Below are 113,185 nucleotides of genomic sequence, written 5' to 3'. Positions count from 1 at the left end.
AGTGCCCGTCGACCGACTCGGTGCCCAGCACGGTCAGCCGGAAGTCCCGGCCTCCCATGGCCTTGAGCACCAGGGCCTCCCAGTTCCGTTTCACGCACCCCTCCAGGTAAGGTCTGCCTTCGTTAGGGCAGGGTAACCTAAGTTGGCGCTCGACAGAACACGCGTGTCCCCGACACCGGCCGCCGGCGAGGGCGTCGAGGCTGGTCGATGGCGATGCGCGGGGCGGCGACGACGTCGACGCGGCGACGACAGCGGCGTACCGACCGGCACCCGGCCCGGCCCCTCCGCACCGGCGTAGCTAAGGACAGCGCAGCATGATCCACCAGGAGAAGATCTCCGGCCTCGGCGAGTTGTCGCTCGTGACCGTGGCACCCGACCGGCACGCCGAACTGCTGCACGGCTGGGTCACCCAGCCCCGCAACTCGTTCTGGGGGATGGGTGGGCACACCGTCGAGCAGGTGCACGAGATCTACGCGTTCATCGACAGCCTGCCGACCCACCACGCCTACCTGATCACCGTCGACGACGAGCCGGTCGGGCTCTTCCAGACCTACCAGCCCGAGGCCGACCCGGTCGGCGAGCGCTACCCGGTCCAGCCCGGCGACATCGGGATGCATCTGCTGCTCAACCCCGGCCGGCGGTACGCCCGCGGCCTGACCACCGCGATCGGTCCCGCGCTCGCCCGGTTCCTGTTCCGGGACCCCGCCGCGCAGCGGATCGTGGTGGAGCCGGACGTGCGCAACCAACTGGCCCTGCGTCGCCTGGAGTCCGAGGGCTTCACCTTCGGCTCCGAGATCGACATGCCGGACAAGCGGGCCCAGCTCGCCTTCCTGACCCGGGCCCGGTTCGAGGCGGACCACCCGACCCTGGGGTGAGCCCGCCGGTCCGTCAGCTGGCCGCCAGGCGGATCCCGAGCGCGACGAAGGCGACGGCGCAGATCCGGTTGATCCGACGTGACCAGCGGCCGTCGGCCAACCGGCCGGCGAGCCGCCCAGCGCCGGCGCCCAGGGCGATGTCGACGGCGAGCTGCACCGCCACGAACAGCGCGCCGAGCAGGACGAGCTGAGCGGTGACGTCACCGGCTGCCGGGTCGACGAACTGGGGCAGGAAGGCCACGCTGAACAGGATCATCTTAGGGTTGAGCAGGTTGGTCACCAGCCCGCGCAGGAACGCCCGCCTGGCTCGGCCACCCTGCTCCGTCACCGCGTCGACGGGACCGCCGGCGCGGCGTAGCGCCCGTACGCCGAGGACGATCAGGTACGCCGCGCCGGCCCAGCGGATCGCGGTGAACAGCACCGGAGACGCCGAGACCAGCGCAGCGAGACCGCAGACGACCGCCGCGACGTGCACCGCCTCCCCGGCGGCGACGCCGAGCGCGGCGACCACCCCGGCGCGGGTGCCGTAGCGGGCGGCGTTGGCCAGGACGAACATCATGTCCGGACCGGGAGTGACCATGAGCACGACGGTGGCGGCGAGGTAACCGGCGAGGGTCGCCGCGGACACACCGAGCACCCCTCAGCCCTCCCCGGCCCCGTCGAGCAGGGCCTGCCGCAGGGCCAGCCGGTGCTCGCGGCGGATCTCCGCCTCGCGGTAGCGACGCCGGTCGCCGTCGGTCTGCGGCAGCAGCGGCGGGACGGTGCGGGGCTGGCCAGCGTCGTCGACGGCGACCATGACCAGGTGCGCGGTGGCCACGTCGGTGGGTGGCACCGCGCGGTCCCAGCGGTCCGCGGTCACCTTGACGGCCACCTCCATCGAGCTGCGGCCGGCCCAGGTGATCCGGGCGTCCACGTGGACCACGTCGCCGACCCGCACGGCGCGAAGGAACGCGGTCTCGTCGATCGCGGCGGTGACCGCCGGCCCGTCCGAGTGCCGCGCGGCGACCACCCCGGCCACGGAGTCGATGAGGTTCAGGATCCGGCCGCCGTGGACCGTGCCCATCAGGTTGGTGTGGTGCTGGTCCATGATCTGCGACAGGGTCAGGTGCGACGCCGACGGGGGTCGGCCGGCGATGGTGGTGGTGTCGTGCACAGCGGTAGTCCGTCCTCGGGAAGCACACCGCCGATCCCGCCGGCGCGCACGTCGAGGAACACGCTCGTGGCGTGTCACCCGCCCGACCCGCCCGCGAGGTCGACGGCAGCGCACACACCTCGTGTGCGCAGCGCGGGCAGGTCTTCGGACTCGCGGGCGTGACCGGGCGTGCCGGTCTCCTACTGGCCGTCGCTTCCCAGACCTCGCGGTCCAGTGCATGGTGACGGCGGTCGTTCCCACTCACCGCTGCGGGGCAGTCCCGGACTTGCACCGGGTTCCCTCTTACGACGCCCGGCCGAATCCGGCCGGGCGAACCAGCGCCGGTGACAGCCTATTCGATCGACGACGCTCGGCCTCCACCGCCGGCGCTGGCAACCGTGATTCGGGCCGGCACCCGGCCGCGCCGAACCGGAGCACCGGCCGGAGCCGGGAAGGGCCGAGGGGACCTTCCCGGCTCCGGCGCGGGCGCCGACCGGGTCAGCCGGCCGACAGGTCGGGCTTCCGGTTCGGACCGAGGTGCCGGGCGTACGCGCCGGTGGTGAAGAACGCCGGCAGGTCCTCGCCGAGCGCGGTGTCCTCGACGACCCGCGCGGCCTGCTCGGCGCGGTCCCGCTCGGTGCCCTCGCGTCCCGCGGTCAGGGCGGCGAGTTCCTCCGCGAGGATCGATCGGACCAGGTCCTCCGTCACGCAGCCGCCGTCGGCCAGCGGGGTGCCATGGTGCAGCCACTGCCAGACCTGGCAGCGGGCGATCTCGGCGGTCGCCGCGTCCTCCATCAGGTTCCACAGCGCCACCGCGCCGGTGCCGCCGAGCCAGGCGTCGACGTAGCGCAGCGCGACCGCGATGTTGGACCGCAGTCCCGCGGCGGTGACCTGGCCCGGGGTCTTGTCGACGGCGAGCAGGTCGGCGGCGGTGACACCGACGTCGTCCCGGAGCCGGTCGAGCTGATTCGGCCGCTCGGCCAGCACCGCGTCGAACTCCTCCCGGCAGGTGTCGACCAGGCCCGGGTGGGCGACCCAGGACCCGTCGAACCCGTCGCCGGCCTCCCGCCGCTTGTCCGCCCGCACCCGGCCGAGGGCCACCTCGTTGACCTCCGGGTTCCGGCTGGGGATGAACGCGGCCATCCCGCCGATGGCGTGCGCGCCGCGCCGGTGACACGTCGACACGAGCAGTTCGGTGTAGGCGCGCATGAACGGCACGGTCATGGTGACCTCGGACCGGTCCGGCAGCACGAAGTCCGGCCACTGCCCGAAGTTCTTGATGACACTGAAGATGTAGTCCCACCGTCCGGCGTTGAGCCCCGCCGAGTGCTCGCGCAGCTCGTACAGGATCTCCTCCATCTCGAAGGCGGCGGTGATGGTCTCGATCAGGGTGGTGGCCCGGATGGTGCCCTGCGGCAAACCCAGGTACCGCTGGGCGAAGACGAAGATGTCGTTCCACAGCCGCGCCTCGCGGTGCCCCTCCAGCTTCGGCAGGTAGAAGTAGGGCCCGGCGCCGGCGTCGAGCTGCCGCCGGGCGCAGTGGAAGAGGTAGAGCCCGAAGTCGACCAGGCTGGCCGAGATCGGCCGCCCGTCCACCGCGATCCCCTTCTCCACGAGGTGCCAGCCGCGCGGCCGGACCACGATCGTGGCCAGCTCCTCGCCGAGGGCGTACCGCTTGCCGCGCGGGTCGGTGAAGTCGATCCGCCGGTCCAGGGCGTCGATCAGGTTGAGCTGCCCGCTGATGACGTTGTGCCAGGTCGGGGCGGTGGCGTCCTCGAAGTCGGCGAGCCACACCTTGGCGCCGGAGTTGAGCGCGTTGACGGTCATCTTGCGGTCGGTGGGTCCGGTGATCTCGACCCGCCGGTCGACGAGACCGGGTGCGGGCGGGGCCACCCGCCAGGTGCGGTCGGCGCGGATCCCGGCGGTCTCCGGGAGGAAGTCGGGCAGTTGGCCGGTGGCGTACCGGTCGCGGCGGGCCCGGCGGGTGTCCAGCAGGGCCACCCGCCGGGCGGCGAACTCGCTGTCCAGCGCGACCAGGAAGTCCAGCGCCTCGGCGGTGAGCACCTCGTCGAACCGGTCGGCCATCGGGCCGATCACCTCGTACCTCATGCGAACTGCTCCTCCTCGGTGGAGCCGCGCAGCGCGGTGGTTTCGGCGGCCGGGTTGAGCACGGTGCTGATCAGGTCGAAGTAGCCGGTGCCCACCTCGCGCTGGTGCTTGACGGCGGTGTAGCCGGCCGACTCGGCGGCGAACTCCCGCTCCTGCAGCGCCACGTACGCGGACATGCCGTCGGCGGCGTAGCCACGGGCCAGGTCGAACATCGAGTAGTTGAGGGCGTGGAAGCCGGCCAGCGTGATGAACTGGAACTTGTAGCCCATGTGGCCGAGTTCCCGCTGGAACTTGGCGATGGTCGCGTCGTCGAGATGCTTGCGCCAGTTGAACGACGGCGAGCAGTTGTAGGCGAGCAGCTGGTCCGGGTACTCGGCCTTGATCGCCTCGGCGAAGCGGCGGGCGACCTCCAGGTCCGGAGTGCTGGTCTCCATCCAGAGCAGGTCGGCGTGCGGGGCGTACGCCAGGCCGCGGGCGATGCACGGCTCGACCCCGTTACGCACCCGGTAGAAGCCCTCGGCGGTCCGCTCGCCGGTGACGAACGGCCGGTCCCGCTCGTCCACGTCGGTGGTGAGCAGCGTGGCGGCCTGGGCGTCGGTGCGGGCGATGACCACCGACGGCACCCCGGCGACGTCGGCGGCGAGCCGCGCCGCCTCGAGGGTACGGATGTGCTGGCCGGTGGGGACGAGCACCTTCCCGCCGAGGTGGCCGCACTTCTTCTCGGCCGCGAGCTGGTCCTCCCAGTGCACCCCGGCCGCGCCGGCCGCGATCATCGCGGTCATCAGCTCGTACGCGTTGAGCGGTCCGCCGAAGCCGGCCTCGGCGTCGGCGACGATCGGCGCGAGCCAGTCGGTACCGGTGGTGTCGCCCTCGGCGGTGGTGATCTGGGCGGCGCGCAGCAGGGCGTTGTTGATCCGGCGCACCACCGCGGGCACCGAGTTGGCCGGGTAGAGGCTCTGGTCGGGGTAGGTGTGCCCGGCGAGGTTGGCGTCCGCGGCCACCTGCCAGCCGGAGAGGTAGATCGCCTTCAGGCCGGCCCGGACCATCTGCACGGCCTGGTTGCCGGTGAGCGCGCCCAGCGCGTGGATGTAGTCCTCGCTGTGCAGCAGCCGCCACAGCCGCTCCGCCCCGTGCCGGGCCAGGGTGTGCTCCTCCTGGATCGCCCCGCGCAACCGCACCACGTCCTCGGCGCGGTAGCTGCGCCGCACCCCCTGCCAACGCGGATCGGTCTCCCACTCGGTACGCAACTGCTCAACGGCGTTCTGCATGATGTCGTCCTCTCGAATGTGCGGTGACGCCGGGTGGACCCGGACGTGCGGCGTGGCGGCGGGAATTCGACGCCGACCCGGCGTGTCGCCAACGGTCACACGACGTCGACGGGGGGTCGAGGGACGGAAGAAGCCAAGTTCTGGGAATTTTCCACGCCATTTTGCGAAGTTGTGAACGGGTATATTTGCACCTTGCAAATGGTCGCTGGACGGGGGACGAGCAGCGGGAGGTGAGGGCGGTCGCCAAGACCTTCGCGGGCGCCCGGCTGCGCCGGATGCGCGAGGACCGTGCGCTGAGCCAGTCGCACCTCGCCCGCCTGCTGAACATCTCGCCCAGCTATCTCAACCAGATCGAACACGATTCGCGGCCGCTGACCGTCCCGGTGCTCATGCGCATCACCGAGGTGTTCGGCGTCGACCCGACCGTCTTCGCCCCGCGGGACACGCCACGGCTGGTCGCCGGATTGCGCGAGGCGCTCCCCGGCCGGGCGGGCGTCGCCGACCTCACCGAACTCGCCACCCGGCTGCCCGAGGTCGCAGAGGCCGTCATCGAGCTGCACCGGCGGTACCGGCAGGCGGACGAGCAGCTCGCCGAGCTGCTCGGCGACCGTGAGACGATCGGCCGCAGCCCGCACGACCAGGTGACCGAGTTCTTCTACCGGCGGCAGAACTACGTGCCGGATCTGGACGAGGCGGCGGAACGGCTCGCCGCGAGCATCGGACTCCGCCGTGGCGAGGTCCGCGCCGTCCTGCAGGACCGGCTCGCCCAGCGGCACGGCGTCCACGTCCGCCGCGACGACGCCGCCTCGCTCGGCGACGAACTGCACCGCTACCGCCCGCAGACCCGCACCCTGCACCTGTCGACGTCGTTGCGACCCGGGCAGGAGGCCATGCGGATGGCGGCGCAGATCGCGCTGCTGGAGTTCGCCGACGTGATCGACGAGACCGTGGAGGAGGAGCGGTTCGACGAGACGCAGACCCAGATCCTCACCCGGGTCGGGCTGGCCAACTACTTCGCCGCCGCGCTGATCCTGCCGTACGAGCAGTTCCTGACGGCGGCGGAGCAGCGCCGGTACGACATCGACCTGCTCACCCAGCACTTCGCGATGGGCTGGGAGCCGGTGTGCCACCGGCTCAGCACGCTGCAACGCCCCCGGGCGCGGGGCGTGCCCTTCTCGTTCGTCCGGGTCGACCGGGCCGGCAACATGTCCAAACGCCAGTCCGCCACCGGCTTCCCGTTCTCCCACACCGGCGGCACCTGCCCCCTGTGGAACGTCTACGAGGCGTTCAGCTCGCCCGGGCGGGTGGTGGTGCAGGTCGCCGCGATGCCCGACGGGCAGCGCTACCTGTGGATCGCCCGCACCATCACCCGCCACCACGGCGGCTACAACCAGCCGGGAAAGGTCTACGCGATCGGCCTGGGCTGTGAGACGAGGCACGCCGACCGGCTGGTCTACTCCGCCGGGATGGACCTGCACGCCGCCGAGGCCGCCACACCGATCGGTCCCGGCTGCAAGACCTGCGAACGGATGACCTGCCCGCAACGGGCCGCGCCGCCGATCAGCCGCCGGCTCGACCTGGACGAGAACCGCAGCACCTTCATCCCCTACCCGTTGAAGGACTGAACCGGTCCGGCCGCCGGCGGGCCGGGCGGGACGACGCGCGGCCGTCCACGCCCGGCCGTCCACGCCCGGCCGTCGCTCAGAAGTCGTCGTCGAAGGTGACGCTCCCGGTGACCCCCACCTGGTAGGCGGACACCCGCCGCTCGAAGAAGTTCGACAACTCCTGCACGTCCTGCAGCTCCATGAACGCGAACGGATTCGCCGAGCCGTAGAGCGGTGCGATGCCGAGCTGGGCGAGCCGACGGTCGGCCACGTGCTGGAGGTACTCCCGCATGTCCCGTAGCGACAACCCGGAGACGCCCTGTTCGAGCAGGTCCTCGGCGAACTGGGCCTCGCACTCGACCGCCTCGGCCAGCATCTCCCGCACCTGGCGGACCAGCTCCTCGTCGAACAGCTCCGGCTCCTCGCGGCGGACGGTGTCCACCACGTCGAAGGCGAACGCCATGTGCATCGACTCGTCGCGGAACACCCAGTTGGTGCCGGAGGCGAGGCCGTTGAGCAGTCCCCGCGAGCGCAGGAAGTAGACGTAGGCGAAGGCGCCGTAGAAGAACAGCCCCTCGATGCACGCGGCGAAGCAGATCAGGTTGAGCAGGAACGCCCGGCGGTCCGCGCGGGTCCTGAGCGTACGCAGCTCGAAGACGGAGTCGATCCAGCGGAAGCAGAACTCCGCCTTGCGCCGGATCGACGGGATGTTCTCGATGGCGGCGAACGCCGCGAAGCGTTCCTTCTCGTCGGGCACGTAGGTGTCGAGCAGGTTCAGGTAGAACTGAACGTGCACGGCCTCTTCGAACAGCTGCCGGGACAGGTAGAGCCGGCCCTCCGGCGAGTTGACGTGCTGGTAGAGGTTGAGCACCAGGTTGTTGGCGACGATGGTGTCCCCGGTGGCGAAGAACGCGACCAGCCGCGACACCAGGTGCTGTTCGGCGGGGGAGAGGCGAGCCAGGTCGGCGAGGTCGGAGTGCAGGTCGACCTCCTCGACGGTCCAGGTGTTCTTGATCGCGTCCTTGAACCGGTCGAAGAAGTGCGGGTAGCGCATCGGCCGCAGGGTCAGGTCCATACCCGGGTCGAGCAGCATGTGCCGGCCGTCGGTACGGGGTGCGTCAGTCGTGGTCACTGGCAGGCCTCACAGCTCTCGGGGTTCTCCAGGGAGCAGGCCAGTGCCTCGGCGTCCGGGGTGACGACCGGCGTGACCGCCGTGGCGGCGACGGCGACGGTGGCCTGCTGGATCCGCGTCGCGGGCCGCGAGCGCAGGTAGTAGGTGGTCTTCAGCCCGGACTTCCAGGCGTACAGGTACATCGACGACAGCTTGCCGATGGTCGGCGCACCCATGAACAGGTTCAGCGACTGGGACTGGTCGACGTACGGCGCGCGGGCGGCAGCGAGATCGATCAGCGCCCGCTGCGGCAGCTCCCACGCGGTGCGGAACAGCGTCCGCACGTCGGGCGGCAGGTCGGTGATGCCCTGCACCGATCCCTCGGCGCGCTTGATCTGGTCCCGGATCGCCGGCGTCCACCGCCCGCGCGCCTTCAGTTCACCGACCAGGTACGTGTTGATCTGGAGGAACTCGCCGGACATCGTCTCGCGTTTGAACAGGTTGGACACCTGCGGCTCGATGCACTCGTAGCAGCCGGCGATCGAGGCGATGGTGGCGGTTGGGGCGATCGCGACCAGCAGCGAGTTGCGCAGGCCGTGCGCGGCGACCCGCGCCCGCAGCGCGGCCCACCGCTCGTGCTGCGCGGGCTCCGCGCCCCACAGGTCCGGGTGCAGCTCACCCCTGGCGGCGCGGGTCTCGGCGTACGCGGGGTGCGCGCCGAACCGCTCCGCCAGGCCGGCCGAGGTCTCCAGGGCGGTCAGGAGGATCTCCTCCTGCACCCGGGTGGACAGCTCCTTCGCCTCGGCCGAGTCGAACGGCAGGCGCAGCGTGAAGAACGCGTCCTGCAGTCCCATCAGGCCGAGCCCGACCGGCCGCCAGCGCGGGTTCGACGCCGCCGCCTGCTCGGCCGGGTAGTAGTTGATGTCGATCACCCGATCGAGGAACACCACCGCGGTGCGGACGGTCGACCGCAGCTTCGCCCAGTCGACCCCGTCGGCGGTGACGTGCGCGCCGAGGTTGACCGAGCCGAGGTTGCAGACGGCGGTCTCGGTGTCGCTGTTCACCTCGAGGATCTCGGTGCACAGGTTGGACAGGTGGATCATGTTGCCCGGCGCGCCGGTCTGGTTGGACAGCCGGTTCGACGGGTCCTTGAACGTCATCCACCCGTTGCCGGTCTGCGCCAGCGTGCGCATCATCCGCCCGTACAGGTCCCGGGCCCGGACCGTGCGCACCGCCTTCTTCTCCGCGACCCGGTAGGCGGCGTCGAACTCCTCGCCGTACAGGTCGGGCAGCTCCGGCGCGTCGGACGGGTCGATCAGCGACCAGTCGCCGTCCGCCTCGACCCGGCGCATGAACTCGTCCGGGATCCAGTTGGCCAGGTTGAGGTTGTGCGTCCGCCGGGACTCCTCGCCGGTGTTGTCCCGCAGTTCCAGGAACTCCTCGATGTCCGGGTGCCACGGCTCCAGGTAGACGCAGGCCGCCCCCTTGCGCCGGCCGCCCTGGTTGACCGCCGCGACACCGGCGTCGAGGGTCTTCAGAAACGGCACGATGCCGTTGGAGCGGCCGTTGGTGCCGCGGATCAGCGCGCCCCGGCCGCGCACCCGCGACCAGGAGATGCCGATGCCGCCGGAGAACTTCGACAGCTTCGCCACCTGGTGATACCGCTCGTAGATCGAGTCCAACTCGTCCCGTGGCGAGTCGACCAGGAAGCACGACGACATCTGCGTGTGCCGGGTGCCCGAGTTGAACAACGTCGGTGAACTGGGCAGGTACGCCAGCGACGACATCAGGCGGTAGAAGCCGATCGCCTCGGCCAGCGTCCGCGACAACCCGCAGGCCACCCGCAGCAGCCAGTACTGCGGCGTCTCCACCACCAGCCGCGACTCGGGGTGGCGCAGCAGGTACCGGTCGGCGACGGTGCGCAGCCCGAAGTACTCGAACCGCAGGTCACCGTCCGGGTCCACGGCCTCGTCCAGTTCGCCGGCGTGGCGGGACACGAACGCGGCGGTGTCGTCGCCGATCAGGCCCAGGCCGTGGGCGTACCGGATGGCCTGGCTGAAGCTCGCCACACCCTGCCCGCGGACCTCCTTGTCCACGTACGCGGCCAGCAGCCGTGCCGCGAGCCTGGAGTACTGCGGCTCCTCGCCGATCAGCTCCGCCGCCGTCTGGATCGACAACTTGTCCAGCTCGGCGGTGGTCGCTCCATCGTAGAGACCACTGATCGTCTTCGTGGCAACCCGCAACGGGTCCACCTCGGCCAGGTCAGCGGCCCACCGCTGCACCGCCTCGACGATCCGGTTGACGTCCACCGGCTCGCTGCCGCCGTTGCGTTTGCGGACCCGCATCACCTGCCGGCGCCGCTCCGGTGCGCCCGCGCCGGGCGCGGAGTGCTCCCGTACCACCGTCATGACCTCTCCTCGCGCTGTCTCCGATGGCCATCGGACGCGGGAGAACGCCAACGAGCCCGACGGGACGGCAGGCCCGGTTGCTGGCGTCGGTCGTCCCGCGCGACCTCCGACCGCCGCGCGCGACGGCGCACGGCGCGCTGGCAGGTCTTCGGACTCGCGGGCCTGACCGGGGTCGCCGGTCGCCTACTGGCCGTCGCTTCCCAGGCCGGTGCGGCCCAGTGCTGTTGACGGCGGTCGTTCCCACTCACCGCTGCGGGGCAGTCCCGGACTCACACCGGGTTCCCTCTTGCCTCGGCCGCCGTCACGCGGCCGAACCAGCTGCGTGGGACACCATATATGCCGCTGCCGCCGAGCGGGCAACACCAGATGTCGGGTCGTCGTGTCGGCTTCGTCTCACCGGTCGCCGGCGTCGCGCGGCCGCCCGCCCGCCGTCCGGGCGCCGCGATCACCCGTTCGCCGGCGAATCCCAGCCGGGTCCGACGCTTGGTGGACCCGCTCTGATCAGGGCCGCGAGGTGGCCGCCGCCGGGCGGCGCGCGGCCGGGCGCCGCTCGCGTTCGTCGGTGGTGCAGCGCTGCACGAAGTCGATGCTCGGCGGGGTCACTCGGATCCGTCGGCGTACTCGATCCGGAAGGCGGGGTATCGCGGCGCGATCGCCGCGAACTCGGCCAGGGGTGCGTGCCGGTCGACGGGAAGATGCGGCCGCGCTCCGGGCACCTTCCGCAGGTACCGCTTGAGGATCGGCGCGCGCTCGTCGACCGGTACCTCGACCAGGCGGCAGGCGCGGGCGCGTCCGTGCCGGAGGGTGGCCCGGCCGCCGGCCGCCCGTACGTTCCGGACCCAGTTGCAGTCGTCGCCCAGCATCGACACCAGGTACCACTCGCCCTGCCAGTCGGCCATGCCCAGCGGGAACCGGGTGCGTCGTCCGGTGCGTCGCCCGGCGACCTCCAGGGTCACCCAGCGCCGGGGGAACAGGCCGGTGCCGAGCACGGCCGCCCACACCCGGGCGAAGCGCCGTGCGGTGGCGTCCCCGCGCCCGCCCGCGTACATCCGGCGAAGCTCGTCGTCCGAGTAGGGCCAGCTTCTCATCGCGTCCTCCATCGGTCCGGATCCGCCTGCCGGCGGCGGCTTCCTCGACCGGCCGGCACCAGGATCACCGGCCGGCCGCGCCGGCCGCGGTCCGGCCGGCGCGGCGGTGACCCGGGTCAGGTGTTCCGACTCCGGTGGTGGCGGACGATGGCCAGTGGGCTGCGCGCGTGGTGCAGCACCGCGTGGCTGACCGAGCCGAGCAGCAGTCCGGTGAAGCTGCCCCGGCCGTGCGCGCCGACCACGGTCAGCTGCGCGTCGGCGGACGCCTCGACCAGCGCCCGGGCCGGGGTGCCGGCCATCAGCAGCCGCTGGACCGGGACGTCCGGGTAGCGTTCGGACCAGCCGGCGACCGACTCGGCGAGTACCCGCTCCTCCTCCGCGCGCAGCTCCGCCGGGTCGTACGACAGCGGCAGGACGTCGCCGGGGCCGGACACCTCCCGGCCGGTCGGCAGCGCCGGGTAGAGCCAGGCGTGCACGACGACCAGCGCGGTGCCGCGCTGCGCCGCCTCGGCGAACGCGAAGCCGATCGCCTCCTCGGAGAGCGCGGAACCGTCCACCCCGACCACGACCGGGCCGTCGGCGCGCGGCTCGCCCCGCACCACCAGCACCGGGCAGTGCGCCCGGGCCGACAGCTGTACCGACACCGAGCCGACCAGCAGCTCGGCGAAGCCGCCCAGCCCGCGATGCCCGAGCACCAGCAGCGCCGCGTCCCCGCTCTCGCGCAGCAGCACCGGGGTAGCGGCACCGTCGACCACGACGCCGGTCACGGCGAGGTCCGCGTTGACCTTGCGGGCCTCGTCGACGGCCTCGGCGACGACCCGGTCGGCCTCCCGCCGCAGCTCCTCGTACGGCAGGGCGGCCGCCATCGGACCGAACGGCGTGCCGAGCAGCGGCCATCCGAACGCGTGCACCACCCGCAGCGGCCGGTGCCGGGCCGCCGCCTCCCGGGCGGCCACCCGCGCCGCGTGCAGTGCCGAGGGGGAACCGTCCACGCCCACCACGACGGGGGCACCGGATCTGTCGGTCATCACGTCCTCCTTCGTCCACCCTCAGCGTGGCTCCGGCCCGGCCGGTGGGGCAGAGGCCTTCGCCCGAGGCGGCAGGGACCATCGGCCCGGTCGGTCCGGGGCCCGGCGGGCCGGACGGCGTCGGCCCGACCGACCGCCCGGGTCGGCCGGCGTCACCGGTCGGTAGGGCCGTCGCTGTCCGCGTGGTTGGCGGCGGCGAGGAAGGCGTTGTAGCGGGCGAGGTCGTCAGCTTCCCCGGTCGCCTCGGCGCGGTCGGCCGCCCGGTCCAGGCGGGCCTGTTCCCGCTGGTCGGCCCGAACCCACCGGCGCACGAGGACGACCATGACGGCGGCGGCGGGGATCTCCCCGAACGCCCAGGCGATGCCGGCGCCGAGCTGCTGGTCCGCCAGCAGCGCGGACGCCCAGGCGGGGTGCACGGCGAGGTACCAGTCGGGGGCGATGGGGGGTGGGATCGCGAAGACAGCGGAGCCGATCGGGGTGGTCCACTCGTTGAGCAGGTCCCGCTGGGCGAGGCGCCGTTGGCTGGGCAGGAACTGGCGGGTGACGTCGGCCTGGTAGGAGGCGAAGATCAGCCCACTGTCGGCGGTGCCGTCCGAGGGCGTTCAGGCCGCCGTACGGTCCTGGCGGTACGCGGACCCGGGGTGGGGCGGCGGCAGCAGCCGCAGGTTCGACGGCGCGGGCGCCTCGTCCTCGGCCGGCAGTCGCCAGCGGCTCTGCTCCGGACGGCCGCGGTTGGCGGGGCCGTCGGGCCGCCGGCGTGGCCGGGACATGGCGACCACGATCGCGTACCCGGTGAGCAGGAAGCCGTGGCTGACCAGCCGCGCGGTGTCCACCCGGCCGATCACCAGGTCGTTGACCGAGAGCAGCACCAGCGTGCCGACGAACGCGCTGAGCGTCGGCACCAGCCCGGTCGGCGGGGTGCGGCGGGCGGCCACGAACAGGAATCCCGCCCCGACGGCGACGTTCCACGCCGCCGACTCGTGCCACAGGTGCCCCGACGCGAGCGCCCCGGCCGCCGAGTGGGCGTGCTCGCCGGCCGCGCCGCGGCCGATCTGGGCCAGACCGAGCAGGACCTGAAGTGCGCCGATCAGCCCCAGCGCAGCCCGCAGAGTGAGCACGAGCCGCTGCCGCCGGCGGTACGGAGCCGGCGCGGGCAGGGCGGCGAGGATGGCATCGGTGCGGTCCTCGTGGGCGACGGTGACCGACAGCCGGGCCCGCCGGGTGACCGCCGCCGCCTGGTCGAACCAGGTCCGGCAGTCGCCGCAGCCGGCCAGGTGGGTCTCGGCGGCCGCCCGCTCGGCGGGAGTCTCCTCACCGTCCAGCTGTGCCGACAACACCTCGCGCCACTGCTCACACCTCATGCACCGGTAGTCGGCTCGACAGCGGCGTTGGTTCCCAGCAACTTCCGGGAAAAGATCGCATCGACGCAGCTCACAGCGGCTGTGCCGGCTCAGCCGGCCGCGTCGCCGCCGCGCCGCGGGCCCCGCGCGGCCCGGCTGTCCATCGCGGCGACAAGATCTTCCCGGGCCCGGGCCACCCGGGAGCGGATGGTGCCGACGGGGCAGTCGCAGACCTCCGCCGCCCCGGCGTAGGACAGGCCGAGGACCTGGGTGGCGACGAACGCCTCCCGCCGGTCCGCCGGCAGCGCCGCGATCAGCTGCTCCAGCACGATCTGGCCGTCGAAGCCGCTGCGGGACAGGTCGACGCCGTCGTATCCGTCCGACATCGGCACCGTTCGGGGACGCGCGGTGACGGCGCGTACGTGATCGACAGCGACGCGGCGGGCGATGGCGAGCAGCCACGTCCGTGCCGATGAGCGTCCGGCGAACGACGACAGCGACCGGACCGCCCGCAGGAAGGTCTCCTGCGCCAGGTCGTCCGCCTCGCCCGGGGAGACCAGGGCGGCGAGGAAGCGCCGGACCTGATGCTGGGTCGCCCGGACGAACCGGGCGGCGGCGTCCTGGTCACCCCGCCCGGCGGCCAGCGCCCACGCGGTGATCTCCGCCTCGTCGTCAGCCACCCGGCACCTCCACGTAGACCCGCGGGGCGCGCTCGCCGGCGGCATCCACGACGCATTGTAGTAGTGGCCGGAGCGCCGCGGGCCGCCCGGCCGCGAACGCGCGGACCGACCCCGCGACGCGGGCTGCTGACGGGGCCGACCTCGGGCCCCGCCAGAGCCCGCTGGCCGGCCCGCAGGGGCCACCGGAGCGGCGCCGCGCCGCCGAGCAGCCTCCTACGGAACGGCCCGTCCGCTCAGGCGTGCTGCCCGATGTCGGTGGTGGCGGCGAGCTGGCGGGCGGCCTCGATGTCGGTGGTCAGGTGCTCAACAGCGGTGGTGGCCAGGGTGTAGGAGTCGGAGCCGAGGATCTGGTGCAGCGGCGCGGTGCCGTCCCGGGCGATGGTGATGATCGCGGCGGCCGCCTTGGCGGGGTCGCCGAGCTGGGTTCCGGGCATGGCCAGGTGGGCGTCGGTCATCTCGCGGATGGCGTCGTAGCCGTCGGCGACCCGGGACGGAAGGCGCAGGTTGTGCATGCGCAGGAAGTCCGTACGCAGGTATCCGGGCTCGACCAGGTTGACGCGGACACCGAAGTCGGCGACCTCGGCGGCCAACGATCCGGTGAGACCTTCCAGGGCGTACTTGGCGGCGCAGTACGCGCCCCAGCCGGGGAAGGTGGTCAGGCCGAGGATCGACGAGATGTTGATGACGTGGCCGCTGCGGCGCGCCCGCATGCCGGGCAGGACGGCGCGCAGCACGTTCCACGCCCCGAAGATCTGCACGTCGAACAGCTCCCGCGCCTCGGCGTCGGTGATCTCCTCGACGGCGCCGAGCAGGCCGTAGCCGGCGTTGTTGACCACGACGTCGATGCCGCCGAACCGGTCACCGGCCGCCGCCACGGCGCTGGCGACCTCCTTCTCGTCGGCGAGGTTCACCCGCAGCGCCAGCAGCCGTGAGGTGTCGGCGGAACCCAGCGCCGCGATCAGCCGTTCGGTGGAGCGGGTGGTCGCCGCGACGTTGTCGCCGCGCCGCAGCAGCTGCTGGACCAGCTCGAGTCCGAGTCCGTGCGAAGCGCCGGTGACGAACCAGGTCGCGGGTCCGGAGGTGGGATACGGCATGGGGATGTCTCCTTGACGGATACCGGTCGGTGCGTTCCCCGGGCCGGGGAACGGATCCCATGCTGCGGCGGTGCGCCCGGCCCCGGACACCGTCAACCGCGCCCAGCCCTGCCTGGGAACGGCATGCCCACCCAACCGCTGGGCACCGCACCGCCGGCGCGGCAATCATTGACGACATGGCAGGACGCACGGATCTGGGTGACTTCCTCAGGAAGTGCCGGGCGGACACGACGCCGGAAGCCGCGGGCATTCCCGGCTACGCCGGTCAGGGCGGCCGGCGGGTGCGCGGCCTGCGCCGGGAGGAGGTGGCCCAGCTCGCCGGGGTGAGCGTCGACTACTACACCCGGCTGGAGCAGGGCCGGCACACCAGCCCGTCGGAAGCGGTCCTCGACGCCCTGGGGCGGGTCTTCCGGCTCGACGCCGCCGCCCGCGCCCACCTCGCCGACCTGGCCCGGCCGCCCCGGCGCCGCGCCGAGCAGGCGCCGGCGCAGCGGGTCCGGCCGGCCATGCACCAGATGATCGCCTCGCTGGTCGACCACCCGGCCTTCATCGTCGGCCGCCGCACCGACGTCCTCGCGTCGAACACGCTGGCGCGTGCCCTGCTCACCGACTGGACCCGGCTGCCACCCCGGCACCGCAACTACATCCGGTGGATCTTCCTCGACCCGGCCGCCCGCGAGGCCTTCCTCGACTGGCCGACGGTGGCGGCCGAGGCGGTCGGCACCCTGCGGCTCTACGCCGGGCGGTTCCCCGACGACCCCCGGCTCACCGAACTGGTCGGGGAGCTGACCATCAAGAGCCCGGAATTCCGCACCTGGTGGAACGGACACCAGGTGCACGAGCGCACGCACGGCACCAAGCACATGACGCACCCCGCCGTAGGGCCGATCACCATCCGGTACGAGGCACTGGCGCTGCCCGGCGACGAGGAACAGACGCTGTTCATCTACACCACCGACCCGGGCAGCCCGTCGCACGACAACCTGCGCCTGCTCGCGCTCTGGGCGAACCAGCAACCGGCGAGCCCCGCCGCGGCCGGCGGGACCCCGGCCCCCGAGCCGCCGGCCCGCGCGGATACCGGCCCCGTCGCCGACTCCGCCTGACCGGTCGGCAACACGCTCGGCCACCCACCCTGAACCCGTCGCGCGGTGCGGCCAGCCGCGGCCAGGTGCGGCCAGGTGCGGCCGGGGCGGGTGAGCGGAATGCTCGGGTCGATCTCTATGATCGCCGGATGTTCGGACTCTTCCGCAGGCCGCCCACCCCCGACACCGACTACGGGCAGGCCGATCTGGAGCTGCGTGCCGCGCGGGACCGGGCGCTCGCCGGTGACTGGACGGCGGCCCGGGATCTGATCGTGGCCACCGGCCGGGACTGGGAGCTGCGCGGACGCCGGCTGTCGATCCTGGGTGGCGCTGCCGGGGAGGCGCCGCACTGGCTGGACGCGTGGGAGGCCGCCGCGCCGGACGACCCGACGGTGGCGATCCTGCGCGCCGACGCGCTGATGGACCAGGCCGGCGAGGCCCGCGGCGCCGCGGCGGCACGCCACACCACCCGCGAGCAGTTCCGGGAGTTCGAACGGCTCTCCGCCCTCGCCGGCCAGGCCAGCCAGCGCGCGGTGCAGCTCAACCCCGACGACCCCTACCCGTGGGTGACCCGGATGGCCTCCACGCTCGCCAACGGCCACCGGCTACGCGACGAGTTCCGCGCGGCGATGGACGAGGCGGTCAAGCGCGACCCGGACAACTTCGAGGCCCACCTGATGGCGGTGACCTTCCTCTGCGAGAAGTGGTACGGCTCGCACGAGCAGATGTTCGCCGCGGCCCGCGAGCCCGCCGCCGCCGCGCCCGTCGGCTCGTCGGTGGCGATGCTGCCGCTGCTCGCCCACTTCGAGTACGCGCTGCGCGAGTACGGCTTCGACACGCGGGCGTCGTCGCTGAGCGCGAAGGCGAGCTACTTCCGCCGGCCGGAGGTGATCCGGGAGATCGAGGCGTGCGCCGCCAAGTGGCGCGGGGCCGGCGAACCTCGCCTGATCGGTCGCGGCATCACGCTCCGGCACTGGCTCGCGCTGGCCAACTACCTGGCCGAGCGCGACCGGAAGGGCACCCGGGCCCTGCTCGCGCAGATCGGGCCCTACCTCGGCAGCACCGCCGTGTACGGCTACTTCTGGGTGCGGCAGACCGAGGGCTTCCAGGCCGTCTGGAAGTGGGCCGGCTGAACGAGGCCGGTGCGGCCCGCTGCGCCTCGTCGAACCTTCAGAGCCAGCCCTGGTCACGGGCCCGGCGGTACGCCTCGGCGCGGTTGCGGGTGTCCGTCTTGCCGATGGCCGCCGACAGGTAGTTGCGGACCGTGCTCGGCGACAGGTGCAGCCGGGCGGCCACGTCGGCGATGGTCGCGCCGTCGGCGGAGGCGGTGAGCACCTCCCGCTCGCGCTCGGACAGCGGGTTGGGGCTGGCGCCGAGCGCCCGCGCCGCGAGCTGCGGGTCGACGACGATCTCGCCAGCGAGCACCCGACGGATGGCCGCCGCCAGGTCCTCGACCGGGTCGTCCTTGACGAGGAACGCCCGGGCGCCGGCCTGGAGCGCGCGCCTGAGGTAGCCCGGCCGGCCGAACGTCGTCACGATGACGACCGCGCACGACGGCACGGCCCGTACGACGTCGCCGATGACGTCCAGGCCACTGCGCCCGGGCAGCTCGATGTCGAGCAGGCACACGTCGGGGCGTACCCGCTCGACCGCCGCCACCACCTCGTCGCCGCGCGCCACCTGGGCCACGACCGTCAGGTCGTCCTCGAGGTCGAGCAGGGTGGCCAGCGCCGAGCGCATCATGCCCTGGTCCTCGGCGATGAGCAGGCGCGTCGTCCGATCCATCGACGCCGCCCTACCGCGGGCCCACGGGTACGGACGCGGCCAGGCGGAAGCCCGCCGGCGTCCGGGACGCGGTCAGCTCGCCGCCGAGGTCCTGCACCCGTTCCCGCAGGCCGTACAGGCCGCTGCCCTCCTCGCCGGCCGGGCCTTCCCGACCGTCGTCGACGATCTCCACGGTCACCGTCGACCCGTCCGAGGTCACGGCGATCCGGCAGTTGCGGGCACGGGCGTGCCGCAGCACGTTCGTCGTTCCCTCCCGGACCACCCAGCCGAGCAGGGAATCCACTTCGGCGTCGAGGGGAATCGCCGGTGGGGTGAGGTCGAGCCGGACGTTGCCGGCGGCCAGTGCCGTACCCGCACCGGCCAACTCGTCGTCCAGTCGCACGCTGCGGTAGCCGGTCACCGCCTGGCGGACCTCGGTCAGCGCCCGGCGGCCGGTGGTCTCGATGTCGCGCGCGTGCTCGGCCGCGGCGGCCGGGTCGCGCTCGGCGAGCCGCCGTACCGCCTGCGCGCTCACCACCATCACCGACAGCGTGTGCCCGAGCAGGTCGTGCAGGTCGCGCGAGAAGCGCAGCCGTTCCTCGTCGACGGCGGCCCGGGCCAGGCGTTCGCGGGTGCGGCGCAGCTCGGCGGCGAGGTCGAGGAGGTGGTAGACCAGGAACGTGCCGACGCCGCCGAAGAAGGTCGCGAAACCCAACGACAGTGCGGTGTCGACCGAGCCGGTCTCCAGGCCGGCGGCCAGCGCTCCGCTGATCGTCAGCGACGCGATGGTGCCCACCGCCCAGCGGGGCCGGACCGCCACCGCCACCGCGATGGCGAGCAGCGGGAACACGAACTGCCGGTCGGTGCGCCAGAGCACCAGGTACGCGGTGACGAGCAGGACGAGCACGGCGGCCACCACCTCGGCCCGCCACCTCGGCGTCCGCGACCGGAACGGCAACCACACGGCGTACGCGTAGCCGACGCCGATGACGACCACGTGGCCCGCCCGCGGTAGCCGACCGTCCGCAACGGCGGTCACCAGGGGAGCGGTGAGCAGGAGCGGCGCCCAGACCAGGGCGAACCACGGGCCGGGGTGGCGGGCGAACCACGCCACCGCCGGCTGCGGCTCGGTGCAGTAGGTGTCGCGCATCTCCGTCGGTCCGTTCAGCCGGCCGCGGTCGGTGCCGCGCTCCGGTCCTCCGCCCCGGGCGCGAGCCCGAGGATCAGCGTCGCTCCGACGGCCAGGTGCATGGCGATCAGGCTGGCGAGCACGCCCCCGGTCGCCCCGGACGACGGTGGCCCGAGCAGGGACAGCGCGAGCACTGTCCACGCCGTGATCCGCCATGCCCGTCGCCCCCGGTGCTGCCGCCAGCTCTCCAGGAACGCTAGCAGCGCCCATCCGGCGGCACCGGCCACCAGGGCGGCGACGACGATGGACGCCGGGCCGACGGTCCGGGTCGTCGGCGGCGTACCGACTGCCAGGTCCAGGCCGGCGACCGGGTCGCACACCACCCAGACGGCGAGGCCGGCGATCACGGCGAGCCCGAGCGTCGCCGCCCGACGACCCCGCCGGACGGACGGCTGCGGGTGGGCGATGGTCTCTGTCATGGGATTTCCTTCCGGTGTCGTCCTCCAACGCGCTCGACGCTACGGAGGTCGACCCGTCCGCCGGCAGGCCGCGGAATCCCGTCTCCGGCAGGACGAATGTCCTGCCGCCGGGAGGTGGGCAGGTATGTGCCGGCGTGCCCCGGGTAACCGGCCGGCATGGCGCGGTACACCAAGCCCGAACTCAGAGAGCAGATCAAGGAAGACATCCAGGCTTCCGACAAGGGTGGCCGGCCGGGGCAGTGGTCGGCACGCAAGTCCCAGCTGCTCACCAAGGAGTACCAGCGGCGCGGCGGGGGCTATCTCGGCCCGAAGGACGAGCGGCAGAAGTCCCTGCAACGGTGGGGCAACGAAAAGTGGCAGACCAAGGAGGGCGACACCCGGGCGCGCCGGGACGGCGAGACGGGTCGCTATCTGCCCAAGCGGGCCTGGGAGCAGCTCTCCGGCGAGCAGAAGCGGGCGACCGACGCCAAGAAGCGCAAGGAGTCCAAGGCGGGCAGGCAGTACGTCTCGAACACCGGGCCGGCCAAACGGGCACGGCGGAACGCCTCGGCGGCCGGGCGGCTGTCGGAGCTGCCGGTCGCCGAGGCGACCAAGCGCGTCCGCCACCTCGACACGGGCCAGCTCAAGGACGAGCTGCGACGCGAGCGCGACGGCAAGGGTCGTAAGACGCTCCTGCAACGACTGGAGGCGGAACTCGCGCGGCGCTGACCGCGCGTACCACCAGGGCCGGCCGCCTCCGGGAGCGCCGGCGAGCGTGCACGGGTCGACGACCGCGGGGCGCATCGCCCGCTGAACGGACGTTCCGGGTGAACAGCGGCGCACCGGCTTCCGGTGGCCATGATCTTGCTGATACCTTGTTGCAGGTCTTTGGCAAGAGCCATGATTTTGCATCTGGGGGTACGGCGGATGGCCACCACCCTGCGGACCGAGCGGGAGGACGTGCTCGGCGTCGCGGCGCAGCGACGCCGGACCGCGACCTGGCTGGTCGTGCTGACGGTGGGGTTGCTCCTCACCGGGGTGATCGCGGTCGGGTCCGGCGCGATCGGGGTTCCTCCGCCGACCGTGGTCCGGATCATCGGGCACCAGCTCGTCGGCCTGCCCGGCGAGGTGACCTGGACGCTGCCCCAGGAGGCCATCGTCTGGCAGGTCCGGCTGCCCCGGGTGCTGCTCGGCATGCTCGTCGGCGCCGGACTGGCGGTGTGCGGGGTGGCGCTGCAGGCCATGGTGCGCAACGTCCTGGCCGACCCGTACCTGCTGGGCGTCAACTCCGGGGCCGCCAGCGGCGCCGCGGCGGCGATCCTGTTCGGGGCCGGCGCCGGCTTCGGGCAGTACGCCCTGTCCACCAGCGCCTTCATCGGCGCGCTCGGGGCGTCCCTGCTGGTCTTCCTGATCGCGCGCACCGGCGGTCGGGTGACCTCGATCCGGCTGCTGCTGGCCGGCGTCGCGGTCGGCTACGCGCTGTACGCCACCACCAGCTTCCTGATCTTCGCGTCCGGGTCCGCCGAAGGTGCGCGTTCGGTCATGTTCTGGCTGCTCGGGTCCCTCGGGTTGGCCCGTTGGAACGCCCTGCTGGTGGTCGCCGCGGTCGTGCTGGGCGGGACGATCCTCTACCTGACAGTCGCCGGGCGGCGGCTCGACGTGCTGGCCATCGGTGACGAGACCGCGCAGACCCTGGGAGTCTCGCCCGCCCGGTTCCGGATGCGGCTGCTGGTGGTCGTCTCGCTCAGCATCGGCGTGCTGGTCTCCGCCGCCGGCAGCATCGGTTTCGTCGGGCTCGTCGTCCCGCACCTGGCCCGCCGCATCGTCGGGTCGCCGCACGTGCGGGTGGTGCCGGTGGCGGCGCTGCTCGGCGCGATCCTGCTGGTCTGGGCCGACGTGCTCGCGCGGGTGCTGCTGGCCCCGCAGGAGATCCCGATCGGCATCATCACCTCCCTCCTCGGGGCGCCGTTCCTGGTGGTCCTGATCCGTCGTCTACACGCCTCCGGCGCCTGAGCCGAGCCGGCAAGGAGAAAGTTCATGAGGGCAACTCGCCTCGCCCGCACCGCCGCCGCCTCCGTCGTCCTGCTGCTCGCCGCCGCCTGTGGCGACGGTGCCGCGCCGACGGCCGCGGAGCAGGGTTACCCGCTCACCGTCAGCAACTGCGGCGCCGAGGTCACCTTCCCGGTCGCGCCGAAGCGCGTCGTCCTGCTCAGGAGCGCCGCCGTGCCGTACCTGCACTCCCTCGGCGTGCTGGACCGGGTCACCGCCCGGGCCGGGCAGTACCCGAAGGAGTACTACGACGCCGCGACCCGCGCCGAACTGGACCGGATCCCGCTGCTGACCGACAAGACCGACACCAGCGGCCACCTGCAGATCTCCAAGGAGGTGGTGATCAGCCAGCAGCCCGATCTGGTCCTCGGCGAGGTCGACAACCTGTCCCGCGACACCCTCGCCGCGGTGGACATCCCCCTGCTGGAGGAGCCTGCCATGTGCCCCGACAGCACCACCGCGCCGACCTTCGACGACATCTACGCCCAGCTGCAGACGTACGGAAAGGTGTTCGGCCGCGAAGCCGAGGCCGCCACCGCCGTCACCGCGCTGAAGGAGCGGATGACCAGGATCCGGGCCGAGGCCGTTCCCTCGGCCGGGCGGACCGCCGCGGTGCTCTATCCGACCGTCGGCGGCGGCACCACCTACGCCTACGGCACGGCCAGCATGGCCCACCCACAACTGGAGGCGGCCGGCTTCCGCAACGTCTTCGGCGACGTCAAGGAGCGGGTCTTCGAGGTCACCGTGGAGGAGCTGCTCGGCCGCGATCCCGAGGTGCTGATCCTGCTGTACAGCGACGGCGACCCGAAGGCGGTCGAGCAGGGACTGACCGCGCTTCCCGGCGCGGAGAACCTCAGCGCCGTCCGCGCCGGCAACGTCATGACCCAGCTGTTCAACTTCACCGAGCCGCCCACCCCGCTGTCGGTCGACGGCCTGGAGCGGATCGTGCGGCGTTTCCAGGTGAACCCGTGATCGAAGCGACAGCGGTCTCCTGGCACTACGGCGCGAACCCCGTCCTCGACGGGGTCAGCGTCACCGCCCGGCCGGGCCGGGTCCTCGGACTGATCGGCCCGAACGGCAGCGGCAAGACCACCCTGCTCCGACTCCTCTACGGTGCGCTGCGCAGCCCCTCCGGCCAGGTACTCGTCGACGGCGACGACCTCACCGCGCTGGGGTCGCGGGAGGCCGCCCGCCGGCTGGCCGTCGTCGTGCAGGAGACCGGCGGCGAGACGGCACTGACCGTCGCGGAGCTGGTGCTCCTGGGCCGGGGACCACACCTGTCGACCTTTCAACGCGCCGGCCGGGCCGACCACGAGATCGCGGCCCGCTGCCTGGCCCGGGTCGGTGCCGCCCACCTCGGCACCCGGGCCTTCGCCCGGCTCTCCGGAGGTGAGCGCCAGCGGGTGCTGATCGCCCGGGCCCTCGCCCAGCAGGCCACCCACCTGCTGCTCGACGAGCCCACCAACCACCTCGACATCCGCTACCAGCACGAGATCCTTAACCTGGTGCGCAACCTGGGCACCTGTTCGGTCGTGGTGCTGCACGACCTCAACCTCGCCGCCCGCTACTGCGACGACCTGGTGCTGCTGGGCCGGGACGGGGTGGCCGCCGCCGGCGCCGTGGACGACGTGCTGGACCCGGCCGTCCTCGAACCCGTCTACGGCATCGGCATCCGGCGCCTGGATCTCGACGGCGCCATCCACCTGCTGTTCCAGCCGCACACCGTCGCCGAGCGGACCGCCGCCTGACGGCGCGGGACCGCATCGACCAGTCCCGAGCGGACACTGGTAGATCGCCCGGCGTACCGGCTGATCCGGCCGGCTGCCGGTGCGCCGGCTGCTAGCAGGTGAAGTCCTCGGGTGCGCCCTCACCCACGCGGCCGTCAACGGCCTCGCGCAGGATGTCCGCGTGGCCGGTGTGCCGTGCGTACTCCTCGATCATGTCGAGGAGCATGTCCCGGACGGTGGGGGTGCGTCCGTCCGGCCAGGTGAAGGCGGCCGGTCCGTCGAGCCCGCGTTCCTCGACGACCTCGGTAACCAGCTTCCGGGACCGGTCGACGGCGTCTCGCCACACCCGGTGGACGTCTTCGGGCGCATCGAGGGCGCCCGTGCGCCACTCCCAGTCGGGGTCGGCGTCGAAATCCACCGCGTCCCAGGGGGCTCCGTACTCCTGGCCGGCGAGCTTGACGGCCAGCCAGTCGGCTTCGACCAGCGCCATGTGCTTGACCAGGCCACCGAGTGTCATCGTGCTGGCGGCGGTGGTCGCGCGCAGGCCCTTCGCGTCGAGATCCGACGTCTTCCAGGCGAAGGTGCGCCGGTTGCGGTCGAGCACCGACAGCAGGGACTCCACCTCGGTGCGGGCCGGTTGGGGCTGTGGAGTGGTCTCACCCATCACCGGAGCATAGGCATCCGGACGGGCCCGCGCTGTCCCCTGGTCGGGGCGGGGCCACGGTGCCGAACGAGGTCGAGGGCACCCGGTGGCCGGTCTCCGGGTGAGGCGCCGGCGGGAACCGTCATGATGAGCCGGTGAAGATCCTGTCTATCCAGTCGTCGGTCGCCTACGGCCACGTCGGCAACTCGGCCGCCGTCTTCCCGCTCCAGCGGCTCGGGCACGAGGTCTGGCCGGTGCTGACGGTCCACTTCTCCAACCACACCGGGTACGGCGCGTGGCGCGGACCGCTGCTGGCGCCGGCCGACGTTGCCGAGGTGATCGCGGGCATCGGTGACCGCGGGGTCCTCGGCAGCGCCGACGCGGTGCTGTCCGGCTACCAGGGCGACCCGGCGATGGGTGCGGTGATCCTCGACGCGGTGGACACGGTCAAGGCGGCCAACCCGGACGCGGTGTACTGCTGCGATCCGGTGATGGGCGACGCCGGCCGGGGGATGTTCGTCCGGCCGGGCATCCCGGAGTACCTGCGCGACGTCGTCGTGCCGCGCGCGGACATCATCACCCCGAACCACTTCGAGCTGGACTTCCTCGCCGGCCGTACGACGACGTCGCTGACCGGGTTGCTGGAAGCAGTCGACGTGGTGCGCGAGACGGGGCCGCGGCAGGTGCTGGTCACCAGCGTGCTCCACGACGACGTACCCGAGGGATCGCTGGAGGTGGTGGCCGTCTCCGACGAGGGCGCCTGGGCGGTGACCACGCCGCTACTGCCGATCAGCCCGAACGGCGGGGGCGACGTCACCGCGGCGCTCTACCTCGCGCACCTGTGGACGACGGGCTCACCCGCGACGGCACTGGAACGCACCATCGCCTCCGTCTTCACCGTCCTCGAGGCGACGCTCGCGGCCGGCACCCGGGAGATCCAGCTGATCGCGGCCCAGGACGCGATCGCCGACCCGCCGCCGCGGTTCGCCGCCCGGCGGCTGCGCTGACCGACCGCCGCACCGGCGTGCTGGCTGTTCGCCGGGCGCCGAGCCGGCACCTGGTCGGCGGCGACGGGTCGACGGCCGCTGGCGCCGGCGGGGTGGAGCCGGGCGGGACGTCGTCCCGCCCGGCGTCCCCGGGTCAGGGCGCGCAGTTGTAGTTGCGCACCGCGCTGGTCAGCTTCTCCTGGTCGCCGAACTTCGCGTAGACCCGCAGCTGGCACGGTAGATCCAGGTCACCGTAGTAGCTCGTGACCTCGTTGTCGTAGTACGTGGTGCCGCTGTCCGCGACCTGCCAGGTGCCGCTGTCGGCGGAGTGGACCTCCCAGTAGACGTCGCCGGCGCAGCCCTGCAGGCCGCGCGACCAGGCGATGATGTTCGCCCCGTTGTAGATCTCGGACTGCACCAGGGTGCAGGTGGCCGCCGCCTGTGCGGGTGCGGCGCCGACGACCAGTCCGGCCGTCAGCAGGGCCCCCGCTCCGACCGCCGACATCAGCTTGCGCATGGTCCGATACCTCCAAGATGGATGGTGGATCACTTCCCGGAGGGTAGCCCGATCGGAAAAGGAGTTTCAAGGCACGAACATCAATTGTCGAAATTCTTCATCGACGGGCGTGGCTGTCGCCCGGGCCCGGATCGTGACCCGGCCGGCGTCGTGGGCACGGCAGCACCAGCCGGCCCGCCGGTGGGGTCGCCGGCAGCCGGCCACGCCCGACCGCCGTTACCCCGACGCCCCCGCCAGGAGCCCGGCGACCGCGTCCGCCGACGCTGGGTGTGCGGCCACCAACGCCGCCGCGGCCCCGGAGGCGGCCGGCGGGGCGTCCCGCCGCCACTCACCGGCGCAGCCGAGCAGCGCGGCCATCGCGTCCACCGCCGCCGGATGGCCGGCGAGCAACGCGGTCACCGCGGTGCTCGGAGCCGGTCGTACGACCGGCGCCGGCCGACCGGCGGCCCGCCACGGCGGCACCCAGGCGTCCAGGGCGGGCAGGCTGCCGGGGAAGGTACGTTCGGCCTCGCGGACCAGCCGCGGCACCAGATCCGGTCCCTGGTCCCGCAGCGTCGTGATCAGCGTGGGCAGCCAGGGCAGCAGCACCGGATCGGGCAGCCGGGCGAACGCCGTCGACATCGTCTCGACCACGAACGGCGCCAGTCCCGGCGCCGGCTCCAGCGCCTGCACGAACCCGGACAGGTACTGCGGGAACGCCGGCACCACCAGCGGGTTCGCCAGCAGTTCGGCGCAGCGCTCCCGCAACTCGGCCAGCGGCAGCAGGCCGAGCTGGTGGCGGGACGCCCAGAGCAGGGCGACCTTCGCCGGCGCCTCCGGGTGGGACTGGCCGACCGCCAGCTCCAGCTGGGACCGGTCGCAGCCCAGCGACAGCGCGAGGCTCTCCATCCCGAACAGGAAGCCCAGCATGGCCCCGACCTGCCGGACCCCGGTCGCCTCGTCCACGAACGCGGTGGGCAGCAGGGTGCAGTAGTGCGCGTACCCGGTGGTCACGAACGCCTCGCACCACGCCGGCAGCCGTGCCGCGGTGGTCCGGTGGTGGGCGAGCAGGCGGCGGATCCGCCGCAGCACCTCGGGCGCGTCGTCCACGGTGCGTTCGGCGGAGAGCAGCTCCACGGCCCGCGTGCCCAGCTCGTCGACCAGGCGCGGACTGTCGAGCAGCCGGATGGCGTCCTCGACGGCGGCGAGCGCGGTGGCGGCGGTGGCGTCGGGCCCGCGGACGGAGCGGCGCAGCCGCTGCTCGAGAACCTGTTCGACGGTGACGCCCTCGTACCCCAGCTCGATCAGCGCGCGCTGGTTGCGGCCGAGCGCCAGGTCCCAGCTCTCCTGCAGCGACCGGTGGCCCAGCCGCCGTTCGCCCATGATCGGGCGGACCGCGTCGGCGGGCAGCAGATGCCGCAGCATCCAGAGCAGGTCCGAGCAGGCCGGCAGCGCCGGGTCGGCGCGCAGGTCCAGCAGGGCCCGCTGCACGGTCCGCTTCTCCAGGTCCAGGCCGAGCGGGCCGAGGCGGTCGAGGACGTCGCGGGCCAGCGGGGGGAGCGAGTCGTAGCCGACCTGGCCGATCCGGTCGCCGCCGAGCAGGATCTCGCAGAGCCGGCGCACGTCCCGGCGGCCCGGCACGACGTCCTTCTCGATGCAGGTGACCGCGGCGTCGGCGAAGTCGTACGGGGTGGGCCGGGCCCGGTTACGCAACCCGGCGAGCAGGATCGAGGTCTCGAACACGGCGATCGCGTCGGCGGTGCTGGCCAGGTAGCCGTTGCGGCGGGCCAGCCGGACGATGTCGACACACCAGCCGCGCAGCTCCGCCTCGTCCAACTCGTCCGGTGCCGGTGGCGCGGCCAGGAAGCCGGTGAGCCGGTCGCTGACCGGGGTGGCGGTCGTCGGGGCTGCCGCCGCCCGCCCGCGTCGGCCCCGCTTCGCCCCGCCCTGCTGGCCGTCGAGCCGGAACGGGACGAGACCGTCGCGGCCCAGCGACTTCGTCCAGGCCGCCGCGGCGATCGACACCGAGCCGGGGGCGAGACCGAACTGCGCCTCGATCGCGGAGTGGCTGGACGGGATCAGGCCGTACCGCCACCGGGTGCCGGTGCGCGGGCTGATCGGGAAGTCCGGCGCGGTGGAGTCGAGGCCGAACTGCTCGACCCGACTGGCCGCGTGGAACGCCCCGCACACGTACAGGCAGTCGGCCGGGTCGGCGCCGGAGGCGGCCAGGTGCTGCCGGATCCGGGTCCACATGTAGCGTTCCCGATCCTCGTCCCGGTCCAGCCGGTCCGCGGCGGTGGGCCGCAGCCGCCGGAAGAGGCTGCCGATGAGCACCATCACCTGCCGGTAGGTGTCGTGGTCGGCGATGGCGAGCGGCCGCTCGACGTACTGGTCCCACCACTCCGACCAGTGCCGCACCTTGCCGTGGTGCAGCAGGTACGCCTCCAGCTCCGCGAACCGGGGCCGCAGATCGCCGATCTCCACGCCGACCGCGTCGCCGTGCAGCGCCGCCTCCTCGGCCGGCTCCCCGGCCGTCACCTCGGCGGCCGGGCCGTCGGTCGCGCCGGCCTCCGCGCGGGGCGTCCACTGGAAGACGTGGTCGGTGGAGCGGTCCACCAGCACCAGCTCCACCCCGGGCGTGTCCAGCGCGTACGCGATGGCCTGGTATTCCGCGGAGGCCTCGGTGATCGGGGCGACGACGCTGAGCGGGGCCCACTCGGCGGGGAAGCCCGCCAGCTCGGTGGCGAAGGCCTGCACGGCCACCGGGAGGCGGCAGTTGCGCAGCTCGGTGAGCAGCGGCTGGAGGTCCTCGCACAGCTCCAGGTAGACGACCTTCGGCTGCTTGGCGCGCAGCCGCCGGAGCATGGCCAGCGCGGAGGCCGGTGAGTGGTGGCACACCGGGAAGATCTCCAGCCGCTCGCCGAGGGCCCGGTCGACGTCGTCGACCATCCCGGCCAGGATGCCGGCCAGCGCGTCGGGGGAGTCGGCGAAGGCGGCGGCCGCGTCGGCGAGTTGCTCGCGCAGCGCGCCGAACAGGCCGCCGTCGGTGGCGGTGGTCACGACAGCGACGCGATCGCCTGGCGACCGCCGTCGAGGAAGCCCGCCCAGTCACCGCCGTCCTGCTTGGCCCGCGGCTCGACGACCCCGTGCAGGTACTTGTTGAGGATGGCCAGGTCCTCGGGGCTGCGCCGGGCCAGCGACCCCATCAGCGACCCGGCGAGGATCTCCGGGCGCAGGGTGCGGTCGCCGAAGAACTGGCTGTGCAGGATGGCGTCCTCCAGCACCCCGATCTGCTCGGCGGTGGACAGCGCCGATTCCAGCTTCTCGTCGTCGCTGGCCGCCGAGGCGGCCGCGGCTCGCAGGTCGGCGAAGCTCTGCAACAGGATGTCCAGCAGGGTGGGCGGCACGTCCAGGTCGATGTGGTGCCGGCGCAGCAGCTCCTCGGTACGGAAGCGGACGATCTCGGCCTCGCTGCGCTTGTTGGTCACCACCGGGATCCGGACGAAGTTGAACCGCCGCTTCAGCGCCGAGGACAGGTCGTTGACGCCCCGGTCGCGGCTGTTCGCGGTGGCGATGATCGAGAAGCCGGGCTTGGCGAAGACGATGTTGTCCCGGTCCAGCTCGGGAATCGAGATGTACTTCTCGGACAGGATCGAGATCAGCGCGTCCTGCACGTCGCTGGTGGAACGGGTCAGCTCCTCGAAGCGGCCGACGACACCCTGCTCCATCGCGGTCATGATCGGCGAGGGGATCATCGACTCGCGGGACTGGCCACGGGCGATGACCATGGACACGTTCCACGAGTACTTGATGTGGTCCTCGGTGGTGCCGGCGGTGCCCTGCACGACCAGCGTGGAGTTGCGGCAGATCGCCGCGGCCAGCAGCTCGGCCAGCCAGCTCTTGCCGGTACCCGGGTCGCCGATCAGCAGCAGCCCCCGGTCGGAGGCCAGGGTGACGATGGCCCGCTCGACGAAGCTGCGGTCGCCGAACCACTTCTGCGGGATCTCCCGGTCCAGGCCGTCGGCCCGTTCCGAGCCGAGGATGAACAGCCGCACCATCCGCGGGCTCAGCCGCCACGAGAACGGCTTCGGGCCGGTGTCGACCGACTCCAGCCAGTCGAGTTCGTCGGCGTACTTGACCTCGGCGGGGGCACGCAGCATGTCGGACATGAGGGGTTGGTCTCCTAGGTGAGGAAGCTCTTGAGCTCGAAGGCGAGTTTGCGGATGTGGCCGGAGACGACCGGCGTGCCCAGGTCCTTGAAGCGCTGCCGGAACCAGGGGTTGACGCTCTGCTGGCCGGAGCTGTTCACCGAACCGACCGGGATGAACCGCACCCCGGAGCGGTGGACGGCCTCGATCCCGTCGAACAGCGGCTGCGACCGGTCGAACTCGTAGAAGTCCGAGATCCACACCAGGACGGTGTTCCTCGGCTCGACGATCTTGGGTCGGGCCATCGCCATCGCGACCGGCCCGTCGTTGCCGCCGCCGAGGTTGGTGCGCAGCAGCACCTCGAACGGGTCGTGCACCCACGGGGTCAGGTCCAGCGCCCGCGTGTCGTACGCGATCAGGTGCACGTCCACCTTGGGCAGCCCGGCGAAGATGGACGCCAGGATCGTGCAGTTGACCATCGAGTCGACCATCGACCCGGACTGGTCCACCACCACGATGAGCCGGGCCGGTGTGGTGCGGCGGGCGGTCTGCCGGTAGTAGAGCCGGTCGACGTAGAGCCGCTGGTCCGCCGGGCTCCAGTTGGTCAGGTTCTGCCAGATGGTGCGGTCCAGGTCGAGGTTGCGGAACACCCGCTTCGGCGGCACCGAGCGGTCGACGGTGCCGACGCTGGTCTGCTCCACCTGGGTCCGCAGCACCTCGGCGACCTCGTCGACGTAGCGGCGGATCAGCGCCTTCGCGTTGGCCAGCGCCACCCCGGACAGGTTGGCCTTGTCCCGCAGCAACTGCTCGATCAGCGACATGCTGGGGGTGAGCCTGCTCGCCAGCTTCGGGTCGGCCAGCACCTCCCGCAGGTGCATCCGCCGGACCAGGTCGCCCTCCAGCCCGGCGAGCGTGCCGCCCAGCTCGCCGCCCTGCCGGCGCAGCTCGCCCGGTGCCGCGCCGAGCGCCTGCTCGAACCAGCCGGCGTCGGACTGCCAGCGGGCGAGCTGGCCGGCGCTGACCGACCCGGAGCCGGTGGCGAACACGTTGAGCAGCAGCTTCGACACCAGCGCCGCCCGGCGTACCTCGGCCTCGCCGGGTCGGGCGGGGCCGGCGGCCGGTTCACCGTCGCTGGTGGTGAGCAGGCCGCGCAGCTCGTCGGCGAGCGCCGGGAAGCGTTGGACCACCGTGTCGACCGAGACCGTCGGGTCGAGCAGTGCGGCCGGCAGGCCGAGATCCTCGACGACGGCCATGCTCGCCGACTCCAGGGCGGGCTGCTCGTCCGGGCTGAACAGCCGGGCCAGCAGCCGCCAGTAGAGCAGCTGCCGGCGGTTCTCGTCGTTGCGCACGGTCTCGGTCATCGGCGCAGCAACCGTCCCGCGCGCTCGCGCAGCACCGCCACGGCGTCGCCCGCCTTCGCCTCCGCCTTCGCGACCTTCGGATCGGTGATTCCGCCGGCCCAGTCGCCGTTGTGCGCCTCGGCCACCTGCCGCCTGCTGGTGAAGCGTACGGCGAGTGGGTGCAGGAGCCAGCGGCCGTCGTCCCAGCGCAGCAGGCCGAGGCAGGCCGACGCGCCGGCCACCCGATTCCGGGTGAGCGGCCCGCTCGCCGGCAGCCGGTCGGCGGCCACCGCGACCCGCTCGCCGTCGAGGTCGAGGACGAGCCCGCCGTCGTCCTCGCGCACGGCAGCGCCCTCGACCAGCACCGGTTCGGCGATCGCGGCCGGGTGCCGGTCCAGCGGCGGTGTCGAGGCGGCGGTCGCCGACCCGAGCAGCAACCGCGCCGTGGCGAACGGGTCGGTCGGCTCGCCCACCTCGGCCCGGGTGTCGTCCCACCGCAGGTCCCCGCCGAGCAGCGGCAGGTCGGTGACCGTCACGGCCCGCCGCTCGGCCAGCGCCCGCAGCAGGGCGGGGTGCCCCGGGAAGAGCCGCCAGATCGCCGGCCCGACGATGGTGGCCACCTTCGCGGCGCCCACCGTCGCCTGGACCAGTCGTGGCGTCCCGCCGCCGGCCGGTTCGAGCACCGCGTGCAGCTGGACCTGCACCGCGGTGTCGTGCTCATGGACATCCACGCCGAGCGGCAACAACCGCCCGGAGACCCGCTCGACGTCCGCCGCCGGCCCGGCCGGCGCGCCCTGGGTGAGCAGCATGCCGCGCGCCCACAGGTCCGCCCAGCGCCGGACCGGCACCTGGGGCATCGCCGCCACCGGTACGCACGCCCGAAGCTCGGCAGCCAGCCCGTCGAGCAGCACGGCGAGCCGGCGCGACCCGGGCTCGGCCAGCGCGGCCTCCACCGGCGCCCCGACCGCCGAGACCAGCTCGTGGTCGACGCCGCGCCAACCGGTGAGCGCCACCTCGTGCAGCCAGGCCCGCGCCGCCAGCAGGGTGGGGGAGACGTGTGTCGCTGCGGCGGCCGGCCCGGGCCACGGCGAACGGTCCCGCCCGAGCGTGTCGTCGAGCTGCCCGAGCAGGGCGTCGTGCGCCGCGCCGAGCAGGGCCGACCGCGCCCCGGCCAGGACGGCCAGGTGCTCCTGCGCGACCGAGCCGGCGGTCACCTTGCCGACCGCCTCGGCCACCCGCGTACCGAGCGGGGTGCCGGCCAGCGCGTCGGCCAGCGCCGCCAACGCGGCGGCGTCGTCCTCGCCGAGCCGGGCCAGCCCCCGGGTCAGCACGTCGTCGAAGCCGGCGACCACATCGAGAGCCTCGGCCAGCCCCGCCGGCACCTCCGCGCGCAGCCGGGTCACCTGGTGCGCCAGCATCAGCCCACCGCCGCGCTCGCCGGGAACCAGTGCAACTCCGGCAGCGGCGCGGTGCTCTCCGGCACCTCCAGGTAGGCCAGGTGGCGCAGGAACCGGCTGAACACCACCGCGGCCGGGCTGGGCTCGTGCCGGGGATCCATCCGGGCGAACAGCTCGGCGCCGGTGTCCACCCCGTCGCCGACGTCCACCCGCAGGTAACGGGCGACCGGCTCGACGCCGTACTGGATGATCGCCTCGTCGGCCAGCGCGTGCAGGTGCTTGCAGGGGTTGCCGCGCAGCCCGCCGCACGGCCGGTTGTTGTTGGTGCTGCAGTGGTACGCGTGGGTGCCGGCGGCCACCGACGAGACGTACACCCGCTCGATGTCGGAACCGCTGGACACCACGCCCTGCAGGCGCCCGTCGGCCAACTCGACGAACGGCACCTTGGCCAGTTTGCGCGCCCGGGCGGGTGGCACCACCCGCAGCACGCTTCGTCGTCGCCACGAGGCTTCGACCGCCTGCGTCATCTCCGACCTCCCGCCGGAGACCGGCTCCGGGCAGGATGCTGCCGCACGCCGGCCCACCTCCGCGCCGCTGTGACGACAGGGATCATGGACCACCGGTACGACATCGCCACCACCGCCGGGTCGGTCGCTGCTCGGCCTTTGGCCCGCGAGCGTGCCAAGCGGAGAGGGCGCCGCCACCTCTGGTGCTGGGCGCCGCCGGTCCGGCGGGCGCAGGTGCTCGACCCGATGGGTCCTCGCCGCGGCGGGACCAGCTGGTCACCAACGTCCGTGATCGACGCGGAAAACCCACGTCCGGACGGGACGGTGCACACCCTCAGCCAGGGACGCCGTCCAGCGCAGGTCTCATCGAGGTCTGCGGATCTCAGCGAGGTGCTGCGGACACGTCGACGGCCGCGGCGCCGACGACGGCGTTGTCACCGGCGTTCTGCAGGTAGCCGATCACCGAGGCCTGCCGGGGATCGAGGTCCGGCGGCACCGCCAGTTCCACCCGACCCCGCTCGGTTTCCGGACGCATCGAGGAGAAGGCCCGTACCACGTTGTCCTGCCGCAGCGTCCGCCCGGCGTTCTCGCCCCGAGCCACCTCGCTGTCCAGGCCACGCTCCACGACCGCCACGTTCAACACCGCCGGAGTCGGGACGGTCTGGTAGTCCACCAGCACCCGGCCGCCACCGGGGGAGTCGGTGACCGACAGGGTGAGCGGCGTACCGGAAACCGCGGTGAGCGCGGACGCGATAGCGGTGGCCGCCTGCCGTCGGTCGGAACCGACGAACTCGACGGTGCCGTTGACGACCATCTGCGGGGTGTACAACCGTCCGGCGCCGAGGGCCCGTGCGTACGCCTCCTGCCGCGCGGTGTACGCCGCGTCGGCGAACCGGTCGGGCCAGCCCAGGTAGTCCCAGTAGTCGACGTGGAAGCCGAGGGCGAACACGGGCAGCCTCCGCTGCCGGGCGTCGCGTTCGATCTCGGTCAGCACCTCCTCGGCGGGCGGACAGCTCGAGCAGCCCTGGGAGGTGAACAGCTCCACCACGGCGAAGCCGCCGTCCGCGCGGGCATCCTCCAACCCGGTGCGCGTTGGGTCCGTCATCGGCCGTCTCCTCCGTCCGCGCTGCTCGCGGCACCCCGATTCCCGTTCCGGCCGCGACCATTCCTGACCGACAGCGAGCCGCCGGCGGCCGGCGGTCGATCCGGTGCGCGGAGAACCGGGGCGGCACCGACCGCCATCGGAGGTACGCTCGATCCGTGACGCAGTCGCTCTTCCTCTGATCCGACTCCGGACGGCCCGTTGTCGCTCGCCGATCGCGACGAACGGGTCGTTCTGACGTTTCCGGCCGGATTCCGGTCGGGTCAGTCGAAGAGCGCGCCCCCGCCTTCTCTCGCAGGACGAGTGCGCCTCCGTTCGGAGGAAGCAGATGACGATCACCGTAACCATGCCTGCCCGCGGGCAGGCTCAGCTCGTTGCCGACCACCTTCGGGTGGTACGCGGCGGGCGAACCATCTTCGACGACGTCAGCATGGCGGTGGCACCCGGCGCCCGCTGGGGGATCGTGGGGGAGAACGGGTGCGGCAAGTCGACCCTGCCCGCCGCCCTGTCCGGTGGGTTGACCCCGGACTCGGGGACCGTGCACCGGTTCGGCGGTCTCGGCCTGGTCGAGCAGGAGCTGAGCGCGGCGGGCGGGGTCACCGTCGGCGACGTGATCGAGGTGCAACTCGCCGCGGTGCGGCGGGTCATCGCCGCGTTCGAGTCGGCGTCGGCCGCGCTGGCCAGCGGCGAGAACCGCGCGCTGCTGTCCGACGTCGCCACGTCGATCCTGGACCTCGACCGCAGCCGCGACGGGCGTCCCCGGGTGTACGGCGACGGGTTCGCCGGCTACCAGCACGGCCGCCGGGCCGAACTCGCCCGCTGGGAGGAGGAGTTCGAGCAGGTCAGAACCGGCTGGCGGTGAGCAGCAGCGGGGTGCCGACCCCGTGCCGGGCGCTCAGGTCGGCGAGGAAGGCGCCCAGCCAGCCGAGCGCGTCCACGGACCACTCGGCAAGCGTCCCGTGGAAGGTCGCCCGGTGCCGGGACGGTCCGTTCCAGAAGGCGTCGCCGAACGGTGGCCGCACGGTCAGCGGATCGTGGTCGGTCAGCGAGTACGTCTCGCACCGGAACACGTCCTGGTCCAGCCGGCTCAGCCACTCCCGCAGCCGCGGCGCGGCCGAGGGGACGGACGGCGTCTGCCCGCTGTCGAGGGTGACCCGCAGGGGCGTCCTCGACCGCGGATCACCGGAGCGGAACCAGCCGGCGCTGAGCAGCGACGGCGACAACGCGGGCTCCGGACGCGCCGCCGCGGCCAGGCCCTGGACGGGCAGCAGCACCTGCACCGCCCGCAGCCGTAGGGTGCCGATCCGGGCCACCGCATCGCCGGCGCAGCGCAGGAACGGCTGCACCGGCAGCGGCCGGTCGCCGGTCACCGGTTCGGCGCCCACCTGGAACCAGGCGACCAGGGACGCCCCGGGCGCGGCGAGTGGATGATCCTCCCCGGCGTCGTTCATGCCCCACAGGCCGGCCGCCCTGAGGTCGGCGTCCTCGGGGCCCCCGGCCGCCCTGCCGTCGAGCCACCCCATGGCGAGCGACCGCTCGTGGAACAGGAAGTACGGATCCAGGTCGGAGTCCGGGTCCCGCCACGGGTGCGGGGTCAGTTCGCCGTACAGGGCCGCGAACAGGGTGCCCGCCGGCGAGCGGGCACCGGGCGCCAGGCCGGGGCGGGCCTGCTCGCCGTGGCCCGTCAACGACGTGGTCCAGGTGGCGATGGCATCCCCCGACCCTATCCACGATCGGGCGCGGTGACAGGCCGGCTCCACGGACAACCCGGTGGGCGTACCGGCCGCCGGGCGGGAAGGTCAGCTCCGCCAGCGGTCGTTGACCAGCCTGGGGCGCAGGACGGTGTGGACGAGCGCGCTGGTCCGCCACCACGCGGCCGCCACCGAGGCCCGGGCGACGTCGGCGGTCGCCCGGAGCGCGCCGGCCCGGCCGTGGTCGGCCAGCAGCAGCCGTCGCCTGGTCCGGGCGGCCGCGGCCCGTTCCGGCGTGCGGCCGCTGGCCCCGGGCACCTCGGCCCACCGTTGGACGGACTCGGTCGCGGCGCTCAACGCCTCCGCTCGCCGGCCGGCCGCCGTCAGGCAGGTGGCCAGGGTGTGCAGGGCACCGGCCAGGACGATGGTGTGGATGGCGGGTTCGGCCCGGACCATCCTCCGGGCCACCGCCACGGCGTCGGTCGCGGCCTGGACCGCGCCGCCCCGGTCACCGGCGTCCCGGAGCCGCTCGGCGAGGTTGCCCAACACCTGGGGCAGCTCGGACTCCAGCGCGGCGTCGTTGGCGACCGCGGGCCGGAGGACCTGGACGGCTTCCTCGGCGGCGGCCACCGCGCCGGCCGCGTCGCCGGTCCGCGCCCGGCACCGGCTCAGCTGCAGCAGCGCCACCGAGAGCGAGGGATTTCCCATGTCGTCCGGGGCGACGGCGAGCTCCCGGTGGATGGCCACGGCCTGGGCCGCCGCGGTGCGGGCGGCGTCCACCTGGCCGGTCGCGAGCAGGGCGCGGGCCAGCTCGGTCAGCGCTCCGCCCAGCAGCGGACGGATCCGCCGATGCCGGCGGGCCAGGACGACGGCGAGCGCCGACGCGCGCCGGGCCTCCAGGTACCGGCCCGTGTCCGCCAACGCCGTACCGAGGTGGCTGAGGCTCTGCACGAGATCCGCGGCGCGTTCCTCGACGCTCGCCGGATACCGCCAGCGGTTCGGGATCCGGTCGATCGGGCTGAGGTAGGTCTCCTCGAGGCGTTGCAGCCGTCGGCGGAAGGGGGGCACGGTGTTCAGCGCCCGGAGGAGGGTGCGGGCGACGGGATCGTGCAGGGCGAGGAACCACACGTCGCCCAGCTCCAACGGTGAGAGGTCCATCCGGCGTCGACGGATCCGCATGGCGGCCTGGAACGCGGGCAGCGCCTCGGCCGGCCGGCCGGCCCGGCGCGCCACGTGGCCGCGGACCAGTTGCGCGTGGCTGAAGTCCGGGCTGGGGCGGGCGGCGCCGAACTCCCGGTACAGCGCGATCGCCTGCTCCGCCAGCCGTACCGCCTCGGTGCGTCGCCCGGCGGCCGACAGGTCCGCGCTCAGGTCGACCAGGGCGCTGCCCAGCCGGTTGCTGGCGCGGTGTCGCAGCTGGCCGGCCGGGCTGCGGTCGTCGGACGGGTCGACCTCGGCACTGAGCCGGCGGAGGATGCCGGTGGCCCGCTCCCGGGTCGCCGCGGCCTGGCTGTAGCGGCCGGCGTACGTCTGCACGGCGGCCAGGTCGTTCAGCACGGTGATCCGGGCCTCGGGGTCGGGGTTCTCGGCCAACCGGTACGGCGTCAGCCGGGTCTGCACGGCCGCCATCGCGGGTAGCAGGTCGGTGTCATCCGCGGCCTCCAGGTGCTCGACGAGAGCGGTCAGCCGGCGGAAGCCGAGCCCGTCGAGTCCGGCGACGGCACCGATCGCCGCGTTGCCGGCGGCGAGGATGACGGCCGGCCGGTCGTCGACCAGCCGGAAGAGGCATTCCGGTCCGACGTGCGGCCACCGCTGGGCCGCCGCGGCGAGCATTCCCACCGCCCGGAGCGACCAGGCCGGCGGCGGCTCGTCCGCGCCGAACAACGTCGTCGTCGCCGGTCGGGCCCAGCTCTGCGCCGGGTAGTCGGCCCGGTGGCCGGGGAGGGTGAGGGCCAGGAAGTCCTCGGCGAGCCGGTCCGGGTACAGCGGCTCCAGCACGGTGTCCGCGCCCGGCGGCGACGGGGGATAGCACGACCGGTGGTCGGACAGCGCGGCGTCGCCGTCGTCGGTGACCCCCAGCCGTCGTACGACCGCCAGCCCTTCGGCGCGCGGAACGGCTCCGGTGAGCGCGGCGCCGAAGACGAGCCGGTTCATGGTCGCCGGCGGCGTACGGTACGTCCGCTCAGCGGGGGCGAGGTCGTGGCCGGGGTCGCCGAGCCGCCGCGCCCACCACAGCTGCTCGCGGTCCAGGAGGTATACGGTCAGGCCCGCGGTGCCGGTCGCCGGCACCGGCCGTCCGGCCACGTGCGCGTCGACCGCCACCAGGGCCGCCATGTGGATGGTCAGGGTCAGCCCGAAGTCGGGGTGGTCCAGCCCTTCGGGCCGGCCGACCGACGACCCGTCGATGCCGTACCGGGCGGCGTAGCCGTCGCGTGCGGCCTGGAACATGGCCGCCCGGGGGCCCTCCGCCGGGTCCGGGCGGGGTGCCCTGCCCAGCGGGCGGAGGAGTTGGGTGGAGGTGTCGACGAACCGCTCGACCAGGGCCGCCCGGGTCAGCGGCCACGCGTCGTCGGTGCGGCCGATCAGCAGCACCCGGACGGGCAGGCCCGGCTTCTGCAGCAGCGAGTTGCTGAACAGCCAGGTCAGGTGACTGAGCGGCCACTGGTCGGCGTAGTCGACGATCACCAGCAGGCCGACCGCGCCGTCGGTGCGCAGATCCTGGCTGTCCGCTCCCGGGAGCACCGTGCCCGGTCCCTGGACGGCGACGAGGACCTTCCAACCGCCGGCCACGGACAGCGCGGCGAGCCGGGCGGCCAGCCGGGTCTTGCCCTGCCCGCCCGGGCCGTGCAGCCACCGGGCCGCCGTCGGCGCCTCGCTGTCCCGCCACGCCTCCAGCGCGGCGAGGTCGTCCTCCCGACCGGTGAACGGGACGACCTCGTACCGGGCGTTGAGCATCCGGCTCGGCACCTCGCGCAGCCAGCCGGGCGGTACGGTCGGGGACGGCTGCCAGTTGCGCAGCACGAACAGCGGGATGCCGTCGCCCCACACGTGCAGGTCCCCGCCGATCACCCCGGTGGCGTTCCCGCCGTCGGCGTGCACGTCCTGCCGGTACGGCGGGGCGTGGGTCGGGTCGTCCGGAGTGCCGGCGACGGTCACCGGGGCCGCCTCACGTTTGCGGACCGGTCGGGTCGTCGGTCCGGCGAGGCGGCAACTGGTGGTGGATCACGTCGCCGTTCATCGCGCCGTACGCGGCGGCGCCCGGTGCGGTGGCGCTGATGATCTGGGTCTGCGGGACCCTGGTGGACTCCCGGGACTCGGGTCGCCCCTGCCGGAGCTGCCGGCCGGTGAGGACGACGCCGACCACGCCGACGGCGAGCGCGACCAGCGCCACGACCATGCTCACCACGTCGGCGGTGTTCGCCTTGACGTCCAGCGGCTGGCCCAGGAAGACCCGGACGAACTCGACGGCCCCGACCGACAGGCCGGCGAGGCCGACCACCGCTGCGGCGATCGCCGCCCACCGGACTCTCCGTCTCGCACGGCTGTCCATCGCATCCTCCCGCGGCTGCCCGGCTGTCGACGCTCGACGTCGAGGAACCTCCACAGTGCAGCACGCGTCGGCAAGGCGCCATCACCTGACGTGTTCGCGGCAGTCGCCGGCCGGTGTCGCCGGACGACCGTGCCGCCGTGCCACGGGGACGGCCGGTGGGCGAGCTTCGCCGGCGGCGGTCGGGCGGCCGGCGGCTCAGCGGAAGGCGAACACCGGGGGGAAGACCAGGACCACGACCCAGGCCCACGCGGCGTACACCGGCAGGTAGCCGGTCTGCCACCGTTCGATCGCCGCGAACGGGGCACGCCGACGGACGAAGCCCAGCAGCAGCCACGCCGACCAGGCGAGATTGGCCAGCAGGATGACGTTCTCGCCGAGGGCCGCCGCCTTGTTGGGGGTGGTGCCGTACTCGGTGATCCGCCCGGTGATCTCCAGCAGCACCAGCACGTCGATGGCGAGGGCGCTGACCACGAGGGCGAACTGCAGCTTGTCGAACAGGCCGGGCGGGGCCAGCGGATCGCGGGCGGAGATCGAGTAGAGCAGCAGCCCCAGCACCACGACCAGCAGGAGGTTGAACAGGATCAGCGCTTCCCGCTCGACGTTGATGCCGTTCGCGCTGCGCCCGAGAGCGGCGAGGAAGGCCAGCAGTACGGCGGTGAACAGCGGGGTGAACAGCCGGGTGAGCACCGGCGCGATGTTCTCCACGACGCTCTGCTTGGCCTCGACGAGCCAGCCGGCCACCACCACCGCGGCGGCCGCGCCGCAGGGCAGCAACCACTGCGAGACGAAGCCCTCCGGGGAGAGCCCGATGGCCTCGAAGGTGCCGAACATGAAAGCGGTCAGCACGCCGCCGCCGAGGGCGATGAGGACGTAGTAGATGAAGCACTCGCCGGTGAACCGGATGAAGTCCATCCGTCGGCGGGACGAGCGCAGGTCGTCGGCCACGTACGCCAGGCCGACCACCAGCCAGAGCGCGATCGGGAGGTGGATGGCGGTCAGGACCACCGACTGGGAGTCGTCGGCGAGGGGGTAGGCGTTGGCCGCCACCGCGCCGAGCGCGAACAGCGCGACCAGTGCCCCGATCACGGCCCTGCCGGCCTGCCGGCGCCAGGCCAGGAAGCCCGCCAGCCAGGGCAGGGTGAAGAGGCCGAGGTTGGTGGCGTAGAACGCGCCGTCCCGCTCGATGCTGATCCCGAACAGCTCCGGCACCTTGACGGAGACCGCCGCGCCCACCGCGCAGACGACCACCCCGACCAGGTCACGCCGGCCCCGGGTGGGCGCCACCGGGCCGTCCGTCGCGCCGGTCAGCACCAGCTGCTTCCAGAGCCGTTCCGAATGCTCCCGGGCGAACTCGCGGGACAGGTCGTTGAGGCTGCCCATGCGCTTCACCGCGACCAGGAACGCCTCGTCGGCGCGCAGGCCGGCGGCCATCAGCTCGTCGACCGAACCCCGCAGATGGTCTTCGAGTTCGTCGGCGTCGGACTGGTGCAGCTCCGCGCGGCGCTCCACGTGCTGCCGCCACTGGGCGAACTGGGCCTCCAGTTCGCTCCGATCCTCCGGCGCTGTCATGCCTGACCCTCCAGCGGGATCGCGGTGAACGGCCGGAAGTCGCCGGAGCCGTGCCAGACCTGCTTGAGCGCGCCCACGACGGTGTCCCACTGGCGGCGTTGTTCGGCGAGCTCGGCCAGGCCGCTCCGGGTGATGCGGTAGTACTTGCGCCGCCGCTCCCCGGCGACCGACTGCCAGCTCGACTCGACGTGGCCGAGGCGCTCGAGCCGGTGCAGCAGCGGGTAGAGCAGGCCCTCGGTCCAGTCCAGCTCCCCACCGGAGAGCTCGTTGATCCGGCGCAGAATGGCGTAGCCGTAGCTCTCGCCCTCGGCCAGGATGCCCAGCACCATCGGCGTCGCCGAAGCGGCCACGAGATCCTTGGTGACCCGCACGAGCCCTCCCCGCACCCATCCCTAGAACTTTGATGCATAGTAGTTCTAGGTATCGTCCGGGTGCAAGGAACCGGTCGGGGCTCGGCAGGCCGGCCGCGACCGGTTCAGCGCACAGCAGGTCAGGTTCCGTCGAGAGCCGGGCCGTTCCGATCCACCGTGGCGTCGATCAGGTCGTGGCCCAGGTCGAACCGGACGCCGTCCGGGTTGGTCAGCCCCACGTCGGCGTACCACGAGCGGTCGGCCTCGGGGTGCGGCCCGACCAGGCCCACCCGGCCGGCGCCGTAGGTGGTGACGACGGCGGCGGCCGCGCCGGTGTCGTAGGTGGCGAGCACGCTGCCCGGCGCACCGGGGCGCAACTGGAACGTCGGCCCGTCCTGGAAGTACATGTGCCGGGTGCGACCGCGCCACCGCACCTCGACCACCGTGTCGTCGGTGCTGTCGACGCTCGCGCCGGCGGTGTCGATGTACCGGCCCACCCTTCCGTCGATCAGGCCGAAGCCGGGATCGGCGGCGGCCAGGTACGCCCCCAGGCAGAAGCCGAGGTAGTGCCCACCCTCGCGGACGAAGCCGCGGATCTCCTCGGCGTAGTCGCGCATCCGCCGCCAGGCCGGGCCGACGTTCCCGCCCCCGGGTTGCGCGTACACCGCCGCCTCGGCCAGCGCGCTGCGCGACACCGGCCGCTCCTCGTCCGGGCCGCAGTACTCGGTGCGGAACCCGGCCGGTGCGCCGCGCAGCAGGGCCGCCACCGCCTCCGCGCAGCCCGAGCAGGCGGCGGGACCCCGGTAGACCAGCGCCAGCGGCCCGTCTCCGGACACCGCCGACACCCCGACCCAGCCGAGCGCGGCCAGGGTGCCGGCGGCACCGGCACCGACCAGGAGCCGCCGCCGACTGACCGTCCGCGCCCTGGCCAGCAGCGGCTCCCACCTGGGCTGCCTCACCTCGCCGTCCGCCCGCTCAGCCAGGGCGCCATCCCGTCGCCGGCGGCTCGACCCGGTACGTCCGGGGCTCGGGCGCGTACCTCGACATCCCGGCGCCGGGTCGCCGACCGTTGCGGGCCGCCAACCGGCGAGCGCCGCCGGAGATCGCCGTCACCAGGCCCTCCAGCGGGCCTCGGCCGGCGGTGGCCCACCAGGCGAAGGCGAACGACATGAACGCCACCACCTGCGCGAGGTATCCGGGCACCGGCGCGAAGGAGTCGAGGTCCGAGTTGATGAACATGATGTGCGCGGTGTAGAGCGTCAGGACCATGCCGCCGGCCGCGGCCAGCGGCAGCAGCAGCAGGGAGATAGCCCGTCGCGGCAGGCCGCGGGTGGCCCGGCTGGCGAGCAGCATGACGGCGAGCAGGGCCAGCGCGCTCCCGGTGGTGGCCAGCAGGTCGAGCGGGGTGCCGGTGTGCGGCGCGTCGACCGCGAGCCACCACCACGTCGAGGTGGGCGTTCTGCCGTCCCCGCCGAACGCGAGGAACTCGGCGATCTGCGTCGCGTCCAGCCCGCTCGTCGGCTGGGTGACCGAGATCTGCTGCAGGCCGCCGTACCGGTGCAGCAGCACCGACGACGCCACCGGCGCCGCGACGGCGAGCGCGACTCCGGTGCCGAGCATCCAGAGGATGGCTCTCCTCCCGGTCAGCGCCAGCCGGCCGACGACCAGGCCGGCACACAGGTACGCCAGCCACGTCATGGCCGGAAACTCCCCGGTGACCGTCAGCTCGGTGAGCAGCGCGACCGGGTCGCCGACCAGCTGGGCGAAGCCCGGGTTGTCGTAGGTCGGCTCCGGCAACCGGGGCAGCAGGAGGTGCTGGAGGACGGGAGCGGCGGCGGCGACGACCACGCCGGTGACCGCCACCAACCAGGTGGGCAGGAACACCAGCGGGATGGCCAACAGGAACATCACCGCGTAGCAGGGCAGGATCACCGACGCCACGGACGCGTCGGCGTAGCCCAGGGCCAACCCGATCGCGCCGATGGCCAGGGCCCGTACGACCAGCGCCGCCACCGGGCCGGAGCCGGCGGTCAACCGGACCCGCTGTCGAGCCGTCAGGAATGCGATACCGACCCCGGCCAGTACCGCGAACGCGGCTGCCGCCCGCCCGGCGAAGGCCGTGAACCACCAGGTGGGTTGCCCGGCGGCGTCGGATTCGGGCAGTGAATGCACGGCGATCATGGCGAGCAGCGCGGCTCCCCGGGCGGCGTCCACGCCCAGTAGCCGGGAACGCCCGGCCGGCACGTCGCTGGTCGAGGGCCGACCGCTGGCGCGCCGGGCGGCGGTGGCGAGCCGGTTCGCCTCGGCGGCCCGGTCGAGGTCGTCCCACGTGAGGTTCACGGTCTGGGTCATGGCCTCATCACGGTGTCGATCAGGTCGTGGCCGAGGTCGGTGCCGAGCCGGTCGGCGGGGCGCAACCCGGCGTCCAGGTACCAGTCGTCGGTGGCCTCGGGGTGCGGGCCGACGACGCCGACCCGGCCGGCGCCGAGTCCGGTGACCATCGCGGCGATCGTTCCGTTCGGGTACGTCGCGAGGATGTCCGCCTCGGCGCCGGGCCGCAGCCAGAAGTACGGGCCGTCCTGGAAGAACAGCCTGCGTCGCCGGCCGCGCCAGGAGACGTCCACGACGGTGTCCCGCTCCGATCTCACGGTGGCGGCGGCGGAGCCGATGTACTGGTCCGTGTCACCCGGCAGGAGTGCGAAACCGGGGGTTGCCCCGGCGAGGTAGCCGCCGAGGCAGATCCCCAGGTACCGCCCGCCGGAGTGGACGAACTGCCGGATCTCGTCGCGGTGGTGCTTCAGTTGCCGGTAGCCGCGCTTGAGGGTGCCGCCGCCGGGCTGGGCGTAGAGCGCGGCCCCGGCCAGCGCCCGGTGGCTCAGCGGCAGGTCCGCGTCCGGGCCCACGTAGCGGACGTCGAACCCCCAACGGCTGGACTTGAGCAGCGCCGCCGTCGCCTCGGGGCAGCCGGGCAGGGTGGCCGGACCACGGTAGACCAGCGCCACCGGCGGCTCCGCCCGCTTCGGCAGGGGCGAGCGTACGGTCAGCGAACGGCCGGTGAGTGCCCGCTCGCCGGCGGCGAGCCAGCGACCGAAGGCGCCCGACGCCATCACGGCCTGGCCGGCAGGGGGTTGTCGAGGGTCAGCGCGGTGCAGCGCACGCCACCGCCGCCCTTGGCGAGTTCGGTGGTGTCGAGTTCGACGACCTCCAGGCCGCGGGTGCGCAGCTCGGCGGCCAGCCGCGGTGCTCCCTTGGTCATGGTCACGGTGGTGCCGTCGCTGATCAGGTTGAGCGCGAAGCGGGTCGCCTCCTCGACGGCCACCTCGATCAGCTCCATGCCGAGTCCGCGCAGCCGGCGGCGGCTCTGCTCGTCGAGCGCCTCCGGGCAGTAGGCGAGGGTCCGTCCGGGCTCGACGACCGCCACCGCCAGGTCGAGGTCGTACCAGCGGGGACTCACCGTCCGCAGCGGCACCACCTCGTAGTCCAGCGCCCGGGCGAGGATGCTGTGCATCCGCCGGTCGGTACGCTGCCCATAGCCGGTGAGCAGCAGGTCGCCGCAGGCCAGGGCGTCACCCTGGCCGCTGAACGGGTAGGGCGCCTCCACGATGTCGTAGTCGTGCTCGATCAGCCACTCCTGGAAGTACGGCAGCTCGGCCTTGCGCTCGGGTGGCGGTGCGCCGAGGACGGCCCGGTTGCCCCGGACCACCGCGGCGTTGGCGGTGAACACCATGTCCGGGCACTCCGGGGCCGACGCCACGTACTCGATGCGGCGCCCGGCCGCCCGGTGCGCGACGACGATGTTCAGGTGTTCGACGACCGCCGCCGTGTGGTCGGGCTGCACCTCGGTGTGCATGTACGGGTTGATCTCGTAGTCGACCCGGAAGTAGGCGGCGTCGGACACCAGGAGCACCTTGTTCATGGACTGGTTGTTCCTCTCATGGATGGAGAATGGACGGTTCCGGTCGCGGCCGCGTGGTGGCGGCGGCAGCCGTACGGCGCGGCGTCAGGCCGCCCGTTGTTCGGCGGGTTCGCGGGTGAGCACGCCCTGGGCGGGGATTCCGCGCCATCGGGTGCCCGGCGTGAGGTGCTCGCCCTTCATCAGCAGGGAGAGCGAGTCGAGGCTGACGTCGGCGCCGACGACGGCGTCGTAGAGCACGATCGCCCGGGTGCCGATGGTGGCGCCGGCACAGACGGTGACCACCGACATCTTCATCACCCGGTCCTCGAACAGGTGGGTCTGCAGCGACACCTCGGTGCCCACCGTCGCGTCGTCGCCGATCTGGACCAGGTCGAACTCGGTCAGGTAGGTGGTCCCGATCCAGGTGCGCCGGCCGATCCGGACGCCGAACCAGCGCAGCACCGGCGGCAGGAACGGCGTGCCGACCAGCAGCCCGACGCCGACCGGGACCGCCGCGGCCTCGAAGAGGCCGGTGACGAACTCGGTGCGCCGGACGAAGGGGCTCCACAGCGGTTCCACCCGGGGGCGGTAGGTGCCGATGATGTTGCGTTTGGTCGCCGCGCAGAACAGGATCACCGCGACGCACGACGCCATCGCGACGAACGGCGACACCAGCGCGGGCACCAGCAGGTCCCGGCCGTTGGCCAGCCCGGAGAGCGCCAGGAGATAGAGGTAGAAGCTGGCGCCGAGCACCGACGCGGGCAGGGTGGCGCGGAAGAACTCGACGAACAGCCGATGCGCCACCACCCGCCGCGGCGGGCGGAAGGTCTGCTCCTCGGAGAAGGATCCGCTGCTCTGGCGTACCGGCAGGTGGATCGCCGGTGAGCCCAGCCAGGACGTGCCCTCCGGGACACTGCCGTGGGGCGGCAGGGTGCTGACGCCGAGCAGCGAGCCGTCACCCATGACCGTGCCGGCCGGTACGAACGCGGCGTTCCCGACGAACGCCCGGCTGCCGACCCGGGTGGGCAGGAACGCCACCCGACCGTTGCCGAACGTCGCGGCGCCGAGGCTGGCCATGTCGGCGACGAAGCTCCCCGCACCCAGGGTGAGCAGGTCGGGGTCCAGGTGCGCGGCGGTGGACACCTCGGCGCCCGGACCCACCCGGGCACCGAGCATGCGCAGCCAGGGACCGGTGTAGAGGGTCGCGTAGAGCGAGTTGGTGAACGTCAGGCTGAACTCGAGCAGCTTGTCGACGATCCACTTGCGGACGCCGAGCATCGAGTGCACCCGGTGGTGGAAGCCGACCGGCACCCGCGGCAGCACGAGCCGCTTTCCGGTGGCGACCATCGCGCAGACGGTGAGGACGTAGACGACGCCAGCGGGAATGGTCGCGACGAGCCCGGCGAACAACCCCTGGGTCAGCAGCACCCACCAGACCAGCGCCACGCTGGGCAGGACCATCGCGATCGCACCGAGTTCCAGGCCGATCAGCCCGACCAGGGCGGCGGCGAGGTGGTGCAGCCGCCAGCCCTTGTCCAGCGGGTGGGAGCTGAGCAGGGCTTCGACGGTGGGCGCGAGCCGGCGGGTCGGGGCCGGCGGCGAACCCGCCCAGCGCGCTCCGGGTGGCACCGTCTCGCCGTGGACGAGGACGGTCTGCTCGCCGACGCCGGCGTGCGCCCCGACCGAGGCGCCCGGCTCCAACACCGCGTTCGCGCCGACGAAGGCGTGCGCTCCGATGGTGATCGGCCCGACGACCACCCAGCCGTCCTCCGCGCGCCAGGGGCGCAGCGAGACGCCGTACCCGATGGAGGTGTTCCGCCCGACGGAGAGCAGGGTCGGCAGGCTGATCGCGCTGGTCGCGATCATGGTTCGCCGGCCGATCCGCGCGCCGAGCAGCCGCAGGTACGTCGCCATCAGCGGGGATCCGCTGAGCACGGCGAGTGGTCCGATCGCCAGGAGCGTGTTCAACGCCCAGAGCCGCACGTAGGTGAGCCCCCACAGGCGGTACCGACCGGGCCGGACACCGGCGGCCAACGGCCGGGCCAGCAGCACCGGCAGCACCCACCGCACGCCGAGGTAGCTGAGCAGGATCGCGACCATCAGTTCGGCGAGGACGCGCACGGAGACGAAACCGTCGTTGCGCGTGTAGACGTAGGAGACGGGCAGCGTGACGGCCAGCAACAGCAGGTAGATCACCGAGCCCTGGCCGAATCCGGCCAGCGCGATCCGGCGGCTGCTGTGCCGCAGCGGAGCGGGGCGGGCCGGCGCGGTCGACCCGCCGACCCGCTCGGCGGCGCCGAGCCGGGCGGCCATGCCGCGTACGGTCGGGTGGGCGTACAGGTCCCGGACCGCGGGGTTGACGCCCACCTTGCGGGCGCGCAGCAGGGACACCACCCGCGCGGCGAGCAGCGAGTGTCCGCCGAGGTCGGTGAAGAAGTCGGCCTCGACCGAGAGCGCCTCGGGTTCGACGCCGAACGCCTCCGCCCACGCGGCGCGGATCTGCTCCTCCAACTCGCTCGCGGCGGCCACGAGCGGGCCGGCCGCACGGGTGAGCCGGCGGATCGGCGTGGGCAGCCGTTTCCGGTCCACCTTCCCGCTGGGCATGGTCGGCAACGCGGTGACGACGTCCAGGAAGGACGGCACCATGTAGGCCGGCAGCCGCGTCTGCAGGGTCTCGCAGAGCCGGGCGGTGAGCTGGTCCCACCCGTGCTCGGCAGCACCGTGGGGGACGAGGTAGGCGGCCAGCTCACGGGGGGCGTCCGGGCCGTCGGCGACCGGAACGAGCGCCACCACGGCCTCGGCCACCTCGTCGTCCTCCAGCAGCACGCTCTCGATCTCGCCGAGGTCCACCCGGTGGCCACGGATCTTGACCTCGGAGTCGGCCCGGCCGAGATACTCGATCTCGCCGTCGGCGGTGAGCCGCCCCAGGTCACCGGTGCGGTACAGCCGGCTGCCGGGCGGCGCCAACGGGTGCTCGATGAACCGGTCGGCGGTGAGTTCGGGGCGTCCGACGTAGCCGCGCGCCACCCCGGGCCCGCCGATGCAGATCTCGCCGACCTCGCCGTCGGGGACCGGTTGGCGCTGCTCGTCCAGCAGCACCACCGAGTAGGTCGGCATCGGCCGTCCGATGGTGACCGGCCGTCCGGGGAGAAGTTCGCCCCAGGTCGCGGTGACGGTCGCCTCGGTGGGCCCGTAGGTGTTCAGGATCCGCCGGCCGGGCCGGCTCCACCGTTCGACCAGCTGGCCGGGGCACGCCTCACCGCCGACGAGCAGGTTCCGGATCCGGGGCAGGTCGCGCGGGATCGTGGCCAGCAGCGTGGGTACGCAGTAGAAGACGGTGATGCGGGCCTCGTCGAGGAAGTCGGCCAGCTCGGCGCCGAGGCGGCGGGAGTCGGTCGGGCCGGCCACCAGCGTCGCGCCGACCGCCCAGGTCGGCCAGATCTCCTCGATCGCGAAGTCGAACGCGATCGTCATGCCCTGGTAGACGCGGTCGGTCGGGCGCACGTCGTACACGCCGGGCACCACGTCGAGGAAGTTGCAGATGCTCGACTGGGCGACCTCGACCCCCTTGGGCCGACCGCTGGACCCGGAGGTGTAGATCACGTAGGCGCTCGGGTCCGGGTCGGCGTCGAGCGCCGGCCGGTCGGTGCGGGCCGCGGCGAGGTCGGCGGTGCTGTCGTCGATGACGAGCGCGCGCTGGTCGCCCACCCGGTCGGCGAGGGCCGAGGAGGTCAGCACCAGGTCGACGGCCGAGTCCTCGGCGATGTACGCGACCCGGTCGGCCGGGGACTCGGGGTCGATCGGCACGAACGCGGCCCCGGCCTTCCCCACCCCCAGCAGCGCCACGTACGTCTCGACCGAACGCTGCAGCAGGATGGCCACCCGGGCGCCGCCCCCGACGCCGAGGGCGCGCAGGTGGTGGGCCAGCCGGTTGGCGCGTTCGTCCAGCTCACGGTAGGTCAGTCGGGTGTCGCCGCACTCGAGCGCGACGGCCGACGGATCCCGGTCGCAGGCGGACTCGAACACGTGGTGCAGCCGCCGGGCTCCCGCGACACCGCCCGCCCCGGGCGGCCCACCCACCGGTACGGCGACCGGCGGGCCGGCGACCACCGGCTCCGCCTCCGGACCACGCGCCGGTCGACCGGATGGTGTGGACGCACTGATGTACCGGACCTGCTCCACGGAACCGCAAACCTCCTGCGCGACCACGCTCGAACCCCGTTTGCCATGCGGTGACCACCCCGTGCGGGCCCGGTCGGCCGCCCGAGGCGGGCGCCGACGGCTCCAGCGGAAGGAGAGTCACAGCGCGTCGACAATTGCTCGCAAATAGGGCCAACGTCGACGAAGCCTCACGAAGCTAGCAAAGCTCGCGGACCGGCATGGCGCGAAACGCCGAGATCCCACCTGAACTGCTGATTGAGGCGGCAGTCAGAAGACTGATTCCCCAGCCAGACGACTGACGACGCAGTCAGGCGGCAACCTGCGGGCCGCTCGGTCGTTGTACGGGTGGCGGCTCCGGCCGGCGCGGAGCTACCCTTGATCTTGGCAATCCTCCACTGTGGCATCATGATCGCTCACGTGCGCGATCTTGGCGCCGGAGCTCTTGGAGGAACGTGTGCGCGGACTAGCGCGACGACTGGCCATCTCGATTCTCTCCGCGACCGTCGCGGCGGTGACGCTCGCGTCGCCGGCGCAGGCGGCGGCGAACCCGTTCACCGCGGCGCAGGCCTGCAACAACGACTTTGGTGGCTCGTGGGCGTACGCCAGTGACGGCCACCGGTCGATCTACGCCTCGGACGGCACCAAGGTGGGCGACGTCTACCTGATGTACAACAGCGCCAGCGGATACAACTGCGTCGCCACCCTCAAGCGGGTGGCCGTCGGCTCGACGACCGGCGTGTCGGCCGGGATCCGGGTGGAGGGCGGCTCCTGGGTGCGCGACCCGGGCAACTACAAGTACTACGCCGCGATCCAGCGCTCCGCCCGGGACAAGTGCGTGATGTACGAGGGTGAGGTGCTCTACTTCACCAGCTGGCAGAGCGCCGGCCGGTACAGCTGGGGCAACTGCGGCTGAGCCACCCTCCGCCCGGGTCCACCGCGAGGGCCGAGGACCTGTGCGGACGCCCCCCGGCCGGCCGAGGGAGGGTCAGGTAGCCTCCGTCGACCGGTCGGGAGGGCAGTCGCCCGGGCCGATCGTCCCGCAACCCGGCGGGCGAGGACAGGAGCAGCATGAGCCAGCTGAGCCGCCGGGCGCGCGACCTGGGGATTGTCGTCGGATCGCTGCCCACCGGGCCGCACAACGCGATCACCGACGTCGCCGGAATCCTGGTCGGGCACACCACCATCGACGACGGAGCCGACCTGCACACCGGGGTCACCGCCGTCGTACCGAGCCAGCTCGGCCCGGGGCGGTGGACCCTGCCGGCCGCGGTCTACGTCGGCAACGGCCACGGCAAGCTCGTCGGCTCCACCCAGGTGGACGAACTCGGCGTGCTGGAGTCGCCGATCGTCCTGACCGGCACGCTGTCCGTGTTCCGCGCCGCGGACGCCCTGCTCGGCTACCTGATGGACCAACGGCCGGACGGCCTGTCGTTCAACCCGCTGGTCGGCGAGACCAACGACGGGCACCTGTCGGACATCCGCCGCCGCCCGGTCGGCGCGGAACACGTGCTGGCCGCCATCACCGCGGCGTCCGCCGGGCCGCCGGCCGAGGGCTGCGTCGGGGCCGGCACCGGCACCACCGCGCTGGGCTTCAAGGCCGGCATCGGCACCTCGTCCAGGACGGTACGGGTGGGCGACCGCCCGGCTACCGTCGGCGCCCTCGTCCAGGCCAACTTCGGTGGAGTGCTGACCGTGCTCGGCGTCCCGCTGCCGGTCGAGGAACTGGTCGAGGATCCCGACCGGACCGAACCACCCGGCAACTCGTGCATGATCGTGGTGGCCACCGACGTGCCCCTGGACGCCCGGCAGCTCGGCCGGGTCGCCCGGCGGGCGGTCTTCGCGATGGGCCGGGTCGGCGCGTCGTACAGCAACGGCAGCGGCGACTACGCGATCGCGTTCAGCACGGCCCGGCCCGAGCAGCCGCCGATCCCCGACGGGGAAATCAATCCGGTCTTCGCCGCCGTCCTGGAGTCGGTCGAGGAGGCGCTGCTCAACTCGCTCCTCACCGCCGTCACCACCACCGGGGTCGGCGGTCGTACCAGCCACGCCGTACCCCACCAGGCGGTGATCGGCCGGCTGTCGGCCGCCGGCCGGCTGGCCGCTCCCGCCTGATCCGGGGACTTGTCGGGCACAGGACCGGGAGCGACCTCACGGCTGCAGGTCGGTTCTCGCGGCGCCGCTGGCCGGGTCGTACGGGTAGGAGAGGTGCTGGTGGACCATGAGCCAGGCGCCGTCGCGGCGGGCGAAGACCCGGGTTCCGCGTGACCAACTGTCGACGGCCGGCCCGCCGGCCGGCCGCACCTGGACGTGGTTGAGGCCCCAGGCGACGGCGAGGTCACCGTCGACCAGGATCGTCAGGTCGGGCACCGCCCAGCTGACCGCACCGTCGCCGGCGGCGTCGAGGCCGGCCGCGCAGACCTCGCGTACCGCCTGGACGCCGGCGTACCGCAGGGGCTGCTCGTGCTCGTAGGAGACGACGTCGTCGGCGATGGCGGCCATCAGGGCGTCCAGGTCCTTCGCGGCGGTGCCGGCGAACCACCGCTCATGGAGCTGGCGCACCTCCTGCTCGGCAGCGGCAGCGGCAGCGTCACCGGTGCCGGCCGGGTCGGCGGTCGAGTCGACGCTCGGGAAGGAGTGGTGTTCGTGGGTGACGACCCATCGGCCCGCCCGCTTGCGCAGCCCGAGCGTGAGCCGCAGCCGGTTGTCCGGGGCGGCGGCGAGGTCGGCCGGGGTGCCGCAGCGCAGCAGGGCGTACGCGAAGGCGACCTCGTCGCCGGCGGTGATCTCCAGCTCCTCGATCTCGAAGGATGCGCCCTGGGCCTGCCACCGGAAGAACGGCGGCCAGGTCTGCCGGTAGGCGTCGAGGCCGCGCACGCCGTCGTACGGCGGCGGCACGTCGAACATCACGATGTCCTCGTCGTGGTCGGCGAGGACCGTGCCGAGGGCGCCGCGGTGGACCGCCCCGGCCCACCGCTCGATCAGGGTGCGGATCTGTTCCTCGTTCGTCGGCATCGTCGGCATCGTCGGCTCGGCCTTCCGGTTGGTGGGTCCGTCAGGACTACAACCCCGGCCGGGGCGGAAATTCATCGCGCCCCGACGATCTCCTCGCCGGGCAGCTCGGCGGGCAGGCCGTACGCGGGTAGGTGGGCGTCCAGGAACGAGACCACCTCGGCCACCCGCCCGCCCCGCAGGACGAGCAGATCCAGCCCGCCCGGGAGGTACGCGGACCGGTCGTCGTCCCACCGATAGGTACCGAACGCGAGCTGCCCGTTCGCCCGGGCGGGCAGGAAGCGCCAGCGGTGCCGGCCGGCCGCGTCGAGCAGGAAGCCGCGGATCCCGTCGTATCCCTGGTACCAGGCCCGCAGCGGCGGCATCGAGTAACGCGCGTCCTCGGTCAGCATGGCCACGATGGCGTCGACGTCGCTGGCCTCCCACGCGGCCACGTACCGCTGGACCAGCTCGCGCAGCGCCGCGTCGCCCAGCGCGTCGAGGGTCCGCTGCTGGCTGGTCTCCGGCAGCAGCTCGGCCAGCACCCCGCGGGCGCGCTGCAGCGCGCTGTTGACCGCGGCGACAGTGGTCTCCAGCAGCTCGGCGGCCTCGCTGGCCGGGTAGCCGAGGACGTCGCGCAGCAGCAGAGCGGCGCGCTGCCGGGCCGTCAGGTGCTGCAGCGCGGCGACGAACGCCAGCTCCACGCTCTCCCGCGCCACCACCCGGGCCTCCGGGGTCAGCCGGTCGGTCCAGCCCAGCAGCCGGTCCGGGTACGGTTCGAGCCACGCCGCCTCCGCCAGGGGCGTGCCCTCCGAGCTCAGGTCGGTGGGCAGTTCGCGCCGCCTCCGGCGCTCGATCAGGGTGAGCGACCGGTTCGTCGCGATCTTGTACAGCCAGGGCCGGATCGACCCGTGGTCGGCCAGCCGGTCGAGGCCGCGCCAGGCCCGGTCCAGGGTGTCCTGCACGGCGTCCTCGGCGTCGTGCACCGACCCCAGCATCCGGTAGCAGTGCGCCCGCAGCTCGTCGCGCAGCGGCCCGACCAGTCGGCCGAAGGCGGCGCCGTCACCGGCCCGGGCCGCGGCCAGCAGGTCGGCCACCGGGGACCCGTCCGCCGGACCGGTCCGGCACCCGCCATCCTCGACCTGACCCACCACCGCACGCTAGCGCGACCACACCGGTCACGGCACGGGGGAGCACCCCGGCAACTCTGATCCGGAACGCTTCCAAAACTTCCGGTTCCTCGCCCCTCATCCCGGCCATGCCGATTGGCGCCGTCATCCGCAGCCGCGCAAGCTGCAACCGGCGGTGACTGATCTACCTGGGTAAATGCCGCCGGGCGGCTCGATCAGCCTCCGGGCAGGGTCCGAAACATTTCCGAGAAATGTTGACACCTTTACGGGGCCGAGTCGATACTTTCGCCATCGACAGACCTCGACATCTGTCGATCCGGGTCACCCACCGCGACCCGGCCCACCGGTCACCGACCGCACGGCGACCGGTCAACCCCACCACGTCGTACGACGCCGACACGCGGTGGCCGCCACCCCGACCGCCGGCCGCCGCGCCCGGGGTCGTACCAGGCTGCCTGGCCTCCCCGCCAGCCATCACGAGGAGGAAGCACGCTCATGAACGACGTCCCCGTCCGACCGCCGCAACTCCGCCGAGGCCGCCTCAGACTGCTCGTCGGCGGCGCCTGCGCCCTGGCGCTCGTCGTGGCCACCACGATGCTGCCCGGTGTCGCCAGCGCGGCTGTGACCTCGAACCAGACCGGCAGCCACAACGGCTACTTCTACTCGTTCTGGACCGACAGCGCCGGAACGGTGTCCATGGAGCTGGGCTCCGGTGGCAACTACAGCACCTCCTGGCGCAACACCGGGAACTTCGTCGCAGGCAAGGGCTGGAGCACCGGTGGCCGCCGCAGCGTGAGCTACTCGGGCAGCTTCAACCCGTCCGGCAACGCCTACCTGACGCTCTACGGGTGGACCCGGAACCCGTTGGTGGAGTACTACATCGTGGACAACTGGGGCACCTACCGGCCCACCGGCACGTACAAGGGCACCGTGACCAGCGACGGCGGCACGTACGACATCTACCAGACGACGCGGTACAACGCCCCGTCCATCGAGGGCACCAGGACCTTCAACCAGTACTGGAGCGTGCGGCAGTCGAAGCGCACCGGCGGCACCATCACCTCCGGCAACCACTTCGACGCCTGGGCCAGCAAGGGCATGAGCCTGGGCAGCCACGACTACATGATCATGGCCACCGAGGGATACCAGAGCAGCGGCAACTCCAACATCACCGTGGGCGGCTCCGGCGGCGGTGGCGGTGGTGGCGGCGGCGGTGGTGGCTGCACCGCGACTCTGTCCGCCGGCCAGCAGTGGAGCGACCGCTACAACCTCAACGTCTCGGTCTCCGGCTCCAGCACCTGGACCGTGACGATGAACGTTCCGTCCCCCGCCAGGATCATCGCCACCTGGAACATCAACGCCAGCTACCCGACCGCCCAGCAACTGGTCGCCACGCCCAACGGCAGTGGCAACAACTGGGGCGTGACCATCCAGCACAACGGCAACTACACCTGGCCGACGGTTTCCTGCAGCACGGGCTGACCCCGACGTCGCACCACCGCCCGGTGGCGCGCCGGACCGCGATCCGGCGCGTCACCGGCGTCTTGCGGCCGCGATCCACGGTGAGCGCCATCAGGTGCCCGACGTGAGCATGGCGACCTCCATGATCAGCACTCCGGCCGCGGCGACGGCGGCGAGGCAGTGGACGAGCGCGTCGGTCGGCGTCTCCTCCTTCTCGAACACCTTGCCCAGTGCCAGCAGGATCGTCGTGACGGCGGCGAACGGGCCAGCACAAGAGATGATGATGAGAACGGTCTCGTACAGGTTCTCGGCCGTGTGGTCGAGGCCCAGCGCCGCGACCCGGTGTCCTATGCTGCGCGTCACGGATCCCCGGGCCCTGGAGAGGACGGCAGATGAGGCGTCAGCCGTCCCTGGTTGTCGCCGCCGCGCTGACCGCCGTCCTGGTGTCGGCGTGCACCACGCCGCCGGCGGGCACCGACGGCGAACTGGTCGACGACTGGCGTGAGCTGCCGGCCGCGCAACAGTTCACGCCCCGGACCGGCGACTGTCACGCGATCGCCGATCCGACCGTGGAGAACTACCAGCCGGTGGACTGCCGGCAACCCCACGTCCTGGAGACGATCCACGTCGGGACGTTCACCGGTGAGCTCGCCGAGCGTCCCACCCCGCCCCGGTTCCATTCGGCCGTCATGCATCCCGCGTTCGCCGAGTGCGACGCCAAGGCGCGGGCGTTCGTCGGCGGGGACTGGCGCGACGGGCGGCTGGGGGTGCAGGCGGTGCCGCCGTCGGTGCCGGGGTGGCAGGGCGGGGCACGCTGGTTCCGGTGCGACCTGTTCGTGCTCAGCGGCGACCGCAACGCCAACGGCTCGCCCGACTCGATCATGCAACAGGTCGGCAGCCTGCGCGACGCCCTGACGGGGACCTCGCCGCTAGAGCACACCTGCTTCGACCTCTACGACCACGGCGGGCTGAAGGCGACCCGCTGCGCCGACCCGCACCGCTACGAGTACGTCGGCATCTGGACGACCCCGGTGCAGCGGCGCGCCGACGTGGACCGCGACCCGGAGGCCGTGCACGCCCGGTGCCGGACGCTGGTCTACCGGTACGCGAAGGTGCCCGCCGGCCGCGAGGTCCGCACCGGGACGACCTACCGACTGCCGTCGGAGCAGGGCTGGGCGCGTGGCGACCGTGGGGTGCGCTGCTACTTCTGGACCGGCGGTCCCACGATCAACCATTCGGTACGGGGCAGCGGCGCCTCGGCCATCAAGATCCCCTGAGGCGCGACCGGTCCCGATCGGTGACCCGGCTGGCCGCACAGTCAGAACAGCGTCAACGGGCCGATCGGGGCCGGTTCGGGCAGCGGCGCCAGGTCGGGCAGGCGGGCCCGCACCTGGTCGTGGAAGCCGCGAGCCAGCTCCGGCGCGGCGGCGTTGTCCGGGGTATGCACGAACACGGTCGGCGAACGGCCCTCGCGCAGCCAGCCGGTCACCACGTCCAGCCACGGCTGCCAGCCCTCGACCGTCCGGGCGGGGTCGTCCCGGCCCAGGTAGCGGACGATCGGCCGGTCGGTCAACGCGCGGGTGCGCAGCGCCGTGCGCGGCTTCCTGGTCCACGCCTCCCGTTCCGCGTCACTGGTCGGCGGGGTGCGGAAGAAGGCGGTGGTGTCGAAGGGGATCCACTCCGCGCCAACCGTGTCGAGGGCGGCCTCGAGGGTGCCTGCCGCCCCGGCGTCGTCGAAGAACGCGGGATGGCGGACCTCCACGGCGTACCGGTGGGTGGCGGGCAGCTCGCGCAGGAATCGGGCCAGCGCGGGTACATCGCCGGGGCCGAACGAGCCCGGCAGCTGGATCCAGAGCGCGTGCGCCCGGGGGCCGAGCGGTTCGATCGCGTGCAGGAACGCCCGGAGCTCCGCGTCGGCGCCGGTCAGCCGGCGTTCGTGCGTCACGGCCTTCGGCAGCTTGAGCACGAACCGGAAGTCGGGGTCGGTCTGTCCCGCCCACGACGCCACCGTCTCCCGGGCCGGGGTCGCGTAGAAAGTGGTGTTCCCCTCGACCGCCGTGCACCACCCGGCGTAGGCGCGCAGCCGCTCGTGGGCCGGCAGCGGGTGCGGCAGGAACCGCCCCGGCCAGGACCTGTGCGTCCACATCGCGCACCCCACGTGCAGCCGCATCCGACCTCCCTCTCGACGCGTCCGGCGCGGGGGCGGACCCGCGCCGACCGCACGGTATCCGGCCGGCCGGCGGACCGGCCCGCCGGCTCCGGCACGGCCTGGGCCAGGCCGACCGTCCAGCCGCGGCCGAGGAAGGTGACCCGCTCGTGCCCACCGGCCCGGCCGGGACGCCACCGACGCGGCCGCGTCCCCGGTCCGGCGGCGGCGACGGATCGCCGGCGGATCGGTCTTGTGGCGGCGTCGATGGGCGCGGATACTCTGAGGCCACCACGTGCCGTACCCACGGGGGAGGTGGTGGGCGTGGCAGCCGCCGAGGCCTCTGTCACACACCGCGCGATGGACGGCCGGCGATTCCTGCTCACCGGCCCGCTCGACCTCAGCGCGCCGTTCACCTCGGTGGTCGAGGTGACCGTCGCCGGCCGGCTGCACGAGCTCACCGCCGGTCCGCTCGGCCTCGCCGACGACCTGGCCGCCGAGCTCGGCGTCACCGACTTCGATGAGGAGCTCGCCTATCAGGGCGGCACCCTGCTGACCGCGCGGGTGCGGTCGCACGATCCGCAGATCCGGCTCGACGAGGAGCGGCTGGTGGCGGCCTGGCGCGGGCGGCGGTACTGCTTCCTCACCCAGCTGTACGGCGGTTCCACCGCCAGTCTGCTCGCGGTGCTGCGTACCCTGCGGATCACCGAGTACGACGACGGTCTGGCGGTGCGCCCCCAGGCCAGGGCGGGCAGCCGGTACGCGGCGCCGGCAACCGTGCTCAAGCAGGTACCCGGGCTCGGCCTGCTGGACATGACGCCACTCACCGCGGAGCGGGCGCGGCAGCTGCCGTCGTGGCGGGGGCTGTCCACCCGCGCCGGCGAACTCTTCCGGGACACCCTGTCGGACGGCCGGCCCTACTTCGTGCTCGCCGCCACGGACACCTGGGTGACCGTGCTGCCCCTCGCCGACACCGTGGTCGACCGGGTACCCGACCTGGTCAGCCGGTTACGCGTGCAGTTGGGCGGGTGAGGCGCCGTGTCAGCCCTGGTCGCCGGCGTCGGGGCGTACACCGTGCTGCTCACCCTGCTGCTCGCGGCCGGTGAGCACCTCTCGAAGCCGGCGGCGCTGTCGGCGGCGCTGGCCGCCCAGCGGGTGGTCCCCGCCCCGTCCGTCGTCGCGGCGGCGGTGATCGCGGCCGAGGGCCTGCTCGGCGTGGCCGGGGTCGCCGCCCTGCTCCGCGACGACGGCGGCCCGTTGCTCGGCCTGGTGCTGGCCGGCGGCGCCGCGCTGTTCACCACGTACGCGGGCTACGGCTGGTACGTACGGTCGACCGGGCGGACCGTCCCCTGCGGCTGCTCCCGGGTGGAGCAGCCGATGACCGGCTGGGTGGTGGCGCGCGCGGCCGTCCTCGCCGGCCTGGCCCTGACCGGGTCGCTGCTGTCCGGGGCGGTCGTGCCGCTGGGGCGCCCCGACACCGTGCTGCTGATCGTGCTGCTCGCCGCTGCCACGTTCACCGCGCTGCTGGCCCACCTGCCCGCCGCCATGCACGACCCGACCCCGGATCAGCCGCCCGCTCGGGTGGGACGAGGAGGCGTACCCGGATGAGTTTCCAGACCAGCGCGCTGATCCTGAGCTGGATCGCGATCCTGCTGCTGGCCCTCGTGGTGTCCGGCCTGGTCCGGCAGGTGCACGCGCTGACCAGCGGCACCGCCGGCCGTCCCGGGTCGGTCGGCCTGCGCCCCGGCGCACCGGCGCCCGGGTTCCGCGACCTGGCGCCGCCCTCGCCGGCCACCCTGGTCCTGCTCTTCCTGGACAGCGGCTGCGCCACCTGCGAACAACTGCTCGACGAGGTCGCCGAACGGGCACCGCGCGGCGACGTCGCGCTCCGGGTGCTCTACCGGAACGCCGCCCCGGCCGGCGCGGCCGACGTGCCGGTCACCGTCCTCGGCGAGCAGGCGGAACTGTTCGACCGGTACGACGCGATCGCCACCCCGTTCGCGGTCGTGGTCGACGCGACCGGACGTGTCCGGCGATCCGAACCGGTCGGCTCCCGGTCGGCCCTGCGGCACCTGCTCGATGGGGTCGACCAGGTGGACCAGCCGTCCGGCGGCGCCCCCGGGCCGGCCGTCCACCAGATCCAGCCGGGAGGTGCGCGGTGATCACTCTCGATGCCGTGCCCGCGCTGCGCGGCACGGACCCGGGCACCGGCGCCGCGCCCCGGCGACGGCCGGCGGCGAGCCGGCCCAGGGGGCGCCTCGGCACGTCCTGGGCGCTGTCCCGCCGTACGCTGCTGCAGGCCGGCACGGCGGTGGGGATGGCCGCGCTCAGCGTCTTCCCGGCCGCCCGCCGCGCCTACGCCGACGGCTACGACATCTACGGCAGTTGCCCGTCGTACGCCGCCGACCAGAACTGTTCCCCCGGCTGCGGGCCGAGCCCGATCTTCGCCGCGGCGTGCAACACCAGCGGGACGTACGCGGGTTTCCACCGCAACGACGGCACGACCTGGAAGCTGCGGCCGAACCAGTGCTACGCCGGCACGTACGACGGTTGGCTGTGGCGCTACCAGGGCGCCTGCGGAGCCTGCGCCTGCTCCGTGGAGCGCCGCTGCCACGACGGGTACCGCAAGACCAGTTCGGGCTGGGTCAGGTCGATCTGCCGGTGGAACACCGACTGCGGGTGCCTCACCACGGTCGCCTGGCCCAGCACCCGCCGCGGCCAGTCCGGCCCGAACGTCTACGCGGTGCAACACCTGCTCAAGGCGCGGGGCTACGCCACAACCGTGGACGGGGTGTTCGGCAGCGGCACCGAGAGCAGGGTCAAGCAGTTCCAGACGGCCAACGGCCTCACGGCGAGCGGCGTGGTCGACGCCCGGACCTGGCCGTTGCTGGTGTTCACCGTGTCCAGCCGGGGGATCACGGTACGCAAGACGGTCGGCACCGGCGGCCGGCCCGGCTCCGTGATCGTCGTGCACTACCCGTACAGCGGCGACGTGGTCCGCGCCGTGCAGCGGCAACTGAACAAACACGCGCACGGGCTGACCGTCGACGGGGTCTTCGGGTCGGCGACCGACGCCGCGGTGCGCGACTTCCAGCGGCAGAACGGGCTCACCGTCGACGGCATCGTCGGTGAGAGCACCTGGCGTACGTTGACCGGCGGGGCCGGGTGACCGGTCCGCCGCCCGTACGCCCGGTGTCCACGCTGCGGCGCTGGGCCACCGACCCCCTGGTGCCGGTGCCGCTGCTGGCCGCCGGCGCGACCGTCGCCGCCGCGTACGGGCACGTGCTCACCTGGGCGGTGCTCGGCGGGCTGGCCGGCTACACGCTCTCCGGCTCGGTCTGAACCCGCAACAGCGCGTACGCGCTGGGCTCGCCCGGGCGGCGGGATCGGAATCCACAGGGCGTGCTGCTCGCCCTGTTCGTGCTGGGGCTGCTCGGCGGCGGCCTGCTCAGCGGGGTGGTCCTCGGGCTGCTCTCCGGGCTGTCGAGCCCGCTGCCGCCGCCCTGGCGGTACGCGGCCATCGTGGCGGTGGCCCTGCTGGGCCTGCTCCGGGAGACCCGGGTGGTCACCATCCCGTTGCCGCAGAACGCCCGCCAGGTGCCGCAGGACGTGCTGCGCCGCAACCCGCGGCGGGGTGCGCTGCGGTTCGGCTTCGAACTCGGCACCGGGGTGCGGACCTACCTCTCGGCCACCGCCCCGTACGTGCTCGCGGCCGCGGTCCTGCTCGGCGGCCAGCGGCTGCTGGTCGCCGTGCTCGCCGGGGTGGGTTTCGGCGCCGGGCGCGCCGCCACGCCGCTGCTGCGCCGCGCCTCCGGAGCCGTCGAGGGCTGGGACGCCGACCTGACGGCCCGACTCCGCCTGGTCACCGTCACCGGCTGCGCCGCGTTCGTGGTCGCCTCCGGCCTGCTCCTCCTGCACCAGATGTAGCCGCGGGCGCCATTCGTAGCTTCCCGGGCCGGATCGACCCGGGGCGCCTGCGGTGCGGACCCGGGGGGTGTCACCGGCCCGGCCCGGGTCGGCGCCGCGCCGCCGGGCCCGCCGAGAGTTCCCGCGCCGACCCGTCGACAGGTCGGTGAACCTGCCGGCGGGTCGGCGCGGGTGGGTGCGCTCGCGGTCAGACCCGGGTGATCCGGACCGCGTCGGCGATGACGTAGCCGGTGCCGCTGGTCCACCGGCTCACGCCCACCTTGTCGCCGTCGCCCGCGGCCAACGTGAACACGCCGAGCGACACCCATTGGCCGCCGCCCTGCCGCTGGTTCACCCGGACCGTCTGGTTACCGGTGGTGGTGGACACGATGTACGGGGTGGAGTCGTTGTAGCCGGCGTCGGCCGGATACCAGACCGAGACCTGGTAGCTGCCGGTCTCCGGCAGGTTCGCCCGGTACCAGGCGACGTCGCTGGCCGCGGTCGGCGTGGCGAACCGGTAGTCGGTGCCGAACCGCTGGCCGGAGTACGTCGACGTGCCCCAGTTCGCGCTCGCGGTGAACCGGCCCGCGGTGGTGTTGTCGATCGTGACGGTGAAGTCCTGCGGTGGCTCGGTGGTGCCGGTCGACACGTCGAGGTAGTCCCGGTCGATGTAGATCCGGACGCCGCCCCAGGTCTCGTAGCTGTCCCCGGTGTACTGGTGGATGCGCTGGTGGTTGGCGTAGTACCCGTCCGGGCAGTAGTCGCCGGCGTCGGTGTCCGCCACGCCGTTCCACCAGCCGAAGAAGAGGTGGTCGACCCGGGTGTAGCGGGTGTCGTGGTAGGCGCCGCAGAGGTCGCGGACGCCGGAGGAGCCGCTGGAGTACATGCCCGAGAGGTAACCGAGCGTGTGGAGCCGCTCGGTCCAGCCGGAGAGGTACGACAGCACGGCGGCCTTGCACGACTCGCTCGACGGGTAGTGCTCGATGTCGTTGTAGATCACGCTGCCGGCGGGGATGCCCAACGCCTGGGCCGCGTTCACCGCGCTCGTCGCCCGGCTCGCCCCCTCGGACCGGGCCGTGGCCGGGTCGTACGACATCTTCGGCGTACGGGTGCCGCACGGCGCCTGCTTGTCGAGTTCGATGGGGATGAGGTGCCAGCCGGCGTTGGTCTGGTTGGTCACCCAGGTGGCGGTCAGGTTGGGCTGGGCGCAGGAGCGGCTGGAACCGCTGATGTAGATGCCGACGGCGCGGTAGGGCGAGGCGTTGCGCCAGGTGTTCATCGTCGACTGCGCCGGGGCGGTGCAGGTGTCGAAGCCCTTGCCGAGGTAGCTGCCCGGCTGCGGGCCGGCTGCCGCCAACGGCGTCACCGTGGCGGGCCGCGCGGTGGCGCGGACGGCGTCCAGCGACACTGGCGCGGCGCCCGGGCCGAGGCGGGCGGCGGCCAGGATCCGCCGGACCGCCGGCTCGGTCTCGGGCGTGTGGAAGGCGGTGACGAGTACGCCGGCGTCGGGCACCGCGATCCGGACGGATCCGTCCCGGGACACCAGGGGAGCCACGGTCGCCCTGCCGGCGGGCGCGACGGCGGTCTCGGCGGTGAGGTGTTCGGCGGTGACGGTGTCGATCGGCTCGACGAGCAGCCCCGCCGTACGCCCGGCGGGTCCGTCGGGGCACCAGGGCTCGGCGCCCGGATGGCCGAGGTAGACCGTGGGCCGGTCGAACCGGACGCACGCGTGGGGATCGGTGGACAGGTCGACGACCTGCCAGTCGGCGGGCACCGGAACCCGGTAGCCCCGGTAGTCGACGGCCCGGTCGGTGGGGGTCGCCCAGGTCGGTGTGGCCGCCACCGCCAGGCCGACGACGGCGGCGGTGAGGCTGGCCATGATCCTGCTATTTCTCATCGGAGCCTCTCTGCGGGAAAATCCTTCGCGCGCATTGGCTGTTCTGGCAGATTCCTACCATCCCCGGAGGGCCAGCGCTAGAGATAGGCTTCGATGGGATCAGCCGACGGGGGCCGCTACGTCACGGGCCTGCGGCTCGGCCGCCCCGCCGGATGGAGATCCGGAGCGTGTTGCACACGTCGTAGACGCCGGGCACGTCCCAGGCCAGCTCGCCGGCGACCTGACGGACGTCGGGATCGGCCACGGTCCCGCTGAGTATCACCACCCGGTTCTGCACGGTCACCACGATCTGCTGCCGGCGGGTGGTCCAGTCGATACTCAGCCGCTGCGCCACCAGGGCGGCGAGCCGCAGGTCCTCGGTCTGCTCCGCCGGTTCACTGGCGTGGAACGAAGGGTCGTCGGGAATCGGCCAGGGCAGCACCATCGATCCTCCGGTGGCGTCGGCGGGTGGACTGGTCGGTGGCGGCTGACCGGGTCCGGCGCCCCGACCGGACCGGCCGGGGCACGGGCTGGCTCGGACCGCCTCGTGCTCGCCCACCACCGTCGGCCAGGATCGTGGAGGCGATCACGCGGTTGCACGACAGTTGTGTGACAAACCCCGGGCGCGAGTCCCAGTCGCCCGGCCCGGCGGCACGTCACGGATGGTCCCCGGCGGCGTTGCGGGCGGGGTGGCGATCTGATCGAATGATCGCGGTGGCGGTTCGCCGGATCCGACCCCGACGGGTGTTCCGACGCGCCGGGTGCCGTGCGTACGGGCGGGCCGGGACCGTCCGGGGCGTGATGGGCGGGTGACGATGCGGGTCGCGCTGATGGTGACGTGCCTGGCTGACACGCTGTTCCCCGCCGCGGCCACGGCGACCGTGCGGCTGCTGGAACGGCTCGGCCACGAGGTGGTCTTCCCGCCCGAGCAGACCTGCTGCGGGCAGATGCACATCAACACCGGCTACCTGGCCGACGCGCTGCCGCTGGTGCGGCGCCACGTGCGCACCTTCGACCCGTACGACGTGGTGGTGGCGCCGTCGGGCTCCTGCGTGGGATCGGTGCGGCACCAGCACACCATGGTGGCCCGGCGAGCGGGCGACGAGCGGCTGGCCGGCCGGGCGGAGTCGGTGGCGCGGCGTACCCACGAGCTGTCCGAGTTCCTGGTCGACGTGCTCGGCGTGACCGACTTGGGCGCGTACTACCCGCACCGGGTGACGTACCACCCGACGTGTCACTCGCTGCGCATGCTTCGGGTGGGCGACCGGCCGCTGCGGCTGCTGCGGCAGGTGCGGGGGCTGGACCTGGTGGAGTTGCCGCAGGCGGAGCAGTGCTGCGGCTTCGGCGGCACCTTCGCGGTGAAGAACGCGGACACCTCGACCGCGATGCTCGCGGACAAGCTCCGCCACGTCCTCGCCACCGGGGCCGAGGTCTGCACCGCCGGGGACTCCTCGTGCCTGATGCACATCGGCGGCGGGCTGTCCCGGCTGCGGGCCGGGGTGCGCACGGTGCACCTGGCGGAGATCCTCGCCGCGACCGAGGCGGCCGGCGCCGCCGGCGACCCGACGCGGACGGGGGTGCGGGCGTGAGCCGTACCTTCCTCGGCATGCCGGCGACCGCCCCGCGGGGCGTCGGGCACCTGCGCGGCGACGAGCCGTTCCCGGCCGCGGCCCGGCGCGCGCTCGCCGACGCGCAGCTGCGCCGCAACCTCGGGCACGCCACCACCACGATCCGCGCCAAGTCCGGCGCGGTCATCGGCGAGCTGCCCGACTGGGAGCAGCTGCGCGCGGCCGGCTCGGCGATCAAGGCTGACGTGCTGGCCCGCCTGCCGGAGCTGCTCGAACAGCTGGAGGCGGCGGTCACCGCCGCCGGCGGGACGGTGCACTGGGCGGCCGACGCGGTGGCGGCGAACCGCATCGTCACCGACCTGGTGGCGGCAACCGGCAGCGACCGGGTCATCAAGGTCAAGTCGATGGCCACCCAGGAGATCGGACTGAACGAGGCGCTGGCCGCCGCCGGGATCACCGCGGTGGAGACCGACCTCGCGGAGCTGATCGTGCAGCTGGGGGAGGACCGGCCGAGCCACATCCTGGTGCCGGCCATCCACCGCAACCGGGCCGAGATCCGGGAGATCTTCCTGCGCGCGATGCCGGGCGTCGACCCGGCGCTGACCGACGAGCCGGCGGCGCTCGCCGCCGCGGCCCGCCGCTACCTGCGCCAGACCTTCCTGACCACCCCGGTCGCCGTCTCCGGCGCCAACTTCGCCGTCGCCGAGACCGGCACCCTCGCGGTGGTGGAGTCCGAGGGCAACGGGCGGATGTGCCTCACCCTGCCGGAGACCCTGATCACCGTGATGGGTATCGAGAAGGTCGTCCCCACCTGGCGGGACCTGGAGGTCTTCCTGCAACTGCTGCCCCGGGCGTCGACCGGGGAGCGGATGAACCCGTACACCTCGATGTGGACCGGCGTCACTCCGGGCGACGGTCCGCAAGCGTTCCACCTCGTGCTGCTCGACAACGGCCGCAGCGCGGTGCTCGCCGACGAGGTGGGTCGGCAGGCGCTGCACTGCATCCGCTGCTCGGCCTGCCTCAACGTCTGCCCGGTCTACCAGCGCACCGGCGGGCACGCCTACGGGTCGGTCTACCCGGGGCCGATCGGGGCGGTGCTGTCGCCCCAGCTCACCGGCGTCGAGGACAATGCCTCCCTGCCGTACGCGTCGTCGCTCTGCGGCGCCTGCTACGACGCCTGCCCGGTGAAGATCAACATTCCGGAGCTGCTGGTCCACCTGCGCGCCGAACACGTCGCCGCCCAGCGCCGGCCGACCGCCGAGTCGGTGGCGATGGCCGCCGCCGCGTACGCGATGGACCACCCGGCGCTGTACGCGGCCGCGCAGCGCGCCGCGCGGCTCACCCGCCTGGCCGGCCGCCGCGGTCGCGGGCTGCCCCCGCCGCTGTCCGGCTGGACGATCGGCCGGGACCTGCCGGAACCGCCCGCGCGGTCGTTCCGGGACTGGTGGGCGCGGCGATGAACGCGCGCGATCTGGTCCTCGGCCGGCTCCGCTCCGCCCTCGGCCCCGAACCCGCCGGCCCCGCCGAGGTGCCCCGGGAGTACCGGCTGGCCGGTCGGCCCGCCGACGTCGACCTGCTGGCGCACCGGCTGGTCGACTACCGGGCCACCGTGCACCGGTGCGCCGACGGCGAGGTGGCGCGGGTCGTCGACGACATCCTCGGCGGCCGGCGGGTGGTCGTCCCACCCGGACTGCCCCGGCGGTGGCTGCCCGCCACGGTCGAGGCGGTGACCGACGACCGGCTCGGCACCGAGCAGCTCGCCGCCGTCGACGGGGTGGTCACCGCGGCCGCCGTGGCCGTCGCCGAGACCGGCACGATCGTCCTCGACGGCGCGCCCGACCAGGGCCGGCGGATCATCACGCTCCTGCCCGACGTGCACGTCTGCGTGCTGCGCGCCGACCAGGTGGTCGCCGGGCTGCCGGACGCCGTCGGCCGGCTCGACCCGCGCCGGCCACTGACCTGGATCAGCGGACCCTCCGCCACCAGCGACATCGAACTCGACCGGGTGGAGGGCGTGCACGGCCCGCGCAACCTGCACGTGGTCATCCTGCCCCCGACGCCGGACCCCGCACCGGATCCGGCGGCGGACGCGGCGGTGGATCCGGCGACGGACGCCGCCCCGGACCCGGCGACGGACTCGGCCCCGGATCCGGCGGCGTAGCTGGCGGCGGACGGCGGTGGATCCGGCGACGGACTCGGCCCCGGACCCGGCGACGTAGCCGGCGACGGACGCCCGGATCCGGCGGCCCGGCGGTCGAGGCAGGCCCGAACCGGCGAGACGGCGGCGCGACCAACACCCCCGCCGACGGCTACGATCTTGCGCATGGCGTTGCTGCACCGGGCGACACTGCGCCCCTCGAAGGTGGAACTGCTGGCGGCGTGGCTGCCAGGCCGCGACTGGTTCCGGGGGGACGCCGGCGCGGACCTGGAACGGGTGGCCGCCTACCGGTTCGACGACCCGGCCGGTGCGGTCGGCATCGAGACGATGCTGGTGCGGGCGGGGAACGGCCCGGTCCACCAGGTGCCACTCACCTACCGCGGCGCGCCGCTGGACGGCGCCGAGCGCTGGCTCGTCGGCACCACCGAGCACTCGGTGCTCGGCCCGCGCTGGGTCTACGACGCGGCCGGTGACCCGGTCTACGCCGCGGCGCTGGCCGCCGCCGTCCTCGCCGGCACCGGTCAGGCCGAGGAGTACTTCGAGGTCGACGGCCGCCGGGAGCCGCGCGAGCCGAGCATGGTGATCGGCACGAGCGGAGCCCGACCGGCCGCGGTGCCCGCCGTCGGGACGGTCCGGGACGTCGTCGCCGGCGACCCGACCGTCATCGTCACCGACACCGTCGAACTCGCCGTCCTCCGCCGCCTCGGCGGCGGCACCGCGCCGGGCGGCACCGCGCTGACCGGTAGCTGGAGCGGCCAGCCCACCCCGCTGCCGCTCGCGTACGCCTCGTTGCGCTGACGCCGCGAGCGGTCCGCCGCCGCGGTGACGGCGATCGCGTCGAGATCGTGCCGGTCCCGGTCGTGGCGGCGTTCACCGGGACCGTGACCTTGGTCACCGGCTGGCCGGCGGCGCCGTGCCCGACCCGCGCCGACGAGCGATCCTCGCGGTCGGCATCGCGTCGCTGCTCAGCCTTCCGACCAGGCGGGTCGGCGGCGTCGGCGGGCCACGCGGGCCGGCTGGTGCCCGCCCCGCCCTGGTCCGTTCGGTGCGGCGGAGAAGGAGTGACGTCGACCTCGACCGCCGGAAACTCGGAAGCCGTTTGTCGGTGCCGCTCGTTAGTCTGCCTGCCGGACATCGCTCCGTCCGTCACAGCGCGCGCGCCGCACCCGGCCCGGCGCCCGGCCGGCCGCCGCCGGCCCTCAACGGGGATTCAGGAGACTTCGTGACACAGCAATCCATCGCGACTTCCGACAAGCTCGACGCCGCGGTTCTCAAGGTGGCCGGTGTGGTCGTGCTCGGCGCGATCATGTCGATCCTCGACGTGACGGTGGTCAGCGTCGCCCTGCCGACCTTCCAGCGCGAGTTCGGCGCGACCTACGCCGAGGTCGCCTGGACGATGACCGCCTACACCCTCGCCCTGGCCACGGTGATCCCGCTCAGCGGCTGGGCGGCCGACCGGTTCGGCACCAAGCGGCTCTACATGATCGCGTTGGCGCTGTTCACGATCGGGTCGGGGCTGTGTGCCACCGCCGACACGATCGGCCAGCTGATCGGCTACCGCGTGCTCCAGGGCCTCGGTGGCGGCATGCTGATGCCGCTGGGCATGACGATCATGACCCGGGCGGCCGGACCGCACCGGATCGGCCGGCTGATGGCCGTCCTCGGCATCCCGATGCTGCTCGGCCCGATCGGCGGCCCGATCCTCGGCGGCTGGCTCATCGACACGGCGAGCTGGCACTGGATCTTCCTGATCAACCTGCCGATCGGCGTCGTCGGCCTGATCTACGCCCAGCTGGCGCTGCCGAAGGACGCCCCCGAGCCGTCCGAGTCGTTCGACTTCGTCGGCATGCTGATGCTCTCGCCGGGTCTCGCGCTGTTCCTCTACGGCGTCTCCACGCTGCCCGAGGCCGGCACCTTCGCCGACACCGAGGTGTGGGCGCCCATGCTGGTCGGCGGCGCGCTCGTCATCGCCTTCGTGCGCTACTCGTTCAAGCCCAAGCACCCGCTGCTCGACCTGCGACTGTTCACCAACCGCAACCTGACCGTCGCGACGGTGGCGCTGTTCGTGTTCATCATCGCGTTCATGGGCGCCGGCCTGCTGTTCCCGAGCTACTTCCTGCAGATCCGCGGCGAGTCGACCCTGGCCGCCGGCCTGCTGATGGCGCCGCAGGGCATCGGCGCGATGGTGACGATGCCGATCGCCGGCACGCTGGCCGACCGGGTGCCCGTCGGCCGTACGGTGCCGTTCGCGCTCGCGCTCATCGCCGCCGGGTTCTTCACCTTCACCCAGGTCGACCCGCACACCTCGTACTGGCTGCTGTGCGGGTCGCTGTTCGTGATGGGCCTGGGCATGGGCGGCACGATGATGCCGATCATGACCTCGGCATTGAAGACCCTGCACGCCAGCGAGGTGGCCCGCGGTTCCACGCTGGTCAACATCCTGCAGCAGATCGGCGGGTCGGTCGGCGCCGCGGTGATGTCGGTGATCCTCACCAACGAGCTGAACGGCTCCCGGGTGATCCCGGGCGCCATCGGCCCGGACGGCGAGCCGCTGACCGAGGCGGGCCTCGCCATCGGCGTCCAGCAGCAGCCGGAGCTGGCCCAGCAGTTCCCGGTCGACCCGTCGCTGATCGAGCGCGGCCTCGACTTCGCCGCCAGTTCCTTCGCCACCACGTTCACCGTCGCGTTCGTGCTGGTGCTGCTCACCTTCGGCGCGGTGGCGTTCCTGCCGCGCCGGCGGGAGCCGTCGCAGCTGCTCGACGGGGGGCCGGGCGACGAGGCGAAGACGCCGGTCGTCATCCACTGACCCACGGTCGGGCCGTCGGGGCGCGTCCCCGGCGGCCCGACGGCGTCGGCGGGTGGCGTGCGAGGGCGGTCGACCGCGAGCGCGCGGCGACGAGCCGGGCCGGTGCGGTCGGCCGCCGACGGCCACCACGTCGAACGCCCGCCCGGGGCGGCCGTGGTTGGATGGCGGCATGCAGTTCACCGTGACAGACGTGCCGGAGCGGGAGCGGTTCGAGGCCCGGGACGAGGCCGGGGCGCTGGCCGGCCTGGTCACCTACCAGCTGACCGGCGCCATCATCGCCTACACGCACACCGAGGTCGACGCGGCGTTCGAGGGCCAGGGGGTCGGATCGACCCTGGCCCGCGCGGTGATGGACGACGCCCGGGCCAAGGGCCGGACGGTGGTGCCGATCTGCCCGTTCCTCAGCGAATGGCTGGGCAAGCATCCCGAGTACGACAGCGTCGTGGCCCGGTCGACCCGCAAGGTGAAGTAGCCCCGGCGGCCCGGCCCGCCGGGGCCCCTGGCTCAGAGCACCGAGAAATCCGCCGGCAGGCCCGCCCGGCCGGTGGCGGCGAGCAGCAGCGGCCCGGCGACGCCGTCGCCGATGGCGAGGTCGGCGACCACCCGCAGCGCCTGCGTCGCGGCGGTCGCCGGGACGTCCACCGGTACCCCGAGCGCGGTGGCGAGGTCGGCGGTGTGCACGGCGAGTTCGAACGTCCGGGTGGGCAGGTAGTCGGCGAGCCGCATGCCACCGGCGATCGTCGTGACGAGGGCGTCACCGTCCTGCGCGTCGACGATCGCGAGCACCCGTACGGCGATCTCCGCCACGGCGGTCGCGGGATCCGCGCCCAAGACCGCCCCGGCGGCCCGTCCGCGCTCGGCGACCCCCGGACCGGCGGCCACGGCTCGTATCGCCCGGTAGTAGTCGGCGGCGGAGCCGACCTCGACGGCGACGGCGGGACGGGCCAGGTACTCCTCGACCGTCAGCAGCGAACGGCTGGTGTGGCCGACCAGGGCGCGGACGTCCCACTCACCCAGGCCGGGCCGGTCCCACTGGTCGCCGACGAGGGCGGCGGTGCGGACGAACCACCCGGCGGCGTCGGCAAAGGCCTGACGCGAGTCGTCCCAGGGGAGCATGACCGCAGCCTAGCTGTACGAGGGCGGGGCGCTCCCACGCCAGTGCGCGGTCGCCGGACCGGCGGTTGACCTCCTGCCGCACGTCGGGTCGGTGGTGAACCATGCGGCCGACCTCCGGGGGCCGGCGGGGGCATCGTGGTGAGTCACAGGGTCTTCAGCGCCAGGGGTCGAGGGCGTGCTTGCCGCGGGTCTGACCGGCTTCGAGTCGCCGCAGCACCGCCGGCCCCTCGACCAGCGGGTGAACCTGAGGGGTACCCGGCGGGTACACGCCTTGAGCGATGAGTGCCTCGATCTCGGCGAGCAATCCCCGGTAGATGGACGGGGCCGCGGCCGCCAGGGCGCCGATGTGCAGGCCCTTGACCTGGACCTGGTGGGTGAATACCAGGTCGTGCGTGCTGAGGCTGGCGTCGCCGGAAGCGGCACCAAACACGACGACGCGTCCGGTGAAGGGTCTGGTGACCGACAGGCTGGCCTTGAACGTGGCGCGTCCCACCGACTCCAGGACCAGGTCCACACCGCCGGTCAGGCGGGTGATCTCCTCCGCCAGATCGGGGCGGCGGCTGTCCAGGACCTCGTCGGCGCCGAGCGCCGTGACGGTGGCGTGCTTGTCCGGTGACGCCGTGGCGATCACCCGCGCGCCGTAGTGGCGGGCGAGGCGGACAGCGGCCTGCCCCACGCCTCCGGCCGCGGCATGAACGAGCACCACGTCACCCGCCTTGACCTCGCCCAGCGGCTTCAGTGCCGCCAGTGCGGTTGCCCAATTCAGCACCAGGCCGAGAGCTTCGGCGTCGTTCCAGCCCGAGGGGACGGGGAGTGCACCCGCGGCCGGCATCGTCATGTACTGCGCGAAGGCGCCCGGTCCGGTGCCGACCACGCGGGTGCCGAGCTGGAGCGGGCGCTCGATGTCCGGCCCGACGCCCACGATCTCGCCGGCGGCTTCGAAGCCCGCCACGTAGGGTGCCTGGGGGCCTCCTCCGTAGGTGCCATAGCTCTGCATGACGTCCGCGAAGTTGACCCCGGCGGCGCCCACTCGGATCAGGTACTCGCCGGCCCCTGGGGTGGGACGACGCTGATCGGTCGTGAGGGTCAGATCCTTCGGCCCCCGACGCGACCGCTGGATGAGTGCCCGTACCGGCTGCCCGGCGCCGTTCCGCTGCTCGTCGATCTCCATGCGTCCGACCGTAGAAGTCTCACACTGACGTCAAGGTCAAGTCGCGGTCATCGGCCAGCCCGGCCAACGTCGCGCAGGTAACTGTCGAGGGCCGCCTGCTGATCGCTCAGGCTGGCGATGCGTGCGGCAAGCCGATCGCGATACCTCCGCACCTCCCGCAGGAACTCCGCACCCACCGCACCCGCGTCGGCGTCGGGTTCGGCAGCGAGACGGGGCAGGACATCCCTGATCAACCGCACCGGCAGCCCAGACTCCAGCAGCGAGCGGATGACGCGGACCCGGTCGATGGTGGACCGGCAATAGTCGCGGTATCCATTGCCGCACCGACCAGGGACGATCAGGCCCTCGTCCTCGTAGTACCGCAACGACCTGGCACTCACACCGCTGGCTCGGGAGGCTTCGCTGATCCTCATGCCCGCAACCAACGTTCGGGCGGTCCGCGAGCTTCCGATCCGCGCCGAAACGAAGCGAAGATCCCGTTCGGGCGTCCACGACCTCCTGTCCCGCGACACCTGACCGGTGGCTCGCGACCGGCCGCACACCCGGGCGTACGCCGAGGGCCTGCTCCACCGGCGGAGCAGGCCCTCGACGCGACGTCAGGCGACCGAGGCGTTCCCAGCAGCCGTGGTCGTCGTCGGGTGGCGCGACGACCACGACGGCCGCGTCCGTGGGCAGTCCGGCGGAACTACTTAGCGGTGCGCCGGGGGACGACCATCCTGGCGGGGTCGACCAGGGCGAGTCCGACCAGGCCGAGCGCCGGCAGCACGGTCAGCTGCCACAGCCCGGCGCCGGTCCAGCCGAGTCCGGCGACCAGCCGGGCGAAGAGCAGCCCGGAGAAGGCGGCGGCCACGTAGTAGGAGAGCATGAACAGGCCAGCGCCCCGCCCGACGTGTTCGGGACGCACCGCGCGCTGCATCGCGGTGGTGCAGTTGGTGAAGAGGAAGCCGCTGGCGAACGTGCCCATCAGGAAGGCGAGCGCGTACTGGGCCGGCGCCGAGGTCGCCACCTGGTAGGTGAAGAACGCGACGACCGACGTGGCGACGAAGGCGACGGCGAGCAGGTTGCGCTGGCTGACCCGGTCACCCAGCCAGCCGGCGGGCAGCGCCATCATCGCGCCGAAGCCGGAGCAGGACACGGCCAGGGCGGCCTGACCGGCGCTGAACCCGAGTTCCTCGCGCAGGAACGTGGGGTAGAGGCCGAGGAAGCCGTAGAACACCAGCCCGGACACCGCGCAGGCGACGCCGAGCCCCAGGGTGTTGCGGTTGTACGGGCTCGCCGGGACGTGGTCGAAGCTGCCCGCCGTCCGAGCGGCGGCGCCGGTGACGGCCTCGGTCATCCGCTTGTCGACGGTCGCGGCGATGAGCAGGCACATCAGCAGGCCGGCCGCCGCGAAGACGAAGAACGGCCCACGCCAGTCGCCCCACGCGGTGGCGATCCGCGTGCCGAGCAGCGGGCCGAGGAAGATGCCGGCGCCGAAGGCGACCCCGACGACGCCGGCGGCGACGGCGCGGCGGTGGAAGAAGAACGCGCCGATCACGGCGTAGAGCGCGGTGGCCTGCACGCCTTCGCCGATGCCGGAGACCAGCCGGTACGCGCTCATGTCGGCGAAGCCGGCGGCGAGCGGGATCGCCAGCGTGCCGAGCGAGTACACCAGCACGCTGATCAGGATGATCGTCTTACGGGACAACCGGTCGACGAGGTAACCGGCCGGCAGCCCGGCCAGCGCCAGCCCGAGGGTGAAGCCGGTCGCCAGCAGGCCACCCTGCTCCAGGGAGAACCCGAACTCCTGCCGGATCTCCGGCAGCAGCGGGTAGAAGATCTGCCGGTCCATCGCGTTGAGCATGTACGAGGCGCAGAGCACCGCGAAGCCGACGGCGACCGCGACCGGGGTCGGCGTGGTGGTGGGTCGGGCGACCGGGGGCTCGGTCGGTTCCTGGAGTGTCTCAGTCATGTCTTCCCTTCCGGGTCGCGGGGACTGCGCGTCGTCCCGCGGTGGGGGTCCGGGTGGGCGTGGCCGGTGGTCCCGGTGGGCGGGTGCTCCGGGACGACCGGCTGGACCGGCGGCCCGCGGGGGCGGGCTGCCGGACGCCGGGTCGTGCGGTGCCGGGTGCATCGGGGGCGACTCCCGACCTACGCGTGACGGACGATTGTCCGTCTAGCGGTCGGGCCGTCGCTGGCGTAACGATGGGCCCTCGCCGATGCAGTGTCAAGAGGCGAATTTTGATCGTCTGGTAACGCGGATTTGACCGATGGTCCGTCATGCGGACATGGGTCCGCCCGGCTACGCTCAGGGCGACGCGGGGCCGCTCCGGCGGGCGCCGCGCCGCACCTCCGCCGTGTCCGCCGAGCAGCAGGAGCCGCAGATGCCCCGTCGTGACGACGACCCCAACTTCATCGAGGCGGTCGCCCGCGGGTTCGACGTCATCAAGGCGTTCCAGCCGCCCAAGCCGGTGATGACGCTGAGCGAGGTGGCGGCCGCGACCGGCCTGGCCCGCCCGACCGCGCGGCGGATCCTGCTGACCCTGGAGGCGTTGGGGTACGTCCGTGCGCTCACCGGCGGCTTCGCGCTGACCACCCGGGTGCTCGAACTCGGTCTGACCTACGTGCAGGCGATGGGGCTGTGGGACGTGGCCCGTCCGCACATGGAGCGGCTGGTCGCCCGCACGGGCGAGTCGTCCTCGATCGCCCAGCTGGACGGCTCCGACATCGTCTACGTCGCCCGGGTCGCGGTGCCCAAGATCATCGCTCTGGCGGTGAGCATCGGCACCCGTTTCCCCGCCCCGCAGACGTCCCTGGGCAAGGTGCTGCTGGCCGGGTTGGAGCCGGACGACCTCGACCGGCGGCTGGCCGAGCCGAGCCGGTCCGGGGTGGAGCCCCGCCGGCCGTTCGACCGCGCGGAGCTGGACCGGACGCTGCGGGACGTGCGGGCGAAGGGCTGGTCACTGACCGACCAGGAACTCGCCGCCGGCATCCGCTCGGTGGCCGCGCCGCTGCGCGACGGCGCCGGCAAGGTGATCGCCGCCCTGAACGTCACGGTGCACGCCGCCGAGACCCCGGTGGAGACGCTGGCCGAGGTGTACCTGCCGCTGCTGCTGCAGACCGCGAGCGACATCAGCGCCGACTTCGCGCTCTACGACGCGATCCCGCGCGTCCCGGCGCTCTCCGCGTCCTGAGAGGTGGGCCGGCGGCGGACCGCCGCGCCGCCCGGAACCCCCACGCCTGTCGGTCCGGGTCGACGGCCGGTCGGACGCCCGGCGCCGCCCGGTGGATGTCCGGGCCGGAACGTCGGGGCGCGGGCCGGGGCTTCGAGGAAGTCCCGGCCCGCCGCGCGCCGTCACCGCCCGCGTTCGGGCGCCGGCCACCTCCGGCTGGTCAGTGCTTCCAGCGCGCCGCGCCGGCGTCCCACTCGGTGTACGTGTAGGGGTTCTCCTGGATCTTGGTCTCCGGGATGTCCGGGTTCATGCCCTTGAGCCACGCCTCCTCGCCCAGCTCGCCGATCAGGTAGTCGACCGTCCGCTCCACGCTGTGCCGGGCCTTGGCGAGGTCGACGCCGACCAGCCGGTGGTCGTGCTTGACCACCCGCCCGTTCACCACGACCGTGTGCACGTCGCCCCGTTGGGCCTGGAACGCGACGTGACCGTAGGGGTTGAGGATCGGGAACATCACCGGCGACCGGTCGTTCTTGATCAGGACGAGGTCGGCCTTCTTGCCCGGCTCCAGGCTGCCCACCACGGCGTCCAGGCCGAGCGCCCGGCTGCCGCCCCGGGTGGCCCAGTCCACCACCTGCTCGGCGCGGAGCCGGCAGTGGGTGACGGTGTCCTGCCGGGTGTGCGCCTCCAGGTGCTCGCGGGAGCGGTCGGCGCCGAGGGTGGTGCGCATCGCGGAGAACAGGTCGCCGCTCCACCAGACGCTGGTGTCCATCGACAGTGACACCGGGATGTCGTGGTGACACAGCTGCCAGGTGGGCGGATACCCCTGGCCGGCGCTCTGCTCGCTCTCGGTGGACACCGACACCGAGCCGCCGGTGGCGGCGATGCGGTGGTACGAGTCGGCGGTCAACGTGGCGGCGTGCACGTACACGGTGGACGGGGTCATGAAACCGTGCTCGTGCATCAGCCGGATGCCGTCGTCGTTGGTGGCGCCCCAGACCCCGGCGTGGGTGGTGACCGCGATGTCGAGCTCCCGGGCGACCTCGAACGCTGCCTTCTCCGGGAAGTTCGGGTCGCCGGTGACGTCGAAGGCCATCTGGAAGCCGAGCATGTCGTCGCGGCTGTGGAAGCGGCGGCCGACGAAGTCGCGGAACTCCGGACTGGTCGCCCACTCCCAGGGGCCCTGCTGGATGTTGCCGTAGGCCAGCACGAACCGGCCCGGCACCTCCCGCAGGGCGTCCACCGCGGCGTCGGCGTGCTGGGTGGTCTGCAGGCCGTGCGACCAGTCCACCGTCGTGGTGACCCCGGCGTCGATCGCCTCGATGGCGGCGAGCAGGTTGCCGGCGTACACGTCCTCGGGCCGGAAGAGCCGGCCGGACTCCAGGTAGTACCAGACGAAGTACTGGGTGAGCGTCCAGTCCGCGCCGTAGCCGCGCATCGCGGTCTGCCACATGTGCCGGTGCGTGTCGATCATGCCGGGCATGAGGATGCCGCCGGACGCGTCGATCTCGACGGCGCCCTCGGGGGCGGTCAGCCCGACGCCGATCTCGGCGATGCGCTCGCCCACCACCAGGACGTCGGCGCCGGGCAGCACCCGGTGCGCGTCGTCCATGGTGAGGACCAGTGCGTCGCGGAACAGGACCGGACGGCCAGGCTCCGGGCTCGGCCCCGCCGAGCCGGGTTCGCTTGCGCTCATTGCAGTCAACTCCCCACGTCTCCCGGGGCGACGGACAGTAGTCCGTATAACGGACAGTCCCTGAGTTGGCGCAAGTCTGTGGCGCGCCCAGGTGGGTGTCAAGACGTCTCCGGGGAGTTCGTGCACCATCCGTACGCCTCCCGGACGACCCGGTCGGTTACCGGGTTCTTCCGGCCGACACCCGTTGACAGCGACTCGACGCGGCTTCGATACTCAGTCCTGCGGACGGATGTCCGCATGACGGTCAGGAGTGGATGTTGGCAACGCCGGAGCGGAACGACGGCACGGACCCGGGCCGAGCGAGCGGTCCGTTGGCCGGCCTACTGGTCGCCGACTTCTCGCGCATCCTGGCCGGGCCGTACGCCACCATGCTCCTCGCCGACCTCGGCGCCGAGGTGGTCAAGGTGGAGAGCCCGGCCGGCGACGACACCCGCACCTGGATGCCGCCGGTACGCGACGACGTCTCGACGTACTACCTCGGCATCAACCGCAACAAGCGGTCGATCGCCCTGGACCTGCGGGCCCCGGACGACCTGGCGGTGGCCCAGCGGCTCGCCGCCCGGGCCGACGTGCTCATCGAGAACTTCAAGCCGGGCGGGCTGCGCCGGTTCGAGCTGGACTACTCGTCGGTGGCGGCCGGTAACCCCGGCGTCGTCTACGCCTCGATCAGCGGCTTCGGCACCGGCCCGGGCGCCGCCCTGCCCGGCTACGACCTGATGGTGCAGGCCATCTCCGGCCTGATGAGCCTGACCGGCGACCCGGACGGCTCGCCCTACCGGGCCGGCATCTCGGTGTTCGACGTGATGACCGGGATGCACGCCACCATCGGCATCCTCGCCGCGCTGCACCACCGCGGCGCATCCGGCCGCGGGCAGCACGTCGAGGTGAACCTGCTGTCCTCGGCGCTGTCCGGCCTGGTCAACCACAGCAGCGCGTACGTCGCCGGGGGAGTGGTGCCCTACCGGATGGGCAACGCCCACCCGAGCCTGTTCCCGTACGAGCCGCTGCCCACCGCCGACGGCGAACTCATCGTCATCGCCGGCAACGACAACCAGTTCGCCAAGCTGTGCGGGGTGCTCGGCGTCCCCGAACTGGTCGACGATCCGCGATTCGGGCGCAACCAGGACCGCACCGCCAACCGCGAACAGTTGCGCCCGCTGCTGGTCGACCGGCTGCGCACCCGCTCGAAGGACGACTGGTTCCGGGCGCTGATCGCCGCCGGGGTGCCGTGCGCCCCGATCAACACGATCGACGGCGGCGTGGCGCTCGCCGCCGAACTCGGTTTGGAGCCGGTGGTCGACGTCGGCGACGGCGACCGCGCCGTGCCGAGCGTGCGCAACCCGATCACCTTCTCGGCGACCCCGCCGCGCTACCAGCTACCGCCGCCGGGCCTCGACGAACACGGCGCCGAGATCCGCAAGTGGCTGTCCGAGGAGCAGGAGGACCAGTGACCACCTTCCCGACGTCGATCGGCACCTCCGACGCGGACAGCATCCGCCTGCTCGGCCAGGATCTCGCCGCCGACCTGATGGGGCAGGTCGGCTTCGGCGAGCTCGCGTTCTGGCTCGTCGCGCGGCGCCGCCCCACCCCGTCCGAGGTACGGGTCTTCGAGGCGGTGCTGGTCGCGCTGGCCGACCACGGCTTCACCCCGACCGCCATCGCCGCCCGGCTGACGTACCTCAGCGCCCCGGAATCCCTGCAGGGGGCACTGGCCGCCGGGCTGCTCGGCGGCGGCTCCCGCTTCCTGGGCGTCACCGAGGACTGCGGGCGCTTCCTCGCCGACACCCTGGCCGGGGTGGACGGGCCGCTGCCCACCGACGACGCCGGTTGGGACATCCTGGCCCTGACCGCGGTCGGCGCGGCGCGCGCCGAGCGCCGGTTCGTGCCCGGCCTGGGCCACCCGGTGCACAAGGTCCAGGACCCGCGGACGCCGGTGCTCATCCGCATCGCCGACGAGGAGAAGCTGCGCGGGCCGCACCTGCGGCTGTTCGAGGCGATCGGCCGGGTCCACCCGCGGGTGCTGGGCCGTACCCTCCCGCTCAACGGCGCCGGGGTCTGCGGCGCCGCGCTCGCCGACCTGGGACTGCCGGTCGACCTGCTACGCGGGTTCGCGCTGCTGGCCCGCGCCGCCGGCCTGCTCGGGCACCTGGCCGAGGAACGCCGCAACCCGATCGGCATGGACGTCTACCTGACCGTCGACCGCAACGCCACCTACACCCCCGATCCCGCCTGAGAGGAGCCGTCATGGCCGAACTGGCCGCGGTCATCGCCTCGACCCACCACCCCTTCTACTACCGGGCCAGCACCGCGCAGGGCGAGGACCGGCCGGCCTTCGCGGACGAGTGGGTACGCAAGATCACCGCCTTCCGCGAGACGCTGACCCGGGCCAACCCGGACGTGCTCGTCATGGTCGGCTCCGACCACTTCCACCAGCTCTGGCTGGACAACATGCCGCAGTTCCTCATCGGCAAGGCGCCGTTCTACGACGCGAACTGGTACAACGAGGAACGCGAGTTCGGCCTGCCCCGGATGCTGCTCAAGGGCCAGGAGGAGCTGTCCGGCTACCTGCTGCGGGAGGGCCTGGACGCCGGCTTCGACCTGGCGTTCAGCAACGAGCTGCGGATCGACCACAGCATCACCTGCCCGATCATCACCCTGCGGCCGGAGGCCGACCTGCCGATCGTGCCGGTGTACACCAACATCTTCGCCCCGCCGCTGCCGCAGCCGAAGCGCTTCGTGCAGCTGGGCAGGACCATCCGGGAGCTGATCGAGTCCTGGCCGAGCGACCAGCGGGTCGCGGTCATCGGCACCGGGCACCTGTCACTGGAACTGGGCGGGCCACGCCAGTTCGGCGAGCACGGCCCGGACCCGGAGTTCGACCGCAGGGCGGTGGAGTGGATCGCCAGCGGCGACCTGGAGGGCTGCCTGTCCGAGGTCACCCTGGACAGCCTGCACGCCCCCGGCAACGCCACCCACGGCTTCATGGACTTCATGCTGATGATGGGCGTCGCGGGCGAGGGCGCGAAGGCCGACTACGTGGACACCCTCGACCTGTTCCACACCATGGAGGCCTACTTCACCTGGTACCCGAAGGGAGCGCCGGCGGCATGAGCAAGTACCTGCTGAACAAGTTCCTCTACACCGTCGACCGCGACCCCGAGCTGGTGGAGCGCTACCGCGACGACCCGCGCGGCACGGTGACCTGGTGGGAGGCCGAGCGGGCCAACCAGATCCTCAACTGCCACGTCCCCGAGGCCAGCACCTGGCTGCGCTTCACCGACGAGGAACGCGCGGCGCTCACCGGGCACGACTACGTGCGGCTGTTCGCCCTGGGCGCGCACCCGTTCCTGACGCTGACGCTGTTCATCGCCATGTTCGAACGCGACCACGCCGATCCGCTGGGCTTCCAGAAGGAGTACGCGCGGCGGCTCGCGCACTTCTCGCTGCCCTACCCGGACATCACCACCTGATGCGCGCCGCGGTCATCACCGAGTGCGGCCGACCGCCCGTCGTGGTACGCCGGGAACCGCCCCGGCCCGCCGACGGGCAGCTGCGGGTGGCGGTCGCCGCCGCCCCCATCACCCCGCTCGACGTGCTGTGCGGGACCGGCACCTCGTACTTCGGGGCGCCGGCCGTGCCGTACGTGCCCGGCGTGCAGGGGGTGGGCCGGCTGGACGACGGCACCCCGGTCTGGTTCTCCACCACCGCCGGGATGCGCCCCGGCGACGGCAGCATGGCCGACTACTGCGTCGTCCCGGCGGCCGACGTGGTGCCGCTGCCCGACGACGTCGACCACCCGCTCGTCGCCGCCCTCGGCCTCTCGGCGGTCGCCGCCTGGATGGCGCTGACCTGGCGCGGTGAGCTGCGCCCGGGCGAACAGGTGCTGGTGCTCGGCGCCGGCGGCGTGGTCGGGCAGGTCGCCCTGCAGGTGGCGCGGCTGCACGGCGCCCGCCGCGTCGTCGCCGCCTGCCGCTCCGCCGCCGCCCAGGAACGGGCCCGCCGGCTGGGCGCGGACGCCGTGGTCGCGCTCGGCGAGGACGACGACGTGGCGTCGCTCGCGGCGCGGCTCGCCGAGGCGTGCGACGGGCCGGTGGACGTCGTGCTCGACCCGCTGTTCGGGGTGCCGGCCGCCGCGGCGCTGCGCACCCTCACCGCCCACGGCCGGCTGGTCAACCTGGGCAGCTCGGCGGGGGAACAGGCCCCGTTCGACTCGGCGACCCTGCGCAGCCGGTCGCTGCGGATCCTCGGCTACACCAACAACGAGCTGACCAGCGAGCAGAAGGCAGGGGCACTGCGGATGGTCGCCGACCACGCCGCCGCGGGTCGACTGGTCCTCGACTACACCAGCACCCCGCTCGCCGAGGCGGCCGAGGCCTGGACGCGGCAGGCCGACGGCCGCGCCACCCGTCGCATCGTGCTGACCGCCGACGGAGCGCCGGGCCGCTCCTGACGGCTGGCCGAGGCCGCCGCGGTGATCACCCCCACCTCCGGGTGCTGGAGCCGGTCGACGCGCACTCGTGCCGGTTGAGCACCGGCGGCAACAACCGCCGCCCAGCGCCGTCCCACCGGCGGGTGGCCCGGCGAGCTGGGCGACACCACCCGCCCGGAGGGTTGAGCTGAAGTCCGGTTCAGGTTCCATGATCAGCGGGTGACCACCACTGGACAACCCGCCCCGGCTCCAAGCCTCCGTTCCACCGCCGGCAGCGGATATCTGGCCGGGCTCTTCGTCGACGCCCTGGGCTCGGGGCTCTACCTGCCGCTCACGGTGCTCTTCTTCCACCAGGTGACCCGGTTGCCGGTGACCAGCATCGGCCTCGGCCTCACCCTCGCGGCGATCGCCGGCGTGGCCGCTAACCCGGTGGCGGGCGTGCTCGCCGACCGGTTCGGGGCACGGCACGTCGTCATCGCCAGCTACCTCGCGCGGGCGGTGGGATTCGCCTGCTATCCGCTGGTCGACGGCTTCACCGCGTTCGTCGCCGTCGCGGCACTGGTCGCCGTCGGCGACCGGAGCTACTACGCCGCCAACAGCGCGTACGTCGCGGACCTGGCGGAGGGGGCCGCCCGGGACCGGCTCTACGCGCTGGTCCGCACCGCGCGCAACGTCGGCTTCGGGCTCGGCGGGCTGTTCACCGCGGCGGCGGTGGAGTTCGCGGAAACATCCGGCTACCACCTGATCGCCGTCGGAAACGCGGCGAGCTTCCTGATCGCGGCGGCGCTGCTCGCCGGCACCGCACGGCGCACGGGACGGGGCCGCCGCGCCGACCCGCCACGCGCCGACCCGCCGAGCCTGCTCGGCATGTTCGCCGGGTACCGCCGCGTTCTCACCGACCGGCCGTACCGGCGGCTGGTCCTGGCCGAGCTGGCGTTCACCGTCGCCCACCAGATCTTTCCGCTCGCCGTGCCCGTCTACGCCGCGATGGTGCTGGACGCGCCGGCCGGCCTGCTGGGCGTGCTGTTCACCGTCAACGCCGTCCTCGTCGGCGCCGGTCAACTGGCGGTGCTGCGGTGGCAGCGCACCGTGCGCCGGACCCATGCCATGGCCTTCGCGGGCGTGGTCTTCATCGCCGCGTTCGGGGCCTTCGCGTTCACCGCCGTGCTGCCCGCCGGGGTCGCCGTGACGGTCGGGCTGCTGGCCGCGACGCTGCTGTTCACCCTCGGGGAACTGCTGCACACCGCACCGTCGGCCTCGCTCGGTGCCGGCGCGGCACCGCCGTCGCACCGGGGCCGCTACCTCGCGGTCTACCAGCTCACCTGGGCGGTCTCGGCGATCCTCGCGCCAGCCGGCGTCACCGGCCTGGTCAGCGCCAACCCGCAACTGCTCTGGCTGGCCGCGGCCGGCATCGTCGCGGTGGCCAGCCTGACCGTGCTCCGGCTCGCGCCCCGGCTGCCCGTCGACGCGGTCTGGCCGGAACCCGTCGGGGACGGCGAGCGACGCGCAGGGTCAGACGTCCGGGCCCTGGTCGGCGGCGGCCGACCGGCTCGCCGGTAGCACCAGCTCCCAGCCGTCGACCCGCTCGACGTCGACGAAGCCGGCCTGCCGGTAACCGGCCAGCACGCCGGGCTCGTCGCCCCACGACTCCAGCTCCGCCGGCCCGGGGCCGAGCAGGGCGCGGGCCGCGGCGAGCAGGCGGGCGTAGTGCCGTGGGTGGCGGTAACCCGGGACGACGCCGGGACCGTCGATGTGCCGCCGAAGGGGGTCGACCCGGCACAGGCCGATCCACCTTCCGCCGTCGGCGAGGCCGAGGTGGGTGACGGCGGGATCCGGCTGGTCCCGAGAGCGTCGCGCCGCTGCCTGGCCGCCTAGCCGGCAGCTCGGGTCGCCGTCGGTGCGGCGGCCGGGGAGGAGCCGGGCCGGGCCCCGGCCAGCGGATCGGCCAGCAGCGCGGCGAAGGCCAGCTCCGCCGCGCCGACCAGCGTCGCGTCGTCGCCCAGGGCCGAGACGGAGAGCCGCACCCGCTCCCGGGAGACCGGCAGCACGTTCTCCGCGATCCGCGCGCGGACCTGGGCGGCCGACCCGCGGTACACGTCGCGCAGCATGCCGCCGAAGACCACCAGGCCGGGGTTGAACAGGTTGATCAGGTTCGCCACGCCGATGCCCAGCCAGTCGCCGATCCGCCGCAGCGCGTCCCGCGCCGCCGGGTCGCCGTGGTCGGCGGCGTCCACCACGGCCCGTACCGCCTCGCGACCGATCAACCCCGCCGGCCGGTCGGCCGCGTCGAGCAGGGCACGCTCGCCGACCTCGGCCTCCAGGCAGCCGCGCGAGCCGCACCCGCAGGGCCGCCCGTCGTACGGGTTCACCATCATGTGCCCGAGTTCGGCGCCGTACCCGGCGTCGCCGTCGAGGAGTTCGCCGTCGACGATGATGCCGCCGCCGACGCCGACGTCCCCGTGCAGGTAGATCAGGTTGCGTACGCCGACCCCGGCCCCGCGCTGGTGCTCCGCCATGGCGCCCAGGTGGGCCTCGTTACCGACCAGCACGGGCAGGTCGAGGCCGAGCCGGCGGCCGAGTTCGGCGCCGAAGGCCTGGTCCACCCAGCCCATGTCCGGTCCGAACCGGACCATCCCGTCCGAGGGCCGGATCATTCCGCAGTAGGACGCCCCGACGCCGACGCAGACTGAGTCCGGCGGTGCGCCGTCCCGCAACTCGCGGCCGAGCTCGGCCAGCACACCGACGACGACGTCCAGGTCGGCACCGGCCCGGGACCGGACGGCATCGCGTCGGTCGATGATCGTGCCACCCAGCCCCACCCGCGCCGCGGCCAACCGGTCCACCGCCACGTCGAAGGCGAGCACGTGGACCCGCTCGGACTCCGGCCGGACCACCACCGACGGCCGGCCCGCCCGGCCGGTCGACGACAATCCGGACTCCCGGACCAGGCCCGCCGCCGCCAGGTCCGCGGTGAGCGCCATGATCGTGCTGCGGTTCAATCCGGTACGCGTACCGAGCGCGGCGCGGGACAGCGGGCCGTGCAGGTGCACGTGGCGGAGCATGGCACCGAGGTTGCGCCGACGGATCTCCTCTGGAGCGCGTCCGTCGTCCCGCGTCATCCGGCTCTTGAGCATCACGAGAACCCTGGTCGGCTGGTGGAAACCTACCCGCAAAGATACGCGTCCCGTAAAGCGTTGACGACGGCCCGACCCGGACGGGTCACCCGCGACCGGCTCGCTACCGACCGGTACAGGAGACCTGGTGCCCACGCCGTCGCTTGGCGCGCCGGTGGGCCGGCGCCGAGCCGGGCACCCGGTTCCCGGATCGGCTGTCCGCCCCGGCGGCCCTTGGCAGAGTGAGGGGGTGACGGACAAGGGGCCGAAGGTGGCGGCCGGCCGGATCCAGCTGGTGGGGGAGTCCAGCGCGGTCAGCCGGCTGGAACTCTTCCTCGACCTGATCTTCGTCTTCGCGTTCATCACCGTGACGGCCATGGCCGCCGCGGACCTGACCGTGGTGAACCTGCTGCACGCCGGGTTGCTGCTGGTCCTCATCTGGACCTGCTGGATCTCGTACGCCTGGCTGGGCAACGCGGTGCGGGTGGACCGGGGCGTCATGCCGGTGGTCATGTTCGGCCTGGCGGCGGTCGTCCTGGTGATGGGGGCGGACCTTCCGGAGGCGTACGCCGACAAGCCGGGCGGCCTGCCCGGGCCGTTGGTCCTGGTGGTCTGCTATCTGGTTATCCGGGTGGGCACGCTGCTGGTCCTGACCACGGTCGCCTGGTCGGATCCCGCCGAACGGCGCGGGCACCTGCGGCTGTGGCTGCCCCTGCTCGCCGGCGCGCCGGTGCTGCTGGCCGCCGCGCTGCTGCCCCAGCCACTCGGGGAGGGCAGCGAGTCGGGGGAGTGGGCCCGGTTCGGGTTGCTGCTGATGGCCCTCCTGATCGACCATGGCGGGGCGATGGCGATGCGCCTGACCCGGTGGTCGATCTCCTCGGTCAAGCACTGGACGGAGCGGTTCCACCTGATCATTCTGGTGGCGTTCGGTGAGGTCATCATCTCGGCCGGCATGGGGCAGGGCGTCGGCACGGCCACCCCGGTCAGTTGGGGGGTGGTGGGCGGCGCGGTGCTCAGCATGCTGCTGGTGGGCGTGCTCTGGTGGACGTACTTCGACATCGCCCGGTTCGGCGCGGAGGACGCGCTGGAGCGCGCGTCGGGCCCCGCCCGGGCGCTGCTCGCCCGGGACGCGTACACCTTCCTGCACCTGCCGATGATCGCCGGACTGATCCTGCTCTCCCTCGGGCTCAAGCACACCTTCAACGGCCTCGCGTTCGAGTCGGTGCAGCACGAGTCCGGGCTGGGCCTGTTCGCCCTGTACGGCGGGGTGGCGCTGTACCTGGTCGGCCTGATCGCGTTCGAGCGCCGGGCGATGGGCCTGCTCGGCCGCGGGCCGATCACCGGCGTCGTGCTGGTGCTCGTGCTGGCCCCGGTGGCGGCGCACCTGCCGGTGGTGTTCGGTCTGGGGCTGCTGGCCGCGGCCGTGGTGAGCCTGGTGCTGCTGGACCGCACCGTCTTCCGGGTCCGGCACCGGGCGCTGCACGGGGCGATCGAACCGGTCACCGAGCGGTTCAGCGGCGTCACCCCGAAGGAACTCTTCCTCGACCTGGTCTACGTCTTCGCCTTCATCCAGGTGACCGAACTGATGACCGCGGTTCCCAACGCGCGCGGGCTGTTCGAGGGGGTGGTGGTGCTGGCGCTGCTCTGGTGGTCGTGGTCCTGCTACGCCTGGTTGGGCAGCGCGTTCCGGGCGGAGAACGCGGTCGCCCGGATGATGCTGCTCGGGGCCGCGGCGAGCATCCTGGTCATCGCCATCACCGTGCCGGTGGTCTTCGCCGACGTGCCCGGCGGGCTGTCCGGACCGGTGGTCTTCGTGACCGCGTACGGCGTCTTGCGGGCGCTGAACCTCGGCGCCTTCTGGATGATCACCCGGCACGACCGGGTCTTCCGGGGTCAGCTGGTGCGGCTGGCGGTGCCGGCCGCCGTGGTGCTCGCGCTGCTCTACGCCGCTGCCGCGGTGCCGCCGGCGTCCGCCGACCCGGAGGCGTTCCAGCCCGTCCGCACGACGCTCTGGGTGGTCGCCATCGTGATCGACTTCGGCAGCGGCTATCTGCTGAACGCCCGGCACTGGCTGGTCCGCTCGGCGGAACACTGGGCCGACCGGTTCGGGCTGATCATCCTCGTCGCGCTGGGCGGGGCGATCGTCTCGACCGGCCTGTCGGTCACCAACCGGGCGGTCTCCACGATGATGATCCTCGCCACGGTGCTCGGACTGGTGCTGATCGCGGCGCTGTGGTGGGCGTACTTCGACGTCGACGCCACCATGGGGCAGCGCCGCGTGCAGAGCCTGAGCGACGGGCAGCGCAGCCGGCTGGCGCTCGAGGCGTACACCTACGCGCACCTGGTGATGATCACCGGAATCGTGCTGGTCGCGCTCGGGCTGCGCAAGACGGTGGCGGAGGTCGAGCGGTTCCACGGACCGGTCGGCTGGGACATGCCCCTGCTCACCCTGTACGGCGGGGTGATCCTCTTCCTGCTCGGCGACAAGCTCTTCTGGTGGCGCATCACGCAGCGGCTCCGCCCGCTGCGGGTGGTCGCGATCCTCACGCTGATCGCGCTGACGCCGGTGTGCACCCGAGTGTCCCGGCTGGCCGGGCTGGCCGTCCTCGCCGCCACGCTGACCGCCTTCGCGCTGGCCGAGGCGATCAGCACCCGCCAGGTGCGCCGGGCCATACGCGAGCCGCTGGTGCCCGAGTCGGCCACACCGCCGCATCCGCGCAGGCACTGACCCGTGGCGCGGTGGCGCGGCGTGCGGCGGTCACGGCGCGGGGCGCCGGTCGTCCGGGGGCAGCGCCGGTCAGGGGGTGCGGGGCACCGGTTGGGCCAGGGCCCGCAGATCGGCCGGCAGTTGCGCCAGCGCCTCCTCGAACTCGGCGTGCCCGACGACCCGGTGCAGCGTCTGCAGGACGGCCCGCACGCCGGCCTCGGCGACGTCGGGCGCCACGTCGGCCCGCTCCGCCACCCGCCGCAGGAACTCGTCGTGCCCGAACGGCTCCGGATCCTCGGTGCCCTTGATGAGCAGCGGACGCAGCTCGGCCGCCACATGGTCGGCCAGGTCCGCCGCCTCGCCACCGCTGATCCGCTCGGTGAGCGTGCGCAGGGTGGCCTCGGTGAGGGAGCGCGCCGTCTCCGGCGGGACGTTCGCCCGCGCGGCCACCTTGTCGAAGAACTTCAGCTCAGCCATGCGCCGTCCTTCCCGTGCCGGAGACCGTGGCTACCCGCGCCGACCGGCGGCAAACGGGCCCCGCTCGGACGCCCGTCCGCCCGTGCTCAGTCGCCGAGCCGCTGCCGGGCCAGGAACTTCGGCACCACCATCCGCCACGCCTCGGTCACCAGCTCGGTCATCTGGTCGTGGTCGAGCCGTTCCAGGTGGCAGCACACCCAGTTGAACCGCAGATCGGCCGCGCCGGGCAGGAAGAACACCTCCGGCTCGGCGGCGACGAGGCCGTCCCGCTGCTCCTTCGGATAGCCGAAGCCCATCGTCCGCTCGTCGCGGGAGAAGGCCACGTAGACGATCGCGCCCACCCGGAACTTGATCCGGTCGCGGATCACGTGTTCGGTGGTGCGGGGCAGCGTCCGGGCCAGCGCGCGGACGTCGGCGACGGTCACCATGGGCGTGACGGTAGCGACAACCCCCGACACTCGATCGCCGCCGCGACGCGGTGCCCGCGGGTGGTCAGGCGCCGCCCAGGCGGGGCACGACCGGGCGGATCTCCACCGGGGCGCCCGGCCGGCCGCCGGCGCGGGAGCGGTACTCGGGGACGCCGACGCAGGTGAAGAGCAGGGCCGCGACCTCGTCCGGCTCGGCCAGCAGGCCGGGTACCTCCGAGTCGATGAAGGTCATCCCGGACGCCCCCGCGCCCAGGGCGTACGCGGCCAGGTGCAGCCGGCCCTCGACCAGCCCGGCGGCGAGTTGGGCGTCCCGGTAGCCACGGTCGTCCAGCGTCGCCAGCGGCGTGGCCGCGATGACCACGTACGCCGCGTCGCCGGCGAGCGACTGGTCCAGGCAGATCCGCAGCAGCTCGTCACGCAGGTCGCCGGCGCGCACCGGGCGGGACAGGTCGGGCCACCGGTACAGCCCGGGCGCCACGTCGTCGACGCCGTGCACGGTGACCCAGTGCGGCACCGGAACCCCGCGCAGGGCCGCGGCCAGCGGCCATTCCAGCGCAGCGCGGGGCAGCGTGCGGGAGCGGTCCATCCGTCGCTGCGAGCCACGCCGGCGTACCACCTCGTCCAGCGGGTCGGACGGCGGGAAGTCCGGCAGCGGGTCCGCCTGCGGCCACGGCTGTCCGAGGTCGGCGCGGTCGCCCGCGCGTTGCGCGGCGGTGCAGAGGGGCAGCTCGACCGGCGGCAGGTCGCCCGGGGTGGCCGGGCCGGCGGGTCCGATCGCCGGCTCGCCGTCGCCGAGGGAGAGCAGGGCGAGCGGGTACTCGTGCACCCCGTCCGCGCCGACGAGCGTCGTGACCGCGGCGTCCGGGAAGCGGGACCGCAGCCGGGCGGGGAGGCCGGCGCTGGTGGCGGCCGCCGACAGCTGGGACAGCAGCGTGCCGGCGTCCCAGTAGAGGTGCCGCCAGCCCCGCTCGGCGTAGCGCCATCCGGTCCGCCACGGCACGCCGGTCACGACGAGCGTGGTCACCGCCCCGGCGGCGGCGGGGGCGACCTGGACCAGCGCGTGCCGGGCCGGGTCGTACCAGTGCACGCCGTCCGGAACCCCGGCGACGCCACGGGTGCTCGCGTACACCTCCAGCGGGAAGCGGGCGCCCGCCGACCCGGCGGCCCGGTAGAAGATCGGCCGGCCGTCGCGCCGGGCGGTGCGCACCACCCCGGCGCCGAGGAAGAGCACCCGCCCGAGCTGCGCCGCGTCGAGGGGCCGCGGCGGGCCGGCGACGCCGGCGAGAACGGCCGTCGCGGGTACGCCGGGGTCGGGCAGGTCCCGCGGCAGCGCCACGACGGGAAGCCCGTCCGGGTAGCCCTTCATCGGCGGCGGCAGGGTCGCGGGATCGTTCGGGACGAGATCCTGGCGCACCCTCGGGTCGTCCGCCGGGACGTTCCACTCGCGGCTCGGCAGGTACGAGGTCAGCCGGTGCAGCAGGCCGGCGCCGGAGTCGAGATCCACCCGGCCATCCTGCCAGCCGGGCCGACGGCGCGGCGGGGGCCCGGTGCGGACGTCGGTTTCGCATTGCAGTCGCATCGTGAAACGGGTAGGTTCGTTCGCAATGCAACTGCATCGTAAAGAGGTGTTGGCATGTGGGTGATCCCGCTCCCCGAGGTGACCGGCGAGATGATCGACCTGGTCGGTGGCAAGGCGGCCGGGCTCGGCGAGCTGATCCGCGCTGGTGAGCGCGTGCCCGCCGGCTTCTGCGTCACCACCGCCGCCCACGACCGGGGCGCCGTCCCCGAGGCCGAGGTCACGCGGGCGTACGAGCTGCTTGGCGGCGGGCCGGTCGCGGTGCGCTCCAGCGCCACCGCGGAGGACCTGCCGGAGGCCAGCTTCGCCGGCCAGCAGGACACCCGGCTCGGCGTCACCGGGCTGCCCGACCTGCTGGCCGCGATCCGCGCCTGCTGGGACTCGCTGCACCACCCGCGCGCCGTCGCCTACCGCGACGCCCACCAGATCGACCACGGGTCGGTGCGGATGGCCGTCGTCGTGCAGCGGATGGTCGATCCGGCCGCCGCCGGGGTGCTGTTCACCGCCAACCCGCTCACCGGCTGCCGCACCGAGACGGTGGTGGAGGCCGCCCCGGGGCTCGGCACCGCCGTCGTGGACGGCGCCACCGAGGTCGACCGGTACGTCCTCGACGACGCGCCGCCCGCCGCCGGGGGACCGCTGACCGCCGCGCAGCTGACCGAGCTGCGCGCGACCTGCCGCCGGCTCCAGCAGCACTTCGGCGCCCCGCAGGACGTCGAGTGGGCGTACGACCATGACGGCGTGCTCTGGCTGCTGCAATCCCGCCCGATCACCACGCTGTTCCCGCTCCCGCCGGACACCGGCAAGCCCGCCCCTCGCGTCTACCTGGAGTTCGGCCACGTCCAGGGCATGCTCCAGCCGGCCACCCCGATGGGCATGTCCAGCCTGAAGACGCTGGTCGCCGGGATGCTGGCCGCGTTCGGGCTGACCGTCGAGGTCACCGACATCGGCGGACGCCTCTACGGCGACCTCACCGACCTGGTCCGCGACCGGACCACCCGCAAGCGGCTGGTCAAGCTGATGGCGGTGGACTTCGGCCCGCGCGCGCAGGCGGTGGTGGAGCACCTGCTCGCCGACCCGCGGTTCGCCCCGCAGCCGGGCACCGCCGCCCGCCGGACCCGTTCCGGCCCGGCCCTGCGGACCGGCCTGCGCGCCGTCGCTGGGGTCACCCGCGCGTTGGCCCGGCCGGACGCCGCCCGGGAACGGCTGTTCCGGGAGGTCGAGCAGCTCAGGCTCCGCTCGGCCGCGCCCGCCGGGCTGGACACCGCCGCCGAGCGGCTGGAGTTCGTCCGGGCCCAGGACCCCTCGGCCGGCGCCGACGACATCGTCTGGCCGATCGTCGCCGGCATGCTCGCCGCGGCGCTGCCGCCCACCCTGCTCGACGGGGTGGCCAGCCGCGACGAGATCAACACCGTGCTCGCCGGCATGCCGCACAACGTCACCCTCGACATGGACCTGGCGCTGTGGCGGCTGAGCCAACGCGCCGGTGACCACCGCGACCTGCTGCTCAGCACGCCGCCGGCGGAACTAGCCGCCCGCTACCGGCGAGGGACGCTGCCCGACGTCGGGCTGGCGGACTTCCTGGACCGCTACGGCCACCGCGCGGTCGCCGAGGTGGACCTCGGCGTGCCCCGGTGGGACGAGGACCCCACGCCGGTCTTCGCCATGCTCGCCAACTATCTACGGGTCACCGACGCCGAGCACGCGCCCGACCGGCGCTACGCCCGCGCCGCGGCGATCGCCGAGGCGACCCTGGCGGACCTGCTCGCGCGGGCCCGCCGCCGCCGGCCCGTCCGTGGCCGGCTCGCCGGGTTCCTGCTGCGCCGGGCGCGGTCGCTGGCCGGCCTGCGCGAGGCCGGCAAGTTCGCCGGCCTCTACCGGCTGCGCGAGATGCGCCGGCAACTGCTGCTGATCGGCGCCGACCTGGCCGGGCGCGGGCTGCTGGGGCAGCCGGGCGACATCATGTTCCTGACCCTGGATGAGACACACGCGGCCGTGCACGACGGGGCCGACCACCGCGCGACGGTGGCCGCCCGGCAGGCGGTGCACCGGCGGGAACTGCGCCGGCGGAGGGTTCCGGTGGCGGTGCTCTCCGACGGCACCGACGTCGAGGCCGTCCTGCCCGTCCGGCCCGCCCCGGACGGCGCGCTGCGCGGCGTGGGAGCCGCCGCCGGCCGGGTCACCGGACCGGCCCGGGTGGTCCACGACCCCGCCACCGCGCGCCTCGAACCCGGCGAGGTCCTGGTCGCGCCGACCACCGACCCCGGCTGGACGCCGCTGTTCCTCACCGCCGCCGCGCTGGTCACCGAGACCGGCGCGGTGATGGCCCACGGCCCGACCGTGGCCCGCGAGTACGGCATCCCCGCCGTGATCTGCGTGCCCGACGCCACCCGCCGGATCCGCACCGGGCAACTGGTAACGGTGGACGCCGCGGCCGGGACGGTGACCATCGAGGACTCCGGCGCCGCGCCGACGGCCGGTCACCGGTCCGATCGCGTCGTGACAGCATGACGCCATGCCGAAGAGGGTCGACCGTCACGAGCGGCGCACGCTCATCGCCGACGCGTTGATGCGGGTCGCCGCCCGGCAGGGACTGGAGGCGGTGAGCCTGCGCCACGTGGCCACCGAGGCCGGCGTCTCGCCCGGCCTGGTGCAGCACTACTTCCGCACCAAGGACGAGATGATGGCCTTCGCCATGGGCGTTGTCCGGGACCGCAGCCAGGCCCGGATCACCGACGCGGTCAGCCGGCTGGGCGAGGATCCGCCACCCCGGCAACTGCTCCGGGCCATGATCACCGCGCTGCTGCCGTTGACCGAGGAGTCGCGCGCCGACGGGCGGGTCGCGCTCGCCTTCCTGGCCTACACCGCGGTACGTCCGGAGGCCAACGCCGGCACCCGCGAGGAGACCGGGCAACTGGTGGACTTCGTCGCCGGTCTCCTGCCGGCGTCCCGGCGGGACGCGGCGGCCGGGGTGCTGGCCCTGATGGAGGGGCTGGGCCTCTACCTGCTCGGCGGCCAGTACAGCGCGGAGCGGGCGCTGGCCGCGCTGGACACCCACCTCGACAGCCTCTACGGCCCGGCGGACGGGCCAGCGGGCCGCTGACCCGCCCGTAGGTCGTTCGAATACCACCCGGAGCGGTTCGTGGCGGTCGGCCGGCTCAGCCCGCCGCCCCGGCCGGCTCGATCCGAGCGGCTCGCCCCGGCCGGCTCGGCCCGTCGGTTCAGCCCGCTGGGCCGGCGCGCAGGTAGGTGAGCACCGCCAGCACCCGGCGGTTGGTGTCGTCGCTGGGCAGCAGACCGAGCTTGGTCAGGATGTTGCCGACGTGCTTGCCGACCGCCGCCTCGGTGACGTGCAGCCGGGCGGCGATCGCCGCGTTGGAGCGGCCCTCGGCGAGCAGCATCAGCACCTCCCGCTCCCGGGGCGAGAGAGCGGCGAGCGGGTCGCGCGGGCGATGCAGCAGCCGGCGTACCACGTCGGGGTCGACCACGGTGCCCCCGGCGACGACCGTGCGCAGGTTGTCGACGAACTCGGCCACCTCGACCACCCGGTCCTTGAGCAGGTAGCCGATCCGGCGGCCGTCGCCGCTGTCCAGCAGCGCGGCGGCGTACTCGGCCTGGACGTGCTGGCTGAGCACCACCACCGCGAGCCCCGGCCGCTCGGCGCGCAGCGCGACGGCCGCGCGCAGCCCGTCGTCCCGGCCGTCCGGCGGCATCCGGATGTCGGTGACCACCAGGTCCGGCTGGTGCGTACGCGCCGCGTCCAGCAGCGCCGGCGCCGAGCCGACGGCGGCGACGACCTCGAAGCCGAACCGGGTCAGCAGGGCGACCAGCCCTTCCCGGAGCAGCACCTCGTCCTCGGCGAGCACGACCCGGGTCAGCGGCACGGCAGCTCCACCCGCACCAGGGTAGGGCCGCCGGCCGGGCTGGCCAGCAGCAACCGGCCACCGGCCGCGGCCACCCGGTCGGACAGGCCGGTCAGCCCGGTGCCGCGGGCCGGGTCGGCGCCGCCCCGACCGTCGTCGTGGACCTCCACCACGAGCTGGTCGCCGGTGCGGGTGAGCCGCACCTCGGCCCGGCCGGCCCGGGCGTGCCGGGCCACGTTGCCGAGCGCCTCGGACACCACGTAGTAGGCGGTGGTCTCGATCGTCTCGGGCAGCGGTTGACCGAGTTCGGCGTGCACGGTGACCGGGATGGTGGCCTCGCCCGCCAGCTCCCGGACCGCGCCGGCCAGACAGAGGTCGGTGAGACTCTGTGGGCGGATGCCGTGCACGATCTGCCGCAACATGACCATCAGGTCCTTGGCCTGGTCGTGGGCGATGGCCAGCGGCCGGGCCGCGGGGGAGTCCGCCGGCACGTCGAGCCGGGCCAGGCCGAGCTGGAGGGTGAGGCTGGTGAGCCGGGGCTGCGCGCCGTCGTGCACGTCCCGCTCGATGCGGCGCCGCTCCGCCTCGTACGCGTCGACCAGCCGGGTCCGCGACCGGGCGACCTCCCGTAGGGCCGCACCGTCGTCGGAGCGCCCGAGCAGCCACCGGGCCACCGCCGCCTGGCCGGCGGCGAGCGCCCCCGCTGCGTACCAGAGCGCCGGGACCGCCAGCACGCCCAGGACCGCGTACGGGACGGCCTCGCTCGGGGTGTCCACCGTGGCCCAGACAACGATCACCTCGTCGGCGTCCCCGGCCAGCCAGGGACTGGCCACCAGCGTCAGGTCGAGCAGCGCGACCAGCGCGAACACCCAGTACGCGATCGGCACCACGGTGCCGAGCCAGCAGGCGTACGCGACCTCGCGCCAGGCCGCGGCGGTGGTGTAGCGGGCGGACAGACCCGACCAGCGGCCCGGCGGCAGCCGCCGTTCGTCGACCACGCCGAGCCGCCACCGCTCGACGGCGGCCACCGGGATGCTCACGATCGGCGCGAGGGCCAGGGTGACCAGGCTGCCGACGGTCAGGAACAGCACGAGCGGAAGCTCGACCGGGCGGCCCTGCCGCACCGCGTTGACGGCCGCCAGCAGCGGTGCCCCGACGACGAGCAGCCCGACGGCGAGCGCACCGGCGATCGGCACGGTGGTGAGCAGGTAGGCCAGTGCCCGCCAGGGCCACCAGGAGAGCAGGTAGCGGGGTCGGCGCAGCGCCTGGGCCAGGTACGGCGGGTCAGCCTGTGTCATGCGGCCGACGCTAATCGGGCTGTGCGGACCGCCCCAGCCGGCTGGGCGTAGCTTCCGGGTATGTCCAGCCCTACCTCCGGCCGGTCGGGTAGGCCCAGTGCGCCGCCGGTCCACCGGCGTCCTGCTCGCCCTCGGTGTGGTGCTCACCTGGTCGGTGCTGGGCCGGGGCGTCGCCGTCCGGGCCGCGCAACTGCTGACCCTCGCCGGCGCGGGCGGGTACGTCCTGGCCGGCGCGTATCCGGCGGACGTGGACGAGAACCGGCACTTCCTCGCCGCTCTGCTGATCTTCGTGCTGGGCAACCTCGGGATGCTGCTGGCCGCCCTGGCCCGGCGCTCCACGGTGCTGGGCGCGGTGCGCTGGTGGAGCCTCGGGCTGGGGCTGACCCGCACGGCCGGCACGGTACTGTTCCTGGCCCGGGTCGACCTCGGCTTCGGCGTCGGCGGGATGGAGCGGGTGGCCCTGTTGCCGCTGCTCGCCTGGACCGTCGGGGTCGCGCTCCGGGCGCTGGCCGCGCGCCGGCACCGACCGGAATCCGCCCCGCCGGTCACATCGGCCGGGCGCGGCGGGTCAACGAGGTAGCGACCCCGGCGAGGAGTGACAGGTGGACGAGCGCGAGTGGCTGACCGAGCGGTTCGAGGAGCACCGGAGCCGGCTGCGGGCGGTGGCGTACCGGATGCTCGGTTCGGTCATTGAGGCCGATGACGCCGTCCAGGAGGCCTGGTTGCGGGTCAGCCGCGCCGACGCCGGTGGCGTGGAGAACCCGGCCGGTTGGCTGACCACGGTGGTGGCCCGGGTGTGCCTGAACATGCTGCGCTCGCGCGGGTCGCGGCGGGAGGAGCCGTTCGACGTACGGGTGCCGGACCCGGTCATCAGCCCGGACTCCGGCCTGGACCCGGAGCACGAGGCGGTGCTGGCCGACTCCGTCGGGTTGGCGCTGCTGGTGGTGCTGGAGACGCTGACCCCGGCCGAGCGCCTCGCGTTCGTGCTGCACGACATGTTCGCGGTGCCCTTCGAGGAGATCGCGCCGATGGTCGACCGGTCACCGGCCGCGGCCCGGCAACTGGCCAGCCGCGCCCGCCGCCGGGTACGCGGGCAGGCGCCGGCGCCCGACGCCGACCTCGCCCGCCAGCGGAGGGTGGTCGACGCGTTCTTCGCCGCCGCCCGCGACGGCGACTTCGACGCGCTGGTCGCGGTGCTGCACCCCGACGTCGTGCTGCGCTCCGACGGCGGGTCGGCCCGCCCGCGCCACACAGTGGTGGTCACCGGCGCCCGGGCGGTCGCCGGGCAGGCGATCACCTTCGGGCGGCTCAGCCCGTTCGCCCGCCCGGCGCTGGTCAACGGGACGGCCGGGGTCGTGGTGGTGGCCAACGGCCGGCCGCTGTCGGTGATGGGCTTCACCGTCACCGACGGCCGGATCGTCGCCATCGACGTGCTCGCCGACCCGGATCGGCTCGCCACGCTCGACCTGACCGTGGCCGACTGAACCCGGCGGCCCGCCGGGTGGGCGGCGGCGCCGCGACGGTGGCCGGGGTTCGTTCCGGTCGCGCCGGCGTCGCCGCGGCTCACCGGGTCGGGATCGCCGGTCTCCGCGCCTGTAGGAAAGCTTCCATCCTCCCGTTGACTTCGGTGATTTGTGACACAACAATCAGCGTCTATATAGACACTGATCGTTCTCGATCACGTTCCAGGAGGGGAGGCACCCATGGCAGCCCTGCAAGGTGAGGTGTCCTGGTTCTGCTGCGGCAGCGCCTGGGGTCCCTGCGGCACGGCCGGCGGTGGCGCCTGCGGCACCTGCAGATCCGGCAACTACCAGCACGCCTGGCCGAACACCTCGGACGCGTGCCTGGCCATCACCCGCCCGCACGCCTGCGGGATCACCGGGATGAGCCGCCGCGGCTGCGGCTTCCGGCACTACACCACCAACCTGTGCAACGGCGCCCGGATCGGCACCACGATCGCCGACTGCGGACCGCAGACCGACCTGTTCTGCGGCGAGCGCACCTGCTGCGGCTCGGCCTGCGGCAGCAACCGGGTGATCGACCTGACGCCCGCCGCGTACAGCGCGATCGCCAGTCTCTCCACCGGGCTGCGGCCCTGCTCGGTCACCACCTGAACGGGAGGGCACCACCATGGACCAGACCCTGGACCGTCGGCGGCTGCTCGCCACCGCCGCGCTCGGCGGCGTGGTCGGCGCCACCGCGCTCGGCTCGCTCGCCCCCGAGGCCGCCTTCGCCGCCGAGGCCACCGCCGTCGAGCCCGGCGCTCCGGACCCGAACTTCGCCGAGGGCCGGATCAGCAAGATCTCCGGCAGCATGCTGCTGGTCACCGGCTCGGACACCGTGCTGCACTCGATCCGGATCACCGACGGCACGAGCATCTGGAAGCTGCACCCGACCACCTTCGACCGGGTGTCCGTCGGCGACGGGCTGTACGCCCGCGGCGTTCGCCTGCCGGACGGCACGCTGGCCGCCGACTCGGTGTGGGTCAACATCGTCAACCTGCACGGGCACATCGCGGCGGTCGGCCGCAACGTGCTGCACCTCGACCACAAGGGCCAGCGCATCCTCGCGCACGTGGTGCCCGGCCGGTCGGCGGCGGTCTACAACGGCACCCCGGCGATCAGCGACATGTCGCTGCTGCGGGTCGGCCGGCACGTCCAGGTGCTCGGCGCCTGGCACCCGGACACCAACGAGATCGACATCGCCACCGTCTACGCCGCCGCCTGACGCGCGCGGCGCCCCGGGCGGCACCGGTCCGCCCGGGGTGCCGCCGCCGGACCGTTCGAGGGGAAAACCCATGATCGAAATGATCGCGGCGCTGCAACCACTGGTCGTCGGTGCGGTGCTGATCTGGTCCGCCCGCGTCAAGCTGGTCAGCCGGCACGCCGCCGCCGCGGCCCACCGGTCGGCGCTCGTCCGGCTGGTCGGTCAGCGTCGGGCGCTGCCGGCGTACCGGCTGCTCGGCGGCGTCGAGCTGACCCTCGGCGGGCTGCTCCTGCTCCCGCCGGTGCTGCGGCTGGAGGCGGTCGCCGCGACCGTGCTGGCCGCGGGCTTCCTCGCGTACCTCGGCTACGCCCGCCGGGCCGCGCCAACCTCGTCCTGCGGGTGCCTGAGCGCCCGGCCGACCCCGGTCTCCGGTCGCGGCCTGGCCCGGGCCGGGCTGCTGGTGGCCGCCGGCGGCCTGGCCGCGCTGGCCACCACCGGCTGGCCGGACGCGCTCGGCGACCGGCCGGTGGCCGGCGGCGCGGTGCTGCTCACCGAGCTGGCGGCGGTGGTGGCGCTCTCGCCCGAACTCGACCGGGCCTGGCTGCTGCCGCTGCGCCGGCTGCGCGCCCGGCTGACCCACCCGCTGCGCGGCGGCTCCGGTGTACCGCTGCTCGCCACCGTGCAGCAGCTCCAGCTCAGCGACGCCTACCGCCGGGTGGCGGCGCTGCTCCGCTCGGACGTCCGCGAGCACTGGGACGACGGCGAGTGGCGCTTCGTCACGCACGCCGCGCGCTACCAGGGCCGCCCGGCGACCGCGGTGTTCGCCGTGCCGGTGGCCGACCCGGAGCCCGGCGCGGTACGGGTCGCGCTGGTCGACGACGCCACCGGGCACACGCTGCTCAGCCTGGCCGGCACCGCGCCGCCCACCGGTGGCCGGCTCGCCGTCGTGCCGGTGTGACAGCCGACCGCCCCGCCCGCCGGGTTACCGGCGGACGGGGCCCGGCACACCGCGAGGGCGGCACCCGGTGTGGGTGCCGCCCTCGCGGGCCGGTGGTCACTTCAGGAAGGACAGCCGCCGCACGATCCGCAGCCGGCTCCAGTACCGGCCGAGGCCGAGGGTGTTGCCGGCGGCGGTGAGGGCGAGGACCCCGAGGACACCGGCGTAGATGAGGTGGTCGTCCATGAAGGGGTTGTTCGCCGGGGGCAGGACGGCCGTCCACATCAGGACCAGGAGCAGCGCGCCGGCGGCGGCGGCGACCCGGATGCCGATGCCGAGCATCAGGGCGGTGCCGATGGCGGCGAGACCGATCATGAAGAGCCAGTCGGCCCAGGCGGCGCCGGCGAACGACCGGTAGAAGTCGGCGAACGGTCCGGCGACCGCGTTGCCGAGGAAGCCCTTGGTGGGGCTGCCGCCGTTGATCCAGGCCTTGGCGCTCTCGGTCGAGTGGCCGAGCCCGAACAGCTTGTCGAGGAAGGCCCAGAGGAAGGTCCAGCCGAGGGCGAGGCGCAGGCCGGCGAGCGTGTACCGGGTCGCCCTCTCCCGCGTGGTCTCGGCCGGGACGGTGATCGCCCGGTGGGCGGTGCTGGCGGTGCGGTTGACGGTCGGGCGCTCTGCGATGGCGGTCATGGCGCCTGCTCCTCTCACTTCTTGGCTACGACTTCATTCCACCGGTTCCGGGCGGGCGCGAGCAGTGCCGGCGGACCACAGTCGACGGGACCTTCGCCCCCCGCCCGAGGGGACCTTCCGCCGGTCGGGCTTCCGGCCGTGACCGGGGACTAGCCTCGGGCTGTCCCGCCCGCCGCCCATCCCGGAGCCGCCCGTGACCGAGTTCGCCGCGCCGACCGCCGCCACCTTCGCCGGGATGCACCTCATCGGCGCGGCCGACATCGCGCGGACGCCGATCCGGGCAGCGGTCGACGCCCTGGAGACCGCCCTCGTCGAGGGCCTCGACCCGGAGCGGCAGCCGCCCCGCTCACGGCTGGCCACCGCGACCGGCGAACTGCTGGTCATGCCCGCCACCCGGAACGGCCACACCGGCTGCAAGCTGCTCACCAGCACCCCGGACAACCCTGGCCGCGACCGGCCGCTGATCCAGGGGGCGTTCCTGCTCTTCACCGGCCCGGAGCAACGCCCGGCGGCGATCGTCGACGGCGCCGGGCTGACGAACCTGCGTACGCCGGCGATGTCCGCGCTCGCGGTGCGGCACCTGCTGCCGCCCACCACCGCCGGGCCGTTGCGGCTCGCCGTGTTCGGGGCCGGCCCGCAGGCGCTCGGCCATGCCGAGGCGCTGCTCGCGCTGCACGACGTCGGCGCGGTGACCGTGGTGGCCCGGCCCGGCCCGCGGCGGGACCGGCTGGCCGCCCGACTCGCCGGCACCGGCGTCGCGGTCGACGCCCGCGACCCGGCCTCGGCCGCCGCCGCGGTGCGCGGGGCGGACGTGATCTGCTGCTGCACCAGTGCGGCCACCCCGCTCTTCGACGGGGCGCTGGTGCGGGCCGACGCGGTGGTCGTGGCGATCGGCTCGCACTCGCCACGCGCCCGCGAGGTCGACGACACGCTCGTCGCCCGCTCGCACGTCGTCGTGGAGTCGCGGGCCAGCACCCTGCGCGAGGCGGGCGACGTGGTCATCCCGCTGGCCGCCGGGGTGCTCCGGGAGGACGAGCTGATTCCGCTGCACCACCTGGTGACCGGGCGCGACCGGCTACCGGACGGCGGGCCACGGCTGTTCAAGGGCACCGGCATGCCGTGGCAGGACCTGGTCGTCGCCGTCGAGGTCCACCGCAGCCAACTGGCCCGGGACGCGGCGACCGCACCGGCCGGCCCGACGGACGGCGACCCGCCGGCCGAGCCCGACTGACCGGCGGTGCCGCGCCGGGCCCGGAGGCGGGCCCGGCGCGACGTGGTCCGTCAGCCGAGGACGAACCGGAAGAACCGGGGGCGGTAGATCCCCGGGTCGCGGTAGTGGTCCCCGTCCGGCGAGATCCGGGTGTCCATGCTGTTCACGTTGTACGACGCGAGGAACGTGTCACCCGAACTCAGCGACGCGTGCACGTGCGCGTTGTACGAGATGACGTTCGGGTTCCAGTAGCTGCCGTACGGTCCTGGTTCCGGCATCCGGTAGACCGGGGTCTTCTGGGTGAACGGGCCGAACGGCGAGCAGGACGTCCAGGCGTTGATCTGGCCGCTGAACGCCAGGGTGCTGTCCTGGCTGAGCAGCAGGAACTGGTTGCGCCACGGGGTGACGCTGTACTCGTTGGCAATGCCGGTGAGCAGGTTGCGGGAGCTCTGCTCGCGGAAGGTCCAGCCCCACGGGGTGTGGTACTGCCAGGTGCCGTCGGCCAGGTCGTCGCCGTACACGCGGGCGATGCGCATCTGCTTGTTGATCGGCGAGTCGTCGACCCCGTAGATGTAGGTGAAACCGTCCATGCTGCGGCTGGCCGGCAGCAGCGCCGAACCCCACGCCACCCCGCTGGCCGAGGGAAGTTCCCGCACGCTGACCGGTTCGCGCAGGTTGGACAGCGCGAAGTTCGCCACCACGTTGCGGTTGAACCGCCAGTCCCAGGCGCCCGAGCCGAACCGCTCGTACTCCTGGTAGACGACCTGGAGCTGGCCGTCGGAGAGGTGGCCGTCACCGACCCAGTACCACTTGCCGGGCCCGGAGGGCGGCATCAGCGGCTGCGGCGACCCGGCGGTGCCGCCGTGGTAGGTGGTCAGGCTGCCACCGTTCTGCACGACGAACGTGTTGTTCACCAGCGGCGCGCTGAGCGGCCGGGTGCCGTCGGCGTTGAGCGGCCCCATCCAGGTGTCGGAGAAGAGCCAGACGATCCGACCGTCCGGCAGCTTGACCGAGTACGTGGAGTCGCCGCCGGTCCAGCCGTCCGGGGTGCTGGCCGCGTACCGGTTGAAGGTGCCCTCCGGTTCGACGTTGATCTCCACGCTCTGCACCGAGAGCGGTCGCAGCGTGCACGAGCGGGGTTTGAGCGGCAGCGTGGTCTCGACGTAGGTGCTGAACGTCTTCGGGCTGTCCGCCGCGTCGGAGGAGTGGATGTCCAGCTCGGTCCAGGTGGAGACCAGGGTTGCCACCATCGGGTACTTGAAGTCCGGCACCGTGATCAGGCCACCCGCGTCGGGGTAGCGCACGGTCTGGATGCTCGGGTACTCCGTCCCACCGCCACCGGCACGCGACCAGATGACCACCGCGGAGCTGCGGTTGGTGTCCTTGGTGACGTCGACGAGCAGCGTCGAGCAGTACCCACAGCTGGAGTCGCCGGAGTTCTTCACCGCCCAGAAGTCGTGGTAGACGGCGCCGCCCTTGCGCAGGATGTCCTGGTACTCCACGTGGGTGCCGGCCGGGGTCGAGTGCTTCTTGCGGGCCGGGCGCGCACTGCCCAGGCCGTCGTCGCTCGTCCCGGTCTCGCCGCTGAGGTTGATCCGCCACAGCGCGGCGGCGTCCGGGTCGGTGTAGCCGTAGTTGCGCCACGCGTCCGGGTGCGGTGCCGGGGCCGCGTTCGCCTTGGTCAGCCGGTAGTTGGCGATGTGGTAGCCGAGCAGCATGTCCGTGAAGTTGAGCCCGTAGCCGCTGGCGGTGTGCCGGATCGCCTCGATCGGCAGGTGGTCGTGGTCGCGGACGCTCTCCCAGGTGCGCCGTACGAAGTTCGGGTCGGTCTGCTCGGTCAGGTAGCTCGGCAGCAGGAACGCCCCGTACTGCGGACCGCCGCCCAGCCCGCCCCACGAGTTGAGCGCCGCGCCCGGCTTGCTCAGCACGTCGTAGACGTTGCGGGCGTACAGGTTCTCCTCGTTGGGGATGGGATAGAACGGCTCGCGGACGTAGGTCTGGTGGGTGGCCCACTCGGCGGTAGCCTCCATCCACCAGTTCATCGAGCCGAACTCCTTGCCCCCGACGAAGTTGAAGAGGTAGTCGAGGCTGACGTCGCTGCGGTCCCAGTACTGGTACTGCATGACGTGGAACAGTTCGTGCCGCGGCAGGTAGTCCCAGTCGTCCTGGCCGTTGGGCACCAGCATGGTGGCCTGCTGGTTCAGCCCGAACGGCAGCACGAAGGGGGCGTCGATCGGGAAGCCGAGGCCGCCGACGACCGGGAGCTCGTCCACGCCGTAGACGAGCACCCAGGGCTTGTCCGGCCGCACCGGCAGCGGGTAGCCCATCTCCCGGTACTCGGCGACGGCGATCGACAGGGAGTTGAGCATGTGCTGCACGGCCTTGGCCCGACCGTTGGGGTTGTAGTCCGCCGGGATGCCGGGCTGGCTGCCGGAGGCGATGTTGTAGAGGATGAGGAACTCACCCGCGCTGGCCCGGCACCGGTAGGTGACGCCCAGGTACTCGTACGGCTCGGCGGCGCAGTCGTCGTAGCCGGCGGCGGCGGTCGGCGCGGCGGTGGGCGCGGTGACGTCCGGCGCGATCGGTCGGGCCACCTCCGGCTGCGCGCCGGCCGCCAGCATGGACAGGTAGGTCAGGTAGCGCTGCGGGTCGCGGATGGCGCCGGTCGGCCGCAGGTGGGCCGGCACCGTCTCCGGTGCGCGCAGCGCGGCCAGTCCGTGCCGCACCGCGTCGTCGCGGGACAGCTTCCCCCGGTGGTACGCCGAGAGGATCTTCTCGCCCGAGCCGAAGTCCGGTGGGGCGGCCTTGGCGCCCGGTTCCCGTGCGGGCGGTGGCACCGCCCGGAACGGCTTGGCCCGTTGGACCGCCGGCGGGGTCGCCTCGGGCTCGGGGGTGGCCGGTGTCCGGGCGGTGCCGACGGCGCGTTCCGTGGCCGGTGCCGGGGGTGCGGCCTGCGCCGCGCCGCCGGTCAGCGCGGCGGCGGCCAGCACGACCGCGGCGCTGACCAGGGCCAGGGGTCTTCTCATCTCGTTCCCTCGGGGTAGTGGGCCCGACCGGCTGCCGGTCGGTGTGCCGCGGCCGGGGCCGGCCGCGGCGGAAGGCTAACCACGGGCGGTTAATGATCGGCTGGCGTCGCGTCGCGCCACTGTGGACGCCTAGAATGCGGCGGTCCTGGGAGGCCGTGTGTCACGCAGCGTCGTCGATCTGCACCTGCTCGGTCCCGTCGCGGCGACCCGCGACGGGGCCGGTGTGCCGCTGGGACCGCCCAAGCAGCGGGCGGTGCTGGCCGCGCTGGCGATGGAGCCCGGCCGCCTGATACCGACCGCCGACCTGGTCGACGCGGTCTGGGGTGACCGGCCGCCGGCCGCGGCCCGCAAGGCCGTCCAGGTGTACGTCTCGCAGCTGCGCCGCGCGCTGCCCACCGCCGGGCTGCGCGGCTGCCCGCCGGGGTATGTGCTCGACCTCGATCCGGAGCGCGTCGACGTGCACCGGTTCCGCCGGCTCGTCGGCGCCGCCGAGCAGACCGGCGGCGAGGAAGCCCGGGAGCTGCTCCGGCAGGCGTTGGGACTGTGGCGGGGCAGTGTCCCGCTGGCCGGATTGGGGGAGGACGCCCCGCTGGCGCGGGCCCTGGCCCCGGTCCTGGTCGAGGAGCGGCTGTCGGCGGTGCAGCGGCGGCTCGCCCTGGACCTCGACGCCGGCCACCACCGGGAGGTGGTCGGCGAACTGGTCGCCCTGACCACCGCGCACCCGATCCGGGAGTCGCTGGTCGGCCTGCTGATGCGGGCGCTGGCGGCCGCCGGTCGACCGGCCGAGGCGGTGGCCGCCTACCGGCGGCTCGACCGCCGGCTGCGCCGCGAACTCGGCGCCGGGCCGGGGGAGGAGCTGCGGCAGCTCCACCACGCGCTGCGCGGCGGCGGCGTCGCGGGACGGCCGGCGGGCGGCCCGGCCGCCCCGGCCCCCGAGGTCGAGCGCATCGACGACCGGGAGGCGGTGGCCGGCCGGCTCTGGGCGTTGGTTCGTGACGCCCGGGAGGTGCTGACCGTGCACCGGAAGCCGCCCAGCCCAGGTGAGCTGGCCCGCTACCTGCGGCGGCTCCGTCGCGGTGACGCGCGGTGGCGCACCGTCGTGCACCGCAGCGTGCTGTCGAGGGCCGCGCAGCTGGCGTACTCGCTGCGGCTGCACCGGGCCGGCGACCGGCACCGGGTTACCGACCGGCCGGTGCGGCAGATGGTGATCCTGGACCGGCGGATCGCCGTGGTGCCTGCCGCCGCCGGCGCCGAGGCGGGTGCTCTGGTGATCCGCAATCCCGGCGTCGCGGCCACCCTCGCCGACCTCTTCGAGCACACCTGGGCCGCCGCCGTCGACCTCGAACCCGCCGCTCTGGGGCTGCTGCGGTAGCGGGACGGCGGGGTGCGGAGGGGACTCCGCACCCCGCCGTCAGCGGGGACCGGTGCGACCTCCGGCGGTGGTCGCACCGGTCGGGATCACGGGTTGGTGATGCCCATCGAGTAGCTGCCCGAGCCGCTGTAGGCGTGCACCTCGAAGCGGTAGTAGCCGGCGGTGCCGGTGTAGCTCAGCGATTCGTCCGGGCCGGGCGTGTACGACCCGGCCACGTCCACCCAGCTGGCGCCGTTCCACTTCTGCAGGTAGAGGTCGAAGTCGACCCCGGTCGGCCCGTCCAGGCAGCCGCGGTGGGTGCCGGAGACCGACGAGTAGTAGTAGCTGCCGTTCGGCTGGTAGCGGCTCTGGCCCGAGGAGATGGAGCCGGTGTAGGTCGCCTCGTAGCCGCTGCAGCCGGTGGGGGGCGGCGGCTCACCGCCACCACCGCTGGTGCGCAGCGTCAGCCCGTACGCGGAGAGGATCTCGTTGACCGGCTGGAAGTAGGTCGTCCCGCCGGAGGTGCAGTTGCCGGAGCCACCGGAGGTGACGCCCTGCGCCTGCTGGCCGGAGAGCCACGAGCCACCCGAGTCGCCGGGCTCCGCGCAGGCGTTGGTGCGGGTCAGACCGCTGACCGAACCCTCGGCGTAGTTGACCGTCTGGTTCTTGGCCTGGATCGAGCCGCACCGCCACCCGGTGGTGGAGCCGGAGCGGCAGATCGCCGCGCCGACCGCCGCCTCGGTGGAGCCGGCCACGGTGACGTTGCCGCCGGAGTAGTTGTTCACCCACGGCTGCGGTGTCCAGTTGGAGTTGGTCTGCACCCAGGCGTAGTCGTTGCCCGGGAAGGACGACCCGCGGAAGGTGCCCTGCGAGACCTGGTTGTAGCCCTGGGTGGCGGTGCCGACGGTGCCGCAGTGGCCGGCGGTGACGAACCCGCCGGTGACCGAGAAGCCGACCGAGCAGCGGCCGCCCATGTAGTAGGCGTCGCCGCCGCGCACGTCGTAGTAGGTGCGCGGCGCCTCGGTGGTGGCCACCACCCGGACGGCGGCGGCGTCGACCCGGCTCGCCCGCACGAACGCGGCGGCTGCGCCGGTGTCCCGGGCGAGCACCACCACCGTGTTGGTGGTGACGTCGACGTACCAGCCGGGGATCGCGGCGGCAGGCGCCTTCGCGGCGTGCCGGTCCAGCGTCGACTTGATCCGGTCGAGGTCCGCGCCGCTGCGGTCGACCAGCTTCGGCCGTGCGCCGGCGGCCCGGACCCGGTCCGCGGCAGCCGGGCTGGTGACCGCCACGACCAGCGCGTCGGCGGTCAGCCAGCCGCCGGCGTACGCGGCGCCGAGCGACCGGCGCAGCGAGGAGTCGGTACGGCTGCCTTTCTCGTCCCGGGCGACGCGGGTGCGGGCCTGGTCGGCGGTCAGGCCGAGGTCCCGCTGCATCGCGGCGAACATCTCCGACGACGCTGCGGCGGGCGGCGCCACCGCGCTCGTGGCGGGGACGTCCGACGGTGCGGCGGCGGCCGGTGCCGCCGCGATGGTGAGGGCGCCGGCGGGCAGCAGGATCGCTGCTGCCGCGGCGGCGAGGCTTCGTCTCATCCGTGGCCTCCTTGAGGGCGGCCGCGGCGCGGGTTCATGGGGGTTGCGCCGCGGACGGGAGCGGTTTCCGGTGCCGACCGCGGCCCGCCCGCCGACCATGGCGGGCGGCGCGGACGGCGCCGGACGACCCGCCGGCCCGGTCCTGCCGCGGCCGCTGGTCACCCTCGGCCCCGGTGCCGGCCCGATCGAACGGGTCAGCGTCAACCTACGCGGATACGATCGAGAAAGCTCTATATCATCTGGCTCATATCACCAGCTGACGCGCCGGTCCGGCCCACCACCCGGTAGCGGCACCGGCGACTAGCCCACCGCCGCCGGCTCGTCGCGCCGCTCGGCCGCGATGCGCAGCGCCTCGACCAGCCGGCGGTAGAGGTCGTCGCCGGCCAGCAGCTCGGCATGGGTGCCCTGGGCCCGGATGCGGCCGTCCGCCAGCACGACGATGCGGTCGGCGTCGAGCACGGTGGAGAGCCGGTGGGCGATGGTGATCACCGCGCCGGCCGCGGCGCGCTGCCGGACACACTCGTGCAGGGCCGCCTCGGTCAGGCCGTCGACCTGCGCGGTCGCCTCGTCGAGCAGCAGCACGTCGGGGGTCCGCAGCATGGCCCGGGCCAGCGCGATGCGTTGCCGCTGGCCGCCGGACACCTCGGTCGACGACAGCGAGGTGTCCAGTCCGTCGGGAAGCGAGTCTATCTTCTCGTCCAGCCGTACCGCGCGCAGCACCTCGCGGATCTCGTCCTCGGTGGCGTCCGGGTGGGTGAACCGCAGGTTGTCGCGGATGGTGCCGGGCACGACCGGCGTCTCCTGCTCGACGTACGCCAGCCGGGCGCGCACCTCGTCGTGGCGGTAGCTGGCGTACGGGCGGCCGTCCAGCAGCAGCTGGCCGTGCTGGGGTTCGAGGAACCGCAGGATCAGCGAGAAAAGGGTGGTCTTGCCGGCGCCGGACGGCCCGACGATCGCGGTGTGCCCGCGGCGCGGGATCACCAGGTCGATGCCGCGTACCGCGGGCGGCGCGTCCGGACCGTACCGGGCGGTGACGTCCCGGAACTCCAGCACCGGCTGCTCCGGATCGGCCGGCGGCGCGGCGCGGGTGGCGGTGGCGGGTGCGGTCTCCGGCTCGGTGTCGATCGCCTCGATCTCCCGGATCCGCCCGGCCGCGGCCACGCCGGCCTGCAGGGCGGTGGTGTTCTGGGTCAGCTCGGTGATCGGCCCCATCAGCTGGAACGCGTACAGCAGGAAGGCGATCAGGCTGGAGATCTCCAGCAGGTCGCGCTGCGCCCGCCAGGCGCCGATGCCGAGGATGGCGATGACCGCCAGTTGGATGCCGGTCCACGCGATCGTCCAGACCGAGGCGGTGACCCGCGCCGACCGTACGCTGTGTGCCGCGGCCTGGCGGGCGTCGGCGACGACGCGCTCGCCCAGCCGGGCCTCGGCGCGGCTGGCCTTGACCGTGCGGATCGCCCGCAGCGCGCCCTCCAGCGCCCCGCCGAGCTGCCCCATCGATTCCTGCGCCGCGGCCTCGGCCGCCGCGATCCGGGGCATCAGCGCGCCCATCACCGCCGCGACCACCAGCACGGCCACGATGGTGCAGCCCAGCAGGAACAGGTCCAGCACTCCCATCAGCACCAGCGTGCCCACCAGGGCGATGCCGGCGTTGACCAGGCCGACGATGCTGCCGGACGCCTCGCGCAGCAGGTGCGTGTCGGAGGTGACCCGGGTGACCAGTTCCCCGGTGGGCCGGCGTTGCAGGTCGCCGACCCGGGCCCGGAGGTAGCGCCGGACGAGCGCGGTCCGCGCGTCCAGCACGATGTGTTCGGCCAGCGTGCCGAGCAGCCGCCACTGGCAGAGTGTGATCGCCGCGCCGACGACGACGAGTGCCAGCAGGACGCCGATCGGCTGGGCCATCGACTGGCCGGCGCCGAGGGTGTCGAGGACCCACTTGGTGACCATCGGCGTGGCGAGCCCGGCCGCGTTCGCGGCGAGCCCCAGCACCAGGCCGAGGAGCATCGTCCGCCGGTGCGGAGCGAGGAACGAGGCGAGCGTGCGGAGTCGGGGGAGGGTGGCTTCGGAGCTGGAAGGAGCCATGACCTAAGTGGAACAACGATGTTCCACTATCGTCAAGCTGTATTCCGAACTGGGGTGTTGCTATCCTCTCGGCGTGACCGACCAGCAGGTGTCCGGCAGCCGGGCGCGGACCCGTCAGGCGATCGTCGACGCGGCGATCGAGGTGCTGGGGCGCAACCCCGCCGCGTCGCTCGGCGACATCGCCACCGCCGCCGAGGTGGGGCGCACCACCCTGCACCGCTACTTCGCCGAGCGGTCCGACCTGCTGGCCGCAGTGGGCGCCGAGGCCGTCGCCCGGCTGGGCCGCGCCACGGCCCAGGCCCGGATCGGCGAGGGCACCGGTGCCGCGGCGCTGCGCCGGCTCTGCCAGGAGTACTTCGACCTGGGCAACCTGCTCTCGCTCATGTTCACCGAACCCGACCTCTGCGTCGACCCGGCCGCCGGTCAGTCCGCCGGGTGCGATCCCGAGTTCGCCGCGATGGTCGAGCGTGGCCACGCCGACGGCACCATCGACCCGGCGCTGCCGGCGGACTGGTTGCAGAGTCTGGTCTGGAGCCAGCTCTACGCGGGCTGGGCCTACCTCGCCGAGACCGGCGCCTCCCGGCACGAGGTGCTGCGCCTGATCCTGCGCACCGTCGACGGCGCCATCGCCGTCCGGCCGGCCTGACCCGGCGGCGGCCGGTCGCCGCCCGACCTGACCGTCCGGCGGCGTCGACCGCTCGGCCGGCCGGTCACCGCCCGCCCTCGGCCAGTTCGGCGAGCAACCCCTCACAGCTGCGCACCACCACCTCCGCGCCCCGCCGCTGAGCCAGCCGCAGCACCGGATCCTCCGCGCGTTCCCGCCAACGCGCCTGCGCGTCGGCGGCGACCTCCCACAGCCGCTGCACTGTCGCGTCGTGCTCCACGCCGAGCCGGGCGGCCAGCCCGACCCCGTCGCCACCGACCAACCGCCGCGCCTCCTCGGCCAGCTCGGCGTCGAAGCCGATCCGGGTGTCGCGCAGCGCGGCGAGCAGGCGCAGCTCCTGGAACTCGTGCGCGCCGGCGAGGATCTGCTCGACCGTGCCGAGCAGCTCCGCGCTGCCCGGACCGGGCTCGGCCCGCAGCAACGCCTCCACGGCGGCCAGCGCCGAGCGCGCCTTGAGGGTGTCCCGCCGGTCGACGAAGAACCGGTGTACCGACTCGCGCAGCTCGGTCAGGCCGCTGCGCCGGATCAGCTCGGCGCAGAGCGCCACCCGGCTGTCGCAACCCGTCCGCACCAGGGTGGTGGCCAGCCGGACGCCGAACAGACCCAGCCGCTCCAGCAGCGTGGCGCGCACCTCGGCGTCCAACGCCACCGGCAGCTCGCCGCGGCGGAAGCGGTCGGCGGAGAGCAGGTACGCCTCCAGCTCCGGGCGGGGCACCCGGGCCAGCTGAGCCAGCGCCGCGTACTCCGACTCGCTGAGCACCCGGCCGGCCAGGCCGAGCAGCCCGCTGCACGCCACCACGTTCAGGCAGACCGCGTCGACCCGCGGGTCGCGGTGCTGCCGGCGGGCGACCTGCCGGGCGGTGAGCAGGGCGTCGATCCGCCCGCCCCCGATCTCGTCCGACCGGGACAGCACCAGCACCACCGGCACCGGGGCGGCCTGCCCGACAGCGCTCTCCCGGACCGACTCCAGCACCCGCAGGTCGCTGCCCCGGCCGTCCCGGGTCAGGTAGAGCAGGGCGTCCGCCTCGCGCAGCACCCGGTCCAGCACCGGCGACCGGCCGTGCTCGTCCGGGCCACCGACCGGCGGCGTGTCGATCAGCGTGATCTGCCGCAGCGCCCGGGTCGGCCACCGCACCACGATGTCGCGCAGCTCGCCCGCCCGCCAGCCGACCAGGTCCACCCGCATCCCGGTCGCCGACTTGGCCACCGCCAGTTGCTGCGGCGGGTGGCTGGTCGAATAGGCGGTCGCCGCCGGCTGCACCCCGTCCTCGTACCAGGTGAAGACGCCGCTGCCGTCGGTTCCCTCGACCGGGGCGACCTCCTCGCCCATCAGCGCGTTCAGCACCGTCGACCGGCCGGAACGCCACGGACCGGCGATCGCGATGCGCAGCGGCTGCTCCAGCCGGGCCAGCTGGCGGCGCAGGTGGGCGGTCGCCCGGGCGTCGTCCCGGTAGCACTCCAGGGCCCGGTGCAGCAGCCCCCACACCGCCTCGTCCAGCCGCAGGCCGACGGTCATGCCCGGGGCTCCAGCGTCGCCGGCGCGGGCCGGGCGCCGGTCAGCTGCTGCGCCTGTTCGTAGAGCGCGGCCAGCCGGGTCATCTTCAACCGGATCTCGCGCTGGCGCTGGTCGCGCGCCGCCGCGTCGGTGTCCGCGGCCTGCTTCGCGGTACGCAGCGACGCGACGATCGCCTCCTGCAACTCCTCGGTCAGCGCGGTGAAGTGGTCCCGCAGCATCCGCTGCACCTGCCGGGTGACGTCCCGGCACTCCTTCGTCATCCGGACGAAGAAGTCGTCGACGTACCGCTGGATCGCCGTCTTGACGGTCGCCTGGCGGCGGCGCAGCAGCTGCCGGCTCTCGTCCCGGATGCTCTTGCCGCCGAACAGCGCGCCGGCGCCGATCGACACCGGGTTGATCATCGGCATCCCGGCCAGCGTCATCGCCAGGCCGAACATCAGCAGGCCGCCGTACGAGCCCTTCATGCCGGTGAACACCTTCTGGGCGGCGGTGAACCGGTCGATGCCCGGCCGCTCCATGCCCGGCAGCCGGTCGCCGAGATCCGCGGGCACCGACATCGACCACGGCGGCAGCACGTCGTAGCCGTACCGGGCGAAGTTGCCGGCCACCCGCCGGGCGGCGAAGTCGCAGCGCTGCACCAGCCATTCGTGGTTGGCCTCGGCCGCCTCGACCAGGCTCTGCCGCAGCCACTCCTCGAAGGTGTCCCAGGCGACCAGCGGGTCGGCGGTGTCGAACGCGTCGTCGACCATCCGCAGGATCTCCCGGGTCCGGTCGCGCAGGTCGTACTCGATGTCGGAGAGCAGGTCGGCCATCTCGTCGGCGAGCGTGTTCTGCCACCGGGTGGAGCACCGGCGCAGCTCGTCGGCCTCCCGCTGGGCGGCGTGCAGCCGGGACATCGGCCCGGTCTCCCGCTCGGCCTGCTGGCTGGCCAGTTCGGCGCGCAGCGGCGCGGCGAGCTGCTCCACCACCGTGCGGGCGACCAGGCTCACCGACGCCCGCGCCAGCACGTCGGCCTTGCCGGCCAGGTCCCGCTGAAGCCGCGCGATCAGCACCGGAAAGCCCGACTCGGCGTTGAGGCCGCGGTCGTCGGCGGCGGCCGCGCGCAGCCGCAACGCCGCCGACACGCAGACCAGCGCCGCCGGCACACCGGCCTCGGCGAGGTGCTTGCGGTTGCGCTCGGCCACCGCCTGCCAGTCCGGCGCCAGGTCGGTCTTGGTCTGCACCACCAGCACGTTGGAATGCGACCGGGTGAGGTGCAGCAGCACGTTCAGCTCGGCCACGGAGAGCTCCCGGGTCGAGTCCGAGACCAGCAGCACGGCGTCCGCGCGGTTCAGCGCGGCGGCCGGCGCGGCGCCGCCGAGCGCGGCCACCTCGTCGGCGCCCGGGGTGTCCACCAGCACCAGGCCCGCGCCGAGCAGGGCACGGGGGAGTCCGATCTCGACGTACGCCGGACCGCCGCCGGCCCGGCGCAGGGTGCCGGCCACTCCGGCGGTGATCTGGTCCAGCGGCACCTCGGTCCGCTCCACGGTCCCGGTGCCCCCGCCGGGCCGGCCCGGAGCGGACGGTGGCCCCTGGACCACCGTGGCGGCGGCGACCGCGGCGTGCCGCACGACGGTCGGCAGCACGGTGGTACGGCCGTCGCCCACCGGGCAGACCGGGGCGTTGACGATCGCGTTGACCAGCTGGCTCTTGCCCTGGTTCGGCTCGCCGAGGACCAGCACCCGCAGCGTCGGATCCAGCAGCTGGGCGCGCTTCTCGCGGACCGTCTGGAGCAGGTCGCCGCGCCCGTGCTCCCGACACGTACGGGCGATCTCGTCGAGTACGTCCAGCCAGATCCCCGCCATCACCGCACCAAGTGTGCGGATTTCAGGGCAATTATCAAGAGGGGTCCGGGAAAAGGCCGGACCGCCCAGGGCGGTCCGGCCTTTTCGCTACACCGGGTTCCCTCAGAGCAGACCGTCGGTGACCCCGAGCAGACCGCCGCCGGCCGACGCCGAGGCGTCGCCGTGGACCCCGGCGTCGCCGGTCACCCCGCCGGTCACGCCACCCGTTACGCCGCCCACCGTGCCGGTCACCCCGCCCAGCAGGCCGTCGACCTGGCCGGTGACGCCGTCCACGGTGGAGGGTACGTCGATCGGCGGGACGACGCCGGCGGGGCCGGTGGTGATGCCGAGGCCGCCGAGGGTGTCGTCGACGCCGAGGCCGTCGACGAGGCCGTCGACCTGGCTCTGGGTGTTGCCGAGGGTGCCGCCGAGCAGGCCGTCGCCGCCGAGGACGCCGGTGCCGAGCAGGCCGTTGTCGCCGCTGTCGAGGGTGGTGGTGGGGTTGCCGAGGGTGGTGGTGAGGTCGCTGACGGCGGGGTCGGCGATGGTGTCGGTGGCGCCGATGACGTCGGCGTCGAGGGTGTGGGCGAGGTCGTGGGCGCCGGTGAGGTCGGTGCTGAGGCCGCCGGGGCCGATGCCGAGGCCGATGCCGGGTAGGACGGTGGCGCCGACGCCGACGGCGGTGGGGTCGACGGCGATGGCGCCGAGGACGCCGGCTTTGACGTCGAGGCCGTTGTCGCTGGTGG

Annotated in this window: 100 protein-coding genes, 2 pseudogenes and 2 riboswitches (1 of these 104 cut by a window edge); of the genes and pseudogenes, 44 read left to right on the top strand and 58 right to left on the bottom strand. The window is 73.5% G+C overall.

Annotated elements, in window-relative coordinates; translation table 11 throughout:
* Window positions 1–94: the 5' end (the start) of a siderophore-interacting protein gene (locus DLJ47_RS13870; RefSeq protein ID WP_109900424.1), read on the bottom strand. It extends 605 nt beyond the left edge of the window; only the first 94 of its 699 coding nucleotides appear in the window; its start codon is at window positions 92–94; its stop codon lies beyond the left edge, outside the window.
* A gap of 220 nt (window positions 95–314) precedes the next feature.
* Between DLJ47_RS13870 and DLJ47_RS13865 the strand changes: the two genes are divergently transcribed.
* Entirely contained in the window at window positions 315–875 is a 561-nt protein-coding gene (locus tag DLJ47_RS13865) for a GNAT family N-acetyltransferase (RefSeq protein WP_109900423.1), read from the top strand.
* A 13-nt stretch (window positions 876–888) separates the two neighbouring features.
* Here the strand turns inward: DLJ47_RS13865 and DLJ47_RS13860 are convergent, their stop codons facing one another.
* From DLJ47_RS13860 to aceA, 4 genes are all read right to left on the bottom strand, one after another.
* Window positions 889–1,503 (bottom strand): LysE family translocator, encoded by a 615-nt coding sequence (locus tag DLJ47_RS13860; protein ID WP_233257823.1) that lies wholly within the window; start codon window positions 1,501–1,503, stop codon window positions 889–891.
* A gap of 12 nt (window positions 1,504–1,515) precedes the next feature.
* On the bottom strand, window positions 1,516–1,962 hold the full coding sequence (locus DLJ47_RS13855) for an acyl-CoA thioesterase (protein WP_396835457.1): 447 nt from the start codon (window positions 1,960–1,962) through the stop codon (window positions 1,516–1,518).
* Between the two features lie 184 nt (window positions 1,963–2,146).
* A riboswitch (cobalamin riboswitch) is annotated at window positions 2,147–2,362 on the bottom strand.
* A 143-nt stretch (window positions 2,363–2,505) separates the two neighbouring features.
* On the bottom strand, window positions 2,506–4,116 hold the full coding sequence (aceB, locus tag DLJ47_RS13850) for a malate synthase A (protein WP_109900420.1): 1,611 nt from the start codon (window positions 4,114–4,116) through the stop codon (window positions 2,506–2,508).
* The gene (aceA, locus tag DLJ47_RS13845; protein WP_109900419.1) at window positions 4,113–5,384 is read right to left on the bottom strand and encodes an isocitrate lyase; all 1,272 of its coding nucleotides are present in this window, start codon (window positions 5,382–5,384) and stop codon (window positions 4,113–4,115) included. Before aceA ends, aceB begins: the two co-directional genes overlap by 4 nt.
* A gap of 230 nt (window positions 5,385–5,614) precedes the next feature.
* On the opposite strand from aceA, the gene DLJ47_RS13840 reads away from it, so the two are divergent.
* Window positions 5,615–7,009 (top strand): short-chain fatty acyl-CoA regulator family protein, encoded by a 1,395-nt coding sequence (locus DLJ47_RS13840; protein ID WP_109900418.1) that lies wholly within the window; start codon window positions 5,615–5,617, stop codon window positions 7,007–7,009.
* A gap of 76 nt (window positions 7,010–7,085) precedes the next feature.
* Here DLJ47_RS13840 and DLJ47_RS13835 read toward each other — a convergent pair whose 3' ends face one another.
* The 8 genes and pseudogenes from DLJ47_RS13835 to DLJ47_RS13795 form a co-directional block, all read right to left on the bottom strand.
* The gene (locus tag DLJ47_RS13835) at window positions 7,086–8,081 is read right to left on the bottom strand and encodes a ribonucleotide-diphosphate reductase subunit beta (RefSeq protein ID WP_109900417.1); all 996 of its coding nucleotides are present in this window, start codon (window positions 8,079–8,081) and stop codon (window positions 7,086–7,088) included.
* Between the two features lie 35 nt (window positions 8,082–8,116).
* A complete protein-coding gene (locus DLJ47_RS13830) occupies window positions 8,117–10,507 on the bottom strand; it encodes a ribonucleoside-diphosphate reductase subunit alpha (protein WP_109900416.1) in 2,391 nt (796 codons plus the stop codon).
* Between the two features lie 122 nt (window positions 10,508–10,629).
* Window positions 10,630–10,841: riboswitch (cobalamin riboswitch) on the bottom strand.
* Window positions 10,842–11,106: 265 nt separating this feature from the next.
* Complete coding sequence (locus DLJ47_RS13825; protein WP_233257822.1) at window positions 11,107–11,595, bottom strand: nitroreductase/quinone reductase family protein; 489 nt, start codon at window positions 11,593–11,595, stop codon at window positions 11,107–11,109.
* A gap of 116 nt (window positions 11,596–11,711) precedes the next feature.
* Complete coding sequence (locus DLJ47_RS13820; RefSeq protein WP_109900414.1) at window positions 11,712–12,623, bottom strand: universal stress protein; 912 nt, start codon at window positions 12,621–12,623, stop codon at window positions 11,712–11,714.
* Window positions 12,624–12,775: 152 nt separating this feature from the next.
* Window positions 12,776–13,219: pseudogene (locus tag DLJ47_RS37485) on the bottom strand (cytochrome c oxidase assembly protein); the annotation flags it as partial.
* A gap of 6 nt (window positions 13,220–13,225) precedes the next feature.
* Window positions 13,226–13,984: a zf-HC2 domain-containing protein gene (locus tag DLJ47_RS13805; protein WP_109900413.1), complete on the bottom strand. Its 759-nt coding sequence runs from the start codon at window positions 13,982–13,984 to the stop codon at window positions 13,226–13,228.
* A gap of 89 nt (window positions 13,985–14,073) precedes the next feature.
* Window positions 14,074–14,688, bottom strand: coding sequence for a sigma-70 family RNA polymerase sigma factor (locus DLJ47_RS13800; protein WP_109900412.1), 615 nt, complete (start codon window positions 14,686–14,688; stop codon window positions 14,074–14,076).
* A 188-nt stretch (window positions 14,689–14,876) separates the two neighbouring features.
* Window positions 14,877–15,737, bottom strand: a complete 861-nt coding sequence (locus tag DLJ47_RS13795) for an SDR family NAD(P)-dependent oxidoreductase (RefSeq protein ID WP_109900411.1) — start codon at window positions 15,735–15,737, stop codon at window positions 14,877–14,879.
* Between the two features lie 176 nt (window positions 15,738–15,913).
* Here DLJ47_RS13795 and DLJ47_RS13790 point away from each other — a divergent pair, with 176 nt between their 5' ends.
* Both DLJ47_RS13790 and DLJ47_RS13785 read left to right on the top strand, forming a co-directional pair.
* Window positions 15,914–16,840: a helix-turn-helix transcriptional regulator gene (locus tag DLJ47_RS13790; protein WP_109900410.1), complete on the top strand. Its 927-nt coding sequence runs from the start codon at window positions 15,914–15,916 to the stop codon at window positions 16,838–16,840.
* Window positions 16,841–16,968: 128 nt separating this feature from the next.
* Entirely contained in the window at window positions 16,969–17,952 is a 984-nt protein-coding gene (locus DLJ47_RS13785) for a hypothetical protein (RefSeq protein WP_109900409.1), read from the top strand.
* A 37-nt stretch (window positions 17,953–17,989) separates the two neighbouring features.
* Here DLJ47_RS13785 and DLJ47_RS13780 read toward each other — a convergent pair whose 3' ends face one another.
* From DLJ47_RS13780 to DLJ47_RS13770, 3 genes are read right to left on the bottom strand one after another with little or no spacing between them, the layout of a single operon-like run.
* Entirely contained in the window at window positions 17,990–18,604 is a 615-nt protein-coding gene (locus DLJ47_RS13780) for a response regulator transcription factor (protein WP_109900408.1), read from the bottom strand.
* A 10-nt stretch (window positions 18,605–18,614) separates the two neighbouring features.
* Entirely contained in the window at window positions 18,615–19,733 is a 1,119-nt protein-coding gene (locus tag DLJ47_RS13775) for a sensor histidine kinase (protein ID WP_109900407.1), read from the bottom strand.
* 14 nt (window positions 19,734–19,747) lie between these two features.
* A complete protein-coding gene (locus tag DLJ47_RS13770; RefSeq protein WP_109900406.1) occupies window positions 19,748–20,191 on the bottom strand; it encodes a DUF6069 family protein in 444 nt (147 codons plus the stop codon).
* A 156-nt stretch (window positions 20,192–20,347) separates the two neighbouring features.
* Between DLJ47_RS13770 and DLJ47_RS13765 the strand changes: the two genes are divergently transcribed.
* From DLJ47_RS13765 to DLJ47_RS13750, 4 genes are all read left to right on the top strand, one after another.
* Complete coding sequence (locus tag DLJ47_RS13765) at window positions 20,348–20,899, top strand: DUF5872 domain-containing protein (RefSeq protein WP_109900405.1); 552 nt, start codon at window positions 20,348–20,350, stop codon at window positions 20,897–20,899.
* A 198-nt stretch (window positions 20,900–21,097) separates the two neighbouring features.
* The gene (locus DLJ47_RS13760) at window positions 21,098–22,183 is read left to right on the top strand and encodes a FecCD family ABC transporter permease (RefSeq protein ID WP_199235832.1); all 1,086 of its coding nucleotides are present in this window, start codon (window positions 21,098–21,100) and stop codon (window positions 22,181–22,183) included.
* Between the two features lie 24 nt (window positions 22,184–22,207).
* Complete coding sequence (locus tag DLJ47_RS13755) at window positions 22,208–23,191, top strand: ABC transporter substrate-binding protein (RefSeq protein WP_109900403.1); 984 nt, start codon at window positions 22,208–22,210, stop codon at window positions 23,189–23,191.
* Complete coding sequence (locus DLJ47_RS13750) at window positions 23,188–23,967, top strand: ABC transporter ATP-binding protein (RefSeq protein WP_109900402.1); 780 nt, start codon at window positions 23,188–23,190, stop codon at window positions 23,965–23,967. Before DLJ47_RS13755 ends, DLJ47_RS13750 begins: the two co-directional genes overlap by 4 nt.
* 91 nt (window positions 23,968–24,058) lie before the next feature.
* Here DLJ47_RS13750 and DLJ47_RS13745 read toward each other — a convergent pair whose 3' ends face one another.
* The gene (locus tag DLJ47_RS13745; protein ID WP_109900401.1) at window positions 24,059–24,610 is read right to left on the bottom strand and encodes a DinB family protein; all 552 of its coding nucleotides are present in this window, start codon (window positions 24,608–24,610) and stop codon (window positions 24,059–24,061) included.
* Between the two features lie 134 nt (window positions 24,611–24,744).
* Here DLJ47_RS13745 and pdxY point away from each other — a divergent pair, with 134 nt between their 5' ends.
* Window positions 24,745–25,596 carry a pyridoxal kinase PdxY gene (pdxY, locus tag DLJ47_RS13740; protein ID WP_109900400.1) on the top strand — a complete coding sequence of 284 codons (852 nt, stop codon included), beginning with the start codon at window positions 24,745–24,747 and terminating at the stop codon, window positions 25,594–25,596.
* A gap of 133 nt (window positions 25,597–25,729) precedes the next feature.
* On the opposite strand, the gene DLJ47_RS13735 is transcribed toward pdxY, so the two are convergent.
* From DLJ47_RS13735 to DLJ47_RS13705, 7 genes are all read right to left on the bottom strand, one after another.
* Entirely contained in the window at window positions 25,730–26,092 is a 363-nt protein-coding gene (locus tag DLJ47_RS13735) for a hypothetical protein (RefSeq protein WP_109900399.1), read from the bottom strand.
* A 216-nt stretch (window positions 26,093–26,308) separates the two neighbouring features.
* Entirely contained in the window at window positions 26,309–29,131 is a 2,823-nt protein-coding gene (locus DLJ47_RS13730) for a DUF5682 family protein (RefSeq protein ID WP_109900398.1), read from the bottom strand.
* Window positions 29,128–30,240, bottom strand: a complete 1,113-nt coding sequence (locus DLJ47_RS13725) for an ATP-binding protein (protein ID WP_109900397.1) — start codon at window positions 30,238–30,240, stop codon at window positions 29,128–29,130. Before DLJ47_RS13725 ends, DLJ47_RS13730 begins: the two co-directional genes overlap by 4 nt.
* 14 nt (window positions 30,241–30,254) lie before the next feature.
* Entirely contained in the window at window positions 30,255–31,580 is a 1,326-nt protein-coding gene (locus DLJ47_RS13720; RefSeq protein WP_109900396.1) for a VWA domain-containing protein, read from the bottom strand.
* Window positions 31,577–32,977 carry a hypothetical protein gene (locus DLJ47_RS13715; protein ID WP_109900395.1) on the bottom strand — a complete coding sequence of 467 codons (1,401 nt, stop codon included), beginning with the start codon at window positions 32,975–32,977 and terminating at the stop codon, window positions 31,577–31,579. The genes DLJ47_RS13720 and DLJ47_RS13715 overlap by 4 nt, the downstream gene beginning before the upstream one ends.
* Window positions 32,977–33,444 (bottom strand): hypothetical protein, encoded by a 468-nt coding sequence (locus DLJ47_RS13710; RefSeq protein WP_199235843.1) that lies wholly within the window; start codon window positions 33,442–33,444, stop codon window positions 32,977–32,979. The genes DLJ47_RS13715 and DLJ47_RS13710 overlap by 1 nt, the downstream gene beginning before the upstream one ends.
* Before the next feature lie 400 nt (window positions 33,445–33,844).
* Window positions 33,845–34,567 (bottom strand): DUF1223 domain-containing protein, encoded by a 723-nt coding sequence (locus DLJ47_RS13705; protein ID WP_158289816.1) that lies wholly within the window; start codon window positions 34,565–34,567, stop codon window positions 33,845–33,847.
* A gap of 325 nt (window positions 34,568–34,892) precedes the next feature.
* Between DLJ47_RS13705 and DLJ47_RS13700 the strand changes: the two genes are divergently transcribed.
* The gene (locus DLJ47_RS13700) at window positions 34,893–35,426 is read left to right on the top strand and encodes an ATP-binding cassette domain-containing protein (protein WP_109900392.1); all 534 of its coding nucleotides are present in this window, start codon (window positions 34,893–34,895) and stop codon (window positions 35,424–35,426) included.
* Here DLJ47_RS13700 and DLJ47_RS13695 read toward each other — a convergent pair.
* The 10 genes from DLJ47_RS13695 to DLJ47_RS13650 form a co-directional block, all read right to left on the bottom strand.
* Window positions 35,407–36,252 (bottom strand): hypothetical protein, encoded by an 846-nt coding sequence (locus tag DLJ47_RS13695; protein WP_199235831.1) that lies wholly within the window; start codon window positions 36,250–36,252, stop codon window positions 35,407–35,409. The genes DLJ47_RS13700 and DLJ47_RS13695 overlap by 20 nt on opposite strands.
* A 111-nt stretch (window positions 36,253–36,363) precedes the next feature.
* The gene (locus tag DLJ47_RS37640; RefSeq protein WP_109900391.1) at window positions 36,364–39,411 is read right to left on the bottom strand and encodes a tetratricopeptide repeat protein; all 3,048 of its coding nucleotides are present in this window, start codon (window positions 39,409–39,411) and stop codon (window positions 36,364–36,366) included.
* Window positions 39,412–39,421: 10 nt separating this feature from the next.
* Window positions 39,422–39,805 carry a hypothetical protein gene (locus DLJ47_RS13685; protein WP_146228087.1) on the bottom strand — a complete coding sequence of 128 codons (384 nt, stop codon included), beginning with the start codon at window positions 39,803–39,805 and terminating at the stop codon, window positions 39,422–39,424.
* Between the two features lie 195 nt (window positions 39,806–40,000).
* Entirely contained in the window at window positions 40,001–41,374 is a 1,374-nt protein-coding gene (locus DLJ47_RS13680; protein ID WP_109900389.1) for a permease prefix domain 1-containing protein, read from the bottom strand.
* On the bottom strand, window positions 41,371–41,745 hold the full coding sequence (locus DLJ47_RS13675) for a PadR family transcriptional regulator (protein ID WP_109900388.1): 375 nt from the start codon (window positions 41,743–41,745) through the stop codon (window positions 41,371–41,373). The genes DLJ47_RS13680 and DLJ47_RS13675 overlap by 4 nt, the downstream gene beginning before the upstream one ends.
* Before the next feature lie 119 nt (window positions 41,746–41,864).
* On the bottom strand, window positions 41,865–42,683 hold the full coding sequence (locus DLJ47_RS13670; RefSeq protein WP_233257819.1) for a BPL-N domain-containing protein: 819 nt from the start codon (window positions 42,681–42,683) through the stop codon (window positions 41,865–41,867).
* Window positions 42,684–42,699: 16 nt separating this feature from the next.
* Complete coding sequence (locus DLJ47_RS13665; RefSeq protein WP_109900387.1) at window positions 42,700–44,076, bottom strand: heparan-alpha-glucosaminide N-acetyltransferase domain-containing protein; 1,377 nt, start codon at window positions 44,074–44,076, stop codon at window positions 42,700–42,702.
* Window positions 44,073–44,831, bottom strand: a complete 759-nt coding sequence (locus tag DLJ47_RS13660; RefSeq protein WP_109900386.1) for a BPL-N domain-containing protein — start codon at window positions 44,829–44,831, stop codon at window positions 44,073–44,075. The genes DLJ47_RS13665 and DLJ47_RS13660 overlap by 4 nt, the downstream gene beginning before the upstream one ends.
* On the bottom strand, window positions 44,831–45,640 hold the full coding sequence (locus DLJ47_RS13655; protein WP_109900385.1) for a dimethylarginine dimethylaminohydrolase family protein: 810 nt from the start codon (window positions 45,638–45,640) through the stop codon (window positions 44,831–44,833). Before DLJ47_RS13655 ends, DLJ47_RS13660 begins: the two co-directional genes overlap by 1 nt.
* An 84-nt stretch (window positions 45,641–45,724) precedes the next feature.
* Window positions 45,725–49,801 carry a Pls/PosA family non-ribosomal peptide synthetase gene (locus DLJ47_RS13650; RefSeq protein WP_233257818.1) on the bottom strand — a complete coding sequence of 1,359 codons (4,077 nt, stop codon included), beginning with the start codon at window positions 49,799–49,801 and terminating at the stop codon, window positions 45,725–45,727.
* Between the two features lie 490 nt (window positions 49,802–50,291).
* Here DLJ47_RS13650 and DLJ47_RS13645 point away from each other — a divergent pair, with 490 nt between their 5' ends.
* Both DLJ47_RS13645 and DLJ47_RS13640 read left to right on the top strand, forming a co-directional pair.
* The gene (locus tag DLJ47_RS13645) at window positions 50,292–50,693 is read left to right on the top strand and encodes a hypothetical protein (protein WP_088993267.1); all 402 of its coding nucleotides are present in this window, start codon (window positions 50,292–50,294) and stop codon (window positions 50,691–50,693) included.
* A gap of 155 nt (window positions 50,694–50,848) precedes the next feature.
* Complete coding sequence (locus tag DLJ47_RS13640; RefSeq protein WP_109900384.1) at window positions 50,849–51,892, top strand: P1 family peptidase; 1,044 nt, start codon at window positions 50,849–50,851, stop codon at window positions 51,890–51,892.
* 36 nt (window positions 51,893–51,928) lie between these two features.
* Here the strand turns inward: DLJ47_RS13640 and DLJ47_RS13635 are convergent, their stop codons facing one another.
* The gene (locus DLJ47_RS13635; RefSeq protein WP_109900501.1) at window positions 51,929–52,792 is read right to left on the bottom strand and encodes a nuclear transport factor 2 family protein; all 864 of its coding nucleotides are present in this window, start codon (window positions 52,790–52,792) and stop codon (window positions 51,929–51,931) included.
* Window positions 52,793–52,863: 71 nt separating this feature from the next.
* A complete protein-coding gene (locus DLJ47_RS13630) occupies window positions 52,864–53,865 on the bottom strand; it encodes a sigma-70 family RNA polymerase sigma factor (protein WP_109900500.1) in 1,002 nt (333 codons plus the stop codon).
* 528 nt (window positions 53,866–54,393) lie between these two features.
* Between DLJ47_RS13630 and DLJ47_RS13625 the strand changes: the two genes are divergently transcribed.
* Complete coding sequence (locus DLJ47_RS13625; protein WP_109900383.1) at window positions 54,394–55,380, top strand: glycoside hydrolase family 11 protein; 987 nt, start codon at window positions 54,394–54,396, stop codon at window positions 55,378–55,380.
* Window positions 55,381–55,470: 90 nt separating this feature from the next.
* On the opposite strand, the gene DLJ47_RS13620 is transcribed toward DLJ47_RS13625, so the two are convergent.
* Complete coding sequence (locus DLJ47_RS13620) at window positions 55,471–55,722, bottom strand: hypothetical protein (RefSeq protein ID WP_109900382.1); 252 nt, start codon at window positions 55,720–55,722, stop codon at window positions 55,471–55,473.
* A 29-nt stretch (window positions 55,723–55,751) separates the two neighbouring features.
* On the opposite strand from DLJ47_RS13620, the gene DLJ47_RS13615 reads away from it, so the two are divergent.
* Window positions 55,752–56,636, top strand: coding sequence for a septum formation family protein (locus DLJ47_RS13615; protein ID WP_109900381.1), 885 nt, complete (start codon window positions 55,752–55,754; stop codon window positions 56,634–56,636).
* 41 nt (window positions 56,637–56,677) lie between these two features.
* Here DLJ47_RS13615 and DLJ47_RS13610 read toward each other — a convergent pair whose 3' ends face one another.
* Entirely contained in the window at window positions 56,678–57,505 is an 828-nt protein-coding gene (locus tag DLJ47_RS13610) for a DUF72 domain-containing protein (protein ID WP_199235839.1), read from the bottom strand.
* A gap of 360 nt (window positions 57,506–57,865) precedes the next feature.
* Between DLJ47_RS13610 and DLJ47_RS13605 the strand changes: the two genes are divergently transcribed.
* The 6 genes from DLJ47_RS13605 to DLJ47_RS13585 are packed head-to-tail and all read left to right on the top strand — an operon-like array spanning window position 57,866 to window position 61,432.
* Window positions 57,866–58,537, top strand: a complete 672-nt coding sequence (locus DLJ47_RS13605; protein ID WP_109900379.1) for a hypothetical protein — start codon at window positions 57,866–57,868, stop codon at window positions 58,535–58,537.
* A 6-nt stretch (window positions 58,538–58,543) separates the two neighbouring features.
* Entirely contained in the window at window positions 58,544–59,113 is a 570-nt protein-coding gene (locus DLJ47_RS13600) for a MauE/DoxX family redox-associated membrane protein (protein WP_109900378.1), read from the top strand.
* On the top strand, window positions 59,110–59,667 hold the full coding sequence (locus tag DLJ47_RS13595; protein WP_199235830.1) for a hypothetical protein: 558 nt from the start codon (window positions 59,110–59,112) through the stop codon (window positions 59,665–59,667). Before DLJ47_RS13600 ends, DLJ47_RS13595 begins: the two co-directional genes overlap by 4 nt.
* The gene (locus tag DLJ47_RS13590) at window positions 59,664–60,674 is read left to right on the top strand and encodes a peptidoglycan-binding domain-containing protein (protein ID WP_199235829.1); all 1,011 of its coding nucleotides are present in this window, start codon (window positions 59,664–59,666) and stop codon (window positions 60,672–60,674) included. The genes DLJ47_RS13595 and DLJ47_RS13590 overlap by 4 nt, the downstream gene beginning before the upstream one ends.
* Window positions 60,675–60,697: 23 nt before the next feature.
* On the top strand, window positions 60,698–60,847 hold the full coding sequence (locus DLJ47_RS36270; RefSeq protein ID WP_199235828.1) for a hypothetical protein: 150 nt from the start codon (window positions 60,698–60,700) through the stop codon (window positions 60,845–60,847).
* Between the two features lie 60 nt (window positions 60,848–60,907).
* Window positions 60,908–61,432 (top strand): hypothetical protein, encoded by a 525-nt coding sequence (locus DLJ47_RS13585; protein ID WP_199235827.1) that lies wholly within the window; start codon window positions 60,908–60,910, stop codon window positions 61,430–61,432.
* 187 nt (window positions 61,433–61,619) lie between these two features.
* On the opposite strand, the gene DLJ47_RS13580 is transcribed toward DLJ47_RS13585, so the two are convergent.
* Together DLJ47_RS13580 and DLJ47_RS13575 are read right to left on the bottom strand one after the other, a co-directional pair.
* Window positions 61,620–62,858, bottom strand: a complete 1,239-nt coding sequence (locus tag DLJ47_RS13580; protein ID WP_446723560.1) for a glycoside hydrolase domain-containing protein — start codon at window positions 62,856–62,858, stop codon at window positions 61,620–61,622.
* Window positions 62,859–63,429: 571 nt separating this feature from the next.
* A complete protein-coding gene (locus DLJ47_RS13575) occupies window positions 63,430–63,732 on the bottom strand; it encodes a BON domain-containing protein (RefSeq protein WP_109900376.1) in 303 nt (100 codons plus the stop codon).
* A gap of 370 nt (window positions 63,733–64,102) precedes the next feature.
* Between DLJ47_RS13575 and DLJ47_RS13570 the strand changes: the two genes are divergently transcribed.
* The 6 genes from DLJ47_RS13570 to DLJ47_RS13545 all read left to right on the top strand — a co-directional run bounded on the left by DLJ47_RS13570 (window position 64,103) and on the right by DLJ47_RS13545 (window position 70,291).
* Entirely contained in the window at window positions 64,103–64,876 is a 774-nt protein-coding gene (locus DLJ47_RS13570; RefSeq protein ID WP_109900375.1) for a (Fe-S)-binding protein, read from the top strand.
* 17 nt (window positions 64,877–64,893) lie between these two features.
* Window positions 64,894–66,315 carry a LutB/LldF family L-lactate oxidation iron-sulfur protein gene (locus tag DLJ47_RS13565; RefSeq protein WP_109900496.1) on the top strand — a complete coding sequence of 474 codons (1,422 nt, stop codon included), beginning with the start codon at window positions 64,894–64,896 and terminating at the stop codon, window positions 66,313–66,315.
* Entirely contained in the window at window positions 66,312–67,016 is a 705-nt protein-coding gene (locus tag DLJ47_RS13560) for a LutC/YkgG family protein (RefSeq protein ID WP_109900497.1), read from the top strand. The genes DLJ47_RS13565 and DLJ47_RS13560 overlap by 4 nt, the downstream gene beginning before the upstream one ends.
* A 162-nt stretch (window positions 67,017–67,178) precedes the next feature.
* Window positions 67,179–67,811, top strand: coding sequence for a CG0192-related protein (locus DLJ47_RS13555; RefSeq protein ID WP_109900374.1), 633 nt, complete (start codon window positions 67,179–67,181; stop codon window positions 67,809–67,811).
* Between the two features lie 424 nt (window positions 67,812–68,235).
* Window positions 68,236–69,819, top strand: coding sequence for a DHA2 family efflux MFS transporter permease subunit (locus tag DLJ47_RS13550; protein ID WP_109900373.1), 1,584 nt, complete (start codon window positions 68,236–68,238; stop codon window positions 69,817–69,819).
* A gap of 169 nt (window positions 69,820–69,988) precedes the next feature.
* Window positions 69,989–70,291: a GNAT family N-acetyltransferase gene (locus DLJ47_RS13545; RefSeq protein ID WP_109900372.1), complete on the top strand. Its 303-nt coding sequence runs from the start codon at window positions 69,989–69,991 to the stop codon at window positions 70,289–70,291.
* A gap of 32 nt (window positions 70,292–70,323) precedes the next feature.
* Here DLJ47_RS13545 and DLJ47_RS13540 read toward each other — a convergent pair whose 3' ends face one another.
* The 4 genes from DLJ47_RS13540 to DLJ47_RS13525 form a co-directional block, all read right to left on the bottom strand.
* Window positions 70,324–70,935 (bottom strand): maleylpyruvate isomerase N-terminal domain-containing protein, encoded by a 612-nt coding sequence (locus tag DLJ47_RS13540; RefSeq protein WP_109900371.1) that lies wholly within the window; start codon window positions 70,933–70,935, stop codon window positions 70,324–70,326.
* A 154-nt stretch (window positions 70,936–71,089) separates the two neighbouring features.
* The gene (locus tag DLJ47_RS13535) at window positions 71,090–72,106 is read right to left on the bottom strand and encodes a zinc-binding dehydrogenase (RefSeq protein WP_109900370.1); all 1,017 of its coding nucleotides are present in this window, start codon (window positions 72,104–72,106) and stop codon (window positions 71,090–71,092) included.
* Window positions 72,107–72,153: 47 nt separating this feature from the next.
* Complete coding sequence (locus DLJ47_RS13530) at window positions 72,154–72,519, bottom strand: MerR family transcriptional regulator (protein WP_109900369.1); 366 nt, start codon at window positions 72,517–72,519, stop codon at window positions 72,154–72,156.
* A 272-nt stretch (window positions 72,520–72,791) separates the two neighbouring features.
* Window positions 72,792–74,057: an MFS transporter gene (locus DLJ47_RS13525; protein WP_109900368.1), complete on the bottom strand. Its 1,266-nt coding sequence runs from the start codon at window positions 74,055–74,057 to the stop codon at window positions 72,792–72,794.
* Between the two features lie 412 nt (window positions 74,058–74,469).
* Between DLJ47_RS13525 and DLJ47_RS13520 the strand changes: the two genes are divergently transcribed.
* On the top strand, window positions 74,470–75,279 hold the full coding sequence (locus DLJ47_RS13520; protein ID WP_109900495.1) for an IclR family transcriptional regulator domain-containing protein: 810 nt from the start codon (window positions 74,470–74,472) through the stop codon (window positions 75,277–75,279).
* A gap of 199 nt (window positions 75,280–75,478) precedes the next feature.
* Here the strand turns inward: DLJ47_RS13520 and DLJ47_RS13515 are convergent, their stop codons facing one another.
* Window positions 75,479–76,951, bottom strand: coding sequence for an amidohydrolase family protein (locus DLJ47_RS13515; RefSeq protein ID WP_109900367.1), 1,473 nt, complete (start codon window positions 76,949–76,951; stop codon window positions 75,479–75,481).
* 311 nt (window positions 76,952–77,262) lie between these two features.
* Between DLJ47_RS13515 and DLJ47_RS13510 the strand changes: the two genes are divergently transcribed.
* The 6 genes from DLJ47_RS13510 (at window position 77,263) to DLJ47_RS13485 (ending at window position 82,940) form a co-directional block, all read left to right on the top strand.
* Window positions 77,263–78,402: a CaiB/BaiF CoA transferase family protein gene (locus tag DLJ47_RS13510; RefSeq protein ID WP_233257817.1), complete on the top strand. Its 1,140-nt coding sequence runs from the start codon at window positions 77,263–77,265 to the stop codon at window positions 78,400–78,402.
* Window positions 78,399–79,184 (top strand): citryl-CoA lyase, encoded by a 786-nt coding sequence (locus DLJ47_RS13505; RefSeq protein ID WP_109900365.1) that lies wholly within the window; start codon window positions 78,399–78,401, stop codon window positions 79,182–79,184. Before DLJ47_RS13510 ends, DLJ47_RS13505 begins: the two co-directional genes overlap by 4 nt.
* A gap of 11 nt (window positions 79,185–79,195) precedes the next feature.
* Window positions 79,196–80,062 carry a DODA-type extradiol aromatic ring-opening family dioxygenase gene (locus DLJ47_RS13500; protein WP_109900364.1) on the top strand — a complete coding sequence of 289 codons (867 nt, stop codon included), beginning with the start codon at window positions 79,196–79,198 and terminating at the stop codon, window positions 80,060–80,062.
* Window positions 80,059–80,421: a hypothetical protein gene (locus DLJ47_RS13495; RefSeq protein WP_109900363.1), complete on the top strand. Its 363-nt coding sequence runs from the start codon at window positions 80,059–80,061 to the stop codon at window positions 80,419–80,421. Before DLJ47_RS13500 ends, DLJ47_RS13495 begins: the two co-directional genes overlap by 4 nt.
* Window positions 80,421–81,401: a quinone oxidoreductase family protein gene (locus tag DLJ47_RS13490; protein WP_109900362.1), complete on the top strand. Its 981-nt coding sequence runs from the start codon at window positions 80,421–80,423 to the stop codon at window positions 81,399–81,401. The genes DLJ47_RS13495 and DLJ47_RS13490 overlap by 1 nt, the downstream gene beginning before the upstream one ends.
* Window positions 81,402–81,599: 198 nt before the next feature.
* Window positions 81,600–82,940, top strand: a complete 1,341-nt coding sequence (locus tag DLJ47_RS13485; RefSeq protein ID WP_109900361.1) for an MFS transporter — start codon at window positions 81,600–81,602, stop codon at window positions 82,938–82,940.
* A 311-nt stretch (window positions 82,941–83,251) separates the two neighbouring features.
* Here DLJ47_RS13485 and DLJ47_RS13480 read toward each other — a convergent pair whose 3' ends face one another.
* On the bottom strand, window positions 83,252–84,514 hold the full coding sequence (locus DLJ47_RS13480) for an ROK family transcriptional regulator (RefSeq protein ID WP_109900360.1): 1,263 nt from the start codon (window positions 84,512–84,514) through the stop codon (window positions 83,252–83,254).
* 229 nt (window positions 84,515–84,743) lie between these two features.
* On the opposite strand from DLJ47_RS13480, the gene DLJ47_RS13475 reads away from it, so the two are divergent.
* Window positions 84,744–87,221, top strand: coding sequence for a low temperature requirement protein A (locus tag DLJ47_RS13475; protein WP_146228086.1), 2,478 nt, complete (start codon window positions 84,744–84,746; stop codon window positions 87,219–87,221).
* A 69-nt stretch (window positions 87,222–87,290) separates the two neighbouring features.
* Here the strand turns inward: DLJ47_RS13475 and DLJ47_RS13470 are convergent, their stop codons facing one another.
* From DLJ47_RS13470 to DLJ47_RS13460, 3 genes are all read right to left on the bottom strand, one after another.
* Window positions 87,291–87,677, bottom strand: coding sequence for a DUF2267 domain-containing protein (locus tag DLJ47_RS13470; RefSeq protein WP_109900358.1), 387 nt, complete (start codon window positions 87,675–87,677; stop codon window positions 87,291–87,293).
* An 86-nt stretch (window positions 87,678–87,763) separates the two neighbouring features.
* Window positions 87,764–88,105: an MmcQ/YjbR family DNA-binding protein gene (locus DLJ47_RS13465; RefSeq protein WP_109900357.1), complete on the bottom strand. Its 342-nt coding sequence runs from the start codon at window positions 88,103–88,105 to the stop codon at window positions 87,764–87,766.
* 64 nt (window positions 88,106–88,169) lie between these two features.
* Entirely contained in the window at window positions 88,170–89,609 is a 1,440-nt protein-coding gene (locus DLJ47_RS13460; RefSeq protein ID WP_233257816.1) for a nitroreductase family protein, read from the bottom strand.
* Window positions 89,610–89,738: 129 nt separating this feature from the next.
* On the opposite strand from DLJ47_RS13460, the gene DLJ47_RS13455 reads away from it, so the two are divergent.
* Window positions 89,739–92,192 carry a PEP/pyruvate-binding domain-containing protein gene (locus DLJ47_RS13455; protein ID WP_109900356.1) on the top strand — a complete coding sequence of 818 codons (2,454 nt, stop codon included), beginning with the start codon at window positions 89,739–89,741 and terminating at the stop codon, window positions 92,190–92,192.
* A gap of 4 nt (window positions 92,193–92,196) precedes the next feature.
* On the top strand, window positions 92,197–92,784 hold the full coding sequence (locus DLJ47_RS13450; RefSeq protein ID WP_088993305.1) for a TetR/AcrR family transcriptional regulator: 588 nt from the start codon (window positions 92,197–92,199) through the stop codon (window positions 92,782–92,784).
* A 118-nt stretch (window positions 92,785–92,902) separates the two neighbouring features.
* Here DLJ47_RS13450 and DLJ47_RS13445 read toward each other — a convergent pair whose 3' ends face one another.
* The gene (locus DLJ47_RS13445) at window positions 92,903–93,559 is read right to left on the bottom strand and encodes a response regulator transcription factor (protein WP_199235836.1); all 657 of its coding nucleotides are present in this window, start codon (window positions 93,557–93,559) and stop codon (window positions 92,903–92,905) included.
* Window positions 93,556–94,842: a sensor histidine kinase gene (locus DLJ47_RS13440; RefSeq protein ID WP_109900354.1), complete on the bottom strand. Its 1,287-nt coding sequence runs from the start codon at window positions 94,840–94,842 to the stop codon at window positions 93,556–93,558. Before DLJ47_RS13440 ends, DLJ47_RS13445 begins: the two co-directional genes overlap by 4 nt.
* Window positions 94,843–94,939: 97 nt before the next feature.
* Between DLJ47_RS13440 and DLJ47_RS13435 the strand changes: the two genes are divergently transcribed.
* From DLJ47_RS13435 to DLJ47_RS13415, 5 genes are all read left to right on the top strand, one after another.
* Window positions 94,940–95,422 (top strand): DUF998 domain-containing protein, encoded by a 483-nt coding sequence (locus DLJ47_RS13435; protein ID WP_233257815.1) that lies wholly within the window; start codon window positions 94,940–94,942, stop codon window positions 95,420–95,422.
* Between the two features lie 22 nt (window positions 95,423–95,444).
* The gene (sigJ, locus tag DLJ47_RS13430) at window positions 95,445–96,326 is read left to right on the top strand and encodes an RNA polymerase sigma factor SigJ (RefSeq protein WP_109900352.1); all 882 of its coding nucleotides are present in this window, start codon (window positions 95,445–95,447) and stop codon (window positions 96,324–96,326) included.
* A gap of 219 nt (window positions 96,327–96,545) precedes the next feature.
* Complete coding sequence (locus DLJ47_RS13425; protein WP_088993307.1) at window positions 96,546–96,956, top strand: hypothetical protein; 411 nt, start codon at window positions 96,546–96,548, stop codon at window positions 96,954–96,956.
* Between the two features lie 16 nt (window positions 96,957–96,972).
* Complete coding sequence (locus tag DLJ47_RS13420) at window positions 96,973–97,569, top strand: cell wall protein (RefSeq protein ID WP_109900351.1); 597 nt, start codon at window positions 96,973–96,975, stop codon at window positions 97,567–97,569.
* 70 nt (window positions 97,570–97,639) lie between these two features.
* The gene (locus DLJ47_RS13415; RefSeq protein ID WP_199235825.1) at window positions 97,640–98,506 is read left to right on the top strand and encodes a MauE/DoxX family redox-associated membrane protein; all 867 of its coding nucleotides are present in this window, start codon (window positions 97,640–97,642) and stop codon (window positions 98,504–98,506) included.
* 96 nt (window positions 98,507–98,602) lie between these two features.
* Here DLJ47_RS13415 and DLJ47_RS13410 read toward each other — a convergent pair whose 3' ends face one another.
* Entirely contained in the window at window positions 98,603–99,175 is a 573-nt protein-coding gene (locus DLJ47_RS13410; protein ID WP_109900350.1) for a DoxX family membrane protein, read from the bottom strand.
* Between the two features lie 193 nt (window positions 99,176–99,368).
* Here DLJ47_RS13410 and DLJ47_RS13405 point away from each other — a divergent pair, with 193 nt between their 5' ends.
* Window positions 99,369–100,406 (top strand): ornithine cyclodeaminase family protein, encoded by a 1,038-nt coding sequence (locus tag DLJ47_RS13405; RefSeq protein WP_233257814.1) that lies wholly within the window; start codon window positions 99,369–99,371, stop codon window positions 100,404–100,406.
* A 50-nt stretch (window positions 100,407–100,456) separates the two neighbouring features.
* Here the strand turns inward: DLJ47_RS13405 and DLJ47_RS13400 are convergent, their stop codons facing one another.
* Window positions 100,457–103,411, bottom strand: a complete 2,955-nt coding sequence (locus DLJ47_RS13400; RefSeq protein ID WP_109900349.1) for a hypothetical protein — start codon at window positions 103,409–103,411, stop codon at window positions 100,457–100,459.
* 157 nt (window positions 103,412–103,568) lie between these two features.
* Here DLJ47_RS13400 and DLJ47_RS13395 point away from each other — a divergent pair, with 157 nt between their 5' ends.
* On the top strand, window positions 103,569–104,783 hold the full coding sequence (locus DLJ47_RS13395) for an AfsR/SARP family transcriptional regulator (protein WP_109900348.1): 1,215 nt from the start codon (window positions 103,569–103,571) through the stop codon (window positions 104,781–104,783).
* Window positions 104,784–104,869: 86 nt separating this feature from the next.
* Here DLJ47_RS13395 and DLJ47_RS13390 read toward each other — a convergent pair whose 3' ends face one another.
* Together DLJ47_RS13390 and DLJ47_RS13385 are read right to left on the bottom strand one after the other, a co-directional pair.
* The gene (locus tag DLJ47_RS13390; RefSeq protein ID WP_233257813.1) at window positions 104,870–106,354 is read right to left on the bottom strand and encodes a S1 family peptidase; all 1,485 of its coding nucleotides are present in this window, start codon (window positions 106,352–106,354) and stop codon (window positions 104,870–104,872) included.
* A gap of 300 nt (window positions 106,355–106,654) precedes the next feature.
* On the bottom strand, window positions 106,655–108,436 hold the full coding sequence (locus DLJ47_RS13385) for an ABC transporter ATP-binding protein (RefSeq protein WP_233257812.1): 1,782 nt from the start codon (window positions 108,434–108,436) through the stop codon (window positions 106,655–106,657).
* Between the two features lie 73 nt (window positions 108,437–108,509).
* Here DLJ47_RS13385 and DLJ47_RS13380 point away from each other — a divergent pair, with 73 nt between their 5' ends.
* The gene (locus DLJ47_RS13380) at window positions 108,510–109,082 is read left to right on the top strand and encodes a TetR/AcrR family transcriptional regulator (RefSeq protein ID WP_109900346.1); all 573 of its coding nucleotides are present in this window, start codon (window positions 108,510–108,512) and stop codon (window positions 109,080–109,082) included.
* Window positions 109,083–109,146: 64 nt separating this feature from the next.
* Here the strand turns inward: DLJ47_RS13380 and DLJ47_RS13375 are convergent, their stop codons facing one another.
* From DLJ47_RS13375 to DLJ47_RS35730, 3 genes and pseudogenes are all read right to left on the bottom strand, one after another.
* A complete protein-coding gene (locus DLJ47_RS13375) occupies window positions 109,147–110,616 on the bottom strand; it encodes a GTP-binding protein (RefSeq protein WP_199235824.1) in 1,470 nt (489 codons plus the stop codon).
* Window positions 110,613–112,460, bottom strand: a complete 1,848-nt coding sequence (locus DLJ47_RS13370) for a dynamin family protein (protein ID WP_109900345.1) — start codon at window positions 112,458–112,460, stop codon at window positions 110,613–110,615. Before DLJ47_RS13370 ends, DLJ47_RS13375 begins: the two co-directional genes overlap by 4 nt.
* Window positions 112,461–112,562: 102 nt before the next feature.
* A pseudogene (locus tag DLJ47_RS35730) lies at window positions 112,563–113,185 on the bottom strand (hypothetical protein); the annotation flags it as partial.

This window comes from Micromonospora sp. S4605, from assembly GCF_003176715.1.
Classification (GTDB): Bacteria; Actinomycetota; Actinomycetes; order Mycobacteriales; family Micromonosporaceae; genus Micromonospora; species Micromonospora echinaurantiaca.
The sequence above is the reverse complement of the archived record's forward strand: the minus strand, read 5'-3'. Positions and strand labels throughout refer to the sequence as shown.

Excerpts from the sequence above, each read along its gene's own strand:
- DLJ47_RS13865 (WP_109900423.1), top strand. The coding sequence starts at position 315 with ATGATCCACCAGGAGAAGATCTCCGGCCTCGGCGAGTTGTCGCTCGTG.
- DLJ47_RS13855 (WP_396835457.1), bottom strand. The coding sequence starts at position 1,962 with ATGGACCAGCACCACACCAACCTGATGGGCACGGTCCACGGCGGCCGG.
- aceB (WP_109900420.1), bottom strand. The coding sequence starts at position 4,116 with ATGAGGTACGAGGTGATCGGCCCGATGGCCGACCGGTTCGACGAGGTG.
- aceA (WP_109900419.1), bottom strand. The coding sequence starts at position 5,384 with ATGCAGAACGCCGTTGAGCAGTTGCGTACCGAGTGGGAGACCGATCCG.
- DLJ47_RS13835 (WP_109900417.1), bottom strand. The coding sequence starts at position 8,081 with ATGCTGCTCGACCCGGGTATGGACCTGACCCTGCGGCCGATGCGCTAC.
- DLJ47_RS13830 (WP_109900416.1), bottom strand. The coding sequence starts at position 10,507 with ATGACGGTGGTACGGGAGCACTCCGCGCCCGGCGCGGGCGCACCGGAG.
- DLJ47_RS13825 (WP_233257822.1), bottom strand. The coding sequence starts at position 11,595 with ATGAGAAGCTGGCCCTACTCGGACGACGAGCTTCGCCGGATGTACGCG.
- DLJ47_RS13820 (WP_109900414.1), bottom strand. The coding sequence starts at position 12,623 with ATGACCGACAGATCCGGTGCCCCCGTCGTGGTGGGCGTGGACGGTTCC.
- DLJ47_RS13805 (WP_109900413.1), bottom strand. The coding sequence starts at position 13,984 with ATGAGGTGTGAGCAGTGGCGCGAGGTGTTGTCGGCACAGCTGGACGGT.
- DLJ47_RS13800 (WP_109900412.1), bottom strand. The coding sequence starts at position 14,688 with ATGCCGCCGGCGAGCGCGCCCCGCGGGTCTACGTGGAGGTGCCGGGTG.
- DLJ47_RS13795 (WP_109900411.1), bottom strand. The coding sequence starts at position 15,737 with ATGCCGTATCCCACCTCCGGACCCGCGACCTGGTTCGTCACCGGCGCT.
- DLJ47_RS13790 (WP_109900410.1), top strand. The coding sequence starts at position 15,914 with ATGGCAGGACGCACGGATCTGGGTGACTTCCTCAGGAAGTGCCGGGCG.
- DLJ47_RS13785 (WP_109900409.1), top strand. The coding sequence starts at position 16,969 with ATGTTCGGACTCTTCCGCAGGCCGCCCACCCCCGACACCGACTACGGG.
- DLJ47_RS13780 (WP_109900408.1), bottom strand. The coding sequence starts at position 18,604 with ATGGATCGGACGACGCGCCTGCTCATCGCCGAGGACCAGGGCATGATG.
- DLJ47_RS13775 (WP_109900407.1), bottom strand. The coding sequence starts at position 19,733 with ATGCGCGACACCTACTGCACCGAGCCGCAGCCGGCGGTGGCGTGGTTC.
- DLJ47_RS13770 (WP_109900406.1), bottom strand. The coding sequence starts at position 20,191 with ATGACAGAGACCATCGCCCACCCGCAGCCGTCCGTCCGGCGGGGTCGT.
- DLJ47_RS13765 (WP_109900405.1), top strand. The coding sequence starts at position 20,348 with ATGGCGCGGTACACCAAGCCCGAACTCAGAGAGCAGATCAAGGAAGAC.
- DLJ47_RS13760 (WP_199235832.1), top strand. The coding sequence starts at position 21,098 with ATGGCCACCACCCTGCGGACCGAGCGGGAGGACGTGCTCGGCGTCGCG.
- DLJ47_RS13755 (WP_109900403.1), top strand. The coding sequence starts at position 22,208 with ATGAGGGCAACTCGCCTCGCCCGCACCGCCGCCGCCTCCGTCGTCCTG.
- DLJ47_RS13745 (WP_109900401.1), bottom strand. The coding sequence starts at position 24,610 with ATGGGTGAGACCACTCCACAGCCCCAACCGGCCCGCACCGAGGTGGAG.
- DLJ47_RS13735 (WP_109900399.1), bottom strand. The coding sequence starts at position 26,092 with ATGCGCAAGCTGATGTCGGCGGTCGGAGCGGGGGCCCTGCTGACGGCC.
- DLJ47_RS13725 (WP_109900397.1), bottom strand. The coding sequence starts at position 30,240 with ATGTCCGACATGCTGCGTGCCCCCGCCGAGGTCAAGTACGCCGACGAA.
- DLJ47_RS13720 (WP_109900396.1), bottom strand. The coding sequence starts at position 31,580 with ATGACCGAGACCGTGCGCAACGACGAGAACCGCCGGCAGCTGCTCTAC.
- DLJ47_RS13715 (WP_109900395.1), bottom strand. The coding sequence starts at position 32,977 with ATGCTGGCGCACCAGGTGACCCGGCTGCGCGCGGAGGTGCCGGCGGGG.
- DLJ47_RS13705 (WP_158289816.1), bottom strand. The coding sequence starts at position 34,567 with ATGACGGACCCAACGCGCACCGGGTTGGAGGATGCCCGCGCGGACGGC.
- DLJ47_RS13700 (WP_109900392.1), top strand. The coding sequence starts at position 34,893 with ATGACGATCACCGTAACCATGCCTGCCCGCGGGCAGGCTCAGCTCGTT.
- DLJ47_RS13685 (WP_146228087.1), bottom strand. The coding sequence starts at position 39,805 with ATGGACAGCCGTGCGAGACGGAGAGTCCGGTGGGCGGCGATCGCCGCA.
- DLJ47_RS13680 (WP_109900389.1), bottom strand. The coding sequence starts at position 41,374 with ATGACAGCGCCGGAGGATCGGAGCGAACTGGAGGCCCAGTTCGCCCAG.
- DLJ47_RS13665 (WP_109900387.1), bottom strand. The coding sequence starts at position 44,076 with ATGACCCAGACCGTGAACCTCACGTGGGACGACCTCGACCGGGCCGCC.
- DLJ47_RS13660 (WP_109900386.1), bottom strand. The coding sequence starts at position 44,831 with ATGGCGTCGGGCGCCTTCGGTCGCTGGCTCGCCGCCGGCGAGCGGGCA.
- DLJ47_RS13655 (WP_109900385.1), bottom strand. The coding sequence starts at position 45,640 with ATGAACAAGGTGCTCCTGGTGTCCGACGCCGCCTACTTCCGGGTCGAC.
- DLJ47_RS13640 (WP_109900384.1), top strand. The coding sequence starts at position 50,849 with ATGAGCCAGCTGAGCCGCCGGGCGCGCGACCTGGGGATTGTCGTCGGA.
- DLJ47_RS13635 (WP_109900501.1), bottom strand. The coding sequence starts at position 52,792 with ATGCCGACGAACGAGGAACAGATCCGCACCCTGATCGAGCGGTGGGCC.
- DLJ47_RS13625 (WP_109900383.1), top strand. The coding sequence starts at position 54,394 with ATGAACGACGTCCCCGTCCGACCGCCGCAACTCCGCCGAGGCCGCCTC.
- DLJ47_RS13615 (WP_109900381.1), top strand. The coding sequence starts at position 55,752 with ATGAGGCGTCAGCCGTCCCTGGTTGTCGCCGCCGCGCTGACCGCCGTC.
- DLJ47_RS13610 (WP_199235839.1), bottom strand. The coding sequence starts at position 57,505 with ATGTGGACGCACAGGTCCTGGCCGGGGCGGTTCCTGCCGCACCCGCTG.
- DLJ47_RS13605 (WP_109900379.1), top strand. The coding sequence starts at position 57,866 with ATGGACGGCCGGCGATTCCTGCTCACCGGCCCGCTCGACCTCAGCGCG.
- DLJ47_RS13595 (WP_199235830.1), top strand. The coding sequence starts at position 59,110 with ATGAGTTTCCAGACCAGCGCGCTGATCCTGAGCTGGATCGCGATCCTG.
- DLJ47_RS13575 (WP_109900376.1), bottom strand. The coding sequence starts at position 63,732 with ATGGTGCTGCCCTGGCCGATTCCCGACGACCCTTCGTTCCACGCCAGT.
- DLJ47_RS13570 (WP_109900375.1), top strand. The coding sequence starts at position 64,103 with ATGCGGGTCGCGCTGATGGTGACGTGCCTGGCTGACACGCTGTTCCCC.
- DLJ47_RS13565 (WP_109900496.1), top strand. The coding sequence starts at position 64,894 with ATGCCGGCGACCGCCCCGCGGGGCGTCGGGCACCTGCGCGGCGACGAG.
- DLJ47_RS13560 (WP_109900497.1), top strand. The coding sequence starts at position 66,312 with ATGAACGCGCGCGATCTGGTCCTCGGCCGGCTCCGCTCCGCCCTCGGC.
- DLJ47_RS13555 (WP_109900374.1), top strand. The coding sequence starts at position 67,179 with ATGGCGTTGCTGCACCGGGCGACACTGCGCCCCTCGAAGGTGGAACTG.
- DLJ47_RS13545 (WP_109900372.1), top strand. The coding sequence starts at position 69,989 with ATGCAGTTCACCGTGACAGACGTGCCGGAGCGGGAGCGGTTCGAGGCC.
- DLJ47_RS13540 (WP_109900371.1), bottom strand. The coding sequence starts at position 70,935 with ATGCTCCCCTGGGACGACTCGCGTCAGGCCTTTGCCGACGCCGCCGGG.
- DLJ47_RS13535 (WP_109900370.1), bottom strand. The coding sequence starts at position 72,106 with ATGGAGATCGACGAGCAGCGGAACGGCGCCGGGCAGCCGGTACGGGCA.
- DLJ47_RS13530 (WP_109900369.1), bottom strand. The coding sequence starts at position 72,519 with ATGAGGATCAGCGAAGCCTCCCGAGCCAGCGGTGTGAGTGCCAGGTCG.
- DLJ47_RS13525 (WP_109900368.1), bottom strand. The coding sequence starts at position 74,057 with ATGACTGAGACACTCCAGGAACCGACCGAGCCCCCGGTCGCCCGACCC.
- DLJ47_RS13520 (WP_109900495.1), top strand. The coding sequence starts at position 74,470 with ATGCCCCGTCGTGACGACGACCCCAACTTCATCGAGGCGGTCGCCCGC.
- DLJ47_RS13515 (WP_109900367.1), bottom strand. The coding sequence starts at position 76,951 with ATGAGCGCAAGCGAACCCGGCTCGGCGGGGCCGAGCCCGGAGCCTGGC.
- DLJ47_RS13500 (WP_109900364.1), top strand. The coding sequence starts at position 79,196 with ATGGCCGAACTGGCCGCGGTCATCGCCTCGACCCACCACCCCTTCTAC.
- DLJ47_RS13495 (WP_109900363.1), top strand. The coding sequence starts at position 80,059 with ATGAGCAAGTACCTGCTGAACAAGTTCCTCTACACCGTCGACCGCGAC.
- DLJ47_RS13490 (WP_109900362.1), top strand. The coding sequence starts at position 80,421 with ATGCGCGCCGCGGTCATCACCGAGTGCGGCCGACCGCCCGTCGTGGTA.
- DLJ47_RS13480 (WP_109900360.1), bottom strand. The coding sequence starts at position 84,514 with ATGCTCAAGAGCCGGATGACGCGGGACGACGGACGCGCTCCAGAGGAG.
- DLJ47_RS13470 (WP_109900358.1), bottom strand. The coding sequence starts at position 87,677 with ATGGCTGAGCTGAAGTTCTTCGACAAGGTGGCCGCGCGGGCGAACGTC.
- DLJ47_RS13465 (WP_109900357.1), bottom strand. The coding sequence starts at position 88,105 with ATGGTGACCGTCGCCGACGTCCGCGCGCTGGCCCGGACGCTGCCCCGC.
- DLJ47_RS13455 (WP_109900356.1), top strand. The coding sequence starts at position 89,739 with ATGTGGGTGATCCCGCTCCCCGAGGTGACCGGCGAGATGATCGACCTG.
- DLJ47_RS13450 (WP_088993305.1), top strand. The coding sequence starts at position 92,197 with ATGCCGAAGAGGGTCGACCGTCACGAGCGGCGCACGCTCATCGCCGAC.
- DLJ47_RS13440 (WP_109900354.1), bottom strand. The coding sequence starts at position 94,842 with ATGACACAGGCTGACCCGCCGTACCTGGCCCAGGCGCTGCGCCGACCC.
- DLJ47_RS13425 (WP_088993307.1), top strand. The coding sequence starts at position 96,546 with ATGGCAGCCCTGCAAGGTGAGGTGTCCTGGTTCTGCTGCGGCAGCGCC.
- DLJ47_RS13420 (WP_109900351.1), top strand. The coding sequence starts at position 96,973 with ATGGACCAGACCCTGGACCGTCGGCGGCTGCTCGCCACCGCCGCGCTC.
- DLJ47_RS13415 (WP_199235825.1), top strand. The coding sequence starts at position 97,640 with ATGATCGAAATGATCGCGGCGCTGCAACCACTGGTCGTCGGTGCGGTG.
- DLJ47_RS13410 (WP_109900350.1), bottom strand. The coding sequence starts at position 99,175 with ATGACCGCCATCGCAGAGCGCCCGACCGTCAACCGCACCGCCAGCACC.
- DLJ47_RS13400 (WP_109900349.1), bottom strand. The coding sequence starts at position 103,411 with ATGAGAAGACCCCTGGCCCTGGTCAGCGCCGCGGTCGTGCTGGCCGCC.
- DLJ47_RS13390 (WP_233257813.1), bottom strand. The coding sequence starts at position 106,354 with ATGAGACGAAGCCTCGCCGCCGCGGCAGCAGCGATCCTGCTGCCCGCC.
- DLJ47_RS13385 (WP_233257812.1), bottom strand. The coding sequence starts at position 108,436 with ATGGCTCCTTCCAGCTCCGAAGCCACCCTCCCCCGACTCCGCACGCTC.
- DLJ47_RS13375 (WP_199235824.1), bottom strand. The coding sequence starts at position 110,616 with ATGACCGTCGGCCTGCGGCTGGACGAGGCGGTGTGGGGGCTGCTGCAC.
- DLJ47_RS13370 (WP_109900345.1), bottom strand. The coding sequence starts at position 112,460 with ATGGCGGGGATCTGGCTGGACGTACTCGACGAGATCGCCCGTACGTGT.